Below are 87,793 nucleotides of genomic sequence, written 5' to 3'. Positions count from 1 at the left end.
CCTCCGAAGTCGGGCCGGATGAATCAGCTAAGCCGCTGAAACGCCAGAGCGCTTACAGGTCCTGAGCCTAGGTCAGGCCCAGATTCATGGATTGATTTTCCAATCGATAGAGGACTGCCGGAAAAAGGCTAGTTTCACCGGGCGTTCTCAAGGAGAACCGACAAGAACTACCAGATCGACCCCTTGCTCAGGTCGGTTCCCCCTCTTTCCCGGAAAGCATAGCGAGTTGGGAATCTCTCCTCGGGGACGGAGAGAGAAGGCTGCGGAGGTGGCGGTTGGCGGGTGCTTCCCACCAGTAATACGACATAGTTGCGAAACCGATGGTCAGCATGACCCAGATCACACGATCGATCTCGAAGCTGAAGACTTCACCGAAGAGGCGCTCGAAGATCTTCGCCACAAGGGTATGATACAGATAGATACCATATGAGATCAGACCAAGATACTGGAGCACCGGCAGCGACAGCAGTGCCTTCAGGTAGGGCAGCGGGTGGCCTCCCGCGCAGGCATAGACCAACCAACCGAAGATGAGCGATGCCCCTGTAATCTTCAGATCGGCCGTCATCGTGAAGAATGTCGGCGGCAGGAAGAACAGCGCCGCTCCCACGAATGCTGCCGATATCCAGCCCAGGCGATGACGCCATGAGTTGCGGCTCGACAGGGATACGAGAGCGCCGACCCCGAGGGAGTCGAAGCAGCTCGGAGGCAGGACCCAGGCGCCGAACTCTCCCGGCCCGACAGCCCACCACAGATAGCGGAACAAGGGACCGATTACCACAACACCGACGAAAAGCAGTGGCAGCCGATTAGGCCGAACGAGCAGGATCAGCAGCGGCCAGATGATATAAAACTGCACCTCTACTGCCAGCGACCAGAGATGGCTCGCAGTTCCTCCCCAAGCGTGCTTAACGGTGAAAAGAAAGTTGCTCAGATAGAGCAGATGCCAGCCGAAGGTCTCGCGTAGCCCATCGATGTCCAGAAGCAGACAGATCGCGAGAAATGCCAGTAGGCCCGGGAACAGGCGAGCCTGGCGCTTCCACATGAACCTTGAGAAGTCGAAGGACCGCGTGGTCTTGGACCCGATCTCCCTCATGATCAAATGGGTGATCAGGAACCCGCTGATCACGAAGAATAGCCGTACTCTGTAGCTTCCCCAGTGGACGCCGAACGGCCAATATTCTTGAGGAAAGTAATGGGTGAAGACCACACCGAGAACGGCGATGGCTCGCAAGCCGTTGAGGGCGGGGTAGTAGTCAGGCGTGCGAGAAGCAGGTGCTGACTTCGGGACGAGCAAACCAGTGAACGAAAACAAGGCGCACCTGCCGTAGTGTCATCACGGCACGTTAGGTCTGAATGAAGAGCCCCGTCAACGACTTCTGCCGCCCGCACTTGCGCGTGGACCTGTCACGGAGGCGACAAGCAGCGGCAACTCATCTACAGTGGCGCACCTTCGGACAATACAAGTGGCGGTCGCCTTTGCTACCGGAACTCTTTTTCTTCTCAGACTACTGGCCGTTCGGTGTGGCTTTAGAAGGGTAGCGTCGATCGAGAGTGTCGGCCCGCTGTCCTCGGGCGTTCGAAGGATCAGCACCGGCACAAACTCGCCCATGCAACTCCAGCGGAATCACAGTCTGTAGAGGAGTATCGGCGGGCACGTCACGCCAGTTCAGGCTGTCACAGTTCTGGAAGATGGCCCTGCTGAGCACGCGTCGGTCATCTACGCGCGCCCGGTCCTAACGGGCTTGGAAGGAACGGCCGAAAATCGCACATCTACGTGTCCGTAAGCGGTTCTGATGATGTGACTGCCTCTACCGGCATCGGTGTGCCAAGATGGATATGCGGTGATTCAGAAAGGATATCAGTCCTATGATCCACGCTTCTGCACGGAACGCCGTTGCTTTGTCTGTCGAGCAAGCTCGGGTTCCTCAATCGCATCCCGGACAGGGGAAACGATCCTGTCGGCCGAGATAATCTTGATCTTCGCACCCGATCCGGCTGCTCGTCAGAGCTGAACGCATCCCTCGTGCAAGGTTGATCCTTGGCCCCGGGCCCCTGCATCAGGCCGGCACCGCCTTAGGCGGAGCGGGCGGCGGCGGCGCAGGAGGCGAAGCCGTATGGATCCCGGCCTCTAGGAATCGCCTAGCGATCGCTTGGTTGATCTCACTTCGGGTCGTGGTGCCGAAGTTGACGTCGCGGATGATTGCTCGGATTTCGAAGTTGAGAATGTCCGGCCCGAAGCCCGCCAGTACCACCGCCGGCGGTGGCGACAGAAGCACCATCGGATTCGCCTCGGCCACTTGGCGCAGGATGCGGGTCACCTGATCCACATCGGTGCCGTAGCCCACCGAGACCGGCAGGATGATGCGCCCCACGAGGTTGCCGCGGGTCCAGTTCACCACCTGCCCAGAAACCAGGTCGGCATTGGGGACGATCACATCGGTCCGATCAAAGGTTTCGATCCGCGTGGAGCGTACGGAGATGTCGCGCACGTAACCCATCCGCGGTCCGACCTCGATCCAGTCGCCCTCATTGAAAGGTCTCTCGATCAGAAGGATAATGCCTGACACGAAGTTCTGCACGATGTTCTGAAGGCCGAAGCCGATGCCGACCGAAAGGGCACCGGCGACGATGGCGAGGTTGGACAGGTTCAGGCCCGCCAGCGTCACCGCGAGGAGCGCCGCCAAGGTCAGCCCTAGGTAGCCCAGCCCAGATACGATGGCGTTCTGCGCCCCCGGATCAATTCGGGTCTTGGGCAGGACGGTGGACCGCAGCATCGCCTGCAGAAGCCGGGTGAGGAACCAACCGATCCCGAAGACCGCCCCGAAGGTGACGAACTGCCCCGGGGAAAGCTGAGTTTCACCGATCGTGAATCCGCCGAGGAATCGCGTCCAGGCTTCGGCCAGGTCCTCGGTCCGCGCGCCCCAGATCAGCGCGAGCACGGGCAATGCCAGAAGGAAGAGCGCAAATCCCACGAGCACGGGCAACAGCGCGTCCCGGATCGTATCCTCCCGTCGCGTGAGCAGCGCATAAACGTCGGTGGCTAACCATTGGAGCAGGATCAGCAATCCCAGGAGTCCAAGGGTAACGATGCTCGGCAGAAGCAGGGCCGCGCCCGCTCGGTGAAACCCCAGCAACAGCAGGATCGGCGACACGACCGAGAGAACCACGATAGTCCGTCCCAGGAAGGTCAGGATCCGGCGCCGGAACGTGACTGCCTCTTCCTCACTCGGGGCGTCCGCGGACAGGCCAGTCGCGGCAAGGCAGCGGCCGAAGCGGAAGGTGATCAGCGCCAGGAGGACGTCCACCGGCAGGAGCAGACCCGCCCTTACTTCGGGCAGGATGTCACCCACGGCCAGAAAGGCGCGCACGGCGACATTGAGCGCAAGGACCCAGCCAGCTTGTCGCAGCCAGCGGCCCAGATCATCGCGGATAGACGGCGCGATGTCGAAGGGCGGTGGGTTCACCCGCTCCGGAGCGAAGAAGCGACCTGCCAGCCACGAAGTGCCCATCACGCAGAGCCCGGCCAGCGGCACTGCATGAATTAGGGCCATGGCGCGGGTGCCGAAAAGCCCCGTTGTCCCGATCGCCCAGGCGAGAACCTGAAGCCCGAGAAGTGGCAGCAGCACGTTGCCGACCGAGACACCCAGATCCACGATGTTGGCCGCGTGCGGCCCGCGGAAGCGGCCCCGCGACCGGACAGATGAGAATCGCGCACCTGCCGCGACCACCCAGCCCCGCCCTCGTGTCAGGAGAAACATCCCAATCACCAGAAGCATTGCCGCCAGGGGCCAGTTAGCGGCGAATACGGCTCGCCGCGCCGCGCTGCGCACCGACGTCGTGACTTCCTTGCTCAGCCCCACGATACGGCTGCCCACTGCGTCGACCATCTCGGGCCAAATGCGGGGATCGAGCGGCGACGTGCCGCGGTTCAGGAGCGCGGCTGCCTGCCGGCTGCGGGTCAGGGCGTCGATCTCGCCGATCAGGCCGTCGGCGTGGATATGAGCCTCTTGCGCGAGGAGCCCGGGCGCCCGCAGGCGCGCGAGTTCGGCCAGCAGCGCCGTCCGCCTCGCGGCGACTCGGCCGTCCTCAGAGGGCTCACCCTCGGCGGGGGCAGGTCCAAGGGCGGCGGTCTGCGCCTCGACGGTACCGATGCGGGCGGCGTTGGCAGCCTGCGCCGCAGCAAAGACCTCGCGCCAGCCCACGATCTCCTCGCGCAGGCGCGTCAGGGCAAAGCTGGAGCCCTGCCCGGACTCGGATAAGGCTGCGGCGCGTGCGGCCGTCTCGGCCCAGGCCGCGTAGTCTGGGGTTCCCTGCTCGGTAAGGACCTCAGGGCCCGCGGGCTCCTCCGCATCGGGAATGGGCGGCGTCTCGGCTTCCTGAGCGCGGGACGGGTCAGCCAGCCCCAGAAGCAGCGCCGCCGCGAGGACCCACCCCGCTCGCATCAATCCTCGAACACCCCCGGAATGGACGCTGGCGCACGATCTAGCCAACCTGGGACCGGAAGTCCCTTCTCGCGGAGAAAGTCGGGATTCCAAAGCTTCGATTGGTAACGCGTGCCGTAATCGCACAGGATGGTCACGATGGTGTGCCCAGGGCCCATGTCGCGCGCCATGCGGATCGCCCCCGCGACGTTGATCCCGGACGACCCCCCCAGGCACAGCCCTTCGTGCTCTAAAAGGTCAAAGACGATCGGCAGTGCCTCGGCATCGGGGATGCGGTAACTGAAATCTGGCTGGAGGCCGTCGAGATTGGCCGTGATCCGGCTCTGGCCAATTCCTTCGGTGATCGATGAGCCCGGCATGTCGAAGGTGCCCTCGGTGTAGAAGCTGTGAAGCGCCGCACCCTCCGGGTCGGCCAGCGCGATCTTCACGCCCTTGGGCTGGAGCACCTCGGCCACCCCGGCGAGCGTCCCGCCGGTGCCGACCGCACACACGAAGCCGTCCACCCTGCCCCCGGTCTGCTCCCAGATCTCGGGGCCCGTGCCCTCGACATGGGCCCGCCGATTGGCCGTGTTGTCGAACTGGTTGGCCCAGATCGCTCCCTGCGGAAGGGTTCGTGCCAGTTCCTCTGCAAGGCGTCCGGAGTAGCGAACGTAGTTGTTCGGGTTCTTGTAGGGTGCCGCCGGCACCTGCACGAGATCGGCCCCTGCCAGACGAAGCATGTCTTTCTTTTCCTGGCTCTGGGTCTCGGGAATGACGATCACCGTCTTGTAGCCCATGGAGGCGCCGACGAGCGCCAAGCCGATCCCTGTGTTGCCGGCCGTTCCCTCCACGATGGTCCCGCCCGGCCTCAGCTTGCCACGCGCCACGGCGTCCTTAATGATGTAGAGAGCGGCGCGATCCTTGACCGATTGACCGGGGTTCATGAACTCGGCCTTGCCGAGGATCTCGCACCCAGTCATCTCCGAGGCATGGCGAAGGCGGATCAGCGGCGTGTTGCCCACGGCGGCGGCAAGGTCGGACTTGATGGGGGACATGGCGGGCCTCTCGTTGCCCCGCCTGTCTAGGGGGCGGCGGGCGCCAACTCAAGGGAGCCCCGACCGCCCCTTTTGGACCGGCCTAGCCCCGCCCGGCCCGCCAGCGATGGAGCCAGAGCAGCATGGAGATGAGCGGCATGGCATTCGACTCGCCTGTCTCGATCAGCGCCATAGCCTCATCGAAGGGCACAAGATGCAGCCGGAGATCTTCGTGCTCCGCCTCAAGGCCACCAGAGGTCGCATGGTCGTCCGGCAGATTGCAGAGCGCGAGATAGGCATAGAAATGATCCGTCGCGTTTCCTGGCGAGGCATAGCCCGCGAACATCGGCACGAGTTCCGTGAGTTCCAGAGACGCCTCTTCACGGGCCTCGCGCCGCGCGGCCTCCTCCGGCGTTTCGCCTGCGTCGACGAGGCCGGCGACCGGTTCCAGCACCCAGGGCTGCGGGTCACCCCGTCGGGCCGGGCCTGGGCGGAACTGCTCGACCAGCAGCACGCGGTCGCGGGCAGGGTCGTAGGGCAGCACCAGCGCCGCGTCCGCCCCCACCATCACCTCGCGTGGCAGGGCTTCGGACCGTTCGCCGTTGAAGCGGCGATGGTCGACTTCCAGCGCTTCGAATCGGAAGAACTGGCCCGAGGGGGGCCGCACCCTGCGCAGCGCGAAATCATCGGGCGACGCACGATGCCTCCATGCGGTCGGGGTTCCCGTCGCGCGAAGCGACGCCGCCGCGCGGTGGTCGATCATCGGTCCCTGCTCCTGAAGCGAATCACCCACAAGAGGCGGCTCATGTGCGGCGATCTCGGCGGCGCGGCGCATCGGCAACGGGAGCGAATGGCGCAGCCAACCCTCAAAGGACCAGTCCTCGGCCCCGGCCTCGAGCGAGGACGGCGGGAAATAGGCCTCGGCCGGCACGTCCTGGTCCCCGGCCCGCACGGTCACGGTGCGACGGGTATAGCCGAAGGGCAGTTCATAAGCATCCAGCCGCTCCTGCGCGTCGAGCGGCAGCGTCCAGACCGTGCCTTTGGTTTGTGCCCCCGGATCCTGGACCAGGATGGGCAGGTCGCCTTCGGTGGATCTAAGCACCCGATGGCCGGGCAGCACGGCTTCCTGGCCTTGGGCGGTGCCAGTGCCGCCCGACAGGAGTTCCAGCATCGGCCGGTGGCGAAGCGTGCCGTAAAAGAAGAACGTGGTCATCTGTAGTTCCGGGCCACCCATTCGGTCACGAGTCCGCCAAGGATCCCGCCTGCGACCAGGGTCGCCATGATCGTGGGGGTGACGACGAAATGGGCGTTGCCGACCATCAGGCGGACCACGTCCACGACAGCTTCGACCGGACCTTCATAGACCTTGCGAAATGACTGGCTCAGCATCAGCGCGGTGCTGTGCAGGAACAGCGCCATCAGCGTCATGCCGAAGGCCGAAGTCAGCCCGTGCGCGACGGCATTCGGCCAAGTGGTCCGTGCCCGGGCTCCTGCCACCCGCCAGCCGATCACAAGACCGATAAGGCCGTTATATTCAGCGAAGCGACCGAGGTCGGTACCTTCGGGGAACATCGGCTCGACCATCTGTGACACCCACCAGGCGAGGGCGGCGAACAGGGCGGCGGCAACGAGCTTGGCGGCGGTCGGCATGCTCCCTCGGCGTGCGGCGGCTCATGCGGGCCGGGACAGGGTGATCTGCGTCACGTCGCAGTTACCGCCATGGAAGGCTCCGGCGCAAGAGGCGAGGTAGAAGTTCCACATCCGCCGGAACCGGTCGTCGAAGCCAAGCCGCGCCACCTCGTCCCAGCGGGCGTTGAAGCTGTCGTGCCACAGGCGCAGGGTCCGGCTGTAGCTTTCCCCGAACTCGGTCGAGCCCCGGACCCGCAGGCCCGCCTTCTCGACCTCCGCGCGCAAGACGCTAGGGCTGGGCAGCATGCCGCCCGGAAAGATGTACTTCTGGATGAAGTCGACGCTAGAGCGGTAGAGATCCCAGCGGTGCTCGGAAATCGTGATGATCTGCAGCGTGGCGCTGCGGCCGGGCTTGAGGCAGCGCTTCAGCGTCGCGAAGTAGACGGGCCAGTAGGCCTCGCCCACCGCCTCGAACATTTCGATCGAGGCTACGCCGTCATACTGGCCCGCCTCGTCCCGGTAGTCCTGGAGCTTGAGCGTCACCTTGTCCTCGAGCCCCGCCCGCCGCATGCGGTCCTGCGCGAAGGCGAGCTGTTCCCTGGAAATGGTGAGGCCCGTGACCCTCAGTCCCCGCTCCCGGGCCGCGTATTCGGCGAAGCCGCCCCACCCGCAGCCTATCTCGAGCACGTGGTCACCCGGCTGCGCGCCCATGCCATCGACCATCCGCTCGTACTTGCGCCGCTGCGCGGCCTCCAGGCTCTGCTGGCCGCCGTCGAAGACCGCCGAGGAGTAGGTCATCGTTTCGTCGAGCCAGAGCCGGTAGAAATCGTTCCCTAGGTCATAGTGGCGGCTGATGTTCCGCCGGGCCTGCGTCTTCGTGTTGCTCTGAAGCCAGAAGCGAAGCCGTTCGTAGGCCCTCACGAAGAAGGCACCCGGGAAGGCGTCGTAGAGATCGTCGGCGTCGTCGTTGACGAAGTCCATGAAGGCCATGAGATCCGGCGTGGACCACCAGCCGTCGAGGTAGGCATCCGAGAAGCCCAGATGTCCTTCGCGTACGGTGCGCGCGAAGAGGTCGGGATTGTGCACGACGATTTCGGCCACATAGCCGGCCTGCCGGCCCTCGGCCCGGAAGCGCCGCCCGTCCGGCAGCACAATGTCGAGCCGTCCCCGCGCCAGGCGGGACGCGATCGCGAACACCTGGGCGAAGTAGCGCGGCAGGTTTTCCTGCCCCTCGGTCGAGGTGAGGATCATTCGCGAGGAACCCCGTTCGTGACAGCCTGTCGCAAGGTAAGCCTTCACGGAAATTTGTCACGCGCTTCCGACGGCCCGGGCACGCGACCGGAAGGCGGCCAGCGCCGCCTCGCGGGCGAGAGCCAGATCCAGGACCGGGAGCTGATAAGGGTCGCGCGGTGACAGAGCCCAGGACCGGGGGATCGCGTCGAAGTAGCTCAGCGCCGTTGCGGGCGGGTCGAGGTGCCCCTCCGCGATCCAGGTGCGCTCGTAGTCTCCCTTGCCGTCGTAGGATTTCGCCTGCGATTCGGGGCTGAAGATGCGGAAGAAGGGCGAAGCGTCGGGGCCGGACCCCGCCACCCACTGCCAGTTCACGGCGTTCGACGCGGGATCCCAATCGGTGAGGCAGTCCTCGAACCACTTCAGCCCGATCCGCCAGTCGGTCAGCATGTGCTTGGTCAGGAGCGATGCCGCAATCATGCGCGCGCGGTTGTGCATCCGCCCCGTCACGTACATCTCGCGCATCGCCGCATCCACCAGCCGGATGCCTGTCCGTCCCTGCCGCCATGCGCGCACCATCGACGAGTCGGCTTCCTGCGCCCAGGGGAAGAGGCGCCATTCGGGGCGCCAATGATCGGTCGCCAACGCCGGCGATTCGAACAGGAGATGGTGCGCGAAGTCGCGCCAGGCCAATTCCTTGAGGAACTGCTCCGCTCCCGCCGCGCCGCGCTCCATCGAGGCAATCCCGGAACGCCAGCAAGCACGTGCGCTGATCTCGCCGACGGTCAGGTTTTCCGAGAGCCGCGAGGAGCCGTCCTGCGCGGGATAGTCCCGGGCCTTGGCATAGCCGCCTATCCGCTCGGACACGAAGCGGTCGAGCCGCGCCTGCGCCCGCGCCTCACCCGGGTGCTGCCAGGCGGCCACGATGGGACCGCCCCGGTTCATCGCCGCGTCGAGCCGCCAGTCCTCCAGACGGTCCGATTCGGGCCAGCGCTCTGGCCCGGCGAGCCGCCCCGGCGCCGGCAGCGGCTCGCCCGGGTCGCGGGCGCGCAGTGCCCGGAAAAATGGGCCGTAGACCTTGAAGGCCCCCCCGCGCCGGTACGGACCGTCTCGGGCTCGTGCAGCAGGTGGCCGGGGAAGGCCCGCGCCTCGACACCCAAGCCCTTCGCCACACCGTCGTCTCGCCGCCGCGACAGGGGATCGTGGAGCCGCGTCCACCAGACCGCGCCCGCCCCCGTCTCGGCCACCAGAGCCTGCAGCGCCTCCAGGGCCGGGCCGCGACGGAGAACGAGGCGGCTCCCCAGCGCCTCAAGGCTCCGCGCCAGTTCGGCCACGCCCATTCCGATGCGCATCCTGGGCGCGGCGCCCAAGGTCTCCACGCCCTCATCGCAGAGGAAGACGGGAATCACCGGCCGCCCGCTCCGTGCCGCCTCGTGCAGCGCCGGATGGTCGGAGAGCCGCAGGTCGCGGCGGAACCAGAGAAGGATCGGACGGGGATCGGTCATGGGAGCCTCCGGGATTCGGGGGGCAGGATAGCGGAGCGGGCCGTGGCGGGAAGACTCCTATCCCGGCAGCACCGCGTCCAGCGCCCGGACCAGCCGGTCGATGTCCTCCTCGGAGGTGTAGTGCGTGAAGCTCATCCGCAGCACGCCCTTGTCCGGGTCGATCCCCATCGCGCGCAGCGGCCGTACGGCGTAGAAGTCGCCGCCCCCGCATTGGATGCCGTGTCCGCCAAGCGCCGTCGCCGCGACCTCGGCCGAACCGGGCAGTTCCACGGCCACGGTCGGCGCGCGTCCCTCGGCTTCGGCGGGACCGAGGAGGCGGAGATCGTTGCGGTCCCGCAAGGCGTCGAGGAGGGGTCGCAGAAGCTCGACCTCCCGCGCGCGCATCAGGTCGTGCGCGGCACGGGCCGCTGGGGCGCCCCGGGCGGGGCCGCCGTGATGGGCCGAGAGCGCCTCGATGTAGTCGGCCATCCCGGCCGAGGCGGCGACCTGCGCGTGGTCGGGCCCGGCGGGCGTGAAGCGCTTGTAGAGCGCGTCGCCGTTGAAGAAGTGGCCCTGGTTCGGAAGTTCCCGGCCCCAGTCCTCGCGGATGGCCATGATCCCCTGGTGAGGACCGTAGACCTTGTAGGCGCTGAACAGGTAGACGTCGCAGCCCAGCGCCCCCACGTCCGGCAAGCCGTGGGGGACGTAGCTCACCCCGTCGACGCAGGTCCGTGCGCCCGCCGCCCGCGCCATGGCCGCGATGCGCGCCACGTCGTTGATCTCGGCCACGACGTTGGAGCAATGGGTGAAGCAGACGAGCCGCACCCGCCCGTCAGCCAGGAGGTCCCCCAGCGCCTCGGGGTCGAGGTGGCCGGTGGTCGGATCGATGCGCCATTCGCGCACCTCGACCCCGTCCTCGGACAACCGCCGCCAGGGGCCCGAGTTCGCCTCGTGGTCCTGGTCGGTGACGACGATGGCCTCGCCGGGCTTGAGCCATTTCCGCACGGCCTGCGCCAGGACGTAGGTGTTGGCGGTCGTGGACGGCCCAAAGGACAATTCGTGGGTGGCGACGCCCAGCATCTCCGCGAGCCGTTCGCGCGCCTCGTCCATCTCGGCGCCGGCGACCTGCGACATGGCATAGGGCGCGTAAGGCTGGACCTTCCGCTCGGTATAGAAGCGGTGAAGCCTGTGAACCACCTGCGCGCAGGGGAAGGAGCCGCCCGCGTTCTCGAAGAAGGACTGCCCCTCGAGAGAGGCGACGGCGAAGGCGGGGAACTGGGTGCGGACCCAGGCGGTGTCGAGACGGGTCATGGGATGCTTTCGGAAACGAGGGCCCGGAGGCGGGTGGGACCGCCTTCGGCAGGAGCTTGGAAGCAGGCGGCCTAGAGGTCCACGACGACCCGGCCCTGCACGCCGCCCCTGAGGATCGCCTGCCCCAGGTCGGGCAGATCCTCCAGGGTGGCGGGCCGGGTCATGGCGTCGAGCTTGGCCATCGGCAGGTCGCGGGCGACGCGCGCCCAGGCGGCGTCGCGCAGCGGCAGGGGGGCATGGACCGATTCGATCCCGAGAAGATTCACGCCGCGCAGCAGGAAGGGAATCACGGAGGCCGGGACCTGCACGCCCCCGGCGTTGCCCACCGCCGCGACCGACGCGCCGTAGCGCAACTGCCCCAGCACCCGCGCCAGCATCGGTCCGCCCACCGCGTCGATGCACCCGGCCCAGGTCTCGGACTCCAGGGGCTTGGGCACGGTGTCCGCGATCTCGGTCCGGGCAACGATCCGGGTCGCGCCCAGGTCGCGGAGGTAATCCTCGGCTCCCTCGCGCCCCGTGACGGCCGCGACCTCGTGGCCCGTGGCCGCGAGAAGCGCCACGGCGACGCTGCCCACCCCGCCCGTGGCGCCGGTGACGAGGACCGGCCCCGCGCCGGGCCGGAGCCCCTGCCCTTCGAGCCGCAGGATCGCCAGCATCGCCGTGAGGCCGGCCGTGCCCACCGCCATCGCTTGGCGGAGCGAAAGTCCCTGCGGCACGCGCACCAGCCAGTCGGCCTTGACGCGGGCCCTTTCGGCGTAGCCGCCCCAGCGGCTCTCGCCCACGCGCCAGCCGGTCAGGATGACCTCGTCGCCCGGACGCCAGCGGGGGTCCGAGGACTCTTCGACCACGCCCGAGAAGTCGATGCCGGGCACGTGCGGATAGCTGCGGACAAGGCCGCCCTTGCCGGTCAGGCAGAGCCCGTCCTTGTAGTTCAGCGTCGAGTGGCGGACGGCGACGGTCACCTCGCCCTCGGGCAGGCGGTCGTCGGCGACCTCCTGCACGCGGGCGCTCAGGCCGGTGTCGTCCTTGTCCACGAGAAGGGCCTTCATGGCGGTCTCCGCTCAGAGGGGCATCAGAAAGAGGTCGGTGTCGCGGGGCCGGAGACCGGCGGCTGTCAGCAGGGCATGGACCTGCCCGCGGTGGTGGGTCTGGTGGTTAAAGACGTGGCTGGCGATCAGCCCCAGGGGCCGCGATACCTCTCCGCCCGTCACGCCCGAGACCCAGGTCAGGTCGCCGTCGAGGTCGCCCGGCCCGAGATCCTCGGCCCAGGCGAGCAAGGCCGCGTCGGCCGCGCGGCGTCCCTCGGCCCAGGTGACGGCATCCGTCACGAGCGTGGCACTGGCCGAGAGGCCCACGGCGGGCCGGGGGTGGCCCGCGAGGCGCGAGAGCCACATCCGGTCGGCCCAGAGCAGGTGGCTCAACGTCCCGAGAATCCCACCGAAGAAGGCGCCGCGGTCGCGGCGAAGCTCCTCCTCGGGCAGCCGGGGCACGAGGTCGAGCAGCCCCTCGTTCTGCCAGGCGTTGTAGCGGGCCATCAGGCGGCACCAGTCGGGCGTGACCAGCATTGCGTCCTCCTTGCGGCTCCGAGGGTGGCAGGCGCCGCAAGCCTCCGCAAGCACGGGGATTTCGGGCGACGCGACGGCCCGTTTCTCCGCTTGGCCTTGAAGGGGTGGCCGGGGGCCCATAACCTCGGGGCTGACCGCAACATCGTCCAACGGGAGACACGACCGATGAAGCATGCCGCCCTTCTGGGTGCCGCCTCGCTCTGTGCCGTCGCCTTGGGGTCCGTGGCTCGCGCGCAGGACGCCGAGCTGACGGTCCTCGACTATCCGGGCTTCGAGACGCCCGATTTCCACCAGCCCTACGTCGAGGCGCACGGCGCCTCGCCCACCTTCTCGTTCTTCGGGGACGAGGAGGAGGCGTTCCAGAAGGTCCAGGCCGGCTTCCAAGCCGACGTGGCGCATATCTGCTCGGGCTCCGTGAACAAGTGGCGCGAGTCGGGCCTGATCGAGCCCTGGGACACGTCGAAGATCACCGACTTCGCCAGCCTCGACGCCAACCTGACGGGGCAGTCGGTCGCCGGCGAGGGCGAGACCTTCTTCATTCCCACCGACTGGGGCACCACGGCCATCGCCTACAACCCCGACGAGGTCCCGGCCGAGGACGTGGCCACGCTGGAGGTCTTCCGGAACCCGGCCTATGCCGGCCGGATCGCCCTGCCCGACAACGTCGACGACGCTTGGGCTCTGGCCTATCTCGCCACCGGCGTGACCGACTGGACCAACGCCACCGACGAGCAGTTCGAGGCCGCCGCCAACTGGCTGCGCGAGGTGCACCCGAACCTGCGCACCTACTGGACCGACCCGGCCGAGCTCGCGCAGCTCATGTCCACGGGCGAGGTCCTGGTTTCCTGGGCCTGGAACGAGACCTATCCCACCATGAAGGCGGAAGGCCGCCCCATCGGCTTCCAGCGCGAGCCCGAGCAGGGGTCGTCCGTCTGGCTCTGCGGCATGGTCAACCTGGTCAACGGGCCGGGCAACGAGGACAAGGCCTACGACTACGTGAACGCCTTCCTGGCGCCCGCGACCGCGCCGGTGCTGGTCGAGGCCGGCTGGGGCAGCGCCAACACCAAGGGCATGGAAGGCATCGGCGACGAGACGCTGACCGAGTCGGGCCTCGGCACCGTGGAGGCCCCGATCTTCGCCCAGCTTCCCATCTCCATCGAGTCGCGCGAGCGCCACGCCCAGACCTTCGAGGAGATCAAGGCGGGCTTCTGAGGCACGAGGCCGGGGCGCGCGGCGTCCCGGCCCGCCCTCTCGGGCGGCGCGCACCCCTGCGCCGCCCCATGCCATGGACTGGACGGGCGATGCGCCGCGAAACGGGCGCGGTTCGGCGGCGTGAGGCATGGCGGACATGGACGGGCTCCTGGGCATGACGGGCCGAGGATGCCGGAACAGGGGTTAACGGTTTCTGACAGCACCGAACGGTGCCCTGCCCTTTTGCGCAACACCCCCATGCGGCGCGCGACCCGGCCCATGCGGTTGGGCAGGGCATGATGGTCATTTCATGACGCAAATGGGGGCGCCGCGTGACACACCCGCCTCAGGACCACGGCAGAACTGATGCATATCCATCATCCGGCTGAGGTGCCTTCGTCAGGCGGCCGTCACGGATCCGTGATAACTCAAATCTGCTGAGATATGGCCTGCCTTCCGGAGCGGTGTCGGGGAGCCGGTTTGAGGGGGCCGCCCTCGGCTGGTCCCGCAAGGCATGACGAAATCCTCTCAAGGTGTTGCGGCCTTGCGCGGGCGGGGCCAAGGACCGGCACCCGGCGATGGACCACCTTTGGAGCGGCTTCTAAAGCACGCCCATCGCGCAACTTTCCGAGGAGTGGCGAGCATGGCCTATGAGATCATCATGTTCGATGCCGAGGCGGCACCCGACACGGCGGCCGGGTTCTCGGACTGGGTCCGCGCCCAGACGACATGGGACGAGAGCGGCGACCAGCCCGCCTGCCTCGACCCCAAGACCACGTCGCCCCGCGTGCGCGACTGGTTCATGGAGATTCTCCGCCCCTTTCCGCCGCTGCACGGCCCTTATGCCCTGCCCGGCTGGCACGACAAGCCGGGGGCCACGGACTACTTCTTCGCCTCGGGCCTCGCCTTGGCCGAGTTCCCGTCCGACATGAACGAGGACGCCTTCCAGAAATGCATGGAGCTGGCGCAGAAGCACCGGCTGGGGCTCTACGACGCCGGCAGCCTGGGCGAGGTCTGGATGCCGCGCGAGGGCGAGCTGCACACCGTCGCCCTGACGGTGGGCCACGTCGTCACGCCGCGCAAGGAGAAGGAGGAGGCCGGGGGCGGCCTTCTCGGGCGCATCGGCGGGCGGCTCTTCGGGCGGCGCTGAGGGCGCCTAGCCCTCCTTGCCGAGCCGCCGCCAGCCGTAGAGGCACATGATCTCGGTCGCGACATGGGCGCCGGCGATGGCCGTGGCGCCCGTGGTGTCGTAGGGGGGCGAGACCTCGACCACGTCGCCGCCCACGACGTTCATCCCCGCCATCGCCCGCAGGATCGCGGCGGCCTGCCAGGAGTGCAGCCCGCCCCAGACCGGCGTGCCGGTGCCGGGCGCGAAGGCGGGGTCGAGCGCGTCGATGTCGAAGGTGACGTAGGCGGGCGCGTCGCCGACGATGCGGCGGATCTGCTCGGCCACCGCGTCGGGCCCTTCCTCGTGGACCGAGCGGGCGTCGATCATGGGCATCCCGAGCCGGTCATGGGTCACCGTGCGGATGCCGATCTGGACCGACCGGGCGGGATCGACGAGGCCGAGCTTCACGGCCTTGTAGAGGAAGGTGCCGTGGTCGATCCGCTCCATGTCGTCGTCGGGCCAGAGGTCGCTGTGGGCGTCGAACTGGACCACCGACAGCGGGCCGTATGTTTCGGCATAGGCGCGCAGGATCGGCAGGGTGATGAAGTGGTCGCCCCCCAGCGTCACGGTGCCCACCCCCTGCGCGAGGATCTCGGCCACGCGCGCGGTGAGCGCGGGCGGGAAGTCCCAGGTCCGGGCGTAGTCGAAGGGCAGGTCGCCCGTGTCGACGACCGTCATCTCGGACAGGGGGTCGAAGGGCCAGCCATAGGGCGGGTCATAGGGCTGGAGGGTGGACGCCTCGCGGATGGCGCGGGGCCCGAAGCGCGAACCGGGGCGGTGCGTCACCGCCTGGTCGAAGGGCACGCCAAGAATTGCGAGGTCCGCGCCCGCCACGTCTTTGGTGTAGCGTCGGCGCAGGAAGCTCGTGGCCCCGCCGAAGGCGTTCTCGAAGGCGAGGCCCCTCCCCTCGCCGGTGAACGCGCGGTCCACCTGCGACTTGGCGTCCTCTAGTCCCATGTCTCACTCCGTCAGTGGAAGCGCCCGCTCGATCAGGCGGGCGAAGGTGCTGGCGCCCACCGGCAGGGCGCGGTCGTCGAAGTCGAAGGCCGGATGGTGGCACATCGGCGTGTCGCCGTTGCCCAGGAACAGGAAGGCGCCGGGCCGGGCCTCGAGCATGAAGGAGAAGTCCTCGGCTCCCATCTCGGGCACCATGGCGGTGTCGACGCGGCCCGCGACCTCGCGCGCGACCTCGGCGGCGAAGGCGGTGCGGTCGGGGTCGTTCACGGTGGGCGGATAGCCCTCGATGATGTCGATCTGCGCGCCCAGGTCGAAGGCGGCCGCGTGGCCGTGCACGATCTCCTCCAGGCGGCGGCGCGCGAGGGCGTGGAGCGCCTTGTCGTAGCTGCGGATCGTGCCGCTGACCATCGCCTCCTCGGGGATGACGTTGTAGGCGCTGCCGGCGTGGACCTGCGTGACCGAGACCACGAGCTGCTTCATGGGGTCGGCGTTGCGGCTGGCGATGGTCTGGAGCGCCCCCACCAGCGCGCAGGCGCCGGGGATCGGGTCGGTGGCGTCGTGCGGATAGGCGGCGTGGCCGCCCCTGCCCCGCAGCGTGATCGAAAAATCGTCCACGGCGGCCATGATCGGGCCGGGGGTGGTCGCGAACTCGCCCAGGGGCGTGCCGGGGGCGATGTGCATGGCATAGACCTGCTGCACGGCGAAGCGGTCGAGCACGCCTTCCTGCACCATGACCTGCCCGCCGCCGCCCTGCTCCTCGGCGGGCTGGAACAGGAGGACGGCGGTCCCAGCGAAGTTGCGCGTCTCGGCGAGGTAACGGGCCGCGCCCAGGAGCATCGCGGTGTGGCCGTCGTGGCCGCAGGCATGGGCGCGGCCGGGGATCTCGGAGGCGTAGGGGGCGCCGGACAGGTCCTCCATCGGCAGAGCGTCCATGTCGGCGCGCAGGCCGATGGCGGGGCCCTTGGCCCGCCCGTGGATGAGGGCGACGATGCCGGACGTGGCGATGCCCTCGTGGATCTCGTCCACGCCGAATTCACGCAGGCGGGCAGCGACGAAGGCGGCGGTCTCGGGCAGGTCGAAGCCCAGCTCGGGGCGGCGGTGGATGTGGTGCCGCCAAGCGGCCATGTCGTCGGCGAAGGCGCTGATGCGGTTGACGACGGGCATGGGTGGACTCCGAAGGGCGCGCCGTGGGAGGACGGCGGCGACAGCTACCCATGGCTTGGGGGAAACCGCAATGGCCGACGCCGCAACCGAGATGAACCGCCTTCTGGAGATCATGGCCCGGCTGCGCGACCCGGAGACGGGCTGCGCCTGGGACGTGGAGCAGACCTTTTCCACCATCGCGCCCTATACGATCGAGGAGGCCTACGAGGTCGCGGACGCGATCCAGAAGGGTGACCTCCAGGGCCTTCGGGGCGAGCTGGGGGACCTGCTGTTCCAGTCGGTGTTCCATGCGCGCATGGCCGAGGAAGCGGGGCTCTTCGATTTCGCGGACGTGGCGAAGGGCATCGCGGACAAGATGGTCAAGCGGCACCCCCACGTCTTCGGCGATGCCCGGACCCGCACCGCCGAAGAGCAGACCACCGCCTGGGAGGCGCAGAAGGCGTCCGAGCGGGGCGGCGAGGGGATGAAGCGGGTGCTCGACGGGGTGGCGCTGGCCCTTCCGGCGCTCAAGCGCGCCGAGAAGCTCCAGAACCGGGCGGCGCGCGTGGGCTTCGACTGGCCCGACGTGGGGCCGGTGCTGGACAAGCTCCAGGAGGAGGCGCGCGAGCTGGTGGAGGCGCGGGACGAGGGCGCGGACCGGGTCGAGGAGGAGATGGGCGATCTCCTGTTCGTCTGCGCCAACCTCGCGCGGCATCTGGGCGTGGACCCCGAGGCGGCGCTGCGCCGCGCGAATGCCAAGTTCGAGCGCCGCTTCGCCGCCATCGAGGACGCGCTGGCCACGCGGGGCAAGGTCCCGGCCGAGAGCACGCTGGAGGAGATGGACGCGCTCTGGGACGAGGTCCGGGCGGCGGACAAGCGCCGCACCGGCTGACACCTTGTTGAGCTTTCCTGTCGAGTATTGACCTGAGAAAAATAGTCGGGTTCAAAACGGCCCCAAGAGCCAACCCCATGGAGCCACGATGACCCTGCGCACCTTCCTTCTCGCTTCCGTCGCGAGCGCCGTCGCGCTGCCCGCTCTCGCGGACGTCAACGTCTATACCACCCGCCAGCCCGAGCTGATCCAGCCGGTGATCGACGCCTTTACGGCCGAGACGGGGATCGCGGTGAACCTCGCCTTCGTCGAGGAGGGGATCGTGGAGCGCCTGAGGGCCGAGGGCGAGCGGTCGCCCGCGGATCTCGTGATGACGGTGGACATCGCCAACCTCAAGCAGATCGTGGACGCCGGCGTGACCCAGCCCGTCGACAATGCCGTGCTGGAGGAGGCCATCCCGGCCGAGCTGCGCGACCCGAACGGCCTGTGGTTCGCGCTGACCAGCCGCGCGCGCGTCGTCTACGCCTCCCAAGAGCGCGTGGCCGAGGGCGAGGTCACGACCTACGAGGACCTCGCCGATCCGAAGTGGCAGGGCCGCATCTGCACGCGGTCGGGGATGCACAATTACAACCTCGCGCTCCTGTCGGCGGTGATCGCGCACCACGGAGAGGACTACGCACGCACCTGGGCCGAGGGCGTGAAGGCGAACCTCGCCAAGAAGCCCGAGGGCGGAGACCGCGACCAGGTCCTGTCCATCTGGCAGGGCGAATGCGACATCTCGCTCGGCAACACCTATTACATGGGCCAGATGCTCAAGAGCGACGAGCAGCGCGAGGCGGCCGAGTCCGTCCGCATCGAGTTCCCGGTCTTCGAGAACGGCGGCACCCATGTCAACGTGTCGGGCATCGCCATGACGACCTCCGCCCCGAACAAGGAAGAGGCGCTGCAGCTCATGGAGTTCCTCGTCTCGCCCGAGGCGCAGGCGATCTACGCCGAGCGGAACAACGAATATCCCGTGCGGCCTGACGCCCAAGTGTCCGAGCTCGTGGCCTCCTGGGGGCCCGTCACGCCCGACACGATCGGTCTGACCGACGTCGCGGGGCACCGCGCCGCCGCGCTGCGGATCATGGAAGAGGTCAACTTCGACGGCTGACCTGCCAGGACGGTTGATCGGCCGTCACGGCCGGCGCAGGCTCCGGGGAGAGATCCCCGGAGCCTTTGTCATGCGCGCCCTGCCCTTCCTTCTCCTGCCCCTCGCGGCCGAGGCCCAGATCGCGGCGGGCCCGCTGGCCGAGACCCACTTCGCCCGCAATTTCTGCTGGGAACGGAGCCTGGACGAGCGGACGCTCGCGGCGGACCCCGCGCAACCCATCCGCCGCATCGCGCTCGGGCGCGAGCCTCTGGGCCAGTCCCGGCGGCTGGGGGTGACCCTGATGGAGGTGAGCGCCGTGCTGCGCGACGGCAGCGGGGACGCCGAGGCGCTGGCCGCCTGCCAGCCCGGCGAGACGGGGCTCGACTGCCGGTTGCGCGATGGGTCGGGCGGCTTCGGGCTGGAAGCCCAGGGCGACGAACTGGTTCTGACGATAGGCCCCGTGGGCCTGAGCCTCCCCGGCCGCCGCGGGGAGGTGCGGATCGAGCCCGCCGAGGGCGAGGTTGGCACGTTCCGGCTGCGGCGCTGCGGTTGAGCGGCTGGCGAGGGTGGGGCGCGACGGACGCCCCTACCCTTCGGCCTTCTCCGCGAGCAGGAGCCATTCCTCCTCGGCCGCCTCCAGCGCCGCCTGACGCTGGGACAGCATCTCGCTCGCCTTGCGGAACTTCACCGGCTCGCGGGTGAACAGCTCGGGGTCGGCGAGGAGGTTGCCTAGGCGGTCGATCTCTTCCGTGATGCGGTCGATCTCGGCCGGGAGCGCGTCGAGGCGGTGCTTCTCGGTGAAGCTGAGGCCGTTGCGGCGGGGCGCGGGGGCGGCAGCGGCGGGCTTCTCCGGCGCCCTGGCGGCCGGGGCGGCGGTCGCCTCGGCGCGATGACCGAGCGGCTGGCCCCCGCGCTGGGCCATCATGTCGGTCCAGCCGCCGGCGTAGGGGATCGCCCGGCCGTCGCCCTCCATGGCGATGGTCAGGGTCGCCACCCGGTCGAGGAAGTCACGGTCGTGGCTGACGAGGATCACGGTGCCGTCGTAGTCGCCCAGAACCTCCTGCAGGAGGTCCAGCGTCTCGATGTCGAGGTCGTTGGTCGGCTCGTCGAGCACGAGGAGATTCGAGGGCTTGGCCATGATGCGCGCGAGCAGGAGCCGCGCCTTCTCCCCGCCCGAGAGCGACTTGATCGGCGCGCGGGCCTGCGCCTCCTGGAACAGGAAATCCTTGAGATAGGCCACGACATGCTTGGGCGTGCCCCGCACCATCACCTGGTCGGAGCGTCCGGCGCGCAGGTCGGGGTCGCCCGCCAGCGCGTCCCAGAGCGTCGTCTCGGGGTCGAGCGCGGAGCGGGTCTGGTCGAGCACGGCGATCTCGAGGTTCGTGCCGTGGGTCACGGTCCCCGCGTCGGGCGCGATCTGCCCGAGGAGGAGCTTGACCAGCGTGGTCTTGCCCGCGCCGTTGGGGCCCACGAGCGCGAGGCGGTCGCCGCGCTGCACCGTCAGGTCGAGGCTGCGCACGATGGGCCGGTCGCCAAAGGACTTGGCGAGGCCCTTGGCGAGGATCACCCGCTTGCCCGAGGTCGGGCCCGATTCCATCGCGAGCGCCGCCGTGCCCTGCCGGCGGATTTGGTCGCGCCGCTCCTGCCGCAGCCCTTCGAGCGCGCGGACGCGGCCCATGTTGCGCTTGCGCCGGGCCGAGATGCCCTCGACCGCCCATTTCGCCTCGACCTTGATCTTCTGGTCGAGCTTGTGGCGGGCGGCGTCCTCGTCGTCCCAAACCTGGTCGCGCCAGGCCTCGAAGTTGCCGAAGCCCCGATCCTGGCGGCGCACCTCGCCCCGGTCGATCCAGAGCGTGCCGCGCGTGAGGTTCCGCAGCACCGCGCGGTCGTGGGAGATCAGGACGAAGGCCGAGCGTGTCGTCGAAAGCTGCGATTCCAGCCATTCGATCGCGGCGATGTCGAGGTGGTTCGTGGGCTCGTCGAGGAGCATCAGCTCCGGTGCCTCGGCCATGAGGCGGGCGAGCGCCGCGCGGCGGCGCTCTCCGCCCGAGGCTTTCTGCGTGTCGCGGGACGGGTCGAAGCCCAGCCCCTCGGCGGCCATCGCCACGCGGTAGTCTTCGCCGGGCGGGAGGCCTGCGCTGGCGTAATCGCCCAGCGTAGCGAAAGCCGACAGGTCCGGGTCCTGCTCCATGTAGCCCACGCGGGTGCCGGGCGCGGTGGCGCGCAGGCCGCGGTCGGCCTCCACGAGGCCCGCCATGACCTTCATGAGCGTGGACTTGCCCGAGCCGTTGCGGCCCACGAGGGCGATGCGGTCGCCCTCCTGCACGGCCAGGGACAGGCCGTCGAAGACGGGATCGCCGCCGAAGGTGAGGGAGATGTCGGACAGTTGGAGAAGGGGTGCGCGCGCCATGGCGGCGACCTAGGGGGCGCGGGGCGCGGCGTCAACCGCAGGCGCCCGGCCCTTGGTCGGGCGGGCTCCGCCGCCTACATCGGCAGCGAACCGATGCGAAGGGGCACGACATGGACAAGATCACCAAGACCGACGAGGAATGGCGCAAGGAACTGTCGCCCGAGGCTTATCGCGTCACGCGGCAGCACGGGACCGAGCGGGCCTTCTCGCATCCCGGCTTCCCCAAGGGCGAGGGCACCTTCCGCTGCGTGGCCTGCGGGGAGCCGCTCTTCGATTCTGAGACGAAGTACGAGAGCGGGTCGGGCTGGCCGTCCTTCTGGCAGCCCATCGACGGCGTGCAGAGCCAGGCCGTCGAGGAGACGGTGGACCGCAGCCACGGCATGACGCGGACCGAGGTCCACTGCGCGCGCTGCGAGGCGCATCTGGGCCACGTCTTTCCCGACGGGCCGAAGCCCACGGGCCTGCGTTACTGCATCAACGGCGCGGCGCTGTCCTTCGAGCCGGAGAAGGATTGACGCTCAGCCCTTGGTCGCGCGGCGGCGTTCGAGGCGCCGCGCGACCCGAACCTGGACGGCGGCGATCAGCAGGCCGAGCGCAAGGGACGCCGCCATGGCCAGGGGGATCAGCAGGAGCCCGAGGACGAGGGCTGGAACCCCCATCACTCCGCCGGGTGATGGGGCGGCTTCTCGGGGCGGGTGGCGAGCCAGTAGGCCCAGGCACCGACGAGCAGCGCCCCGACCGGGGTCATCATGAAGGCGACGAACTGCATCGTGGTCATGGCGTGAGCCCTCGCAGGATCTGGCGCGCCACGAAATGTAGGACGGCGGAGGCCAGGATGCAAATTGCGACGGCCACGAACAGAAGGGGCGTGGCGCCGCGGTCGCCGTAGAAGGCCGCGATCAGCGGGGCCACGCCGCCGACCGCCATGAGGGCGATGGCCACTCCGTTGAGGTAGTTCGCCGTGAGCTTGGACTGCTCGTTGCGGACGAGGCTCACTCGGCGTCGTCACCGCCCAGCAGGGTTCCGGCGTCGAAGCGGCCCACGTTGCCGAGAAGCTGGTTGATGAAGGTGCGGTCGGCGAAGACCTCGGCCGTGGTGCGGCGCGTGAGCGGCACGACGCGACCCTGCTCCAGCCCGAAGCGCTCGATGTTGCCGAGCCGGCCGTCGGGCAGGAAGGAGATGGCGAGCACCTGCCGGTCCACCTCCTCGGGGGCGCGATAGCCCAGCCGTTCGAAGCGGCTCTGGACGTAGTAGAGCGTGGCGTCGTTCACGAGCCCCGTGGTCGTCGGACGGCCGACGGCGGCGATGACCTCGTCACGCGTGTCCACGCCGACCTGAAGGCCGGCCAGCGCCGACTCGGGCGGGACGTAGCCGTGGTTCTGCACCAGCGGCGCACAGGCCCCCAGGCCGAGCATCACCACCACGGCCCAGGCCGAACCCCTCCGCATCAATGCCCCCCTTGCCTTGTCCTTGAACGCCTCATATCGCGGCTTAGGGCATGGAGCGAGCCCCTTCAAGAAAGGATGCGCCCGTGAGCGACCCCACCCCCCTTCCACGTCACGTCCTTCGCCTCGCCGAAGGCAACCAGCGGCAGGCGGTCCCCTTTTCGCTGGAGCCCGACGCCGGCGCGCGCGCCGCGGTGGCGGCCGAGCTGGGCATCCCGGCCGTGAAGAAGCTGCGTTTCACGGGCCGGCTCGTGCCGCAGGGGCGGCAGGACTGGCGGCTGATGGCCGAGCTGGGCGCGACCGTGGTGCAGGACTGCGTGGTGACGCTGGCCCCGGTGACCAGCCGGATCGACGAGCCGGTGGAGCGGCTCTACGCCGCCGACTTCTTGGACCCCGAGGCGACCGAGGCCGAGATGCCCGAGGACGACGTGGAGCCGCTGCCCGCCTCGCTCGACCTCGGGGAGGTGATGCTGGAGGCGCTGGCGCTGGCGCTGCCGCCCTATCCGCGCGCCGAGGGAGTCGAGCTGGGCGAGACGGTCGTCACCGAGCCCGGCGCCGAGCCCCTGACCGAGGAGAAGGCCAAGCCCTTCGCCGCGCTCCGCGACGCCTTCCGCCCCAAGGAATGATGCAAGGAAGGGTTGCGGATCGCGGGATATCCGCTATGTTCGCGACCTTCCGTCGAGGCTCGACAATCCGGCGGGGAAGGCTTATTGCCGCCCCCGGAAAGCGAGTTGTCGCTTAACATTCACAAAGGGCCATGGGCCCCGCCAGATTACCGAGGTTGTGACATGGCCGTCCCGCAGAACAAAGTCTCCAAGTCCCGCCGCAACCAGCGTCGCGCGCACGACTTCCTCGTCGCCGCGAACCCCAACGAATGCGGCAACTGCGGCGAGCTGAAGCGCCCGCACCACGTCTGCCCGTCCTGCGGCCACTACGACTCGAAGGAAGTCGTGGCGGTGAACGCCGCCCTCGTCGACGAGGACGCGGCCTGATCGGCTGACATCACGGCCCCGCGATGACCGACCCCCGATCCTCCAGCGGGACCGAGCCGCCGCGCGCCGCCGGCCTGGTCCTGTCGCTGGACGCGATGGGCGGCGACAAGGGGCCACAGGTCGTCGTCGAGGGACTCGGGCGGTTCCTGGGCAAGCAGCCCGACGCCCGTGTCCTCCTTCACGGCCCCGAGGCGGTGCTGCGGCCACTGGTCGCGCCGTTCGGGGAGCGCGTGCGCGTGGTCCACGCGCCCGACTCGGTCGCGATGACCGACAAGCCGTCGCAGGTGATGCGTAACGGCAAGGACACCTCCATGTGGTCGGCCATCGACGCCGTGCGCGATGGCGAGGCGCAGGCGGTCGTGTCCTGCGGCAACACCGGCGCGCTGATGGCGCTGTCGATGCTGCGGCTTCGCAAGATCCCCGGCGTCAACCGCCCCGCCATCGCCTGTCTCTGGCCCTCGCTCAACCCGACGAACTTCAACGTCATGCTGGACGTGGGCGCCGACATCCGCGCGGATGCCGAGGACCTTGTGCTCTATGCTCTCATGGGCACCACCTACGCGCGGCAGGGCTTGGGAGTCACGCGGCCGCGCGTCGGGCTGCTCAACGTCGGCACCGAGGAGCACAAGGGTCGGCAGGAACTGAAGGACGCGCACGAGCTGATCGAGCAGGCCGCCCCCAAGGGCGAGTTCGAGTTCGTGGGCTTCGTCGAGGGCGGCGACATCCCCTCGAACCGCGTGGACGTGATCGTGACGGACGGCTTCACGGGGAACGTCGCGCTCAAGACCGGCGAAGGAACGGCGACGCTGATCTCGACGCTGCTGCGCGAGGCCTTCGCGCGCGGGCCCCTGAGCAGGATGGCGGGGCTTCTCGCCCTGCCCTCGCTCCAGCAGTTCCGCAAGCGGGTCGACCCTCGGCGGGTGAACGGCGGCGTGTTCCTGGGGCTTAACGGCACCGTCATCAAGAGCCATGGCTCGGCCGATGCCACGGGCGTCGCGGCGGCGCTGGGGCTCGCGCACAAGCTCGGGACGGCGGGCTTCGCGGGGCGGCTGGCGGCGCGGGTTGCGTCGGCGGTCGCGCTGGCTCAGGATGAGGTCCTTGCGGACGGAGGGACCACCTCCGCCGACGGCGCCGAAGCGCCGAAGGAGCGGTAGATGACGATCAGGGCGACCGTGACCGGGGTGGGGCATTACCTGCCCGAGCGGGTGGTGCCGAACGCCGAGTTCGAGGCAACGCTGGAGACCACGGACGAGTGGATCCGCGAGCGGACGGGCATCGAGCGGCGGCATTTCGCGGCCCCCGGCGAGACGACTTCGGACATGGGCGCGCGCGCCGCGCGGGCGGCATTGGCCATGGCGGGGCGCGAGCCGTCGGAGATCGACGCCATCATCGTCGCCACCTCGACGCCGGACCTCACCTTCCCTTCGGCCGCGACCATGGTGCAGAAGGCCCTCGGCATGAGCGGGGGCTTCGCCTTCGACGTGCAGGCCGTCTGCGCGGGCTTCGTCTATGCGCTCACCACCGCCGACGCACTGATGCGGGCGGGCACGGCAAAGCGCGTGCTGGTCATCGGGGCCGAGACCTTCTCCAAGATCCTCGACTGGACGGACCGGACGACCTGCGTGCTGTTCGGCGACGGCGCAGGGGCGGTGCTGCTGGAAGCCGTCGAGACGGACGGGGCGCCCGCCGATCGCGGCGTGCTGGCGACCGACCTCCATTCGGACGGCACCTTCAAGGACCTCCTCTACGTCAATGGCGGCATCTCGACCGGAACGGCGGGCGTGCTGAAGATGGAGGGCAAGGAGGTATTCCGCCATGCCGTCTCCAAGCTCGCCCAGACCGCCGAGGCGGCGCTGGAGCGGGCGGGGCTTTCCGGCGCGGACGTGGACTGGATCGTGCCGCATCAGGCCAACCTGCGCATCATCAAGGCGACCGCCCAGAAAATGGGCGTCCCGATGGATCGCGTCGTCGTCACCGTGCAGGATCACGGCAACACCTCGGCCGCCTCGATTCCGCTGGCCCTGTCGGTGGGCGTGGAACGCGGGCAGATCAAGAGCGGCGACCTCGTCGTGATGGAGGCCATCGGCGGCGGCCTGGCCTGGGGCTCGGTCGTCCTGCGCTGGTGACGCCGGGGATCACAGGCCCGCGATTGACCCCGTGATTCCCCTGCCCTAATCTGGTCCCCACAACCGGGGGGCAACGGGCATGTCGGAAAAGACCTTGACGCGCATGGACTTGGCCGACGCCGTCCATCATGAGGTGGGGCTGTCGCGCAATGACAGCGCCGCCCTGGTCGAGGCGGTGCTGACCCACATCTCCGATGCCCTCGTGCGGGGCGAGACGGTCAAGATCTCGTCCTTCGGGACGTTCTCCGTCCGCGAGAAGGCGGCGCGAGTCGGCCGCAACCCCAAGACCGGCGAGGAGGTGCCCATCCACCCCCGTCGCGTCCTGAGCTTCCGTTCCTCCCACCTGATGAAGGACCGTATCGCCCATGGCAACCGGAGCTAGGCCGGTGGCGAAGTCCCCGGACGCCTTTCGCACGATCAGCGAGGTCGCGGCACTTCTCGAAACCCCGGCCCATGTGCTGCGCTTCTGGGAATCGAAGTTCACCCAGATCAAGCCGGTCAAGGGCGCGGGCGGGCGGCGCTACTTCCGTCCCGACGACATCGCCCTCTTGGGGGGCATCAAGGTTCTGCTTTACGAGCAGGACATGCGGATCAGCGGCGTCCAGAAGCTCCTGCGGGAGCGGGGCCCCCGCTACGTCGCGGGCCTGTCGGCGCTGCCTTGGACCCCCGACGGCACGGACGGCACGGACGAGGCGCCCCCTCCGGACTGCGAGGTCGATGAGCCCCAGTCTGATCCGGTGATCGTTGGCCCCTGGCTTGGCGCTGCGCCCGAGGAGACGCTCGACGAGCGTAGCCCCGAGGCGGACGAGGCGCCACAACTCGGCGTCATGGCCGAGTTCGTCCTGGGCACGCTGTCGCGGCTCGCGGCCTCGGAGGCCGAACCGGAGAAGGAGGCGGACGAGCCCGCCCCGCCAGCTACCAAGGACTCCGAGAGCCAGGTCTCCCGCCTGCGCGACGCGCTTTCGCGCGCCGATCCCCAACGCCTGCGCGAGCGCGCACCCCGTCTGGCGCCGCTGGTGGCTCGCCTGGTGGCCCTGCGCGAGGCGTCGTCGGGTCAAGCGGGATAACCGCTCGACCCCTCTTGCCCCCGGCGCGTGAATCGGTCAGAAGGCCCCCATGTCGGGCTATAGCGCAGTCTGGTAGCGCGTCCGTCTGGGGGGCGGGAGGTCGCAGGTTCAAGTCCTGCTAGCCCGACCATCATCCTCCCCCAGCGATCCTTCAGTGAGGCACCTGCCGCACCGAGAGGGTCGCATGCAGGGCGAGGGTGCGACCCTCGTCATCCTCGAAATATGCTACCCATTCCTCGGCACCGTCAGGCCGACGCTCGCGCAGTTCGGGCGGCCCCTGGAAGGCGACACCTTGCCGGCTCAGGACCTCGTGCGCCGACAGGATGTCGGCCACCCCGAAGTACAGCAGGTCGGCGGCCTCGCGCCGCCCCGTCTCGCGCAAGATCAGACGGGCGCCGGGCAACGCGAAGCAGGCCACGCTGGGGCGGACCAGCAGTTCAGGAAGGCCCAGTCGGTCGCGCAGGAAGCTCCGCGCCCGATCGAGCGCCTCGACGGGTCGCAGCACCACCTCGTCCGATCCCAGCCGATCCACCATGACGCCTCCTCCGGTCCCCGTCATCATCGGGCCGCCGCGTGATCCTGGCAACAGACCGGTACCTCGGGCGCCCATCCCCTTGACAGATGGGCCTGCGGTCCGCGACGTCGACCCTGCCAGCAAGGGAGGGCCGCGTGGGCGTGCTGCCAAGCCAGCGCCTGCGCGCGCTGATCGCCGAAGATGTCATCGCGGCCGAGCCTGCCCTTGGACAGGGGCAGGTCCAGCCGGCGTCCGTCGACCTGCGGCTGGGATCTTTCGCCGTGCGGGTACGGGCCTCGTTCCTGGCCGGGCGCGGCCGGACGGTGGAGGAGCGGCTTCCGGATTTCGAGATGCACCGCTTCGACCTCGCCCCCGGCGCGGTGCTGGAGAAGGGCTGCGTCTACCTCGTCCCCTTGATGGAGCGGTTGGCCCTGCCTCCGGAGCTGGACGGAGCGGCGAACGCCAAGTCTTCGACCGGGCGGCTCGACCTCCTCACGCGGACGATCTGCGACGGCGGCGTGGAGTTCGACCGCATCCCGCCCGGCTACCAAGGGCCGCTCTGGGCCGAGATCTGCCCGCGCTCCTTCAGCGTGCTGGTGCGGCCGGGGATGCGGCTCAACCAGCTTCGATTGCGCGAGGGCGAGGCCCGGCTCTCGGACGGTGACCTGCGCGCGCTGCACGCCCGCGTGCCCCTCGTGCAGGGCGCCGAGGGCGTGATCGACGACGGGCTCGGGTTCTCGGTGGACCTCGCTGGGTCCGGCCGCGTGGGCTGGCGCGCCAAGCCCCACGCAGGGGTGATCGACCTCGACCGGCTCGGGCACTACGCCCCCCGCGCCTTCTGGGAGGAGATCCATGCCGAGGAGGGGCGCATCATCCTCGATCCCGGCGCCTTCTACATCCTGATGAGCCGCGAGGCGGTGACGATCCCGCCGAACCATGCCGCTGAGATGGCGCCGTATCTCGCCATGGTGGGCGAGTTCCGGGTCCACTACGCGGGCTTCTTCGATCCGGGCTTCGGTCACGGGGACCACGGCGCGGGCTCGCGCGGGGTGCTGGAGGTCCGCTGCCACGAGGCACCCTTCGCGCTGGAGCACGGGCAGGTGGTGGGCCGGCTCCTCTACGAGCGGATGACGGCGGTGCCCGACGCGCTCTACGGAGCGGGCATCGCCTCCAACTACCAGGGCCAGGGTCTCAAGCTCTCCAAGCACTTCGCCGAGCCCTGACCCCGCCTTGCGGGGCCGGTCCCGCCCTCCTAGATTGAACCTGCAACGCGAGGACACGACCCATGGCCATGCAAGCCCAGGATATAGAGAACCTGATCCGCGCGGCCTTTCCCAAGGCCCGCATCGCGATCACCGACCTCGCGGGGGACGGCAACCATTACGCCGCCGAGGTGGTCGACGAAAGCTTCCGTGGCATGAACCGCGTCCAGCAGCAGCGCGCCGTGTATGCCGCGCTCAAGGGCCGCATGGACGGTCCGAACGGGGAGCTGCATGCCCTCGCCCTGACCACCAAGGCTCCCGATTGAGGATTCTCCCATGACCACCGCGACCACCGCGCAGGATCAGATCCGCGACACCATCACCAAGAACGACGTCGTGCTCTTCATGAAGGGCACCAAGGCCATGCCGCAATGCGGCTTCTCCTCGCGCGTGGCGGGGGTGCTGAACTACATGGGCGTCGACTACCAGGACGTGAACGTGCTCTCGGACCCCGAGGTCCGGCAGGGGATCAAGGACTTCTCCGACTGGCCGACCATCCCGCAGCTCTACGTCAAGGGCGAGTTCGTGGGCGGCTGCGACATCGTCACCGAGATGACCCTGTCGGGCGAGCTCGACGCGCTCTTCGACCAGAAGGGCGTGACCTACGACAAGGCCAAAGCCGAGGAGATCCGCGCCGCCAACGCCTGACGTCGGGGCGCCAACGGCTTGGCCTATCTGCAACAGTTCGGGGCGGTCCGCGACGGCGGGCCGCCCTTTTTCTAGGCGGTGCCCGCAAGGGCGTGGTTAGCTGATCCGGACTGCTGCCACAGCGGACAGGACGGACCATTTGCGACACCGACCCTCGCCTCCGCCGCGCGGCGCCGGCCGGCTTGCGGCCGGGTGGCGGGGCCCGGCTGGATCGGAGCCATGTCGCTTCTCCTGAACGTCATCCTGTCTCTGGCCTTCGTGGGCGCGCTGGGCGGGGCCGTGCAGTACTGGCGCGTCCAGGTCGACGCTGCGCGGCGCGACGCGTTGCAGGCGATGGCCGCGCGGCGCGGATGGGCGCTGACCGTCACCGGCACGACGCTGGGGCGGGCCGGGACGCTGCGGCTGGTGCCGCGCGGCGGCCATCCCTGGGTGCTGGAGGTGCGCCCCGGCGCCGGGCCCGAGCGTGGGCCGGTGACCGACTACGAATCCGACGAGCCGCGCTGGGCCGAGGGCACGCTGGTCCTGGTGGCCGCGCGGCTGGACCACCTGGTGGAGGCGCCCTCTGCCGGCTCCGACCCGATCGAGGGCACACCGGGGCGGCTCCGGCACGAGCAGGCCCTGCGCGACCTTTTGGGCCGGGACCTCGCGCGGCTAGCGGCGACGCTGCCGCAGCAAGAGGCCCCGGAGGGCGTGACCGTCTTCGCCGAGGGGCCCCTCGCCCGTCGGCTCGACCTTCAGGACCTCGCTCGCGCCCTTCAGGCTTGGACGCCCGTGGCCAAGGGGCCTCGGGGGGTGCCAATACTGGTGCTTTCGCCCGAGGGAATGCGGCTTCGCCTTCGCCACCCCGTCCAGCGCGCCGACCGGATGGAGCGCTTCGTGGACCTGGCCCTCGACCTCGCGCGGCTGATCGGGCCCTGAACGGGCTCAGGCCGCCGGGGTGGGAGGCTCGGGCAAGAGCTGGGTCACGGCATGGGCCAGGCCCTCGGCCTCATCGGCGATCTCCGTGAACATCCGGCGCACCTCGGCGGGGATGACTGGCACCTCGATGCGCACCTCGACGGGAACCTCGACGGGCACCTCGATCCGGGGGGGACCGGCGGCGATGCGCGCCTCCAGTTGCGCGACCTTGGCCTCGGCCTCGCGCAGGCGCTCCTCCAGGCCCAGGGTCTTGTCGGCGAGCAGAAGCCCCGCCATCAGCAGCATCCGCGCCTCGGGCATGCGCCCGATCTGCTCGGACAGGGCCGAGGCCTCGGTGTCCAGCATCTGCGCGGCCGAGTGGAGGAAGGGCTCCTCGCCGGGCTGGCAGGCGACCTCGAAGCTGCGCCCGCCGACGGAGATCTCGACCTGCGGCATCATTGCGCCTCCTCGACCAAGGGGATGAGCTCGGAGAGCACGGCGTCGACCTCGGCCCGCTCGGCCTCCTGCGCGGCGCGCAGCGCCTGCACCTGGGCACGCAGACGCTCGACCTCCTCCTCGAGGGAGAGGCGCTGGGTCTCTCGCTCGCGCAGGGCGCGCACCCGTTCGCGAAGCTGGGCGTTGGCGACGCGCTCCTCCTCGATCTCGCCGCGCAGCCGCTCGTTGTCGGCGGCCAGGGCGGCGCGGGCCGCCAGCGCCTCGGCGCCGCCCGCGATCCCCTCGAAGGCGGCGACGATGCGCCGTCGCGCCTCCAGAAGGTCCCCCAGATCGGCCTGCTCGTTCATGCGTCCCTCGCCTCGTCCTTGGGCTTCGTCCAGCGCCCGGTCCGGGGCCGTCGTCGCCTGCGCGCGTTCGGGCCTCAGCCTAGGGGAATCCCGCGCGGGCCGCAATCGCGCGAGTTCCTTTACCCCGAAGGACTTGGAGGCCGCGCTTGATCTTGGCCCTCACGTCGCCCATTAAGGCCCCGCCCCTGGAGGAGAGACACAGCATGGACATCGCGAGCCTGCGAAACGCCCATTTCGAGCACTGGCGGCTGGCGGCCGCGATCCGCACCCTGACGCTGGACGCCGTGGCGGCGGCGAACTCGGGCCATTCGGGGATGCCCATGGGCATGGCCGACGTGGCCACGGTGCTGTTCGACAAGCACCTCCGCTTCGACCCCAAGGCACCCTTCTGGCCCGACCGCGACCGCTTCGTCCTGTCGGCCGGGCACGGGTCGATGCTGCTCTACTCGCTCCTCTACCTCACCGGCTATCCGGACATGACGCTGGAGCAGGTGAAGAACTTTCGTCAGTGGGACTCGCGCACCCCCGGCCATCCGGAGGTGCACCACACCGCGGGTGTGGAGACGACCACCGGCCCGCTGGGCCAGGGCATCGCCAACTCCGTGGGCTTCGCCATCGCCGAGGAGGCGCTGCGCGCCCGCTTCGGAGCCAAGGTGATGGACCACCACACCTACGTCATCGCCGGGGACGGCTGCCTGATGGAAGGGGTGAGCCAGGAGGCGATCGCGCTCGCCGGGCGGCAGCAGTTGTCGCGGCTGATCGTGCTGTTCGACGACAACGGGATCACCATCGATGGCAAGGTGTCCATCGCCGACGCCACCGACCAGGGGGCGCGCTTCGCGGCTTCGGGCTGGCACGTGCAGGCCATCGACGGCCATGACCCGGCCGCCATCGACGCCGCCCTTACCGCGGCCAAGGCCGATCCGCGCCCCTCGATGATCGCCTGCAAGACCCACATCGCGCTGGGCTCGGCGGCGCAGGACACCGCCAAGGGCCACGGCGCGCTGACCGACGCCAAGCTGATCGCCGACACGCGCGAGGTCTATGGCTGGGAGCATGGCGCCTTCGACATCCCCGCCGACATCAAGGCCCGCTGGGAAGCCATGGGCCAACGCGGCGCGCAGGCGCGGGCCGAGTGGGAAGCCCGCCTCGCCGCCCTGCCCGCCGCCCGTCAGAACGAGTTCCGCCGCGTGGCCGAGGGCGAGCCCCCGCGCAAGCTCGCGGGCGCGATCCGCGACGTGAAGAAGGCCGCGATCGGAGGCAAGGCGGTCGCCACCCGCAAGTCCTCCGAGATCGTGCTGGAGGCGGTCAACGCCGTGATGCCCGAAACGCTGGGGGGCTCGGCGGACCTGACGGGATCGAACAACACCCTCACCAAGGACCTCGGCATCTTCGGGCCCGAGAACCGCAAGGGCCGCTACATCCACTACGGCATCCGCGAGCACGGCATGGCCGCCGCGATGAACGGCATGGCGCTGCACGGGGGCGTGCTGCCCTATGGCGGCACCTTCATGTGCTTCGCCGATTATTGCCGCCCCTCGGTGCGGCTTTCGGCGCTGATGGGCGCGCGGGTGGTCTATGTCTTCACCCACGACTCCATCGGCCTGGGTGAGGACGGCCCCACGCACCAGCCGGTCGAGCATCTGGCCATGCTGCGCGCCACGCCCAACCTGCGCGTCTTCCGCCCCGCCGACACGGTCGAGACGGCCGAGGCCTGGGAGCTGGCGCTGACCCTGCCCGGCCCCTCGGTGCTGGCGCTGTCGCGGCAGAACCTGAAGCCTGTGCGGACCGAGCACACGAACAGGAACCTCTCCGCGCAGGGCGCCTATGTGCTGGCCGAGGCCACGGGCAAGCGGCAGGTCGTGCTGATGGCCACGGGCTCCGAGGTCGAGATCGCGGTGGCCGCGCGCGCGCAACTCGAGGCGCAGGGCGTGGGCACGCGCGTCGTGTCGATCCCGTCCATGGAGCTGTTCTCCCAAGCCGACGAGAAGCTGCGCCGCCGCGTCCTAGCCCCCGGCGCGGTGCGGATCGCCATCGAGGCCGGCGTGCGCCAGCCCTGGGACCGCTGGCTCCTGGGCGACGGCGGGCGCGAGGCCAAGGCGGGCTTCGTCGGAATGTCCAGCTTCGGCGCCTCGGCCCCGGCCGAGGTGCTTTACGAGAAGTTCGGCATCACCGCCGGCAACGTGGTCCAGCAGGCGCTCGCGCGTCTCTGACGCTCAGTCGGGTCGGAGCGCCCAGCGCCCCGACCCGCTGGCTGCCAGAGCGAGGCACCCCCCGGCGATGGCCCAGTTCTTGACGAAGATCGTCATCTGCCACGGGTCCGCGGGAATGTAGTGGAAGAGGCTCGTGACGCCGCAGTAGGCCGCGAGCAGGAGGCTCAGGGGCCGCGTTCCGACCCCCAGGGCCAGCAGCCCTCCGCCGATCAGGTTGAAGCCCAGCGCCGGCCAGACCAGCCATTCCGGCCAGCCCCGCCCGGCCAGCAGACCCTCGACTCCGCCAGGGCTGAACCACTTTTGCGCCGAGCCCAAAAGGAAGAGCTGCGCCACCAGCAGCCGCGCGCCGAAAAGCGCGAGAGAACGACCATCCACGCCAGAATCCTCCCCTGCCTCACCTAAATCCCGAAGCGCAGCGGGCCACGGCTCGGTTGACTGCGCTCACGGAATCGCCATGTTGCCGCGCAACGGCGCAAGAGGCGCCTCGCAGAGGGAGAACCGGCATGGCGGTCAAGGTGGGGATCAACGGCTTCGGCCGCATCGGGCGCAACGTGCTGCGCGCCATCATCGAGTCGGGCCGCACCGACATCGAGGTCGTGGCCATCAACGACCTGGGGCCTGTGGAGACCAACGCGCACCTGCTCCGCTACGACTCGGTCCACGGCCGCTTCCCGGGCACGGTGACGACCACGGCGGACAGCATCGACGCCGGTCGCGGCCCCATCCGCGTCTCGGCCGAGCGTGACCCCGCAAAGCTGCCCTGGGGCGACGTCGACATCGCGCTGGAATGCACCGGTATCTTCACGGACGGGCCCAAGGCGGCGCTGCACCTGCAGAACGGCTCCAAGCGCGTGCTGGTATCGGCCCCGGTTTCGGGCGACGAATGGAAGACCGACAAGGCGGTCAAGACCATCGTCTTCGGCGTGAACCACGAGAGTCTCACCGCCGACGACCACGTGGTGTCAAACGCCTCCTGCACGACGAACTGCCTCGCGCCCGTGGCCTATGTCCTCAACGAGGCCATCGGCATCCATCACGGCTTCATGACCACGATCCACAGCTACACCGGCGACCAGCCGACGCTGGACACGATGCACAAGGACCTCTACCGCGCCCGCGCGGCGGCGCTGTCGATGATCCCGACCTCGACCGGCGCGGCCAAGGCCGTGGGCAAGGTGCTGCCCGACCTGAACGGGAAGCTCGACGGCGTGTCGATTCGCGTGCCTACGCCCAACGTCTCGGTCGTGGACTTCAAGTTCGTGGCCAAGCGCGCGACCTCGGTGCAGGAGATCAACGAGGCGATCCGTGGCGCGGCCCAGGGCAACCTGCGCGGCATCCTCGGCTTCACCGAGGAGAAGCTGGTGTCGACGGATTTCAACCACGACCCGCATTCCTCGGTGTTCCACATGGACCAGACCAAGGTCATGGACGGCACTCTGGTCCGCATCCTGTCCTGGTACGACAACGAATGGGGCTTCTCGAACCGGATGGCCGACACCGCCGTGGCGATGGCCAAGTTCCTCTGAACCCATTCGCCTTTTGCGGACTTCGGGCGGCCCCTGCGGGGGCCGCCGTCGTTTCTGGGGTCAGGGCAGGAACTCGACGACCGCGCCGACCTGCACGAGGCTCGCCAGCTCCTCGGCGTCCCAATTCGACAGGCGCACGCAGCCGTGGCTGTTGCGGCGGAAGAGCGACGAGGGCTCGGGCGTGCCGTGCAGGCCGTAGCTGGGCTTGGACAAATCGATCCAGACCGAGCCCACCGGCCCGTTGGGCCCCGGCGGCAGCGTCAGCGGCTTCAGGTTCTCGCCCTGCACGAAATTGTCGGGGCTGTAGTGATAGGTCGGCAGGTGGGCGATGGCCGTGACCTCGACCACCCCTTCGGGCGAGGGCGAGTCGGTCGAGCCGATGGTGACCGGGTAGTTGGCGATCATGCGCCCCATGGCGTCAAAGGCCGCGAGCCGGCTTTCGGACTTGCGCACCTCGATCCGCGTGACCTCGCCTCGCAGGAAGTCGCCCGTGGCGGCGACGGTGATCGTCTCGCCCGGCGCAAAGGACGCGCCGGCGTTGAGGTCTCGCAGGAACTCCTCATCCATGTGGAAACGCTCGGCCAGCATCTCCGAGGCGCGCTGATAACCGAGCCAGCCCAGTTCCGCGAGCTCAGCATAGTCACCGGGCAAAGGTGGCACGATGTTGGCGAGATCCTGCTCCGTGATCGTGTAGCTTTGCGTCACGGGCCCCGCGAGCGGGCCGCCCAGCGCCATCCAGACCTCGAAGTCGAGCACGCCGTCCACCGGCAGGCCCTGCTGCGCCTCGAAGGCGCGTAACGCGCTGCGGGACATGCCACCCTTCACGCCGTCGATCACCCCCGGCCCGATCCCCGCCCGGTCGAGCAGGACCTGCAGCTTGGCTGTCAGGGCCGAGGCGTCCTCGGGCAGGTCGCCGCCCAGATAGGTCGCGGCCTCGATGGCCTCGGGTGTGAGGCGGCCTGAGATCGTAGGCGGAAGCGTGACGACCGGCGGCTGGGTCGTGACGAAGGGCTGCTCGGCCAGGGGGAGGAAGGGCACGCTGTCGGAACCGGACAGGTCCTGCGCCTGGGCCGCGAAGGGGGTCAGGCAAAGAATCACGGCTCGCAGATACATCGTCGGGACCTCCGTCAATCCATGGCCGGTCCAGCATGCCGGCACGGCTCCTTGTTTGTCGCTTGTGTCCATATCGTGACACGAGTGCCGAAAAGTCATGCAATCCGTGCATGGCGCCAAGGAACAAACGATGGTGGTGCCGCAGCGCGGCATCGCCCATATGGGGGTCACCGGGCGGATTGACCACCCGGTTTGCCCGAGGATGAACATGTCTTTGATCACGCATCTCCGCTCCGCGATGGGGAAGCGCGCCGCTTACCGTCGTACGCTTCAAGAACTTCGCGGAATTCCGGCCCATCTGGCCGACGACCTGAACATCCAGCCCGGCGACGTCGAGCGGCTGGCCCATCAGGCCGTCTACGGCTGAGCCGACCGACCGTCTGGCCCGTTCAAGGCCGCCCCTGGGGGCGGCCTTTTCATTTGCCCGGGCTTATCGTTCCAGGCGGCGAAGCAGAGCTGCCTGAACAGCTGGAGAGACGAACTTGGACGTGTCGCCGCCCAGGCGCGCGATTTCCTTGACCAGCTTGGAGGCGATGGCCTGGTGCCGCGCCTCGGCCATGAGGAAGACCGTCTCGATGGAGTCGTCCATGGCGCGGTTCATGCCGACCATCTGGAACTCGTACTCGAAATCCGCCACCGCCCGAAGCCCCCGCACGATCACTCCGGCCCCCACGTCGCGGGCGCAGTCGATCAGCAGGTTCTCGAAGGGATGGACGACGATCTCGGCCCCCGTGGCGCCGGCGATGGGCCCGATCTCCCCGTTCAGCAGCGCCACGCGCTCCTCCAGCGGGAAGAGAGGGCCCTTGTCCCGGTTAATGGCGACGCCGATCACGAGGCGGTCCACCAGCGTGCAGGCCCGGCGGATGATGTCCGTGTGGCCCAGCGTCACCGGGTCGAAGGTGCCCGGGTAAAGTCCGATTCGCATCAACGCCCCGCGATCATTCCCTCGAGGGCGTCCTTTTCCATGGAAAGCTCGGACAGGCGAGCCTTGACGACGTCGCCGATGGAGATGAGCCCGATCATGCGGCCCCCATCCATCACCGGCAGGTGGCGGAAGCGGCCCTGGGTCATCCGGGTCAGCACGTCGTCGGCCTGGTCGTCGCACGAGCAGGTGACCACGTCCTCGGTCATCAGCTCGGCCACGCGCTCCTGGAAGCAGCCCAGCCCCCGCGCGCCCATCTCTCGCACGATGTCGCGCTCGGAGATGACGCCCTCGGGCCGGACGCCGTCGCTGCTCACCACCAGGCAGCCGATCCGCCGCGAGGACAGGATCTGCGCCGCCTCGGCCACAGTCGCCGAGGGGCAGACCATCAGCACCTCCTCGCTGCCCTTGGACCTGAGGATCTGTCGCACGAGCATGGGGACCTCCCTTGGCTGCCCTATCGGGAAAGGGTCGTGCCGCCCGGACCCTCTGTCAAGCTTGCGAGGGCCTCAAGCCGCGCCACCTCCTCGCGCAAGCCGCGCAGCACCGCTGCCGCGAGCCGCGCCATGCGCTCGCTGCGACGGTCGGCGTCGTGGCGCACGAGGTAGAAGGCTCGCGTCAGGCTGACCTGATCGACGAGGACACGGCGCAACTCGGGCGCGAAGGGGAGCGCGAAGTCGTGCACCACTCCCACGCCTCCCTGCTGGAGCAGCCGGAGCTGCACCGGCACCGAGTTCGAGGCAAGCTGCACCGTCCCCAACCCCAGCTCGGCCAAGTAGTCGAGCGCGCGGTCGAAGATCATGTCCTGGATATAGCCTACGAGCGGCCGGTCCCGCAGGTCCTCCAGCCTCGCCACGGGCGCCGCGTCCCGACGCTGCGCCAGATGCAGCCGGTAGTCGGTGATCTTCTGAACGGTGAGCCGCCCCGCATCGGGCGGGCTCACGGTGATGGCAATGTCGGCCTCGCGCCGGCTCAGGTTCACCACGCGGGGCAGCGCGAGGATCTGGATCTCCAGCCCCGGATTGTCCGACTGGATGCGGGCGGCGACCTGCGGGAGCAGGTAGTTCGCGCATCCGTCGGGCGCTCCAATCCGCACCTGCCCCGTGAGCCCCTGCGAGGAGCCCTGCCCCTCTTCCAGCGCGAGGCGCACCGCCTCCTCGGCTTCCTCGGCCCGAGCCTGGAGGCGCGCGCCCAGATCGGTCAGCGCATAGCCCTGCGGACTTTTCAGGAACAGCGCGGCGCCCAGCGCCTCCTCCAACCGCCCGATGCGGCGGCCCACGGTGGCAGGGTCCATGCGAAGGCCCGGCGCGGCGCCCGACAGGCTTCGGGCGCGGGCCACGCCCAGGAACACGCGCATGTCGTCCCAGTCAAGCATCCTGCAATCCTGCATGACGGTTTTGGGGTTGTGATGCTTCTACCCCGAAAAACGCAAGGCTATAGGATCGCCAACGAGTTCGGGAGACCACCATGCAGGAACTGACCCACTACATCAACGGCGCGCACGTGAAGGGCACCTCGGGTCGCTTCGCGGACGTCTTCAACCCTGCCACAGGCGAGGTGCAGGCCCGCGTTCCGCTGGCCTCGGCGGCCGAGCTCGACCAGGCCGTGCAGGTTGCAGCCGAAGCCCAGGTCAAGTGGGCGGCCGTGAACCCGCAGCGCCGCGCGCGGGTGATGATGAAGATGGTCGCGCTCCTGAACCGCGACATGGACAAGTTGGCCGAGGCATTGAGCCGTGAACACGGCAAGACGCTGCCCGATGCGGTGGGCGACATCCAGCGTGGCCTTGAGGTGGTCGAGTTCTGCATCGGCGCCCCGCATCTCCTGAAGGGCGAGTTCACCGACGGCGCCGGCCCCGGCATCGACATGTACTCGCTGCGTCAGGCGCTGGGCGTCTGCGCGGGCATCACGCCGTTCAACTTTCCCGCCATGATCCCGATGTGGATGTTCGCACCCGCCATTGCCTGCGGCAACGCCTTCATCCTCAAGCCCTCCGAGCGCGCGCCTTCGGTGCCGCTGATGCTCGCGGAGCTGATGGAGGAAGCCGGGCTGCCCAAGGGCGTGATCCAGGTGGTCAACGGCGACAAGGAAGCGGTGGACGGCATCCTCGACCATCCGCTGATCCAAGCCGTGGGCTTCGTGGGCTCCACGCCCATCGCGCAGTACATCTATGGGCGGGGGGCCGCGAACGGAAAGCGCGTGCAGGCCTTTGGCGGCGCCAAGAACCACATGATCGTCATGCCCGACGCGGACCTCGACCAGGCGGCTGATGCGCTGGTGGGCGCGGGCTACGGCGCAGCCGGCGAGCGCTGCATGGCGATTTCGGTCGCCGTGCCGGTGGGCGAGGAGACCGCGGACCGCCTGATCGGGAAGCTCGTGCCCCGCATCGAGAAGCTCAAGGTCGGCCCTTACACCGCCGGCAAGGACGTGGACTACGGCCCGGTCGTGACCGCCGCCGCCAAGCAGAACATCCTGAACCTCGTCCAGTCCGGCGTGGACCAGGGCGCGGAGCTGGTAATCGACGGCCGGAACTTCAACCTGCAGGGCTACGAGAATGGCTTCTTCGTGGGGCCGCACCTCTTTGACCGCGTCACGCCCGAGATGGACATCTACCGCAAGGAGATCTTCGGGCCGGTTCTGTCGACCGTGCGCGCCAAGACCTACGAGGAGGCTCTGGGTCTGGCGATGAGCCACGAATACGGCAACGGCACCGCGATCTTCACCCGGGACGGCGACACGGCGCGCGACTTTGCGGCCCGCATCAACGTGGGCATGATCGGGATCAACGTGCCGATCCCGGTGCCGCTGGCCTACCACACCTTCGGCGGCTGGAAGAAGTCGGCCTTTGGCGACCTCAACCAGCACGGGCCCGACAGCTTCCGCTTCTACACGCGGACCAAGACCGTCACCTCGCGCTGGCCTTCGGGCATCAAGGAAGGCGCGGCGTTGAACTTCAAGCAGATGGAGTAAGGGTGGGCCGGCCTTCGGGCCGTCAAACTTTCACGGACAGGCGACGGGCGGCCCATCGGTCGCCCGTTCGCTTTCGCGGACCTGAAACAGCGGCGCCGACCGGGCGAATCGCAGCGCCAGGATCCCGACCAGTCCGGAGAGCAGCAGCACTCCCCCGGCTGGCAGCGGCACCGGCGGCAGTGGAACCTGCGCCTGGGGCCGGTAATAGATCGATGCGTGCGACAGGTCCCGGCGCAGGGTCCAGGAGAAGGACCGTCCGTCCGCCTGAAGACCGTCCAGCAGCGCGGCAGCGAAGCCCGCCCCTGCCTTGAGCGTGACCGCCACCTCCGGCAGCCCGAGAGGGTTCGCGATCGAGAAGGTGCCGCTGGTGCGCCCGCCGCGCGGCAGCATCTCGAAACGGAGCTTGCCGTCGCCCGAGACCGCGTCGTCGCTCTTGTCCGCCAGCAGCCAGCCGGTCTGGCCGAACAGGACGAAACCGGCCCCGATCGAGTTGGTGTCGTTTCCTTCGAAACAGGCGAAGTCCCGCACGGGGCCGGTGCCGAAGGCGATGGTCGTATCACTCCCCAGACGCTCGACGTTCGTCTCGGCCACTGTGACGGGGCAGGCAAAGGAGGAGGCGCCCGCGCCGCCAGCGGACAGTGCGAGGCCAAGGCTCAGGGCCAAAGCCTGACGGAGGAGTGCGATGATGTTCCAAACAGGCAAGCTGCCAATCCAGAATGCAAGTCTCTGGCCCACGGTAGCTTCCAAGGGTTTCGATATGCTTAAGGCCCCTCACGGGCGGCCTCGGGAAAGGCTGCGGCAGCGGCACCTGCCCCGGTTCGCGCCCGACCTGAGGCGCGCCCGTTGCGCGGACGCTGGGGATGGGCTTTTCTGGGCCAAGCATGACCCTGGGACACCGGATGCCCCCTGCACCGCCCCGTCCGGCCTGGCTGCACCGCGCCGGCCTGTGCGATCTGCCGGCCTGGGCCGCGCGGGAACTGGAGACGCTGCCCGTGTCACGGTTCGACCGTGGCGCGGCACTCTTCCATCCCGGCCAGATGGCGCAGGGCTTCGTCGTCGTGCTGTCGGGCCGGATCGACGTCTTCCTTGTGGGCCCCACCGGGCGCGAGATCCGGCTTTATGCCGTCGAGCCCGGCCAGACCTGCGTTCAGACCACGCTGGGCCTTCTGGGGGACGAGGTTTATGCCGGCGAGGCCGTAGTCGCGGCGCCGGCCGAGCTGGTGCTGATCCCCCGCGGCCTGTTCCGGCGCCTGATGGACGAAACGCCGGCCTTTCGCGGCTGGGTCTTCGCGGCCTTCGCCGGTCGGATGCGGGACCTCACGCATCTTCTTGAGCGCGTGGCCTTCCAGCGGGTCGAGAGCCGCCTCGCCGCTGCGCTCCTCGAACTGGCCGAAGGCGACGAGGTCCGCGCGACGCAGGCGGCGCTCGCGGCCCGGATCGGCACGGCGCGAGAAGTGGTGTCGCGACGGCTCGACGGCTTTGCGCGGCAGGGCTGGGTCAGCACGGATCGCGGGCAGGTGCGCCTGCGCGACAAGGCCGCGCTGCGGCGCCTGGCCGAACCCGACGAGCCCGCGTGACCAAGTCACAGACCACGCGCCGCGTCCATCTTACCTTGAACCCGGGGCCGCCGGTCGCGGCCCAGGCAAAAGGGGAACGTCCATGTTCAAGAGCAATGTCGGCACGGTGGACCGCGTCCTTCGCGTGATCCTGGGGATCGCGCTTCTTCTCGCGTTCATCCTGAACCCGGGCAGCGAATGGCGCTGGCTTTTCCTGATCGGGGTCGTCCCGCTGGTGACGGGACTCGTGGGAAGCTGCCCTGTCTATACGCTGCTGGGCTTCTCGACCTGCCCGATGCGGCGCTGACCGGACCCGGCGGCCGGGCGTGGCATTCGCGGCGCGTCAGGCTCTCTGGCGTCGCCGGATGACCAGCCCGGCCAAGGCCGAGACCAGGAGGAGCCCACCCGAGGGGACCGGCACGGCGGCCGGGGCGGGCGTCGGCTCCTCGCCCGGATCGCCCGACCATCCGCCCGATCCGCCGAACCAGGGGCCATCGCTCGGGACGCCTTGATCTCTGTCCGCCGTTTCACCTGTCGTCCCGGCGAACGTTCCGCCTCCGGTTGTGCCTGTGCCGGTTGGCATCGGCGTCGGCGTGGCCGGACTGGTAGGCGGCGTTACCCGGCCATAGACGGTGAAGTGGCTGATGTCCTGGGCCATGTTGCGCCCGTTCAGGTAGGGCGTCGCGTAAGCCCAGCTCGTCGTCATGGGCGTCAGGAGATAGGCCACGAACGCGGTGATGTTCGAGTTCCGTCCACCCCCCTTCACGACCAGGAACAGGTTCGAATACCGGGTCCAGATGTTCGAGGCGAGGCTGACGGTCCCCGATTGCGCGGTCCCGGCGATGGCCATGGAGATCGGCACCGCCACCTCGTCAGGCGTTCCCAGGCCACCGTCGGTGTTGTCGCGCGACAGGACCTGCCAGTCGTCGAAGCCGAACATCCTGTCCGCGTTGGCGAGATTGGCCGAGTCGTTCACTCCCGAGCCCACTTCGCAGGCGATGCTCGACGTCACCTTGCCGGTGACGTCTGCGACCGAATGATTGGCCGCCCACTGCGAGCAGGTCAGGGCCGAAGCGGATGCGGCCACGAGGCCCATGAACGAGGCCAGAGCCAAGCTTGCAAGCGACGGGCGCAGAGACACGGGCATTCCTGAAGCGATCCAGTCAGAGGCGAAAGCCCTGCGCTAAACCGTCAGGAGGACGCTGGCAAAAGGTCATTTCATGTCCGACTTGCCATGCCCGTTGTGCGAATGGGGCGAACCCATCCGCTTTTGGACACCTCGCCGCAACCCAGGAGCGGAATTGCGGCGAATGCCACTTTGGATTGCCGACGGAAGGAGGCGCTCGCTTGGCACCTCCCGTTCACTCGGCCGCGACCTGACGTGCCTCCAGAAGAGGCTTCAGGTAGTGGCCTGTGTGGCTGCCGGGGCTGGCGACGACCTCCTCGGGCGTGCCGGTGGCGACGATGCGCCCTCCGCCGTCGCCGCCTTCGGGGCCGATGTCGATCACCCAGTCGGCGGTCTTCACCACGTCGAGGTTGTGCTCGATCACCACCACGGTGTTCCCCTGGTCCACCAACTCGTGCAGCACCTCCAAAAGCTTGCGCACGTCCTCGAAATGCAGCCCCGTCGTCGGCTCGTCGAGGATGTAGAGCGTGCGGCCCGTGGACCGCCGCGACAGCTCCTTGGACAGCTTCACCCGCTGCGCCTCCCCGCCAGACAGCGTGGTCGCCTGCTGCCCGACCTTGACGTAGCCGAGGCCCACCCGGACCAGCGCGTCCATCTTCTCGCGGATGCTCGGCACCGCCCGGAAGAACTCCTGCGCGTCCTCGACCGTCATGTCGAGCACGTCGGCGATGCTCTTGCCCTTGTGCAGGACCTCCAAGGTCTCGCGGTTGTAGCGCTTGCCCTTGCAGGTCTCGCAGGTGACGTAGACGTCGGGGAGGAAGTGCATCTCGATCTTGATGACGCCGTCGCCCTGGCAGGCTTCGCAGCGCCCGCCCTTCACGTTGAAGGAGAAGCGGCCCGACTTGTAGCCGCGCGCCTGGGACTCGGGGAGCCCCGCGAACCAGTCGCGGATGGGCGTGAAGGCCCCCACATAGGTCGCCGGGTTCGACCGGGGCGTGCGCCCGATGGGCCGCTGGTCGATGTCGATGACCTTGTCGAGATGCTCGAACCCCGTGATCGTGTCGCAGGGGGCGGGCGTCTCGCGCGCGCCGTTCAGCTTCATCGCGGCGTTCTTGTAGAGCGTCTCGATGGTCAGCGTGGACTTGCCGCCGCCCGACACGCCGGTCACGCAGACGAACTTGCCCAGCGGGAACTCGGCCGTGACGTTCTTGAGGTTGTTGCCCGTGGCGTTCACCACGGTCAGCGTCTTCTTGTTGCCCGGCCGGCGCTGGCCCGCGCGGGTGTCGATGGCGCGGCGGCCCGACAGGTAATCGCCGGTGACCGAGGCCGGGTTCGCGGACAGCTCGGCCGGCGTGCCGTGGGCCACCACCTGCCCGCCATGCACGCCCGCGCCGGGGCCGATGTCGAAGACGTAGTCCGCCGTGCGGATCGCATCCTCGTCATGCTCCACGACGATCACGGTGTTGCCCTGGTCGCGCAGGGACCGCAGCGTCTGCAGAAGACGGTCGTTGTCGCGCTGGTGCAGGCCGATGGAGGGCTCGTCCAGCACGTAGAGCACGCCCGTGAGCCCCGAGCCGATCTGCGAGGCCAGACGGATGCGCTGCGATTCGCCCCCGGACAGCGTCCCGGCGTTGCGGCTCAGCGTCAGGTATTCGAGGCCCACGTTGTTGAGGAAGCCCAGCCGCTCGCGGATCTCCTTAAGGATCGCCCGCGCGATCTCGTTCTTCTGGTTCGACAGGCTGCCGGGGACCGTCTGGACCCAATCGAAGGCCTGCCGGATCGACATCCGCACGACCTCGCCCACGTGCAGGCCGCCAATCCTGACGGCCAGCGCCTCGGGCTTGAGCCGGAAGCCGCCGCAGGCCTGGCAGGGCCGCTCGTTCTGGTACTGCTCGAACTCTTCGCGCACCCAGGCCGAATCGGTCTCCTTGTAGCGCCGCTCCATGTTGGGGATCACGCCCTCGAAGGCGCGGCGCACCTGATAGACGCGGCCGCCCTCGTCGTAGCGGAAGACGATCTCCTCCTCGCCCGACCCGCGCAGCAGGACCTCGCGCGCCTTCTCGGGCAGGTCCTTCCAGCGGGCGGCCTTCTCGAAGCCGTAGTGCTTGGACAGCGCCTCGATGGTTTGGGTCGAATAGGGCGACTTCGACTTGGCCCAGGGCGCGATGGCCCCCCCGCTCAGCTTGCGCGTGACGTCCGGCACGACCAGCCGCTCGTCGAAGAACAGCTCCGACCCGAGCCCGTCGCAGACCGGGCAGGCCCCATAAGGCGCGTTGAAGCTGAACAGCCGCGGCTCGATCTCGGGAATCGTGAAGCCCGAAACCGGGCAGGCGAACTTCTCGGAGAAGGTGATCCGCTCGGGCTCCCCCTCCCCTTCGCGGGGCGCGGTCTCCAGGATCGCGATACCGTCCGCGAGGTCGAGCGCCGTGCGGAACGAGTCGGCGAGCCGCGTCTCCAGCCCCGCGCGCACCACGATCCGGTCCACGACCACGTCGATGTCGTGCCGCAGCTTCTTGTCCAGCGCGGGCACCTCGTCGATCTCATAGAAGGTGCCGTCGACCTTCACGCGCTGGAAGCCCTGCTTGCGCAGGTCCAGCATCTCCTTGCGGTACTCGCCCTTCCGGTCGCGCACGAAGGGGGCCAGGAGGAAGCCCCGCGTCCCCTCGGCCATGGCCATCACGCGATCCACCATGTCCTGCACCTGCTGTGCCTCAATAGGCAGGCCGGTGGCCGGGCTGTAGGGCGTGCCCGCGCGGGCAAAGAGCAGGCGAAGATAGTCGTAGATCTCCGTCACCGTGCCGACGGTGGAGCGCGGGTTCTTCGACGTGGTCTTTTGCTCGATGGAGATCGCGGGCGACAGGCCCGAGATGTGATCGACGTCCGGCTTCTCCATCATGTCGAGGAACTGCCGGGCATAGGCGCTCAGCGATTCGACGTAGCGGCGCTGCCCTTCGGCGTAGATCGTGTCGAAGGCGAGGCTGGACTTGCCCGAGCCCGAGAGGCCGGTGATAACCACCAGCTCGTCCCGAGGAATGTTGACGTCGATGTTCTTGAGGTTGTGCTCGCGGGCGCCCCGCACCTCGATGAACTTCTGCTCCGGCATCTGCGCGCGCCTTCCGTTGGGGACGAGGTTACATAGCGGAAACGCGCAGGGGGGCCAAGCCGAATACAAGAACGTTAGCGGAACATGGCCAGGGCCATGAGCCGCAGCCCAGCCCCTTGAAACGGCGAAGGGGCCGCCAGTCCGGCGGCCCCTCGAAGTCAGGTCAGTTCAGGCTCAGGCCGACTTGCGGCGCCGCGCCAGGGCCAGGCCGCCCATGGCGGTCAGCAGCAGGAGGCCCGCCGCCGGGACCGGCACGACGGCCGCCTCGACGGTGAAGGTCGCGGTGGCCGAGCCCTTGCCGGCCACCGAAGCGTTGTCGACCACCTGGCCGAAGCTCAGCACGAGATCGACGGTCTCGCCCGCGGCCACCGTCAGGCTGGTCCCGAAGGTGTCGGACTGGCCTTCGGCGTAGTCGAACATCTGGTCGCCGACCATGAACGAAATGCCGTCGGCAAACGACGCGCCCACCTGGAGCACGCTTCCGCCGACGATCGTCAGAGCCGCCAGCCTGTCCGAGGTGTTCTCGAAGCTGTAGGTCAGGGTGGCACCCGGCGTCCCCAGGCCGAAGACCTCGGCAAAGCCGTAGTCGTCGGCGAGCAGGTCATAGGTGCTGCCCGAGTCAGTGGGATCGAGGCGCACGGTCGCAGCCGAAGCCGCCACCGGAACGGCCATGATCGCCGCCGCCACACCCGCCGCTTTCAGTAGTTCCATCATTGCAAACCCTCTTGGCACATTCGGCCGATCACGGTGTCTCGCTCACCGCACTGCGAGATAGGTGTGACCATATCATGGACCAGGGCAAAGTGAACACCCTTATGCCTATTTCCTGCCGCACTTGCGAAGATCCACTCCGGCGAGGCCGAACAGACATTTATCGCGATTTCAGTAGCTTCGGCTTATACCCGACTGCATGCCGACCCAATAGATCGCTTACTGTCATCGAATCATGCACAGTGTGTCCACGATCAGACGCCGCATTGCGGCAACTGCGCGTCTTCCTCTCAATATTACGACTTTTTCATGACGCAGCGGCAACAAGCCGGGCCTGCCGACCGGGCGCGAGGGCGCGGCCGAGCCATACTGTCGGGACGTGGGGGTTCAGGCCGAGGCGAGCCGGCGGCGGTCGCGGGCGGCGGCCTCGCGCGGGTCGTCCGTGCGAGGCGCCTCGGCGGCCGGGAGGCGCGGCCGCTTCGCCAGCAGGGCCTCGCCGAGCCGCACCTGGAGATAGCCCAGGTCGGCGGCCGCGTAGTGCACGATGTGGTACAGGACGCTGCGGAAGGCGAAGACGGGTCCGCCCCGCGCCAGCAGGAAGCGGAGGAATTCGGCATTAATGGCCACGAAGGCCAGGAAGAACATGGCCGCGAACGACAGCAGGAGCGGATTGAGCAGGCCCATCAGCAGCCCCTGGAGGATCAGGACCACCAGCGCCCCGCTCGCGCGGTGACGGGTCGACAGGTTGAGGTCGCCGATCCCCGCCCGCCCCTCGCCCAGGAGCCGGGCCCAAGGGACCGCGCGCACCTTCCAGTCGGTCATGAACATGGAGCGCAGGCTCCACCGCTTGAGGTGCTTGCAGAGAAGGTCCCGGTCGAGCCGGATCCTCTGGCCCTCGGCCGTCAGCCGCAGGCCCAGCTCGACGTCCTCGATGGCCCAGGCGGGGTCGAGCCCGCCCACCGCCAGGAACTCCGCGCGGCGCACCGCGCCGAAGCCGGTCCAGAAGGTGCTCGCCTCGGGCGAGCTGGTCTGGTGGACGTAGTGGTGCAGGAGGTTCCGGTAGCGGCTGACCGCCGGGCCGGGCGGGTCGTCGTCGTAGGAGCCGAACAGGCCGACGTGGCCGGGGTGGTCGCGGAAGAAGGCCCCGATGCGCTCGCGCACGCCCGGATGGACCTGCACGTCCGAATCCACGAAGACCACGATCTCGGCCCGCGTGGCTGCGACGCCCGCGTTGCGCGCCCGGGCGGGACCTTGCGGCCGTTCGTGCTGGATGACGCGGATGCCCCAGTCGCGGGCGCGGATGCCGGTCAGGTCGGTGGAGCCGTCGTCCACCACGACGATCTCCTCGCGCGCGAAGCCCGCGCGCAGCAGCGCGGCCAGGCAATAGTCGATCTCGCCCGAGGCCTGGTGCGCCGGCACCACGACCTGCATGGTCGGCAGGTGGCCCCCCGACGCGCCGCGCGAGGCGGTCTGGGTCCGGCCCGCGGCCTCGCCTCGCCCAAGGGCGATGAGATCGCGGGCCGGCGCCGTCATTCGGCCGCCGCCTGCAGTTCGCCGAGCCGGTCGCGGAGCGACTCGATCGTGTAGCCCAGCCCTTCGTCCAGCGGCACCCGGGGCTCCCAGTTCAGCCGCATCCGGGCCTGGGAGATGTCGGGCTTGCGCTGGCGGGGGTCGTCGACCGGAAGCGGTCGCCGGACCACGGGCGACCGGCTCCCCGTGAGCGCCAGCACCTTGTCCGCGAGCTCGCGGATGGTGAACTCGCCGGGGTTCCCGAGGTTGAAGGGCCCCGTCACGTCCGGCCCCGTGGCCATCAGCCGCATCAGCCCGTCCACGAGATCGTCGACGTAGCAGAAGGACCGGGTCTGGTTGCCTTCGCCATAGATGGTCAGCGGGTCGCCCCGCAGCGCCTGGACGATGAAGTTCGACACCACGCGCCCGTCGGCGTGATGCACGCGCGGCCCGTAGGTGTTGAAGATGCGCGCCACCTTCACCTGCACGCCGTGCTGTCGGTGATAGTCGAAGAACAGCGTCTCGGCGCAGCGCTTGCCCTCGTCGTAGCAGGAGCGCGGCCCGATCGGGTTGACGTTGCCCCAGTACTCCTCGCGCTGCGGGTGCATCGTGGGGTCGCCGTAGACTTCGGAGGTGGAGGCCTGCAGCACCTTGCACTTGAGCCGCTTGGCGAGCCCCAGCACGTTGATCGCGCCATGGACCGAGGTCTTGAGCGTCTGCACCGGGTCGTGCTGGTAGTGGACCGGCGAGGCCGGGCAGGCGAGGTTGTAGATCTCGTCCACCTCGACGTAGAGCGGCAGGGTCACGTCGTGCCGGATGAACTCGAAGCGCGGATGGCTGTGCAGGTGGTCGATGTTGCGCTTGGTCCCGGTGAACAGGTTGTCCACGCAGATGACCTCGTGGCCCTGCTCCAGCAGTCTGTCGGTAAGGTGCGAGCCGATGAAGCCGGCCCCCCCGGTGACCAGGATTCGCTTCCGGCTATCGTAAAGTCTGACCATTTAACGTTGTCCTGCCTGGTTGGTCTGCCGTTGGGGTGGCGCGGGCCGCAGGGATGCGGCCGGCCGGTCGCGGGGTCAGGCGGTTTTCCTGACCTCGAAGTCCTCGTGGTAGGAGCGCTCGACGTTGACGTTCCACACGTCGTGGCTCTCGCCGGCGATGTTGCGGACGGCCAGCATGGCCGACAGCATCGAGTGGTCCTGGTTGTTGTAGCGGTGAAGCCCGTTGCGCCCGACCGTCTGGAAGTTGCTCAGCCCCCCCAGCCAGCCCTGGATGATGTCCAGCGCCTCGCGGTAGTGCTCGTCGTAGACGGGATAGGCCTTGCGCTGGCGGATCACCGCGTGGCCGATGACCGTGCCGGCCTTCGCAAGGCCCAGCTTCTCCAGCTCGGCCGCCGCGAGGTCGCGCAGCCGGTCGTCGGGCATGGACCACATCTCGTCGCCCTCGTTGACGAAGTACTCCATGCCGATGGAGGAGGTGTCGGGGCTGGCGACCATCTCGGGCGACCAGGCGCGGAAGTTCTGGATGCGCCCGACCTTCACCTCGGGCGAGTGGATGTAGATCCAGTTGTCCGGGAAGGGGTCCGGGTGATCGAGATGCAGCGTCACGATCATGAAGTCGCGGTAGCGCAGCCGGGCGGCCGCCTCGCGCACCTCGGGCGGCGGCGGCGGGTCGAAGGCCTCGATGAGGTCGCGCAGCGCCATGGTGCTGACGACCTCCTGCGGATAGATCCGCTCCTCGTCGCCGGGCTTCCCATCGTCGCCCCACTGGCGCACGTCCGCCGAGTCCACGCGGTCGCCGTCGAGGTTCATCCGGACGACTTCGGCCCCCAGACGCACCTCACCCCCGCGCTCGACCACCAGGTCGCGCGTACGCTCCCACATCATGCCCGGACCCAGCCGCGGATAGCGGAACTGCTCGATGAGCGAGGCGGTGTCGTTCGCCCCCGCGATCGCGTTCCAGACGGCCTTGGAGAGCGACAGGTTGCGGATGCGCTGCGCGGCCCAGTCGGCCTGGATGCGGCTCGGCGGGATGCCCCAGACCTTCTGGGTGTAGGTGCGGAAGAAGTGCATGTAGAGCCGCCCGCCGAAGCGGTTCATGACCCACTGCTCGAACGTTTCCTCCGCCTTGTGCGGGAAGACCTGCCACTTGAGGTAGGAGGCCAGGATGCGGAAGGATTCGTAGACGCCGATGTTCGACAGCGCGTCGAGCAGCTTCAGCGGGTAAGAGAAGTAGCGGCCGCGGTAGTAGATGCGGCTCATCCGCGGGACGGTGATGAAGTCGTCCCCCAGCACCTCGTCCCACATGGTCTCGACCTCGGGGACCTTGGTGAAGAAGCGGTGACCGCCGATGTCGAAGCGGTTGCCCTGGTGCGCCTCGGTCCGGGAGATGCCCCCCACCATGGACGAGGCCTCGACCACGAGAGGCCGGAGCTTCAGCCCCAGCTTCTGCATCTCGTAGGCGGCGGTGAGCCCAGCCGGTCCGGCCCCGATCACCAGCGCAGTCTGACGAAGCCTGAACGGAACGACCATGCACCCTGCCCGACGATTTGACGACCTGCCGAAGCCGCACGCCTCCATATGGAGCCACCGACGCCGCACCGCAACAATAATGTCTAAAGTGTGGCCGGAATCAGCCTAGTTGCAGACCCTAACTTGCCCGAATTGCGAAGGACTTTGGCAACCATAGGTTGCTTATGGGCACGCAAAATCCGCCGATGTATGTATTCCGGCCAGATTCGGAGACCGCACGCCCAATACGATCGGTCGTGCAAGGTCCATCTCCTTACACGAACTGTTTCGTTCCGATTTCCCCGTCGCGAACCCCGCCCTCGACGTCGCGTGCCCCGTCGGCGACGCGAAAACGCCGCGCAAGCATCCACTTGCGATCACCACCCCGCCCCGCCTGAACCACATTGAACGGTCAAGTGCCGCACGAGCGCCACGCAGAAGGCGCCGCTGAGGGACAGCCACATGACCATCGAACATCGCGACAAGATCGGCATCGGCCTGTGGGACGTCGACGCCAAGGGCACCGCCTTGAACGACGTCGACCGCGCCGGCTTCGCCTGGCACTACACCTGGCGGGCGAAGTCGCTCTGGGACGTCGATGCCACGCCCGAGATGTCCACCTTTGTCCCCATGATCTGGGGTGAAAGCTACCTGACGGCCGACGCGATCTCGCGCATCCGCGACTCGGGCGCCACGACGCTCCTGGGCTTCAACGAGCCCGACCATGCCAAGCAGTCGAACATGAGCGTGACGCGCGCGCTCGAGCTCTGGCCGCAGCTCGAGGCCACGGGGCTCCGGCTCGGCTCGCCCGCGGTCACGCAGACCGGAGCGCTGGGCGAGACCTCGTGGCTCGGCCAGTTCATGGCCGGCGCCGAGGCGCAGGGGCTCCAGGTGGACTTCATCCAGGTCCATTACTATTCCAAGACGGCCGACGTGGCGGCCTTCAGGACCTTCCTCGAAGCCGTCCACCAGCAGTATGGCAAGCCGATCTGGGTCACCGAATGGTGCCTCGCGGACTGGGCCAATCCCAGCCGCTTCTCGGCCGACCAGCAGGCCGCCTATGCCCGGGCCGCGACCGAGATGATGGACGACCTTCCCTTCGTCGAGAAGCAGGCCTGGTTCGCGGGCTACGAGGGCGGGGACGGCTGGAACCTCAACAGCGGGGTCTTCACCTCCACGGGCGACCTGAGCGCGGTCGGGCAGGCCTTCCTCGACCTCAACGCCGGCACGCCCGAGATCCTGGGCACCAGCGGGGCCGACGTCCTCGTGGGCACCGCCGACTCCGAGCTTCTGCTGGGCGAGGACGGCGACGACCGGCTCGGCGGCGGCGGGGGCGACGACACGCTCCGGGCCGGGGCGGGCCACGACCTGCTCGACGGCGGTGCCGGCCGGGACCGCCTCGAAGGCGGCCAGGGCGACGACGCCTACGTGGTGAGCGATACGCTCGACACGATCGTCGAGCTCGCGGGAGAAGGGCGCGACGAGGTCCGCTCCTCGGTCACCTTCACCCTCGGCCAGGACGTCGAGGACCTCGTGCTGACCGGCACCGCGCGGGTGAACGCCACCGGCAACGCGCTCGACAATCGGGTTGTCGGCAACGCGGGCATCAACGTCCTCGACGGCGCCGCCGGGGCCGACCGGCTCGAGGGAATGGGCAGCAACGACATATACAGGGTCGACCACTCGGGCGACGTGGCGATCGAGCTGGCCGGACAGGGCTTCGACCGCGTCCAGGCCTCCGTCGGCCACACGCTGGCCGCGAACGTCGAGGAACTGCTCCTCCTGGGCACCTCCGACCTGGCCGGGACGGCCAATGCGCTGGCCAACCGCGTGACCGGGAACGCGGGCGCGAACGTCCTCGACGGCCTGGGCGGCAGCGACAAGCTTTACGGCGTGGCGGGCGACGACCTGCTGCTCGGCGGCGCCGGGCACGACACGCTGGACGGCGGGACGGGCCATGACGTCCTTCTCGGCGGGGCCGGGAACGACAGCTTCGTCTTCAACGGCGGGCAGGACCGCGTCGCGGACTTCACCGACAACCTCGACACGCTCCAACTGGACGACGCCCTCTGGAGCGGCACCGCCCTGACCCTGTCCGAGGTGCTGGCGCTCGCCGCCCATGCCGACGGCGCGATCGTCTTCGACTTCGCCAACGGCCACCTGCTTCGGGTCGAGGGGGTCGCGACCATCGCCTCGCTCATGGACGATCTCGCGATCGTCTGAGCCGGGCCTTCCGGACCGGGGATCGGGGCGCGCGGCCCCGGTCCCTCCGCCTCAGGGGGCCGGGCAGGCGGGCTGGGCAGCGGCGGGCTCGGGCTCGGGCGGCGTCCAGCGCGGCGGCGCCCCGGCCTTGCCCAGGACGGCGTCGGCGATGGCGTCCTTGCCCTGCCGGCGCAGGAACTCGGCCAGCCGCTCCCGCTCGGCCGCCCCCTCCTCCGACACCTCGACGGCCCGCACCAGAAGATCGCCGGCCAGCGCCAGATCGCCTCGCATCTCGTGGGCCTGCGCCTGGAGGGTCAGGATCTCGATGTCCGAGCCGTTCTGGGCGCTGGCGAACTGGAGCTTCCGCAGCGCCTCCTCGGGCCGTTCGTCCGCGATCAGCCATTCGGCCTGCGCCTTCAGGGTCGGGACATGGCCCGAGTCCTGCGCCAGGATCTCCTGCGCCAGCGCCTCGGCCCGATCGGCGTCGCCCTGGGCGTAAAGGGCCCGCGCGAGCGCGGCCCTGGCATCGTTGACGGTGAGCTGAGAGCTTTCAGGCGCCTCGACGACCGCCTGCAGCGGGGCCTCGGCCTCCTCGGCGCGGTCCTGCCGCAGTAGTTCGAGCCCCAGTTCCAGCCGCAGGGCCGAGGCGACGGGCGTGCCCGCGCTGTCCTCGACCAGCCGCGCGAGCTCCGCCGCCGCCGCGGCATCGCCCTGGCTGTCGCGCACGGCCGCCACGAGCTCCAGCCGGGGCGCGGGATCACCGCCGGCCGCCGCCGCCCGCTCGCGCAGAAGCCTGATGACCCCCTCGGCGTTGCCCTGCCCCCGGTAGCTGTCGAGCAGCCACTGTCCCACCTCCGCGTTGTCGGGAAACAGGCGATGCATGGCCTCGAGCTGACCGGCCACGGCCGACCAGTCCTCGGTCCGGGAATGCGCGTTCAGCTTCAGCTCGTGTAGCTTGTAGAGCGCCGGGGCTTCCGCGATGACGGCATCGAGGTGCGGCAGCGTCTCGCAGAAGCGCTCCTCCGCGCGCAGCCACTCGATCACCGGCCAGCGCGCCAGGACCAGCTCCGGATTCGCGGCGATCAGGTCCAGCGCCGCCTGGGCGGCGGCGGCCCGCTCGTCCCCGCTCGTCCCCGCGAAGCGCAGCGCGGCCTCCGCCGCGGCGGCCTCGGGTGCCCCCGGCGCCAGCTCGGCGATCCGGCCGCCGTAAAGCTCGGCCTTTGTCCAGTTCCCGTCGAGAAGCGCCATCAGCGTCAGCCGGGTCAGGACAAGGGCGTCGGCCTCGCCCCCGGCGACGGCCTCCTCGTACAACTGGAACGCCGCCTCGGATTGCCCCTGCCGGAACAGCTCGTCGCCCCGCGTCCGGGGCGGGCCGGAGCCGCCCGCCGGCTCGGCCTCGGGCGCTGGGGCGGCGCTGACCGCCCCCTCGTCGAGAGAGGCCGGCGCTTCGGGATCGGGCCGGAGCACGACGAACGCGGCGCCAGCCACCACCAAGGTGGAAGCGATCAGCGCGAACCGCTTTCGGCGTCTGGGGCGGGGCATGGGCGTCCTCGGAACGAATCGGATCGTGCCAGACTCGCATTGTGCGCAACCAAAGCAAGAGTGGCAAAACGATGGCGTGGCGCAACAGGTCGATCCGGTCCATGCGGCGGATGGCAGCGGGGCCGCACTCCCTGCGACCATCTGTCCCGGCGGCGCTGCGATGCGGCGACGGTTGTTCTCGGTCCAAGGTCGCTGCTAAGGTCGCGCCGTGGACGAACCGATGAACGTGACACACCGCGGCCGAAGCCTGGCGTCACCCGCGCCACGCCCGTGCGGTGGCCGCCGCCGGGCCCGTCCCGTCCGAACCGGCAGAATGGGACCCGTCACGGCAGATGGCTGATCGAGCCTTGACCCGCATGCGGCCCCTGGGCCCCAGCGCCGACCTTCGGCGCAAGTTCGAGCTCCTCTTCGAGCTCGTGCTGCGCGACCTGCGCATCCGCTACATGCGCTCCTATCTCGGGATCGGCTGGTCGCTGCTGAACCCGCTCAGCCAGATCGCGATCTTCTCGTTCCTCTTCCGCCAGGTGATGCCGCTCGACATCCCCAGCTACACCGCGTTCGTGTTCTGCGGCGTGCTGTCCTGGACCTGGTTCAGCTCCTCTCTCATCAGCTCCGCCGGCGCCGTTGTCGCCAGCCCCGAGCTGATCCGCCGGCCCGGCTTCCCGGTCACGGTCCTGCCGACCCTGAGCGTCATCACCAACATGGTGCAGTTCCTCCTGGCCCTGCCCCTGCTGCTGCTGCTGACGGTCGTCGACGGGGGGCGGCTGGGGGCGGCGCTCCTGGCGTTGCCGCTGGTGATGGCCACGCAATACGTCCTGACCCTCAGCCTATGCTTCCCGGTGGCGGCGCTCAACGTGCGCTTCCGCGACACGCAGCACGTGGTCGGCCTCGTGATGATGGCGCTCTTCTACATGACGCCGATCTTCTACAGCGTCGATGCGGTGCCCGAGGAGTATCTGTTCCTGTACGAGATGAACCCCATGGTCACCGTCGTGGACGCCTACCGCGACATCCTGATCCGCAACGAGGCCCCGGACCTCGGTGCGCTTCTGGTCGTGCTGCTCCTGTCCATTCCCATCGCCCTTCTGGGCCGGGCCCTCTTCCTGCGCGAAAGCGCGCGCTTCGCGGAGGAGCTCTGATTGCACGGCTCGTTACGGGTTTCGCAACTCGGCAAGCGCTATCGGGTCGTGGGCTCCAAGGGGCAAAGGACCCTGCGCGACCTGGTGCGCTCGGGCTTCCGGCGGACGCCGGCCGAATACGTCTGGGGCCTGCGGGACGTCTCCTTCGAGGTGGAGCCCGGCCGCACGGTGGGCGTGGTGGGCCGCAACGGCGCCGGCAAGTCGAGCCTGCTGCGGCTCATCGCCGGCGTGGGCCGGCCCGACGAGGGCTCGGTCGAGATCCACGGCCGCACGGGGGCGGTGCTCGACATCGGGGCGGGCCTCACCGACGACCTCACGGGGCGCGAGAACATGATGCTCGCGGGTCTGGTCGCCGGCATGTCGCGGCGCGAGGTCCAGGCCCGCGCCGCCGAGATCATCGCCTTCGCCGAGCTGGAGGACGCCATCGACGCGCCCCTGCGGACCTACAGCACCGGCATGAAGATGCGACTGGCCTTCTCGGTGGCGATCCATGTCGATCCCGACATCCTGCTGATCGACGAGGTGCTGGCGGTCGGCGACGCCACCTTCCAGCGCAAGTGCCTGGCCCGCATCAACGAGATCAAGGCCTCCGGCCGCACGATCTTCTTCGTGTCGCATGACGCGTCCCTCGTGCGGGCGCTCTGTGACGACGTGCTCTATCTTCGCAAGGGCCGCGTGGTCGCCTTCGGCCCCACGACCGACGTCATGCCGGTCTACGAGGCTGCGGGCACCGAGGCCGGCAACGGCGCCGAGGCCTCGGACGTCCCCGACCGGCTCCTGCCAGGGGGACGGACGCTGCGGCAGGGCATCAACCGCTTCGGCACCCTCGAGGCCGAGATCACCGCCGTCCGGATCCTGAGGCTCGACGGCGCGCCCACGGGCAGCATCACCGCCGGGGCGGGGCTGATGGTCGAGATCGACTACGCGGCCCGGGCCTCGCTCGACGGGATCGTCGCCGCGATCGCCATCAAGTTGCCGAACGGCACCAGCTGCTTCGACACCAACACGCAGGTCAGCCACATGGAGCTGCCCGTCGGCGGGACCGGATCGGTCCGGCTGCGGATCGAGCGCCTGGACCTCGTGGCCGGCGACTACACCGTCGCGGTCGGGCTCTACGACCCCGACTGGAAGGGCGCCTACGATTCGCACTACAACGTCTACGGCTTCAACGTCATCGGCGTCCGCTCGACGGAGGGCGTCCTGAACCCTCCCGCACGGTGGGAGCTCACCACCCGGACCGAGGGTCCGGTCCGGTATTCGGGAACCGGCTGAATGGGGCATCGCATGGGACGTCAAAGCGCCGGGTCGCCCGCGACCCCCGTCTGGCGGGCCGCGCAGGGGGCGGGCGGCCGCCCTGACGGCACGACCCCAGGCTCCATCCGGCCATCTGCAAACGGGACCTTTCGCGAATGAATCCCACGGCAACGGAAGACCTCGACCGGCTTCATCGCGGCGTGATCGCCCCCGTCCCCGATGGGACGGAACGTCCGCTCTGGTCGGTGATGATCCCGGTCTACAATGCGGCCCATGACCTGCGCCGCAGCCTGGGCAGCGTCCTCGACCAATGCCCCGACCCCTCCGTCATGCAGATCGAGGTGGTGGACGACTTCTCGACGAAGGACGACCCCGGATCGGTCGTGCAGGAACTCGGCGGCGGGCGGGCCGAGTTCTTCCGCCAACCGCAGAACGTGGGGCACAGCCGCAACTTCAACACCTGCATCGCCCGCGCGCGGGGGCACCTCGTCCACATCCTTCATGCCGACGACTTCGTGGCGCCCGGCTTCTACGACCGGCTCGGCGCGGTCTTCGCCGTCCATCCCGAGGCCGGCGCGGCGTTCTGCCGCCACGCCATCGTGGACCCGGACGGCACCCCCAAATGGGAATGGGACATCCGCACCGAGCGCGAGACGCCGGGCATCATCGAGAACTGGCTGGACAGGATCGCGGCGCGGCAGTTGATCCAGACCCCCAGCATCGCCGTCCGGCGCGAGGTCTACGAACGTCTGGGCGGCTTCGACGACCGGATCAGGACCTGCGGCGAGGACTGGGAGATGTGGGTCCGGATCGCCGCGCATTACCCGGTCGGCTACCATCCCGACCTGCTGGCCTACTACCAGGATTCCTCCGACTCGCTGACGAAGCGGTCGATCCGGTCGGGCCAGAACATCAAGGACCTGCGCCTCGCGTCCCAGCTCTGCCGCGGCTACCTTCCCAAGCCCGCGCTCGCGGCGAACCGGCGCTCCTACGAGGCCTGGGCCGAGCTGGCGCTCCACTGGGCCTACGAAGGCTTCAAGAAGGGCCATCACGCCGCCGCCCTGGTGCAGTTGCGCGAGGCCCTGATCTGCAGCCGCTCGACCCGCATCCTGGGCAAGGCTCGGGGCATCGGCCTGTTCGGCCTGCGCCAGGCGCTGCGCCGGCGACCCACCTGAGCGCGGGCCGAGGTTGCGGCCCGCCATCGTGACTGAATATCGCCGACCCGTGCCCGAGGCGCGGCGCGAGGGATGGAGGACAAGACACGCCATGGCGATCGCCGTTCTGGACCTTGACATCGACAGGCTGCCTCCGGCCCTGAATCTGGCCGCCAAGTACGAGAGAGCGCTGGTCCTGCTCAGGGTCGCCGGGCGTCCCGCCGGGCAGGCGCTGATCTCCCTCGGCACGGACGATCCGGACGACCTGCAGAAGCGGCTGCTGCGCGCCGCCGACTCCGCCTTCTGGGAGGCCTGGCTGCGCGATCGGCTCCGGGTCGCCGTCCCGCAGGACCCGCCCCCGCCGTCGCTGACGACCACGGTCGCCGTCTGCACCCGCGACCGGACCGAGGACCTGGAGCGCTGCATCGCCGCGCTGCTGGCGATGCCCGACGACGGGCAGGAGATCATCATCGTCGACAACGCCCCGGCGACCCAGGGCACGCGCGAGCTGGTCGCCCGCTTCCCGCGCCTGCGCTACGTGCTCGAGGAGCGGCCGGGCCTCGACGTGGCGCGCAACCGCGCGCTCCGTGAGGCGCGCACCGACATCGTGGCCTTCACGGACGACGACGCCGCCCCCGACCCGCTCTGGCTGCGGGCGCTGGCGGGCAACTTCGCCGACCCGCTGGTCCTCGCGGCAACCGGCTCGACCATGCCGATGGAGCTCGAAAGCGACGCCCAGATCGCCTTCCAGAGCTACGGCGGCTTCCTGCGCGGCTTCAAGCGGATCGTCTACGACCCCTTCAGCCAATCCCCCCTTCTGGGCTGGCATGCCGGCGCCGGGGTGAACATGGCGTTGCGCCGCTCGGTCGTGGATCTCGTCGGGTCCTTCGACGAGGCGCTGGACGCCGGGACAGCCACCCAGGCCGGGGGCGATTCGGACATGTTCCGCCGCATCCTCGCCGCCGGCTACCGGATCGTCTACGACCCCGAGGCGCTGAACTGGCACCGCCATCGCCGGTCGCAGGCGGAACTGACCCGCCAGCTCTACGGCTACGAGGTCGCGGGCTCCGCCGTCCTCTGCAAGGCGCTGCTCTACGAGCGCGACCTGAGCAGCCTGACCGAGTTCCTCCGCTGGCTCCGTCGCGAGCTGGGCGGCTTCGCGCGCGCGGCCCTCCGCCGTCCGGGCGCGGCGCCGCTGCCGCTCGCGGCCTCTCGGCTCAGGGGCGGCGCGGCCGGCCCGGGCGCCTATATCACCGCCCGACGGGGACGCGCCTGATGACCACGATGCCTTCCGTTTCCATCGTCATCCCGACCCACAACCGCGCCGAGCGGCTGGAACAGACGCTCGGCGCGCTGGAGCGCCAGACCTATCCCCTCGCGCAGATGGAGATCGTCGTCTGCGCCGACGGTTGCCGGGACGGGACGCGGGCCCTTCTCGACCGGCTCGGGCACCTGCCCCTCTCGGTCGTGGAGCTGCCGGGCCTGGGTCCCGCCGGGGCGCGCAACGCGGGCGCGGCGGCGGCCCGCGCGCCCTTCCTCATCTTCCTCGACGACGACGTGGAGCCCCTCCCCGACTTCGTGGCCGCCCATGTCGAGGCGCACGAGGCCCAGCCGCAGGCCGCAATCCTGGGCCCCTACCCCCCCTGTCCCATGGCCTCGCGCAGCGCCTTCCGGCTGGGCGTGCGCCACTGGTGGACGCAGCACTTCGCCGCCCTCGTCGAGCCCGGCCACCGGATGCGCTACACCGACGTCCTGACCGGCAACCTGTCGATGGCCCGGTCCACCTGGGACGCCATCGGCGGCCTCGACCCCCGACTGCGCGCGCGCGAGGACTACGAACTCGGGCTGCGCCTCATCGAAGGGGGCGTGCCCGTCGTGGTCGCCCCCCGCGCCTTCGGCCACCACCACGAGCACGAGACGATGCTGGTGGACAAGTCGTTCCGCCGCTCGCGCGAGGAAGGGCGGGCCGACATCCTGATCGCCCAGACCCATCCCCAGGCTCGCAACGACCTCAAGGCGGTGATCTGGCGGCGCTGGTCCTCGCGCAAGTCCGACCTTCTCGACCGGCTGCTGCTGGGGGGCGGGCGCGGGACCGACTGGATCATGGACCTCCTGGCCCGGCTCCTGCCGCCTCTCGACCGGATCGGGTTCCGGCGGCTCCATTCGCTCCTTTTCCGCTCGCTCCAATCCTACTGGTACATCCGCGGCGTGGGCGACCGCCTGCCGACCTTCCGGGCCTGGAGGAGCTTCGCCCTGGAAGGCCGCGACCCCGTCGGCAAACCCGACCTCAGGCTCGACCTCCGCGACGGGATCGAGGCCGCCGAAGCCACGCTGGACCGCCTGCGCCCCGGCTTCGTCGAGCTGCGCTACGGCCACCGCATCCTGGGCCACCTGCCCCGCGCCATCGGGGCCGAGCCCTGGGCCGGCCGTCACCTGCGCCCCTACCTCGTCCGGCACCTCGGCCCCGCCTATCTGCGGGCGCTTGCGGCCGACGATGTCATCGTGCCTCTCACGCATGACGAGTTCGCGCGCCTGGACACGAGCCTCGGGTACATGGCGATGCATTACGGCCCCCGCCGCTCTCCCTGGACCTGGGACGAGCAGTACCAGCAATGGCGCGGCTTCCTGTCCGCCTGGGAGGCCAAGGCCGACCGCCGCGCCTAGCGCAGGAAGGCGAAGGGCCGCCGCCCCTCCGCCTCCTCCAGATCCGCGAGGTGCATCCGCTCGCCCCGGTCGGCGAGGCGGCTCCTCACCTTCATGGCATGGATGGACCGCAGCTCGCGCGCCCGGAACCACAGCGGGTTGCGCAGGTAGCTTTCGACCAGGAGCGCCGCCACCGTGCCGAACTCGCGCCGCCGCAGGAAGGCCTCCAGAAGCCAGCCGTTCATCGCCGTGCGCGCGTGGCGCACCTCCTCGGGCGGCAGATCGATCTCGCGGGCCAGGTCCTCCAGCACCGTGCGACCGGCGCGAAGCTGCCGCGCCGGGTGGCCCTGCGACATGCTGCGCGCGACCAGCCGATAGGCGGCCAGGTACTCCGGCACCAGCACGGGCGAGGCCCGCGCCGCCAGCCGCAGATTCAGCTTCCAGTCCTCCGCGCCCTCGGCCCCCCGCTCGCGCAGCGAGGTGTCGTAGCCCCCGGCCGCCCGGATCGCTTCGGTCCGGTAGACGGCCGCGCTGCCCGATCCCACCGTGTTCAGCGTCAGCAGCCCCCGAAGGTCGTGGCGCGGCACATAGGACCAGCGCGCGCCGGGAATCAGCCGGTTCGCCTCGTCCACCCGCAGCGAATGGCAGTAGGCGAAGGGCGCGTCGCGCCGGGCTTCCAGAGCCTCCACCAGCCGGGCGAGGAAATCGGGATGCCAGAGGTCGTCCGAATCGACGAAGGCCGCGTAGGGCGCCGTCGCCTCGGCCAGCCCCCGGTTCCGCGCCGCCGCCAGACCGCCGTTGGCCTGCCGGATGACCCGGAACCGTTCGTCGTCCGCGATCAGCGGCGCAATCACGGGGCCCATCTCCTCGGTCGAGCCGTCATCGACGACCGTCACGCGATAGTCCGTCAGGGACTGGGCCCGGATCGAGCGCAGCGTGTCGCCGATCGACCAGGCGGCGTTGTAGGCCGGAACGGTGACATGGACGCGCGTCATGGCGAGCGGGACCTCCCGAGGGGCCGCGCCATCAAGACGGGCCGCGCGCCGCTTGGCAACCCGCCCACGTCCCGGACGGGGCGGCATCCCGCCTCGTGCCGCACCCGCGAATTGACTCGGAGGGCTCAACCCCGATCATGGCGAACGGCCTCCTGCCACCCGAAGGTTCCATGCTCCGACATTCCGCCCTGCTCGCGCTCGGCCTCCTGGCCTGCCTGTCCGTCCTTTTCGCGAACGGGGCGCCGCTCTTCTACTTCGACACGGTCGGCTACATCGACCAGGGCCAGGCCATGCTGGGCCTCGCCGAGGCCCTGCCGCCCGCCGAGGCCGCCCCACCCGCCTCCGAGGCCCCATCGCCCGCGCCGCCCGCCGCGGAACCCGACACCACCGTCGTCGGCAGCCGCTCGGCCGCCTATTCCGCGGTCATGGCGCTGCTCGACCGTGTCCTCTCGCTCGAAGCGGTGGTGATCGCGAACCTCGCCGTCATCGCCGCCGCGACGGCGCTCGCGGCACGGCACGTGGCGCCCGGCGCGGGCCTTCGTGCGACGGGGCTCGCGCTCCTTGCGGGCGCATTGGGGGCGCTGCCCTTCTACGTCGCCTACCTGATGCCCGACATCCTCGCGCCGGTGCTGATCCTGACGGTGGCCACGGTCTGCGTCTGGGGCCCCGCCATGGGCTGGGGCGCGCTGGCTCTGGCCGCGTTCCTCGCGCTGGCCGCGATCCTGGCGCATCCCTCCCACCTCCTCCTGATGGTGGGCCTCCTGCCCTTCTGCCTCTTGGCCAGTCCCCTCCTCGCCGGCCACCGGGCCAAGACGGCGCTGGCCTTCGCCGGTCTCCTCGCGGTGGCGGGCCTCGGCGAACGTCTGATCTTCTCCAACCTCGTCGAGCGGTTCGAGAACAAGAGCGTGGTCTACCTTCCCTTCCTGACCGCCCGGCTCATCGACGACGGGCCGGGCCTCGCCTACCTGGCCGAGACCTGCGGGCCCGACGCCCCGTCGCGGCCCTCCTGCGAGCTTTACGCCGTGCTCCAGACCTCGGACGACCCCAAGCGCCTCGACGCGCCCAACATCATCTTCGCCCAGAACGAATGGGTGGGCTCCCTCCAGCGCCTCCCCCAGCCGGTGCAGGACAGGATCGCGCGCGAGCAGGTGCGCTTCGCCGTGGACGTGCTGCGCTGGGACCCCTGGGGCGTGGCGCGGGCCGTCGCGGCCAACGTGGGCACGCAGCTCCTCATGACCAGCGCCGGCATGACGCTGCACCCCGAGGGTCAGGCCGGCTGGCTTCGAGACGCCTACGGCCCGGTCGCCGCGAGCCTCGAGGACGGGCGCCTGGAGCGCCTGGGGCCCGAGGCCCGCCGCGCCCTCGACGTCGCGCACAACGCCGTCTACGCGCTCTCCCTCCTCGCGATCCTCGCCCTCCTGTGGCGCAACGGACGGCGCGACCTCTGGCTCTTCGCCGGGCTGGTGGGGCTCGGGATCGTGGTCAACGCCCTGGTCTGCGCCGGCATCTCCGAGCCCGCGCCGCGCTACCACGCCCGCGTCGCGCTCCTCCTGCCGATACTCGCGGCGCTCCTGGCGGCGGCGCCGGCCGCCCCGCGCGGCCCAGCGACCCTTCCCCGCCTCAGGTCAGCTCGGACAGGCTGAAGGCGTCGGGCCCCCGGCCCCGCGCCGCAAGCCGGTCGCGCAGGCGCCCCAGCCCCTCCTCCAGCCCGATGCGCGGACGAAAGCCCAGCACCGCCTCGGCCTGCGCGGGGTTGCCGCAGAAGCCCTCCACGTCGAAGCTCCGCGCCGGCTGCACCACGATCCGCGACCCCGAGCCTGTCACGCGCACCGCCGCCTGCGCCAGCTCCAGCAGCGAGGTCGGCACCCCCGTGACCAAGTGCAGCGGCGGCAGCGACCGACCCTCGCGCAGAGCCTGCGCCGCGCGCAGCAGCCCCTTCACGCAGTCTTCCACATGCACGAAGTCGAAGAAGACGTCAGAGCCCGTCAGCAAGAGGTCCTCGTCCTGCATCGCCCGCCACAGAAGCGACGGCACCGCCCGGCTCGGATGGTCATGCTCGGTCCCGTAGACGTTCGACAGCCGCACCAGCGCGGCCCGCAGGCCCTTTGCCATGGCCTCCTCGAACAGCAGCTCTCCGTCGCGCTTGGACCGGCCATAGGCGTTCACGGGCGCGCGGGGCATGTCCTCGCGGACGGGGACCTCCGGCGGGTTGCCATAAACCTCGCGGGAGCTCGCGAAGACCACCCAGGGCGCCTCGGACCGGTCCAGCGCCGCGCGCAGCAGCACCGCCGTCCCGTCCACGTTGATCGCATGGCAGAGCGCCGAGTCCTCCTCGCCCCAGGCCACCCGCGACACGGCGGCCAGATGGAACACCCCCTCGCAGCCCTGCAGCGCGCGAGCGACCGACTCGACGTCCCGCAGGTCGGACCCGTCATGGCGCCGGTCGAAGGGCACGACCTCGTGCCCCTGCGCCTCCAGCGCCGCGACCAGTTCGCGCCCCACCAGCCCGTGGCTTCCCGTCACAAGTATCCGGCCCAAGCGTCCACCCCTCGGTTCACACGCGGCCAGCGTCCCGCGTCCGCCGCGCAAGGGCAAGCCCCGCGCCGGGCCTACTGGAAGATCTGGAGAACGCCCGCCGCCACGAAGACGGCCACGGCGAAGCCGATGAGCTGGAGCGTCGTCGGCATCTGCTCGGCCCGGCCGCGCAGGTAGGACAGGTCGGCCTTCGACGAGTGGATGTCGGCGCGGATCGCCTTGAGGTCGGCCTTGACCTCGGCGAGGTCAAGTTCCAGCCGCTGCACCCGCTCCTCGAGCATGTCCGAACCTCCGCCGCCGGGCGACGAAGGTTCGGCGCCCACAGGAGTCAGTTTGACCACCCGCCGCGCCATTTCAAGTCCGACCCGCTAATGCCCCTCGAAGGCTCTGGATCGGACTATGGATGTTCCCGTTACGTTCTACAAGATCAGAAGTGGAGCGCGCGCCCGTAGGCGTCAAGGACCGCCTCGTGCATCATTTCCGACAGCGTCGGGTGCGGGAACACCGTCTCCATCAGTTCGGCCTCGGTCGTCTCCAGCGTGCGGCCGACGATGTAGCCCTGGATCAGCTCCGTGACCTCGGCGCCCACCATGTGCGCGCCCAGAAGCTCGCCGGTCTTGGCGTCGAACACCGTCTTCACGAAGCCCTCGGGCTCGCCCAGCGCGATGGCCTTGCCGTTGCCGATGAAGGGGAAGCGGCCGACCTTGACCTCGAAGCCCATCTCCTTCGCCCGCGCCTCGGTGAAGCCCACCGACGCCACCTGCGGATGGCAGTAGGTGCAGCCCGCGATGGCGCCGGGCTTGATCGGATGGACATGCTGCCCCGCGATCATCTCGGCCACCATGACGCCCTCGTGCGAGGCCTTGTGCGCGAGCCACGGCGCCCCGGCCACGTCGCCGATGGCATAAAGCCCCTCGACGCCCGTGCGGCAGAACTCGTCGGTGACGACGTGGGTCCGCTCGACCTTCACGCCCGCCTCCTCCAGCCCCAGGTCCTCGACGTTGCCGACGATGCCCACGGCCGAGATCACGGTGTCGAAGACCTTCTCCTCGGCCTTGCCGCCGGCCTCGATCTTCGCGGTGACCTTGCCCTGCCCCTTCGTCAGCGAGACCTTGGCACCCTCGACGATGGTCATGCCCTGCTTGACGAACTGCTTCTTCGCGAAGGCCGACACCTCGGCGTCCTCGATGGGCAGGATGCGGTCGGCCACCTCGACCACGGTCACCTTGGCGCCCATGGTGTTGAAGAAGCTGGCGAACTCGATCCCGATGGCGCCCGAGCCGATCACCAGCAGGTCCTTGGGCATCCGCGGCGGCTGGAGCGCGTGCTTGTAGTTCCAGATCAGGTCCCCGTCGGGCTCCATCCCCGGCAGGCTGCGGGCCCGCGCGCCGGTGGCCAGAACGATGGCCGGGGCCTCCAGCTCCTCGGCCCCCTTGGCGGTCGTGACCGCGACCTTGCCCTTGCCGGCCAGCCGGGCGGCCCCCATCACGACCTCGATCTTGTTCTTCTTCATCAGGTGGCCGATGCCCGACGAAAGCTGCTTGGCCACGCCGCGCGACCGCTTGATGACGGCGTCGAAGTCGAAGCTGGGCTTCTCGACCGACAGGCCGAAGTCCTTGGCGCGGTGGAACAGGTGGAACACCTCGGCCGACCGCAGCAGCGCCTTGGTCGGGATGCAGCCCCAGTTCAGGCAGATGCCGCCCAGGTGCTCCCTTTCGACGATGACCACCTTCTTGCCCAGTTGCGCGGCCCGGATCGCGGCCACGTAGCCGCCGGGGCCCGCCCCGATCACGATCACGTCGAAGGTCCGGCTGGCCATGAGCATCGTCTCCCCAGTCAAAGGTCAGGGGAGACTCCTAGAGCAAGCCGGGCACCGCCGCCAGACCGGGCGTCAGGCGGCCTTGGGCCTCAGGCCCTCGACCAGCGCCCGGTAGCCGCCCTGGGCCAGGAATTCCTGCTCCTCGGGCGTGCTGGCGCGGCGCAGAACCTCGTTGCGCATCGGGAACCGGCCGAAGCGGCGGATCTGCTCACGGTGGGCGACGGCGTGGAGCAGGTTGTCGGCCCCCGTTTCGGGCATCCGCGCCTTGAACAGCCGCACGCAGCGGTCCTGGTCCACCAGGTTCTCGCTGTGCATGAGCGGCAGGTAGAAGAACTGCCGCTCGGGCTCGGGCACCCGCAGGTCCCAGTCCCGCGCGATGCAGGTCTTGGTCGCCGCCCGCGCGTGCGGGTCCGAGGCGAAGCTGCGCGGGTCGCCCCGGAACATGTTGCGCGGGAACTGGTCGAGCAGGACCAGATAGGCCAGCGCGTCCCGCGGATCGGTGAGCCAGAGCCCCAGCCGCCCCTCCATCGCCGTCTCCCAGGCGGGCAGGAAGCGGTCGCGGATGCGCTGGTCCAGCTCGTGGTCGACGGCGTACCAGTCCTTCTCGCCGACCTCCCCGATCCAGAAATCGAGAACGTCCTTGGGCGTCACGGTCATGCGGGTGTCCTTTCGCTGCTGGCGGCGACGGGGCTGGCGGCGGCAGGGATCGGGGCGTAGGCGGTCTTGCCATCCACGATGGGCTTGTCGGGCGCGGCCCGCATCCGCCAGGCGGCGTAGGCCGCCAGCATCAGCATCACCGTCGCGATGATCGCCCAGAACCCCTGCGCCCCCGCGGCCTCCATCACCTGCCCGACGATGAGCGGCCCGGCGACGGCGCCGAGCCCGTTGATGAACAAGAGGCCTCCCGAGGCTGCCGCCATCTCCTCGCGCTCTAGGTAGTCGTTGGCATAGGCGATCAGAAGCGCATAGAGCGGGTTGGAAGTTCCCCCCACCACCGCCGCCGCCACGAGGATCAGCCAGAGCTGCCCCGGCACGAGCAGCGCCGCCAGGGCGATCCCCCCGCCCAGCGCCGACAGCCCCAGGATCAGCACGCGCCGGTCCATCCGGTCCGACAGCCAGCCGATCGGATACTGCGCCACCAGCGCGGCGACATAGGTCAGCGACACCATCAGCGTGATCTGCGCCTCGGACAGCCCGGCGCGGGTGCCGTAGACCGCGGACATCCCGAACTGCGCCGCGAAGACCGATCCCAGCAGGAACATGCCCGCGCAGGCCAGGGGCGACGCCTCCAGCAGCCGCCGCATCCGCAGCGCCTTGGTGGCCGCGAACTGGGGCGTCGTCTGGGTGGCCGACAGCAGCGCCGGCGCGAAGCTCAGCGACACCAGGATCGACGGGATGATGAAGACCACGAAGCCGGACACGTCGTTGAGCGAGATGAGCCACTGCGCCGTGACGATGCCGCCCATCTGCACGGCCATGTAGAGCGACAGCGCCTTGCCCCGGTTCGCGTTGCTGGCGGCGTCGTTCAGCCAAGATTCGGCGGTGATGTAGACCCCGCAGTAGCAGAACCCGATCGCCACCCGCGCCAGCGCCCAGACCCAGGGCTCGGGGAGGACCGGGTACAGGATCAGGATCGCCGAGATGCCCGAGCCCAGCGCCGAGAAGACCCGCACATGACCCACCCGCCGGATCAGCAGCGGCGCGAGGCGGGAGGCGAACAGGAACCCCACGAAATAGGCCGACATCACGACCGAGATCTCGAGCGTGCTGAAGGCCTCGATCTCGCCCCGCAGGCCCAGCAGCGTGCCCTGGAGCCCGTTGCCGATCATGAGAAGATACATCCCGAGCAGGAGCGCCCAGGCGCTTCCGAGGACTTGCAGCATGGTTGCCCTTCCCGTTCCCTCGTGCCGGAGTGTCGCCCCGGCCGCGACCCTAGCATGGCCAGGGTGGATGAATCGTCCGCGCGCGACCCGACCGGGCCGTCAGCGCCCTTCGGGCAGCAGAAGCGACGCGTCTCCGTAGGAGAAGAAGCGATACCGCGCCGCGATGGCATGGGCATAGACCTGCCGGATGCGCTCCACCCCCAGGAAGGCCGACACGAGCATCATCAGCGTGCTCTTGGGCAGGTGGAAGTTGGTCATCAGCCCGTCCGCCACGCGGAACGGAAAGCCCGGCGTGATGAAGATGTCGGTGTCGCCCCGCCAGGGTCGGATCGCGCCCTCGCGCGCCGCCGTCTCGATCAGCCGCAGGGCCGTGGTCCCCACCGGGATCACCCGCCCGCCCGCGGCCCGCGTCGCCGAGATCCCGGCGGCGGCCTCCTCCGTCACCTCGCCCCATTCGGCGTGCATCCGGTGCTCGCGGATGTCGTCCACCTTGACCGGCAGGAAGGTCCCCGCGCCCACGTGCAGCGTGACATGCGTGAACTCCACGCCCTTCTCGCGCAGGCGGGCCAGCAGCGGCTCGTCGAAATGCAGCGAGGCGGTGGGCGCCGCGACCGCCCCCTCGCGCCGCGCCCAGACGGTCTGGTAGTCCTCGCGGTCCTGCGCGTCCGGGAACCGCAGCGCCTCGATGTAGGGGGGCAGCGGCATCCGCCCCGCCTGGGCCAGCGCCTCGGAGAAGGCGTCGGGCGACAGCGCGAAGCGCAACAGTCCCTGCCCTTCCTCGCTGCCCTCGAAGGTTGCGGACAGCCCGCCGCCGAAGTCGATGACCTCGCCCTCCTTCACCTTGCGCAGCGGCTTGAGCAGCGCCGCCCAGAGCCCCTCGCCCCGGTCGGTCAGCAGCGTGGCCTCGATCCGCGCCTCGGCCTCGCCCCGCCGTCGATGGCCCTGGAGCCGCGCCGGGATCACCCGGGTGTCGTTCAGCACCAGCCGGTCGCCGGGCCGCAGCACCTCCGGCAGGTCGAACACATGCAGGTCGTCGATCGCCTCCGGCCCCGCCACCAGCAGGCGGGCCGAGGAGCGTGGCCGCGCGGGCCGGGTGGCGATCAGCCCGTCGGGCAGGTCGAAGTCGAAATCCGAGAGTTTCATGGCCGATTGGCTACCCCGCCCCGCGCGGCGGAGCAACGCCCCGCCCGCCGTTCAGGGCCGCCGCCGGAACAGCTCGCGCAGGCCCCCCGGCGCCAGCAGCGACAGCGGGTTGACGCCCAGCGTTGGCGCGTCCGGGCTTCCCTTCAGGGTGAAGTTCGCCCCCAGCAGCCCCTCGCCCGGCCGCGTCAGGATCGAGCCGATCCCGTTGACGAGGTAGAAGGGCGACAGCACCCCCTCCAAGTCCATCCACCAGGCCTCGGTGTCGAAGGCGCCGCTCGCCGACAGCCCCAGCCCGGCGCCCTGCGCGCTGGCCCGCTCGACGATGACCAGCGTCGGGTCGATGCGGAAGTCGGCCGCCACCTCGTCGAAGACGATCCCCTGCCCGCTGAGCTGCTGAAGGAGCCCGATCCCCGAGGCGGCGTTCAGGAGCGACGCCAGCACCGGCGCCTCGACGACCCGGAGGCCCGTGATCCACAGTTCGCCCGTGTAGCTCTCGTCCCCCTCGGGCAGCAGCAGCAGGTCGAGCGCCCCCCCTTCCGCGCGGGTGAACAGGTTCGCGGCCGTCATCACCGCCCCCGCGTCCGCGCCCCGGATGCGCGCGGCCACCCGGTCGCCCTGCGGCGCCACGCGCCCCGTCACCGTGGGTCCGCCGTTCACCTGCCCGGAGAACACGCCCTCCAGCCCGTTCTCGGTCCCGAACTCGCCCGCGAAGCCCGTGAGCGCCACCGATTCGGTCACCTGCACCCGGTCGAGGTTCGCCGTGATCGGCCCGCCCTCGCCGCCCTCCGCCCCCTTGCCAAAGGTCGCGCGGGACAGGTCGAGCCGCCCGCCCGTGACCTCGACGGCCGGCGTGTCGTGCCCCGCCCGCGCGGACAGGGTCAGCGGCACCTCCAGCCAGTCGCCGACGGTCAGGCTCGACAGCCGCAGCCGGTCGAAGCCGCCTTCGGGCGTCAGCCGCACGCTGCCTTCGGCCGAAAGCCCCGGCGCGCTCAGCGACAGCCGCTCCACAGTCGCGGGGCTGCCCAGCCGCCCCGCGACCCGCAGCGCGCCGCCCGCGTCCCGCCCCTTGGACCAGCCCAGCTCGGATACCGACAGCCCGAGCCCCCGGAGGTCCGACCGCAGGCTGTAGCGCGCCGCCTCCCCGCGCGCGAGGTCCACGACCAGCTCCCCCGTCCCCTCGCCCGCGACGCTGCCGGACGGCAGCAGGACGCCCAGCTCCTCCAGGGCCTTCGGCGTGATCCCGACCTGGGCCGTCACGCGCGACCGCCCCTGCTCCTCGGGCGAAAATCCCTGCCGCCAGCCGCCCCGCAGAGGGACCGAGCCCAGGCGCATGTCGCCGCCGATGTCGATCCCGTCCGGCGTGACCGCTACGGCCAGCGATTCGGCGGTCAGCACCTTCCCCGGCACCAGCACCTCGGTCCGCACGTCGCTCAGGACCGCCGCGATGTCGTACCGCAGCTCATCCGGCTGCATGGGCCCCAGGAACAGGTCCACTGTCCCCCCGACCTCGGCCCGCCCCTCGGCCAGGTCGACGGGCAGCTCCGCGCCCGACAGGAAGCGCCAGGGCGGCTGGTCGAGCAGCGACAGCGCCGCCGTCACCGGCCCCTCGGCGTCCAGATGCACCGTCGCGGGCGCGCGCGCCGAGTCGCCAGGATGGATGACGAAGCTCGTGCCCCCCATCTCCACCATCCCGCCTTCGGGCGCCGCGACCCGACCGCGGTCCAGCGTGACGGCGAAGGTTCCGTCCTGCCACTGCATCGCGCCCGCGCCACCGGTGATCGGCGGCTCCGTGGGCAGGGGCCGCACCGCCAGCCCCTCGAAGCCCGCCGTCAGAGCCACCTCCGGCGCCACGCCCGGCGCGATCCGCAGCGCAGCCGCCACGTCGCGCAGCCGGCCCGCCGTCAGGTTCGCGTCCAGCCAGTCCCGCAGCCCCGGCCGCAGCCGCTCGGGCCACAGCGCCAGGACCCCGTCCCGCGTCACCTGGGCCAAGCCCGCGTCCAGCGCGACGTGCCAGCCGTCCGGCGACGCCTCGACCCGCCCGCCCAGGGCGACGCGGCCCTCCTCCCCGCCCGGCAGCCCCAGGCTCGCCTCGGCCACGTCCACCGTGAAGGGATCGAGCCGCAGACGGAACTGCGCCTCGGCCTGCGGAAGCCGCACTGGCTCGGCGTAAAGTCCCGGCGGCGCCGCCACGATCTCGCTCAGCCGGAACTGCCCCAGCAGCGCGCGCGGCAGCCCCGCCTCGATCTCGCGCAGCCAGGCCTGCCCCTCGCCCAGCACGCTGCCCCAGTCGCTGCGGACCTCCACGCGGTCGAACTCGACGGCCTGCGCGGCGGGATCGTAGCTCAGGTAGGCCCGCGCCACGTCGAAGGGGACGCGCGTCGCGGCGTTGGGGCGCAGCTCCCCTCGCGCCATCTTCAGCGCGACGTTGGTGGGCCCCAGCGCGCCGCCCTCGTCCAGCTCCACTCGCACCGCCATCGAGATCGGCGCGTCCACCACCCGCAGCCAGGTCAGCGCCGGGCTCTGGCTCGCCACGTCGGCGGCGGCCACGTCGGTGATCGTCGCCCCGATCCGCGCCGCGCGGCTGCCCCGCGGGCTCTCGTAGTCGAGCCGCGCCCGCGACACGTAGGACCGCCCCGACAGGAGCGACACCTCGCCCCGCAGCCGGGTCATGCCCCCCGACAGGTCGAGCGTCAGCTCCCCCCCGTCCAGAGTCCAGGCCCGCCCCGCCCGCGCGTCCTCGTAGTTGACGACGAGGCCGCCCACCCGCACCCTCCGCAGCGCCTCCAGCGCCGGGCGCTCGAAGAGCCGCTCGAACTGGTCGGGCAGCGAGGCGAGCCCCTCGGCCCGCCCCACCGGCACCTGCGGTCCCCCGCCCGCGCCGAAGGCGAGGTCCACCCGCCCCTCCTCGTCGCGGCGCAGCGTCAGCTCCGCCCCGCCCAGCGCGACCTCCTGCACCAGCAGGCGATGCTCGAACAGCAGCCCGCGGGGCGAAACCTGCGCCGTCACCTCCGGCACGCGCGCCAGCACCTGCCCGCTCCGGTCCGCCAGCGTCACGCCCAGCAGCCTTACCTCCGGGTGCAGGTCGCCCGGCACCCGCACGGTGATGGCCGAGAATCGCAGCCGCCCCCCGCCCAGCGCGTCGGCGGCCGAGGCCTCCACGCGCTCGCGGATCCAGCCGGGCGCCGTGACCTCCTGCCCGATCAGCAGGAAGGGCGCGATCGCAAGGAACGCCAGCGGCAGCAGAACCCCGACCCGCAAAAGCCGCCCCGCCCAGCGCGCGCCCCGCAGCCGCACGGGCCACAGGTCCCGCCAGAGCCGCCGCCGCAATGGCACGGGGGCCGCGTCCGGGCGCCCCGCCGCGGTCGCGTGCGTGGGGGAAGGGCTGGGGGCCGTCCGGTCGCGCATCGGGTGTCATCATCGCGCCACGGCCTCGCGAACGGAAGCCGCGACGTTCTACAAACCCTTTCCCAAGGGTCACGGCTGCGCGAGAAGACCGGCATGACCCTTCAGATCGGCCAGGACGCCCCCGACTTCACCCTGCCCCGCGACGGCGGCGGCACCGTCACACTTTCCGCGCTGCGCGGTCGCGCCGTGGTGCTGTTCTTCTACCCCGCCGACGACACGCCGGGCTGCACCACCGAAGCGCAGGACTTCACCGCCCTCGCTCCCCGCCTCGAATCGGCGGGCGCCGCCGTCTTCGGCGTCTCGGGCGGCGGCGTCGCCGCCAAGGACAGGTTCGTGGCCAAGGCGGGCCTCGGCATCCCCCTCCTCGCGGACGAATCCGGCGAGGTCATCCGCGCCTATGGCGCCTGGGGCGAGAAGTCGATGTACGGCAAGACCTACACCGGCCTCATCCGCACCACGGTCCTGATCGACGCGGACGGAAAGGTGGCCCAGACCTGGAAGGTGTCCCGCGTGAAGGGCCACGCCGAAGCCGTCGCCAAGGCCGTGGAGGGCCTCGCGGCCACAGCCTGAGTCGGATCGTCGCGCCGCCCTTTCGGCGTCAAGATCATCCGGTCATTCGCCACAATACGGACACAATTAGGCGGAAAGACATCTTTAGGCCGTATTTTCTCGGCAAATTCTCGCCCATTACGGCCGCCGGGGCGCCCTGCGGCCGTTCGCTTCGCTCTTGGGCGGTTGCGGCCCGGGGGACCCCTCGCTAGCGCTTGGCCTGGGACAGTGGGCCGCAAAGGCCCGGCAAGACGGGGCGAAACCTTGACCTCACTGATGCAGCGCGCGCACGCGGCCCTCGAGCGGCAGTTCCCCGAGCGCCGGCTCTTCCTCAAGTCCGACGAAGGCACCCGCTACGTCCGCCTCACGCCCGAGACCCAGCTCCTCGCCTGGACCGGGGCGGGCGCGACCGTCGCCTGGACGGTGGTGGCCACCTCGATCCTGCTCATGGACACGATCGGCGCGGGCAACTACCGCGACCAGGCCCAGCGCGACCGCACGATCTACGAGGATCGCCTGAACGCCCTCTCGGCCGAGCGCGACCAGCGCGCCGCCGAAGCCTCGGCCGCGCAGGAGCGCTTTGCCGCCGCGCTCCAGCAGATCTCGGCCATGCAGTCCGAGCTTCTCGACTCCGAGGAGGCCCGGCTCGAGCTGGAGACCGGGCTCGAGGTCGTCCACGCCACCCTCCGCCGGACCATGGAGGACCGCGACGCCGCCCAGACCGAGCTGGCCGCCCTTCTCGACGAAGAGGACCTCCCCGGCATCGACCCCGCCGAGCTGGCGCGCACCATCGATTTCGTGACCCAGGCCCTGGCCGACACCGCGGCCGAGCGCGACAACCTCTTCGGCGAGGCGCAGGAGGCCACCCGCCTCGCCGGCGACCTCGACCTGGAGATGCGGCTCAACGAAGAGCGCAACGACGAGATCTTCCAGCAGCTCGAGGACGCGCTCCAGATCTCTGTGGAGCCGCTCGACAACATGTTCCGCGCCGCGGGCCTCGACCCCGACGAGCTGATCGAGGGCGTGCGCGAGGGCTACGCGGGCCAGGGCGGCCCGCTCACCCCCATCCAGATGTCGACCATGGGCGACGCCGCCCACGACGACGGCACGCTGCGGGCGAATCAAATCCTCGACCAGCTCGACCGCATCAACCTGTACCGCATCGCCACGCAGCGCGTGCCGCTCACCGTGCCGGTCGTGGACTCGTTCCGCTGGACCTCGGGCTTCGGGCCGCGCTGGGGCCGGATGCACGAAGGCGTGGACCTCGCGGGCCCCATCGGCACCCCCGTCCTCACGACCGCCGACGGCGTCGTGACCTTCGCCGGCTGGGCCTCGGGCTACGGCCGGCTCATCAAGATCCAGCACGACTTCGGCATCGAGACGCGCTACGGCCACCTGAACGCCATCCGGGTCGAGGTGGGGCAAAGGGTCTCGCGCGGCGACAGGATCGGTGATATGGGCAACTCCGGACGCTCCACCGGACCCCATCTCCATTACGAGATCCGGGAAGATGGCGCGCCCATCAACCCCATGATCTACATCGGAGCAGGCAACGATGTTCTCTAAGTCCAAGATCAACGAGCCGGGTCCCGGCGCTGCCCAGCCGCAGCCCGCGGCGGCACCGTCCACGGGAACGGCCGTGGGTCAGGCGGCGGACTATCGGCCCCAGGCTCCGAAGGCCAAGCCCCCGGCGTCGATCCTGTCGGCGGACCTGCACATCAAGGGCAACATCAAGACCACCGGCGACGTCCAGATCGAGGGCCAGGTCGAAGGCGACATCCGCGCCCACCTGCTCACCGTGGGCGAAGGCGCGACCGTCAAGGGCGAGCTCGTGGCCGACGACGTGGTCATCAACGGCCGCATCATCGGCCGGGTGCGTGGCCTCAAGGTGCGCCTCACCTCCACCGCCCGGGTCGAGGGGGACATCATCCACAAGACCATCGCCATCGAATCGGGCGCCCATTTCGAGGGCTCGGTCCAGCGTCAGGACGACCCCCTGAACGCCGCGACCAAGGTCCTGCCCAAGCCCACGATGCCCAGCGACGCGCAGTAAGCGCGGCTCGGACGGAACAACGGACGGGCGCCGCGCTCTCCTCGCGGCGCCCGTCGCCATTTTCAGGCCTCGCGCAGCGCGCGGCGATAAAGGTGCCACGTCGCGTGCCCGAGCACCGGCAGCACCACGATCAGCCCCAGGAACCACGGCACCAGCGCGACCAGCGTCGCCGCCGCGATCAGCAGGGCCCAGGCCAGCATGACGGGCCCGTTCCGCATCACGACGGCAAGGCTCAGGAGCATGGCGCTCACGAAGTCCACCTCCTTGTCGAGCAGCAGCGGCAGGCTCACCACGGTCAGCGCGTAGAGGACGAAGGCCAGCACGCCCCCCACCCCGAACTGCACGGCGATCATCGCCATCCCCTCGCGCGACAGCAGCGCCTCCCAGGACGAGCTGATGTTCGTCAGCGTCGACAGCCCCATGAACAGCGCGAAGATCATGTGGGCCAGGAAGGTCCAGAACAGGAAGTAGATCACGATGATGGCGCCCGCCCAGGGCAGTTGCCGGTTGCGCTCGGCCCAGACCACGCCCAGCACGCCCGCCCAGTCCAGAGACATTCCCCGCTCCAGCCGACGGCTCACCTCGTAGAGTCCCGCCGCCGCGAAAGGCGCCAGCAGCGGGAACCCGAGCGAGGTCGCCAGCACCCAGACCACCGTGCCCGCCCCCAGCCAGACCATCAGGAACCCGCCCACCACATAGACGGCGCTGAAGAACAGCCCGAAGCGCGGCGCGGCGCGGAAATCCGCGACCCCTGCACACAGCGCCGCGCCCAGATCGGCCAGCGTCACCCGTGCCACCTCCGGCAGGGGCGAGGCCGCGGGCAGCGCGGACTCGCTGCGGGCTGGAATGTAGTCGATGTCCATGCGCTCCTCCCTTTCTGATGGGAAGCTTCGCGCGGACAGCGGCACCGGCAAAGAGTTTTCTGCCGATCCCCGGACATGACAGCGCCGCCGAAGCCGATGGGCTCCGGCGGCGCGCGTCGTTCAGGTCGATCAGGCGCAGCCCAGCCGCTGCCGTTCCTCGATGGCCGCCTGGCGGGCGACCTCGGTCTGTTCCGAGTCCTCGATGCGCAGCGCCAGTTCCTGGCACTCGCCCGCGTCGCCGGGAGCGCTGACCGCGTCCGCGACCACGCCGTCCGGAGTCGTGGCGACCGAATCGACATCGGTCGCGCCGATGCCCGTGTTGGTCCCCGACCCGAGGACGGCCCCTTCCTCGCAGGCGGCGACGAAGAGCAGCGCGGCGGCCGCGAGGGCCAGTGGCTTCGAAATCATATAGTGCCTCCTTGGATTACCTTGGGTCAGGTAGGCCACTTCACGAAGGCGTCAATCGCGCGGGCGCTTTGCCGACAACAGCTTACGCCACGTCCCGCGTGATCGGGCTGCGCGGTCAGGACCCGCCGGCGACCACGGCGGCGGTGCCCGTCGCGCCCGGCACGAGCGCCACGGGCGGCGAGCCGGGGGTGGTGGTGACCGAGGCGGCGTCGCCGCTCACCGGATCGACGGTCACGGTGGTCGCGGGCGGCGGCGGCTGGCACGCGGCCAGCATCACCACGCCGGCGCCCAGCACGAGAGAGAGACGAAGTTTCATGTCGAACTCCTTGATGTTCAAGGAGCAGCTAGGCGTCGTCCGGCCGTCGTCAATCTTCCGCGAGCGCCTCGGCCCGGCTCTTGCCGGCCACGTCCTGCGCCAGCGTGGCCGCCATGAACCCGTCGAGGTCGCCGTCCAGCACCCCCTGCGTGTCCGAAGTCTCGAAGCCCGTCCGCAGGTCCTTCACCATCTGGTAGGGCTGCAGCACGTAGGACCGGATCTGGTTGCCCCAGCCCGCGTCGCCCTTGGCCTCGTGCGCGGCGTTGATGGCCGCGTTCCGCTTGTCCAGCTCCATCTGGTACAGCCGCGACTTCAGCGCCTTCATGGCGATGTCGCGGTTCTGGTGCTGCGACTTCTCCGAGGACGTCACCACGATGCCTGTCGGGAAGTGGGTGATCCGCACCGCCGAGTCGGTCTTGTTGACGTGCTGCCCGCCCGCGCCCGACGACCGGTAGGTGTCGATGCGGATGTCCTTGTCCTGCACCTCGATCTCGATGGCGTCGTCCACCACCGGATAGACCCACACGCTCGCGAACGAGGTCTGCCGCTTGTCGCCCGACCCGAAGGGGCTGATCCGCACCAGCCGGTGAACGCCCGCCTCGCTCTTGAGCCAGCCATAGGCGTTGTGGCCGCTGATCTTGTAGGCCACCGACTTGATGCCCGTCTCTTCGCCCGGCGTCTCGGACTGCAGCTCGACCTTGTAGCCATGCGCCTCGGCCCAGCGGACGTACATCCGCGCGAGCATCGACGCCCAGTCGCAGGATTCCGTGCCCCCCGCCCCGGCGTTGATCTCCAAGAACGTGTCGTTGGCGTCCGCCTCGCCGTCGAGCAGCGCCTCCAGCTCCTTGCCGGCGGCCACGTCCTTCAGCGCGCGCAAGCTGGCCTCGGCCTCGGCCACGATCTCGTCGTCGCCCTCGGCCTCGCCCATCTCGATCAGCTCGACGTTGTCGGAAAGCTGCCGCTCCATCGCCTCGACGCCCGACAGCTTGTCCTGCAGCACCTGCCGCTCGCGCATCAGCTTCTGCGCGGCCTCCGGGTCGTTCCACAGCGTCGGGTCCTCGACCCGCGCGTTGAACTCCTCCAGCCGGTGCCGGGCCGTCTCGCGGTCCATGCGGCGGCTCACGAGGTCGATCGACTGGCGGATCGCATCGACGATGTTCTGGGTCTCGGTGCGCATGGAAAGGTCTCCGGGGCTAACCGCGGGGTCATACCCAACCCCGCGCAGCCGGGCAAGGCAGGCTCAGTAGAGCCCGCCCGAGGACAGCGTCCCGAAGCCCGCCTCGGGCGCCACGGTCGCGGTGCCCCCCGTGGATGTCGTGACGTTGCGCGACGCGGCCTGCACCTCCTCCACCAGCGGCAGGTCCCCCACGATCTCGAAGCCGCCATCGAAGGTCACGCCGAAGAGCGGCTCCTCGCCCGCGCGGAAGCATTCCGCCACCACGTTCTCGCCCGCCGCGTCGTCCGGCAGCCGCGCGCCCGAGAAGCGGTCGATCTTGATGAACACGCAGTCGCCCGGCACCGGGAACTCGCCCCCGCCGAAGCGCTCGACCACCGGCTCCATGAACTCCTGGAACACCGGCGCGCAGACGCCCCCGCCCGAGGCCCCGCCCATCGGGCGCGGCGTGTCGTAGCCGATGTAGCAGCCCGCGACGATGTTGGACGAATAGCCGATGAACCACACGTCCTTGGCCTCGTTGGTGGTCCCGGTCTTGCCGGCGATGGGCACGGGCAGCTCGATGGCCTTGTCCGCCGTGCCCCGCTCCACCACGCCTTCCATCATCGAGGTGAGCTGGTAGGCCGTCACCGCGTTCATGATGCGGCTGCGGTCGCTCTGGATCAGCGGCGCCTGCCCCTCGGCCAGCCCGAGGTCGCCGCAGTTCACGCAGTTGCGCTGGTCGTGGCGGTAGATCGTGTGGCCGAAGCGGTCCTGCACCCGGTCCACCAGCGTGGGCTCCACCCGCTCGCCGCCGTTGGCGAACATCGCATAGGCCGCGACCATGCGGAACAGCGTCGTCTCCTGGCTTCCCAGCGCGTTCGACAGGAAGGGGTTCATGTCGTCGTAGACCCCGAAGCGCTCGGCGTAGTCGGCGACCGTCTCCATCCCCACCTCCTGCGCGAGGCGGATGGTCATCAGGTTCCGCGACTGCTCGATCCCCGTGCGCAGGGGCGTCGGCCCATAGAACTGGCCGCTGGCGTTCTGCGGCACCCACAGCCCCTCGGGCGTGTCGATCTCGATGGGGGCGTCCACGACGATGGTGGCCGGCGTGTAGCCCGAATCCAGCGCCGCCGCATAGACGAAGGGCTTGAAGGCCGAGCCCGGCTGCCGCCGCGCCTGCGTCGCCCGGTTGAAGACCGAGGACTGGTAGGAGAATCCCCCCTGGAGAGCGAGCACCCGGCCGGTGTTGACGTCCATGGCCATGAAGGCGCCCTGCACCTCGGGCACCTGCCGCAGCGTCCAGCGCTCGAACGCGCCGTCCTCGCCGCTCCTCTGGCGCACCAGCACCACGTCGCCCCGGTCGAAGTTGTCGTCGAAGCTGCCGGGGATCCAGTCGATGTCCGCGCGCGGCACGACCGGCGCCTCGGCGTGCTCGCCCTCGATGCCCAGCCGCATCTCGGCGTCCCCGATCTCCAGCACGACCGCCGGGTACCAGCGCCCGTCCAGCGTGATGTCGCGCGGCGCGTCGAAGGCGGCCAGCGCCTCGCGCCAGGCCACCTCCTCGTCCAGCGCCTCGGGCGGCAACTGCCCCAGCGTCCCGTGCCACTTGCCCAGGCCCCGGTCGAAGTTCTCCAGCGCCCGCTGGAGCGCGTGCGCCGCGTTCACCTGCAGGTCGGGGTCCATGGTCGCGCGCACCGACAGGCCACCGGTGAAGAACTCCTCCTCGCCGAAGTTGGCCGAAAGCTGGCGCCGGATCTCGTCGGTGAAGTAGTCGCGCGGCGGCAGCGAGGACCGGAAGCTCGGATAGGCCCCCGACTGCACGGTCAGCAGCGGCGCCGCCCGTTCCCGCTCCAGCATGGCCGCGTCGATGTACCCGTCCTCGGCCATGCGGCGCAGCACGTAGTTGCGCCGGTCCACGGCGTCCTCGTAGTTGCGCACCGGATGCAGGTTCGACGGCCGCTGCGGCAGCGCCGCCAGATAGGCCACCTCGCCGGGCGACAGCGCGGAGAGCGGCTTGTTGAAGTAGCTCAGCGCCGCCGCCGTCACCCCGTAGGAGTTCTCGCCCAGGAAGATCTCGTTGAGGTAGAGTTCGAGGATGTCCTCCTTGTCGAGCACCTGCTCGACCCGGATGGCCAGGATCAGCTCCTTCACCTTCCGCTCCACCGACCTCGACCCGTCGAGAAGGAAGTTCTTCATCACCTGCTGCGTGATGCCCGAGCCCCCCCGCACGCTTTCCCCGCGCGTCTGCACCGCCTCCCAGAGCGCCGCCCCGATGGCGCGCGCGTCGAAGCCCGGATGGTGGTAGAAGTTCTGGTCCTCGGCCGCGACGAAGGCGTGCTTCACGAGGTCCGGGATCTCCTCCGAGGGCGTGAACAGCCGCCGCTCGGTGGCGAACTCGTCCACGATGCGCCCCTCGGCGCTGTAGACGCGGCTGATCGTGCGCGGCGTGTACTGGGCCAAGGTCTCGTAGGAGGGCAGGTCCCGGCCATAAATGTAGAGCACCGCGCCCAGCGTGACGGCGCCCATGGCAAGGCCCAAGGTCAGCATCGAGAAGATGCCCCCAAGGAAGGACATGATGAATCGCAGCAAGGGGCCCGTCCGCGCAATCAGAGGAATGGGCCCTTATAGGCGGGAAGCCCGCTCCGGTCAAAAGCCCTGCCCTTGCATTCGGCGCCGTTGCGCTGGAAGCCTTCTCACGAAGGCGTGGGCGGCCGACCCCCGCCGCCAGCGAAAGAGAGGGGCATGAAGCCCGAGGACGTCATCGGAATCTACGACCGCGAGGGGCCTGCCTGGGCCGCCACCCGCGACCGCCGCCTGACCGAACGGCCCTGGATCGACCGGGCGCTGGCCATCGCGCCCCATCCGCGCGGGCGCAAGCGTGTGCTGGACCTCGGCTGCGGCGCGGGCCGCCCGCTCGCCCAGTATCTTCTCGACTGCGGCGCGCAGGTGACGGGCGCGGACGCCTCGCGCCCGATGATCGAGCTCTTCGCCCGCACTGTTCCCCGCGCCGTGGCGCTGCACGCCGACATGCGGACGCTGCGGCTCAGCCAGGATTTCGACTTCGTCCTGGCCTGGGACAGCTTCTTCCATCTCTCGCCCGACGACCAGCGTGCGATGTTCCCGGTCTTCGCGGCGCATCTCGCCCCGGGCGGCGTGCTCCTCTTCACCTCAGGCCCCGAGGCCGGCGAGGCCATCGGCCGCATCGGCGAGTCCGACCTCTACCACGCGAGCCTGTCCCCGCAGGAATACCGCAGCCTCTTCGACACCCACGGCTTCGAGGAGCTGGGCTTCTGGCCCGAGGAGCCCGCCTGCGGCGGCCGCACCATCTGGATGGCGCGCCGGACCTAACGGCGCAGCAGCCCGGCCCGTTGCGCCTCGGCCTCCGACCAGGCCCGCAGCGCCGCCACGATCCCCCGGACGATGGGGGCCCGTCCCTCGGGGCGCGACAGCCGGGCCCGGTCGCCCGCGTCCGACAGGAACCCGGCCTCCAGCAGCACGCTCGGAAAGTCTGCCGCGTTCAGCACGGCAAGCTGCGCCTGCCGCAGCGCGTGCCCGTTCACCGGCGCCCCCGCCCGGCCCAGCTCGCGCGCCAGCGTCTCGGCCAGCCGCAACGAGGCCGGCGCCGTATCCAGCCGCGCGAGATCCATGAGCGCCGTCGCCACCGCGTCGTCCTGCCCCGTCAGGTCCAGCCCCGCGATCAGGTCGCCGCTCCCGTGCCGCTCCACCATCCGCCGCGACGCCTCGCCCACCGCCTCGTCGGTCAGCGTGTAGACCGAGGCGCCCGAGGCGCTGTCCTCCTCCAGCGCGTCCGCGTGAAGCGAGATCAGCACGTCCGCGCTCCCCGCCCGCGCCAGCGTCACGCGATCCTGCAGGGGCACGAAGACGTCGGCCTCGCGGGTCAGCACCGCCTCGATCCCCGCCCGCCCCAGCGCCGCGGCCAGTTCCTGCCCCAAGGCGAGCATCAGATGCGCCTCGCGCAGCCCCTCGCGCTCGGCGCCGGGGTCGATGCCGCCATGGCCGGGGTCGATGGCCACCACGAAGCGGTCCTCGGGGGGTGGCGGGGCCGGCTCGGGCGCGGGCGGCGCCCAGCCCTCGTCGGCGGGCGCGCCGGACCGGGCGGCAAAGCTTGCCTCGTCCGTGGGGTCGAGCCGCAGCCGCAGCCGCGCGGCGCCCGTGCCCTCGTCCACCTGCATCCCCGCCTCCGCGACCACCGCCGGGCCGCCCAGCGCCACCACCAGCCGCGACCAGCCCGCCTGCATCGCGCCGAAGCTCACCCCGATCGCGTTCGCGGCCTCCAGCAAGGCCTCCGCCTCGACGCCGGTCCAGTCGAGCCCGCGGAAGTCCACGACCAGCCGCGGCGGCTCGTCCAGCGTGAAGACACGCCACGGCACGGCCCGGCTCAGGGCGAGCTCGACCTCGATGCCTCCGCTCCAGCCCCGGTCGGCGATGCGGCTCCCCTCCGCCTCGACCCGCGCCGGCGCCTCGGCCGCCGCCGGCCCCGCCATCACCGCCAGCGCCAGCGCCGCCCGGCCCAGCCATCCCATGCCCGACTCCCTGCCCGTTTCCCCGGACCTCGCGCGCCCCGCCCCGCCCCGTCAAGCGGTCCCTTGGGGCTCAAGCCTGCGTGAGGTCGCCCGCGCCACTTCCCAAGCGCGCCGCGGTGTGATGGGATCGCGCGACTGTTCCGGGAGCCCCGCCATGATCCGCCGCCTCGCCTTCGCCGCCCTGCTGGGGGCCGCCGCGCTTCCCGCCGCCGCGCTCGACCTCGGCGCCATGACGCCCGAGGAGAAGGAGGCCTTCGGCGCCCAAGTCCGCGAATACCTCCTCCAGAACCCCGAGGTCCTGACCGAGGCCATCTCCGTCCTCGAAACCCGCGAGCAGGAGCGCCAGGTCGAGGCCGACCGCGCGCTTGTCCAGCAGCATCTCGACGCGCTGGTGAACGACGGCCATTCCTGGATCGGCGGCAATCCCGACGGCGACATCACCGTGGTCGAGTTCATGGACTACCGCTGCGGCTACTGCCGCCGCGCCTTCCAGGAGGTGGAGGACCTCGTGGCCGGCGACGGCAACATCCGCTTCATCCTCAAGGAATTCCCCATCCTGGGCGAGCAGAGCGACCTCGCCTCGCGCTTCGCCATCGCCGTCCACCAGCTCCACGGCGACGACGCCTACAAGGACGCTCACGACGCGCTGATGCTGATGCAGACCGACGTGGACGAATCCGCGCTGCGCCGCCTGGCCGAGGGCCTGGCGCTCGACCCCCAGCCGATCCTCGACCGGATGGAGGCGCCCGAGGTGACGGCGGTGATCGACGCCAACCACCAGCTCGGCCAGACGCTCGGCATCTCGGGCACGCCCACCTTCGTGATGGGCGACCAGATGGTGCGGGGCTACGTGCCGCTGAGCGGGATGCAGGCCCTCGTCGCCGACGAGCGCGCGGGCTGACTCAGGCCAGCGCCGCCCCCCGCGCCTCGCGCACCGCCAGCACCACGAGCCCCGCCGCCAGCGCGGCCTCGGCGGCGGCCAGCGCCGCGAAGGTGCCCTGCAATCCCAGCGGGCCCACCAGCGGCGCCGTCAGCAGCGGCGAGGCGAACTGACCCGCGAAGAAGGCGGTGGTCAGCATCCCCGAGGCGCGGCCCCGCAACTGGGGCGGCACGGTCGCCATCCAGTAGGTCGTGTAGTTGGGCATCGACGGCCCCATGCCCGCCCCCATCACCGCCACGCCCAGCGCCGCGACCCAGGCGTTTCCGGCCAGCGCCACGATCCCCATGCCCAGCGCCATGACGCCCCAGCCCAGCGCGAAGATCGCCATGAAGCCCAGGTGCCGCCGGATGCGGCCGTAGGACAGCGCGCCGGGGATCGAGGTCACGGTCATGATCGCCATGATCCCGCCCATCGCCGCCGGGCTCCGGACGCCCAGTTCGCCCAGCAGGAACGGCAGCCGCGTCGGCATGACGTAGAACACCGTCATGAACAGGAACGACAGCGGCCCCACGAAGGCGAAGACCTTCCAGGGCACGACCGCCCCCGTCCCCCCGACCGCGCGCGGCCGGTCCCGCCGCGCCCGCGCGTGCGGCGCCAGCGTCCGCAGCGCCAGGGCCGTCACCGGCACCACCAGCAGGTAGGTGGCAAAGGCCCCCCGCCAGTGGAGCGACGCGAGCAGCCCGCCCAGCAGCATCACCACGATCCCGCCGACCGAGATCGCGGCCCCCTGCCGGCCCAGGTAGCGCTCGCGCGCCGGACCCTGCCACAGGTCGGCGGCCCAGGTCGTGGCCAGGATCATCGTCCCCGCGACCCCGACCCCCAGCACGAGCCGCCCGGCCAGCATCGCCCCGAGCCCGTCGACCCACAGCCCCGAGGTGCCCCCCAGCGCATAAAGCCCGCCCACGGTCAGCAGCATCGCCTGCCGGTCGATCCGGTCGGCGAGCCACCCCATCAGCCCCGCGCTCAGCACGATCGCGGCCGAAGGCAGCGTGAGCAGCAGCCCCGCCAGCGTCCCGATTCCCGGCACGTCGGCATAATGCGCGGTCAGCGCGGGCAGCGACGGCGAGATGGTGGCGTTCGCCATGATGGTCAGCGCCGACAGCATCAGCACCGACAGAGTCAGCAGGCGTCCCGGCGGGCTGGCCAGGGGATCGGTCATGACGGAAATCCTCCCGGAGGCACGGCCGATCGGCAGAACCACGCCGAGTCCGCCGGCGCAAGCGGAGGCCCGCGCATCCAGCTCGGCCCGATCGGCGGAAAACACCACGGTCCAGACACAGTTTTTGCCATATTCAGCCTCACGGAATAGGAACAATGACACATCACGACATTGTTTTTGAATGCGGCCGGGGGAACTCTCGTAGGTCGCGCCAGAAAGGGACACCGCCATGTATCTCGCGCCGGTCGACGGTCCGGAAGCCATGCGCCTCCTTGCGAACGGTGCGCTCGTCGTGGACATCCGGGATGAGGAGGAGCGCTCGCGCCTCCATATCCCCGGCTCGATCCATGCCTCGGTGAACCGCCCGCTCCTCCCGATCCAGGACGAGGTGCCGGCCGTCGTGTTCCACTGCAGTTGCGGCCGCCGGGCCGAGGACAACGCCTACCGGCTCAAGGACCTGACCACGGCCCCCGCCTACATGCTGCGCGGCGGCCTCGACGCCTGGGTCGAGAACGGCCTTCCCGTCGTCTCGCGCGGCGGCCTGTCCTATGCGCTGCGCCAGCACGGCCATGCCGTCGTCATGGGCCTCGTGGCCCTCGGCGGCGCCCTCGTGACCCAGGCGCTGAGCCCCGCCGTCCAGAAGCTGTCCATGGTGGTCGGCCTGCGCTAGGGGCAAAACCCCTCCCCCGCCGGAGCGCCGGCCTCTCCTAACCCCGACGCCGCGGGCCCGCTTCCGCGCCACAGGGACCGCGCTCTCCGGCCCCGACCTACTCCGCGGCCTGCGCCGGCGCGGCGGCCCGCTCGGCCTCCAGCTCCGCCGCCTTGGCCTCGACCTGGCTGACGATGTGGTCGATCATCCGGTCGTTGTCCATGCGGTGGCTCTGCTTGCCCGCCAGGTAGACCATCCCGTGCCCCGCGCCGCCACCCGTGAAGCCCACGTCGGTCATCAGCGCCTCGCCCGGACCGTTCACCACGCAGCCGATGATCGACAGCGACATCGGCGTCTTGATATGCGCCAGCCGCTTCTCCAGCGCCTCGACCGTCCTGATGACGTCGAAGCCCTGCCGCGCGCAGGACGGGCACGAGATGATCTGCACCCCCCGGTGCCGCAGCCCCAGGCTCTTCAGGATCTCGTAGCCGACCTTCACCTCCTCGACGGGGTCCGCCGACAGGCTCACCCGGATCGTGTCGCCGATCCCCATCCACAGGAGGAACCCGAGTCCCACCGCGCTCTTGACGGTGCCGGTCATCAGCCCGCCCGCCTCGGTGATCCCCAAGTGCAGCGGCGCATCCGTCACCTCGGCCAGCGCCTGATAGGCGGCGGCTGACAGGAACACGTCCGACGCCTTCACGCTGATCTTGAACTCGTGGAAGTCCAGATCCTGCAGCAGCTTGATATGATCGAGGCCCGACTGCACCATCGCCTCCGGGCAGGGCTCGCCGTACTGCTCCAGCAGATGCCGCTCCAGCGACCCCGCGTTCACCCCGATCCGCATGGAGCAGCCGTGGTCCCGCGCGGCCTTGACGACCTCGCGCACCCGCTCCGGCGAGCCGATGTTGCCGGGGTTGATCCGCAGGCAGGCCGCGCCCGCCTCGGCTGCCTCGATGGCGCGGCGATAGTGGAAATGGATGTCCGCCACGATCGGCACCGGGCTTTCCCGCACGATCTCGCGCAGCGCCCGCGTCGACTCCTCGTCGGGCGTGGACACCCGCACGATGTCCGCCCCCGCCTCGGCCGCCGCCAGCACCTGCGCGACGGTGCCGGCCACGTCGGTCGTCAGCGTGTTGGTCATGGTCTGCACGCTGATCGGCGCGCCCCCGCCCACGGGGACGTTGCCGACCATGATCCGGCGCGACGGGCGCCGGTCGATGTTGCGCCACGGACGGACGGGGTTGTGCGTCATGGAAACGGCTCCTGAACGGGGTCGCCCGACACCTAATGGCAGCCCGCCGCGCCCGCAACCGGGCGCGAGGCCTCACTCCGTCCCGGGCAGCACGGCGCCGGCCGGCAGCGCGCCGGGCGCGGGCTGCGACGCTTCGGCGACGGCGACGTATTCGGCCAGCTTCTCCTCCTGCGCGGGATCGGCTGCGGCATAGGCCGTGGTGATGTCCTGCGGCGACAGCGCCACGTTCGATGTGACCTGCCCCGCCGCGCCCACCGGCCCATAGGGCACGCCGTTCACCGCCATGTAGAGCGCGCCCGAATCCCCCACGCGCATCGTCGCGGGCTCTTCGGTCGCGGGCAGTTCGAAGGTGTCGCCGGGCGCCAGGATGCCCTCGAAGATCACCGACCCGTCGGGCGCGTTCACCCGCACCCAGGCGTCGCGCGCGGCCACCAGCTCCACCTTGGGCGCGGGGCCGGTCGTGACCTGCACCCCGTCGGGATCGGCCGGGTCGAGCCCCAGCGCGTTCGCCAGCGCCACGTCCACGCCATCCACCCCAGCGGCGGGCGTCGTGGGCGCGGGCGGCGGGCCATAGACCGGCACGTCCGACGCGGCGACCTGCACGGTCACGTTCAGGTCGTTCCGCGGCACGGCCGTCACCGTCGAGGGCCCCAGCGTCCCCACCGTCTCGGGGTCGAGCGCGGCGATGGGCCCGTCGCGGGGCACCAGCACCGGCACGTCCAGCGCCTCGGGGCGATAGAGCCGGTCCAGCGCCTCGGCCGAGGGCACCTCGATCGAGGCGAACTGCGCCGCGTCCTCCACCTCGGGACGCGAGCCGCCGGCCAGCGGGTCGACCTCCGCGATCACCGTGGGCGGCTGGTCGACGGGGGCCAGCGTCACCTTCTGGACCTCGCGCAGCACCATCCAGCCGCCGTAGCCCAGGCCCGACAGCAGCGCCACGAGCACGAGGACCGAGCCGATGGCGCGCGGCTCCAGGTTCGCCAGCAGGCCGTCATCAAGGAACGGGCCCGACTGGACGGCGAAGATCTCGCGGCCCAGGCCGGTGTTCGCGACCTTCTCTTCCTTGGTCGCCTTCACCACCGAGGCGGCGGGCGACATCCCGTGCGCGGTGGTGAAGCCCGACTCGCGGCAGAAGGTGTCGAAAGCCCAGTCCGGGTCCATGTTGAGATAGCGCGCGTAGGAGCGCACGTAGCCCGCGATGAAGCCGGGCGTGTCGAAGGCCGACGGATCGGCGTTCTCGATGGCGGCGATGTAGGCAGCCTTGATCTTCAGCTCGCGCTGGACGTCGAGCAGCGACTTGCCCAACGTCGCGCGCTCGCCGCGCATAAGGTCGCCCAAGCGCAGATCAAAGGCGTCGAACCCCATCGAGTCCGACTCCTCAACTGCCTTAGCGCGCAGAAACCCACGCCCGATCATGCCTTTGCCCCGCGTCCCGTCCCGCCCCTCCGGCCCCTCTTGCGATTCGATAACAGGGGGCCGTTTCCGGCGAAACTATCACGACCGTTGCGGTCGTGCATCATCGGAACGTGATGTCACCCCGCAAGTTCGGCACGATTTAGCGCACAATGGCTCCAAAGCGAGTCCAAAGAGCGCACGAGCGCATCCATTTCCTTCGGCCCATGCACGGGCGACGGCGTGAAGCGCAGCCGCTCGGTCCCGCGCGGGACGGTGGG

83 protein-coding genes, 1 tRNA gene and 2 pseudogenes are annotated in these 87,793 nt (G+C 70.0%); 36 read left to right on the top strand and 50 right to left on the bottom strand.

Translation table 11 applies throughout. The features are described 5' to 3' along the window. Positions 1–187 precede the first annotated feature (187 nt). The 10 genes and pseudogenes from FHG71_RS11885 to FHG71_RS11840 form a co-directional block, all read right to left on the bottom strand. Positions 188–1,312 (bottom strand): acyltransferase family protein, encoded by a 1,125-nt coding sequence (locus tag FHG71_RS11885; RefSeq protein WP_139081899.1) that lies wholly within the window; start codon positions 1,310–1,312, stop codon positions 188–190. A gap of 745 nt (positions 1,313–2,057) precedes the next feature. After that, positions 2,058–4,442: a DUF3772 domain-containing protein gene (locus FHG71_RS11880; RefSeq protein WP_139081898.1), complete on the bottom strand. Its 2,385-nt coding sequence runs from the start codon at positions 4,440–4,442 to the stop codon at positions 2,058–2,060. After that, complete coding sequence (locus tag FHG71_RS11875) at positions 4,442–5,476, bottom strand: cysteine synthase A (RefSeq protein ID WP_139081897.1); 1,035 nt, start codon at positions 5,474–5,476, stop codon at positions 4,442–4,444. Before FHG71_RS11875 ends, FHG71_RS11880 begins: the two co-directional genes overlap by 1 nt. 82 nt (positions 5,477–5,558) lie before the next feature. Then, positions 5,559–6,668, bottom strand: a complete 1,110-nt coding sequence (locus tag FHG71_RS11870; RefSeq protein ID WP_176559397.1) for an NUDIX domain-containing protein — start codon at positions 6,666–6,668, stop codon at positions 5,559–5,561. Then, on the bottom strand, positions 6,665–7,105 hold the full coding sequence (locus FHG71_RS11865) for a TrgA family protein (protein ID WP_139081895.1): 441 nt from the start codon (positions 7,103–7,105) through the stop codon (positions 6,665–6,667). Before FHG71_RS11865 ends, FHG71_RS11870 begins: the two co-directional genes overlap by 4 nt. 21 nt (positions 7,106–7,126) lie before the next feature. Beyond that, positions 7,127–8,335, bottom strand: coding sequence for an SAM-dependent methyltransferase (locus tag FHG71_RS11860; protein WP_139081894.1), 1,209 nt, complete (start codon positions 8,333–8,335; stop codon positions 7,127–7,129). A gap of 57 nt (positions 8,336–8,392) precedes the next feature. Further along, positions 8,393–9,819, bottom strand: a pseudogene (locus tag FHG71_RS11855) (cryptochrome/photolyase family protein). A 57-nt stretch (positions 9,820–9,876) separates the two neighbouring features. Next, positions 9,877–11,109 carry an aminotransferase class V-fold PLP-dependent enzyme gene (locus FHG71_RS11850; RefSeq protein ID WP_139081893.1) on the bottom strand — a complete coding sequence of 411 codons (1,233 nt, stop codon included), beginning with the start codon at positions 11,107–11,109 and terminating at the stop codon, positions 9,877–9,879. Positions 11,110–11,180: 71 nt separating this feature from the next. Beyond that, positions 11,181–12,158, bottom strand: a complete 978-nt coding sequence (locus tag FHG71_RS11845; RefSeq protein ID WP_139081892.1) for an oxidoreductase — start codon at positions 12,156–12,158, stop codon at positions 11,181–11,183. A gap of 12 nt (positions 12,159–12,170) precedes the next feature. Further along, the gene (locus FHG71_RS11840) at positions 12,171–12,674 is read right to left on the bottom strand and encodes a DinB family protein (protein ID WP_218014083.1); all 504 of its coding nucleotides are present in this window, start codon (positions 12,672–12,674) and stop codon (positions 12,171–12,173) included. A gap of 165 nt (positions 12,675–12,839) precedes the next feature. On the opposite strand from FHG71_RS11840, the gene FHG71_RS11835 reads away from it, so the two are divergent. Beyond that, positions 12,840–13,886, top strand: coding sequence for an ABC transporter substrate-binding protein (locus FHG71_RS11835; protein WP_139081891.1), 1,047 nt, complete (start codon positions 12,840–12,842; stop codon positions 13,884–13,886). 622 nt (positions 13,887–14,508) lie between these two features. Then, entirely contained in the window at positions 14,509–15,015 is a 507-nt protein-coding gene (locus FHG71_RS11830) for a hypothetical protein (RefSeq protein WP_139081890.1), read from the top strand. 6 nt (positions 15,016–15,021) lie between these two features. On the opposite strand, the gene speB is transcribed toward FHG71_RS11830, so the two are convergent. Both speB and FHG71_RS11820 read right to left on the bottom strand, forming a co-directional pair. After that, positions 15,022–15,990 carry an agmatinase gene (gene speB, locus FHG71_RS11825; RefSeq protein ID WP_139081889.1) on the bottom strand — a complete coding sequence of 323 codons (969 nt, stop codon included), beginning with the start codon at positions 15,988–15,990 and terminating at the stop codon, positions 15,022–15,024. 3 nt (positions 15,991–15,993) lie between these two features. Continuing rightward, entirely contained in the window at positions 15,994–17,154 is a 1,161-nt protein-coding gene (locus FHG71_RS11820; RefSeq protein ID WP_139081888.1) for a M20 aminoacylase family protein, read from the bottom strand. 70 nt (positions 17,155–17,224) lie between these two features. Between FHG71_RS11820 and mazG the strand changes: the two genes are divergently transcribed. The 3 genes from mazG (at position 17,225) to FHG71_RS11805 (ending at position 19,650) form a co-directional block, all read left to right on the top strand. After that, entirely contained in the window at positions 17,225–18,025 is an 801-nt protein-coding gene (gene mazG, locus FHG71_RS11815; RefSeq protein WP_139081887.1) for a nucleoside triphosphate pyrophosphohydrolase, read from the top strand. An 88-nt stretch (positions 18,026–18,113) separates the two neighbouring features. Next, a complete protein-coding gene (locus FHG71_RS11810; RefSeq protein WP_139081886.1) occupies positions 18,114–19,118 on the top strand; it encodes a Fe(3+) ABC transporter substrate-binding protein in 1,005 nt (334 codons plus the stop codon). A gap of 70 nt (positions 19,119–19,188) precedes the next feature. Beyond that, positions 19,189–19,650 carry a hypothetical protein gene (locus FHG71_RS11805; RefSeq protein WP_139081885.1) on the top strand — a complete coding sequence of 154 codons (462 nt, stop codon included), beginning with the start codon at positions 19,189–19,191 and terminating at the stop codon, positions 19,648–19,650. Positions 19,651–19,683: 33 nt separating this feature from the next. Here FHG71_RS11805 and FHG71_RS11800 read toward each other — a convergent pair whose 3' ends face one another. Then, positions 19,684–21,507, bottom strand: a complete 1,824-nt coding sequence (locus FHG71_RS11800) for an ABC-F family ATP-binding cassette domain-containing protein (RefSeq protein WP_139081884.1) — start codon at positions 21,505–21,507, stop codon at positions 19,684–19,686. Between the two features lie 110 nt (positions 21,508–21,617). Between FHG71_RS11800 and msrB the strand changes: the two genes are divergently transcribed. Continuing rightward, positions 21,618–22,022 (top strand): peptide-methionine (R)-S-oxide reductase MsrB, encoded by a 405-nt coding sequence (gene msrB / locus FHG71_RS11795; RefSeq protein ID WP_139081883.1) that lies wholly within the window; start codon positions 21,618–21,620, stop codon positions 22,020–22,022. Positions 22,023–22,025: 3 nt separating this feature from the next. Here msrB and FHG71_RS23545 read toward each other — a convergent pair whose 3' ends face one another. The 3 genes from FHG71_RS23545 to FHG71_RS11785 all read right to left on the bottom strand — a co-directional run bounded on the left by FHG71_RS23545 (position 22,026) and on the right by FHG71_RS11785 (position 22,955). Then, entirely contained in the window at positions 22,026–22,166 is a 141-nt protein-coding gene (locus FHG71_RS23545; RefSeq protein WP_176559396.1) for a hypothetical protein, read from the bottom strand. 115 nt (positions 22,167–22,281) lie between these two features. Beyond that, a complete protein-coding gene (locus FHG71_RS11790) occupies positions 22,282–22,503 on the bottom strand; it encodes an amino acid transporter (RefSeq protein WP_139081882.1) in 222 nt (73 codons plus the stop codon). Then, positions 22,500–22,955, bottom strand: a complete 456-nt coding sequence (locus FHG71_RS11785; RefSeq protein WP_139081881.1) for an outer membrane protein assembly factor BamE — start codon at positions 22,953–22,955, stop codon at positions 22,500–22,502. The genes FHG71_RS11790 and FHG71_RS11785 overlap by 4 nt, the downstream gene beginning before the upstream one ends. An 83-nt stretch (positions 22,956–23,038) precedes the next feature. Here FHG71_RS11785 and FHG71_RS11780 point away from each other — a divergent pair, with 83 nt between their 5' ends. The 7 genes from FHG71_RS11780 to FHG71_RS11750 all read left to right on the top strand — a co-directional run bounded on the left by FHG71_RS11780 (position 23,039) and on the right by FHG71_RS11750 (position 27,267). Further along, the gene (locus FHG71_RS11780; protein ID WP_139081880.1) at positions 23,039–23,578 is read left to right on the top strand and encodes a YceD family protein; all 540 of its coding nucleotides are present in this window, start codon (positions 23,039–23,041) and stop codon (positions 23,576–23,578) included. Positions 23,579–23,740: 162 nt separating this feature from the next. Next, positions 23,741–23,944, top strand: coding sequence for a 50S ribosomal protein L32 (rpmF, locus tag FHG71_RS11775; RefSeq protein ID WP_139081879.1), 204 nt, complete (start codon positions 23,741–23,743; stop codon positions 23,942–23,944). Positions 23,945–23,967: 23 nt separating this feature from the next. Continuing rightward, a complete protein-coding gene (gene plsX, locus FHG71_RS11770; RefSeq protein ID WP_139081878.1) occupies positions 23,968–25,098 on the top strand; it encodes a phosphate acyltransferase PlsX in 1,131 nt (376 codons plus the stop codon). Further along, positions 25,099–26,070 carry a beta-ketoacyl-ACP synthase III gene (locus FHG71_RS11765; RefSeq protein WP_139081877.1) on the top strand — a complete coding sequence of 324 codons (972 nt, stop codon included), beginning with the start codon at positions 25,099–25,101 and terminating at the stop codon, positions 26,068–26,070. It abuts the gene before it with no gap. A gap of 79 nt (positions 26,071–26,149) precedes the next feature. Continuing rightward, a complete protein-coding gene (gene ihfA / locus FHG71_RS11760) occupies positions 26,150–26,452 on the top strand; it encodes an integration host factor subunit alpha (protein WP_139081876.1) in 303 nt (100 codons plus the stop codon). A 4-nt stretch (positions 26,453–26,456) separates the two neighbouring features. Next, positions 26,457–27,137, top strand: a complete 681-nt coding sequence (locus tag FHG71_RS11755) for a MerR family transcriptional regulator (RefSeq protein WP_139081875.1) — start codon at positions 26,457–26,459, stop codon at positions 27,135–27,137. Between the two features lie 53 nt (positions 27,138–27,190). Further along, positions 27,191–27,267: transfer RNA gene (locus tag FHG71_RS11750), tRNA-Pro, on the top strand. A 21-nt stretch (positions 27,268–27,288) separates the two neighbouring features. Here the strand turns inward: FHG71_RS11750 and FHG71_RS11745 are convergent. After that, on the bottom strand, positions 27,289–27,672 hold the full coding sequence (locus tag FHG71_RS11745; protein WP_139081874.1) for a VOC family protein: 384 nt from the start codon (positions 27,670–27,672) through the stop codon (positions 27,289–27,291). A 134-nt stretch (positions 27,673–27,806) separates the two neighbouring features. On the opposite strand from FHG71_RS11745, the gene FHG71_RS11740 reads away from it, so the two are divergent. The 4 genes from FHG71_RS11740 (at position 27,807) to FHG71_RS11725 (ending at position 30,479) form a co-directional block, all read left to right on the top strand. Continuing rightward, complete coding sequence (locus tag FHG71_RS11740) at positions 27,807–28,874, top strand: 2'-deoxycytidine 5'-triphosphate deaminase (RefSeq protein WP_246045434.1); 1,068 nt, start codon at positions 27,807–27,809, stop codon at positions 28,872–28,874. A gap of 62 nt (positions 28,875–28,936) precedes the next feature. Continuing rightward, the gene (locus FHG71_RS11735; protein WP_139081872.1) at positions 28,937–29,179 is read left to right on the top strand and encodes a BolA/IbaG family iron-sulfur metabolism protein; all 243 of its coding nucleotides are present in this window, start codon (positions 28,937–28,939) and stop codon (positions 29,177–29,179) included. Between the two features lie 10 nt (positions 29,180–29,189). Then, entirely contained in the window at positions 29,190–29,561 is a 372-nt protein-coding gene (grxD, locus tag FHG71_RS11730) for a Grx4 family monothiol glutaredoxin (RefSeq protein WP_139081871.1), read from the top strand. A gap of 219 nt (positions 29,562–29,780) precedes the next feature. Next, complete coding sequence (locus FHG71_RS11725) at positions 29,781–30,479, top strand: hypothetical protein (RefSeq protein ID WP_139081870.1); 699 nt, start codon at positions 29,781–29,783, stop codon at positions 30,477–30,479. Between the two features lie 6 nt (positions 30,480–30,485). Here FHG71_RS11725 and FHG71_RS11720 read toward each other — a convergent pair whose 3' ends face one another. Then, positions 30,486–30,914 (bottom strand): cell division protein ZapA, encoded by a 429-nt coding sequence (locus FHG71_RS11720; RefSeq protein WP_139081869.1) that lies wholly within the window; start codon positions 30,912–30,914, stop codon positions 30,486–30,488. Then, positions 30,914–31,261, bottom strand: a complete 348-nt coding sequence (locus FHG71_RS11715) for a hypothetical protein (protein ID WP_139081868.1) — start codon at positions 31,259–31,261, stop codon at positions 30,914–30,916. The genes FHG71_RS11720 and FHG71_RS11715 overlap by 1 nt, the downstream gene beginning before the upstream one ends. Before the next feature lie 203 nt (positions 31,262–31,464). Here FHG71_RS11715 and tkt point away from each other — a divergent pair, with 203 nt between their 5' ends. Beyond that, on the top strand, positions 31,465–33,474 hold the full coding sequence (gene tkt / locus FHG71_RS11710; RefSeq protein WP_139081867.1) for a transketolase: 2,010 nt from the start codon (positions 31,465–31,467) through the stop codon (positions 33,472–33,474). A 3-nt stretch (positions 33,475–33,477) separates the two neighbouring features. On the opposite strand, the gene FHG71_RS11705 is transcribed toward tkt, so the two are convergent. Further along, positions 33,478–33,849: a DoxX family protein gene (locus tag FHG71_RS11705; protein WP_139081866.1), complete on the bottom strand. Its 372-nt coding sequence runs from the start codon at positions 33,847–33,849 to the stop codon at positions 33,478–33,480. A 128-nt stretch (positions 33,850–33,977) separates the two neighbouring features. On the opposite strand from FHG71_RS11705, the gene gap reads away from it, so the two are divergent. Next, on the top strand, positions 33,978–35,000 hold the full coding sequence (gene gap / locus FHG71_RS11700; protein ID WP_139081865.1) for a type I glyceraldehyde-3-phosphate dehydrogenase: 1,023 nt from the start codon (positions 33,978–33,980) through the stop codon (positions 34,998–35,000). 60 nt (positions 35,001–35,060) lie between these two features. Here gap and FHG71_RS11695 read toward each other — a convergent pair whose 3' ends face one another. Then, positions 35,061–36,113 carry a L,D-transpeptidase family protein gene (locus FHG71_RS11695; protein WP_139081864.1) on the bottom strand — a complete coding sequence of 351 codons (1,053 nt, stop codon included), beginning with the start codon at positions 36,111–36,113 and terminating at the stop codon, positions 35,061–35,063. A gap of 97 nt (positions 36,114–36,210) precedes the next feature. Between FHG71_RS11695 and FHG71_RS11690 the strand changes: the two genes are divergently transcribed. Next, entirely contained in the window at positions 36,211–36,480 is a 270-nt protein-coding gene (locus FHG71_RS11690; RefSeq protein ID WP_139081863.1) for a hypothetical protein, read from the top strand. A gap of 63 nt (positions 36,481–36,543) precedes the next feature. On the opposite strand, the gene coaD is transcribed toward FHG71_RS11690, so the two are convergent. From coaD to FHG71_RS11675, 3 genes are read right to left on the bottom strand one after another with little or no spacing between them, the layout of a single operon-like run. Then, positions 36,544–37,038, bottom strand: coding sequence for a pantetheine-phosphate adenylyltransferase (coaD, locus tag FHG71_RS11685; RefSeq protein WP_139081862.1), 495 nt, complete (start codon positions 37,036–37,038; stop codon positions 36,544–36,546). Continuing rightward, positions 37,038–37,472 (bottom strand): CBS domain-containing protein, encoded by a 435-nt coding sequence (locus FHG71_RS11680; RefSeq protein ID WP_139081861.1) that lies wholly within the window; start codon positions 37,470–37,472, stop codon positions 37,038–37,040. The genes coaD and FHG71_RS11680 overlap by 1 nt, the downstream gene beginning before the upstream one ends. Before the next feature lie 20 nt (positions 37,473–37,492). Continuing rightward, on the bottom strand, positions 37,493–38,410 hold the full coding sequence (locus tag FHG71_RS11675; RefSeq protein WP_139081860.1) for a LysR family transcriptional regulator: 918 nt from the start codon (positions 38,408–38,410) through the stop codon (positions 37,493–37,495). Positions 38,411–38,502: 92 nt separating this feature from the next. Between FHG71_RS11675 and FHG71_RS11670 the strand changes: the two genes are divergently transcribed. Next, the gene (locus tag FHG71_RS11670; RefSeq protein ID WP_139081859.1) at positions 38,503–40,002 is read left to right on the top strand and encodes a CoA-acylating methylmalonate-semialdehyde dehydrogenase; all 1,500 of its coding nucleotides are present in this window, start codon (positions 38,503–38,505) and stop codon (positions 40,000–40,002) included. Between the two features lie 30 nt (positions 40,003–40,032). Here the strand turns inward: FHG71_RS11670 and FHG71_RS11665 are convergent, their stop codons facing one another. Then, positions 40,033–40,593 (bottom strand): hypothetical protein, encoded by a 561-nt coding sequence (locus FHG71_RS11665; protein WP_139081858.1) that lies wholly within the window; start codon positions 40,591–40,593, stop codon positions 40,033–40,035. A 308-nt stretch (positions 40,594–40,901) separates the two neighbouring features. Here FHG71_RS11665 and FHG71_RS11660 point away from each other — a divergent pair, with 308 nt between their 5' ends. Next, positions 40,902–41,579, top strand: a complete 678-nt coding sequence (locus tag FHG71_RS11660) for a Crp/Fnr family transcriptional regulator (protein ID WP_139081857.1) — start codon at positions 40,902–40,904, stop codon at positions 41,577–41,579. An 82-nt stretch (positions 41,580–41,661) separates the two neighbouring features. After that, on the top strand, positions 41,662–41,865 hold the full coding sequence (locus FHG71_RS11655; protein ID WP_139081856.1) for a YgaP family membrane protein: 204 nt from the start codon (positions 41,662–41,664) through the stop codon (positions 41,863–41,865). A 36-nt stretch (positions 41,866–41,901) separates the two neighbouring features. Here FHG71_RS11655 and FHG71_RS11650 read toward each other — a convergent pair whose 3' ends face one another. From FHG71_RS11650 to FHG71_RS11625, 6 genes are all read right to left on the bottom strand, one after another. Continuing rightward, positions 41,902–42,699, bottom strand: coding sequence for a hypothetical protein (locus FHG71_RS11650; RefSeq protein WP_139081855.1), 798 nt, complete (start codon positions 42,697–42,699; stop codon positions 41,902–41,904). Positions 42,700–42,919: 220 nt separating this feature from the next. Next, entirely contained in the window at positions 42,920–45,787 is a 2,868-nt protein-coding gene (gene uvrA, locus FHG71_RS11645; RefSeq protein WP_139081854.1) for an excinuclease ABC subunit UvrA, read from the bottom strand. Positions 45,788–45,961: 174 nt separating this feature from the next. Next, positions 45,962–46,501: a VPLPA-CTERM sorting domain-containing protein gene (locus FHG71_RS11640; RefSeq protein ID WP_139081853.1), complete on the bottom strand. Its 540-nt coding sequence runs from the start codon at positions 46,499–46,501 to the stop codon at positions 45,962–45,964. Positions 46,502–46,885: 384 nt separating this feature from the next. Next, positions 46,886–48,031, bottom strand: a complete 1,146-nt coding sequence (locus FHG71_RS11635) for a glycosyltransferase family 2 protein (RefSeq protein ID WP_139081852.1) — start codon at positions 48,029–48,031, stop codon at positions 46,886–46,888. After that, positions 48,028–49,005 (bottom strand): UDP-glucuronic acid decarboxylase family protein, encoded by a 978-nt coding sequence (locus FHG71_RS11630; RefSeq protein WP_139081851.1) that lies wholly within the window; start codon positions 49,003–49,005, stop codon positions 48,028–48,030. The genes FHG71_RS11635 and FHG71_RS11630 overlap by 4 nt, the downstream gene beginning before the upstream one ends. A gap of 75 nt (positions 49,006–49,080) precedes the next feature. Then, on the bottom strand, positions 49,081–50,535 hold the full coding sequence (locus tag FHG71_RS11625) for an NAD(P)/FAD-dependent oxidoreductase (protein WP_139081850.1): 1,455 nt from the start codon (positions 50,533–50,535) through the stop codon (positions 49,081–49,083). 441 nt (positions 50,536–50,976) lie between these two features. Between FHG71_RS11625 and FHG71_RS11620 the strand changes: the two genes are divergently transcribed. Further along, a complete protein-coding gene (locus tag FHG71_RS11620) occupies positions 50,977–52,737 on the top strand; it encodes a glycosyl hydrolase (protein WP_139081849.1) in 1,761 nt (586 codons plus the stop codon). A 51-nt stretch (positions 52,738–52,788) separates the two neighbouring features. Here the strand turns inward: FHG71_RS11620 and FHG71_RS11615 are convergent, their stop codons facing one another. After that, positions 52,789–54,258, bottom strand: a complete 1,470-nt coding sequence (locus tag FHG71_RS11615; protein ID WP_139081848.1) for a tetratricopeptide repeat protein — start codon at positions 54,256–54,258, stop codon at positions 52,789–52,791. Between the two features lie 356 nt (positions 54,259–54,614). On the opposite strand from FHG71_RS11615, the gene FHG71_RS11610 reads away from it, so the two are divergent. The 5 genes from FHG71_RS11610 to FHG71_RS11590 all read left to right on the top strand — a co-directional run bounded on the left by FHG71_RS11610 (position 54,615) and on the right by FHG71_RS11590 (position 60,469). Next, positions 54,615–55,397, top strand: a complete 783-nt coding sequence (locus tag FHG71_RS11610; protein WP_139081902.1) for an ABC transporter permease — start codon at positions 54,615–54,617, stop codon at positions 55,395–55,397. Then, entirely contained in the window at positions 55,398–56,669 is a 1,272-nt protein-coding gene (locus FHG71_RS11605) for an ABC transporter ATP-binding protein (protein WP_139081847.1), read from the top strand. 137 nt (positions 56,670–56,806) lie between these two features. After that, positions 56,807–57,826, top strand: a complete 1,020-nt coding sequence (locus FHG71_RS11600) for a glycosyltransferase (RefSeq protein WP_139081846.1) — start codon at positions 56,807–56,809, stop codon at positions 57,824–57,826. Positions 57,827–57,917: 91 nt separating this feature from the next. After that, positions 57,918–59,081, top strand: a complete 1,164-nt coding sequence (locus FHG71_RS11595) for a glycosyltransferase family 2 protein (RefSeq protein WP_139081845.1) — start codon at positions 57,918–57,920, stop codon at positions 59,079–59,081. Further along, the gene (locus FHG71_RS11590) at positions 59,081–60,469 is read left to right on the top strand and encodes a glycosyltransferase family 2 protein (RefSeq protein ID WP_139081844.1); all 1,389 of its coding nucleotides are present in this window, start codon (positions 59,081–59,083) and stop codon (positions 60,467–60,469) included. Before FHG71_RS11595 ends, FHG71_RS11590 begins: the two co-directional genes overlap by 1 nt. On the opposite strand, the gene FHG71_RS11585 is transcribed toward FHG71_RS11590, so the two are convergent. Continuing rightward, on the bottom strand, positions 60,466–61,443 hold the full coding sequence (locus FHG71_RS11585) for a glycosyltransferase family 2 protein (RefSeq protein WP_176559393.1): 978 nt from the start codon (positions 61,441–61,443) through the stop codon (positions 60,466–60,468). The genes FHG71_RS11590 and FHG71_RS11585 overlap by 4 nt on opposite strands. A gap of 170 nt (positions 61,444–61,613) precedes the next feature. On the opposite strand from FHG71_RS11585, the gene FHG71_RS11580 reads away from it, so the two are divergent. Then, on the top strand, positions 61,614–63,086 hold the full coding sequence (locus tag FHG71_RS11580) for a hypothetical protein (protein ID WP_139081842.1): 1,473 nt from the start codon (positions 61,614–61,616) through the stop codon (positions 63,084–63,086). Here FHG71_RS11580 and FHG71_RS11575 read toward each other — a convergent pair. The 7 genes from FHG71_RS11575 to FHG71_RS11545 all read right to left on the bottom strand — a co-directional run bounded on the left by FHG71_RS11575 (position 63,064) and on the right by FHG71_RS11545 (position 72,228). Further along, positions 63,064–63,981, bottom strand: coding sequence for an NAD-dependent epimerase/dehydratase family protein (locus FHG71_RS11575; protein WP_176559391.1), 918 nt, complete (start codon positions 63,979–63,981; stop codon positions 63,064–63,066). The two genes, FHG71_RS11580 and FHG71_RS11575, sit on opposite strands and share 23 nt — an antisense overlap. A gap of 71 nt (positions 63,982–64,052) precedes the next feature. Further along, a complete protein-coding gene (locus FHG71_RS11570; RefSeq protein WP_139081840.1) occupies positions 64,053–64,259 on the bottom strand; it encodes a hypothetical protein in 207 nt (68 codons plus the stop codon). A 146-nt stretch (positions 64,260–64,405) separates the two neighbouring features. Then, positions 64,406–65,797 carry a dihydrolipoyl dehydrogenase gene (gene lpdA / locus FHG71_RS11565; protein ID WP_139081839.1) on the bottom strand — a complete coding sequence of 464 codons (1,392 nt, stop codon included), beginning with the start codon at positions 65,795–65,797 and terminating at the stop codon, positions 64,406–64,408. A gap of 72 nt (positions 65,798–65,869) precedes the next feature. Next, positions 65,870–66,454, bottom strand: coding sequence for a DUF924 family protein (locus tag FHG71_RS11560; RefSeq protein ID WP_139081838.1), 585 nt, complete (start codon positions 66,452–66,454; stop codon positions 65,870–65,872). Then, positions 66,451–67,680 (bottom strand): MFS transporter, encoded by a 1,230-nt coding sequence (locus FHG71_RS11555; protein WP_139081837.1) that lies wholly within the window; start codon positions 67,678–67,680, stop codon positions 66,451–66,453. The genes FHG71_RS11560 and FHG71_RS11555 overlap by 4 nt, the downstream gene beginning before the upstream one ends. A 99-nt stretch (positions 67,681–67,779) precedes the next feature. Further along, a complete protein-coding gene (queA, locus tag FHG71_RS11550; RefSeq protein WP_139081836.1) occupies positions 67,780–68,823 on the bottom strand; it encodes a tRNA preQ1(34) S-adenosylmethionine ribosyltransferase-isomerase QueA in 1,044 nt (347 codons plus the stop codon). 51 nt (positions 68,824–68,874) lie between these two features. Beyond that, the gene (locus FHG71_RS11545; protein ID WP_139081835.1) at positions 68,875–72,228 is read right to left on the bottom strand and encodes a DUF3971 domain-containing protein; all 3,354 of its coding nucleotides are present in this window, start codon (positions 72,226–72,228) and stop codon (positions 68,875–68,877) included. Between the two features lie 93 nt (positions 72,229–72,321). Here FHG71_RS11545 and FHG71_RS11540 point away from each other — a divergent pair, with 93 nt between their 5' ends. The 3 genes from FHG71_RS11540 (at position 72,322) to FHG71_RS11530 (ending at position 74,830) form a co-directional block, all read left to right on the top strand. Further along, positions 72,322–72,798, top strand: a complete 477-nt coding sequence (locus FHG71_RS11540; RefSeq protein WP_139081834.1) for a peroxiredoxin — start codon at positions 72,322–72,324, stop codon at positions 72,796–72,798. Between the two features lie 255 nt (positions 72,799–73,053). Then, the gene (locus tag FHG71_RS11535; RefSeq protein ID WP_139081901.1) at positions 73,054–74,343 is read left to right on the top strand and encodes a M23 family metallopeptidase; all 1,290 of its coding nucleotides are present in this window, start codon (positions 73,054–73,056) and stop codon (positions 74,341–74,343) included. After that, positions 74,333–74,830 (top strand): bactofilin family protein, encoded by a 498-nt coding sequence (locus FHG71_RS11530; protein WP_139081833.1) that lies wholly within the window; start codon positions 74,333–74,335, stop codon positions 74,828–74,830. Before FHG71_RS11535 ends, FHG71_RS11530 begins: the two co-directional genes overlap by 11 nt. 62 nt (positions 74,831–74,892) lie before the next feature. On the opposite strand, the gene FHG71_RS11525 is transcribed toward FHG71_RS11530, so the two are convergent. From FHG71_RS11525 to FHG71_RS11505, 5 genes are all read right to left on the bottom strand, one after another. Beyond that, positions 74,893–75,693: a DUF2189 domain-containing protein gene (locus tag FHG71_RS11525; protein ID WP_139081832.1), complete on the bottom strand. Its 801-nt coding sequence runs from the start codon at positions 75,691–75,693 to the stop codon at positions 74,893–74,895. A gap of 129 nt (positions 75,694–75,822) precedes the next feature. Further along, positions 75,823–76,101 carry a hypothetical protein gene (locus tag FHG71_RS11520; protein ID WP_139081831.1) on the bottom strand — a complete coding sequence of 93 codons (279 nt, stop codon included), beginning with the start codon at positions 76,099–76,101 and terminating at the stop codon, positions 75,823–75,825. Positions 76,102–76,216: 115 nt separating this feature from the next. Then, positions 76,217–76,417 carry a YajG family lipoprotein gene (locus FHG71_RS11515; protein WP_139081830.1) on the bottom strand — a complete coding sequence of 67 codons (201 nt, stop codon included), beginning with the start codon at positions 76,415–76,417 and terminating at the stop codon, positions 76,217–76,219. 49 nt (positions 76,418–76,466) lie between these two features. Beyond that, complete coding sequence (gene prfB, locus FHG71_RS11510; protein ID WP_139081829.1) at positions 76,467–77,594, bottom strand: peptide chain release factor 2; 1,128 nt, start codon at positions 77,592–77,594, stop codon at positions 76,467–76,469. A gap of 63 nt (positions 77,595–77,657) precedes the next feature. Then, a complete protein-coding gene (locus FHG71_RS11505) occupies positions 77,658–80,162 on the bottom strand; it encodes a penicillin-binding protein 1A (protein ID WP_342777515.1) in 2,505 nt (834 codons plus the stop codon). A gap of 153 nt (positions 80,163–80,315) precedes the next feature. Between FHG71_RS11505 and FHG71_RS11500 the strand changes: the two genes are divergently transcribed. Then, complete coding sequence (locus tag FHG71_RS11500) at positions 80,316–80,921, top strand: class I SAM-dependent methyltransferase (protein ID WP_139081828.1); 606 nt, start codon at positions 80,316–80,318, stop codon at positions 80,919–80,921. On the opposite strand, the gene FHG71_RS11495 is transcribed toward FHG71_RS11500, so the two are convergent. Continuing rightward, positions 80,918–82,117, bottom strand: a complete 1,200-nt coding sequence (locus FHG71_RS11495) for an N-acetylmuramoyl-L-alanine amidase (RefSeq protein WP_139081827.1) — start codon at positions 82,115–82,117, stop codon at positions 80,918–80,920. The two genes, FHG71_RS11500 and FHG71_RS11495, sit on opposite strands and share 4 nt — an antisense overlap. Positions 82,118–82,271: 154 nt before the next feature. Between FHG71_RS11495 and FHG71_RS11490 the strand changes: the two genes are divergently transcribed. Then, positions 82,272–83,018, top strand: coding sequence for a DsbA family protein (locus FHG71_RS11490; RefSeq protein ID WP_139081826.1), 747 nt, complete (start codon positions 82,272–82,274; stop codon positions 83,016–83,018). A 1-nt stretch (position 83,019) separates the two neighbouring features. Here the strand turns inward: FHG71_RS11490 and FHG71_RS11485 are convergent, their stop codons facing one another. After that, positions 83,020–84,216 (bottom strand): MFS transporter, encoded by a 1,197-nt coding sequence (locus FHG71_RS11485; protein ID WP_176559390.1) that lies wholly within the window; start codon positions 84,214–84,216, stop codon positions 83,020–83,022. A gap of 229 nt (positions 84,217–84,445) precedes the next feature. On the opposite strand from FHG71_RS11485, the gene FHG71_RS11480 reads away from it, so the two are divergent. Further along, on the top strand, positions 84,446–84,886 hold the full coding sequence (locus FHG71_RS11480; RefSeq protein ID WP_139081824.1) for a rhodanese-like domain-containing protein: 441 nt from the start codon (positions 84,446–84,448) through the stop codon (positions 84,884–84,886). Between the two features lie 97 nt (positions 84,887–84,983). Here FHG71_RS11480 and ispG read toward each other — a convergent pair whose 3' ends face one another. The 3 genes and pseudogenes from ispG to FHG71_RS24270 form a co-directional block, all read right to left on the bottom strand. Beyond that, a complete protein-coding gene (gene ispG, locus FHG71_RS11475; protein ID WP_139081823.1) occupies positions 84,984–86,120 on the bottom strand; it encodes a flavodoxin-dependent (E)-4-hydroxy-3-methylbut-2-enyl-diphosphate synthase in 1,137 nt (378 codons plus the stop codon). A 72-nt stretch (positions 86,121–86,192) separates the two neighbouring features. After that, entirely contained in the window at positions 86,193–87,485 is a 1,293-nt protein-coding gene (locus tag FHG71_RS11470) for a helix-turn-helix domain-containing protein (RefSeq protein ID WP_425467352.1), read from the bottom strand. Positions 87,486–87,652: 167 nt separating this feature from the next. Beyond that, positions 87,653–87,793, bottom strand: a pseudogene (locus FHG71_RS24270) (5-aminolevulinate synthase); the annotation flags it as partial.

It is taken from the genome of Rubellimicrobium roseum, assembly GCF_006152145.1.
GTDB lineage: Bacteria > Pseudomonadota > Alphaproteobacteria > Rhodobacterales > Rhodobacteraceae > Rubellimicrobium > Rubellimicrobium roseum.
The sequence above is the reverse complement of the archived record's forward strand: the minus strand, read 5'-3'. Positions and strand labels throughout refer to the sequence as shown.

Coding starts and splice junctions, on each gene's coding strand:
- FHG71_RS11880 (WP_139081898.1), bottom strand. CDS start 4,442: ATGCGAGCGGGGTGGGTCCTCGCGGCGGCGCTGCTTCTGGGGCTGGCT.
- FHG71_RS11875 (WP_139081897.1), bottom strand. CDS start 5,476: ATGTCCCCCATCAAGTCCGACCTTGCCGCCGCCGTGGGCAACACGCCG.
- FHG71_RS11870 (WP_176559397.1), bottom strand. CDS start 6,668: ATGACCACGTTCTTCTTTTACGGCACGCTTCGCCACCGGCCGATGCTG.
- FHG71_RS11865 (WP_139081895.1), bottom strand. CDS start 7,105: ATGCCGACCGCCGCCAAGCTCGTTGCCGCCGCCCTGTTCGCCGCCCTC.
- FHG71_RS11860 (WP_139081894.1), bottom strand. CDS start 8,335: ATGATCCTCACCTCGACCGAGGGGCAGGAAAACCTGCCGCGCTACTTC.
- FHG71_RS11850 (WP_139081893.1), bottom strand. CDS start 11,109: ATGACCCGTCTCGACACCGCCTGGGTCCGCACCCAGTTCCCCGCCTTC.
- FHG71_RS11845 (WP_139081892.1), bottom strand. CDS start 12,158: ATGAAGGCCCTTCTCGTGGACAAGGACGACACCGGCCTGAGCGCCCGC.
- FHG71_RS11840 (WP_218014083.1), bottom strand. CDS start 12,674: ATGCTGGTCACGCCCGACTGGTGCCGCCTGATGGCCCGCTACAACGCC.
- FHG71_RS11835 (WP_139081891.1), top strand. CDS start 12,840: ATGAAGCATGCCGCCCTTCTGGGTGCCGCCTCGCTCTGTGCCGTCGCC.
- FHG71_RS11830 (WP_139081890.1), top strand. CDS start 14,509: ATGGCCTATGAGATCATCATGTTCGATGCCGAGGCGGCACCCGACACG.
- speB (WP_139081889.1), bottom strand. CDS start 15,990: ATGGGACTAGAGGACGCCAAGTCGCAGGTGGACCGCGCGTTCACCGGC.
- FHG71_RS11820 (WP_139081888.1), bottom strand. CDS start 17,154: ATGCCCGTCGTCAACCGCATCAGCGCCTTCGCCGACGACATGGCCGCT.
- mazG (WP_139081887.1), top strand. CDS start 17,225: ATGGCCGACGCCGCAACCGAGATGAACCGCCTTCTGGAGATCATGGCC.
- FHG71_RS11810 (WP_139081886.1), top strand. CDS start 18,114: ATGACCCTGCGCACCTTCCTTCTCGCTTCCGTCGCGAGCGCCGTCGCG.
- FHG71_RS11805 (WP_139081885.1), top strand. CDS start 19,189: ATGCGCGCCCTGCCCTTCCTTCTCCTGCCCCTCGCGGCCGAGGCCCAG.
- FHG71_RS11800 (WP_139081884.1), bottom strand. CDS start 21,507: ATGGCGCGCGCACCCCTTCTCCAACTGTCCGACATCTCCCTCACCTTC.
- msrB (WP_139081883.1), top strand. CDS start 21,618: ATGGACAAGATCACCAAGACCGACGAGGAATGGCGCAAGGAACTGTCG.
- FHG71_RS23545 (WP_176559396.1), bottom strand. CDS start 22,166: ATGGGGGTTCCAGCCCTCGTCCTCGGGCTCCTGCTGATCCCCCTGGCC.
- FHG71_RS11785 (WP_139081881.1), bottom strand. CDS start 22,955: ATGCGGAGGGGTTCGGCCTGGGCCGTGGTGGTGATGCTCGGCCTGGGG.
- rpmF (WP_139081879.1), top strand. CDS start 23,741: ATGGCCGTCCCGCAGAACAAAGTCTCCAAGTCCCGCCGCAACCAGCGT.
- plsX (WP_139081878.1), top strand. CDS start 23,968: ATGACCGACCCCCGATCCTCCAGCGGGACCGAGCCGCCGCGCGCCGCC.
- FHG71_RS11765 (WP_139081877.1), top strand. CDS start 25,099: ATGACGATCAGGGCGACCGTGACCGGGGTGGGGCATTACCTGCCCGAG.
- ihfA (WP_139081876.1), top strand. CDS start 26,150: ATGTCGGAAAAGACCTTGACGCGCATGGACTTGGCCGACGCCGTCCAT.
- FHG71_RS11745 (WP_139081874.1), bottom strand. CDS start 27,672: ATGGTGGATCGGCTGGGATCGGACGAGGTGGTGCTGCGACCCGTCGAG.
- FHG71_RS11735 (WP_139081872.1), top strand. CDS start 28,937: ATGGCCATGCAAGCCCAGGATATAGAGAACCTGATCCGCGCGGCCTTT.
- grxD (WP_139081871.1), top strand. CDS start 29,190: ATGACCACCGCGACCACCGCGCAGGATCAGATCCGCGACACCATCACC.
- FHG71_RS11725 (WP_139081870.1), top strand. CDS start 29,781: ATGTCGCTTCTCCTGAACGTCATCCTGTCTCTGGCCTTCGTGGGCGCG.
- FHG71_RS11720 (WP_139081869.1), bottom strand. CDS start 30,914: ATGCCGCAGGTCGAGATCTCCGTCGGCGGGCGCAGCTTCGAGGTCGCC.
- FHG71_RS11715 (WP_139081868.1), bottom strand. CDS start 31,261: ATGAACGAGCAGGCCGATCTGGGGGACCTTCTGGAGGCGCGACGGCGC.
- tkt (WP_139081867.1), top strand. CDS start 31,465: ATGGACATCGCGAGCCTGCGAAACGCCCATTTCGAGCACTGGCGGCTG.
- gap (WP_139081865.1), top strand. CDS start 33,978: ATGGCGGTCAAGGTGGGGATCAACGGCTTCGGCCGCATCGGGCGCAAC.
- FHG71_RS11695 (WP_139081864.1), bottom strand. CDS start 36,113: ATGTATCTGCGAGCCGTGATTCTTTGCCTGACCCCCTTCGCGGCCCAG.
- FHG71_RS11690 (WP_139081863.1), top strand. CDS start 36,211: ATGCAATCCGTGCATGGCGCCAAGGAACAAACGATGGTGGTGCCGCAG.
- coaD (WP_139081862.1), bottom strand. CDS start 37,038: ATGCGAATCGGACTTTACCCGGGCACCTTCGACCCGGTGACGCTGGGC.
- FHG71_RS11680 (WP_139081861.1), bottom strand. CDS start 37,472: ATGCTCGTGCGACAGATCCTCAGGTCCAAGGGCAGCGAGGAGGTGCTG.
- FHG71_RS11675 (WP_139081860.1), bottom strand. CDS start 38,410: ATGCTTGACTGGGACGACATGCGCGTGTTCCTGGGCGTGGCCCGCGCC.
- FHG71_RS11670 (WP_139081859.1), top strand. CDS start 38,503: ATGCAGGAACTGACCCACTACATCAACGGCGCGCACGTGAAGGGCACC.
- FHG71_RS11660 (WP_139081857.1), top strand. CDS start 40,902: ATGCCCCCTGCACCGCCCCGTCCGGCCTGGCTGCACCGCGCCGGCCTG.
- FHG71_RS11655 (WP_139081856.1), top strand. CDS start 41,662: ATGTTCAAGAGCAATGTCGGCACGGTGGACCGCGTCCTTCGCGTGATC.
- uvrA (WP_139081854.1), bottom strand. CDS start 45,787: ATGCCGGAGCAGAAGTTCATCGAGGTGCGGGGCGCCCGCGAGCACAAC.
- FHG71_RS11640 (WP_139081853.1), bottom strand. CDS start 46,501: ATGATGGAACTACTGAAAGCGGCGGGTGTGGCGGCGGCGATCATGGCC.
- FHG71_RS11635 (WP_139081852.1), bottom strand. CDS start 48,031: ATGACGGCGCCGGCCCGCGATCTCATCGCCCTTGGGCGAGGCGAGGCC.
- FHG71_RS11630 (WP_139081851.1), bottom strand. CDS start 49,005: ATGGTCAGACTTTACGATAGCCGGAAGCGAATCCTGGTCACCGGGGGG.
- FHG71_RS11625 (WP_139081850.1), bottom strand. CDS start 50,535: ATGGTCGTTCCGTTCAGGCTTCGTCAGACTGCGCTGGTGATCGGGGCC.
- FHG71_RS11620 (WP_139081849.1), top strand. CDS start 50,977: ATGACCATCGAACATCGCGACAAGATCGGCATCGGCCTGTGGGACGTC.
- FHG71_RS11615 (WP_139081848.1), bottom strand. CDS start 54,258: ATGCCCCGCCCCAGACGCCGAAAGCGGTTCGCGCTGATCGCTTCCACC.
- FHG71_RS11610 (WP_139081902.1), top strand. CDS start 54,615: ATGCGGCCCCTGGGCCCCAGCGCCGACCTTCGGCGCAAGTTCGAGCTC.
- FHG71_RS11600 (WP_139081846.1), top strand. CDS start 56,807: ATGAATCCCACGGCAACGGAAGACCTCGACCGGCTTCATCGCGGCGTG.
- FHG71_RS11595 (WP_139081845.1), top strand. CDS start 57,918: ATGGCGATCGCCGTTCTGGACCTTGACATCGACAGGCTGCCTCCGGCC.
- FHG71_RS11590 (WP_139081844.1), top strand. CDS start 59,081: ATGACCACGATGCCTTCCGTTTCCATCGTCATCCCGACCCACAACCGC.
- FHG71_RS11585 (WP_176559393.1), bottom strand. CDS start 61,443: ATGACGCGCGTCCATGTCACCGTTCCGGCCTACAACGCCGCCTGGTCG.
- FHG71_RS11580 (WP_139081842.1), top strand. CDS start 61,614: ATGCTCCGACATTCCGCCCTGCTCGCGCTCGGCCTCCTGGCCTGCCTG.
- FHG71_RS11570 (WP_139081840.1), bottom strand. CDS start 64,259: ATGCTCGAGGAGCGGGTGCAGCGGCTGGAACTTGACCTCGCCGAGGTC.
- lpdA (WP_139081839.1), bottom strand. CDS start 65,797: ATGGCCAGCCGGACCTTCGACGTGATCGTGATCGGGGCGGGCCCCGGC.
- FHG71_RS11560 (WP_139081838.1), bottom strand. CDS start 66,454: ATGACCGTGACGCCCAAGGACGTTCTCGATTTCTGGATCGGGGAGGTC.
- FHG71_RS11555 (WP_139081837.1), bottom strand. CDS start 67,680: ATGCTGCAAGTCCTCGGAAGCGCCTGGGCGCTCCTGCTCGGGATGTAT.
- queA (WP_139081836.1), bottom strand. CDS start 68,823: ATGAAACTCTCGGATTTCGACTTCGACCTGCCCGACGGGCTGATCGCC.
- FHG71_RS11545 (WP_139081835.1), bottom strand. CDS start 72,228: ATGCGCGACCGGACGGCCCCCAGCCCTTCCCCCACGCACGCGACCGCG.
- FHG71_RS11540 (WP_139081834.1), top strand. CDS start 72,322: ATGACCCTTCAGATCGGCCAGGACGCCCCCGACTTCACCCTGCCCCGC.
- FHG71_RS11535 (WP_139081901.1), top strand. CDS start 73,054: ATGCAGCGCGCGCACGCGGCCCTCGAGCGGCAGTTCCCCGAGCGCCGG.
- FHG71_RS11530 (WP_139081833.1), top strand. CDS start 74,333: ATGTTCTCTAAGTCCAAGATCAACGAGCCGGGTCCCGGCGCTGCCCAG.
- FHG71_RS11525 (WP_139081832.1), bottom strand. CDS start 75,693: ATGGACATCGACTACATTCCAGCCCGCAGCGAGTCCGCGCTGCCCGCG.
- FHG71_RS11520 (WP_139081831.1), bottom strand. CDS start 76,101: ATGATTTCGAAGCCACTGGCCCTCGCGGCCGCCGCGCTGCTCTTCGTC.
- FHG71_RS11515 (WP_139081830.1), bottom strand. CDS start 76,417: ATGAAACTTCGTCTCTCTCTCGTGCTGGGCGCCGGCGTGGTGATGCTG.
- prfB (WP_139081829.1), bottom strand. CDS start 77,594: ATGCGCACCGAGACCCAGAACATCGTCGATGCGATCCGCCAGTCGATC.
- FHG71_RS11500 (WP_139081828.1), top strand. CDS start 80,316: ATGAAGCCCGAGGACGTCATCGGAATCTACGACCGCGAGGGGCCTGCC.
- FHG71_RS11495 (WP_139081827.1), bottom strand. CDS start 82,117: ATGGGATGGCTGGGCCGGGCGGCGCTGGCGCTGGCGGTGATGGCGGGG.
- FHG71_RS11490 (WP_139081826.1), top strand. CDS start 82,272: ATGATCCGCCGCCTCGCCTTCGCCGCCCTGCTGGGGGCCGCCGCGCTT.
- FHG71_RS11485 (WP_176559390.1), bottom strand. CDS start 84,216: ATGACCGATCCCCTGGCCAGCCCGCCGGGACGCCTGCTGACTCTGTCG.
- FHG71_RS11480 (WP_139081824.1), top strand. CDS start 84,446: ATGTATCTCGCGCCGGTCGACGGTCCGGAAGCCATGCGCCTCCTTGCG.
- ispG (WP_139081823.1), bottom strand. CDS start 86,120: ATGACGCACAACCCCGTCCGTCCGTGGCGCAACATCGACCGGCGCCCG.
- FHG71_RS11470 (WP_425467352.1), bottom strand. CDS start 87,485: ATGGGGTTCGACGCCTTTGATCTGCGCTTGGGCGACCTTATGCGCGGC.